This is a genomic window from Butyribacter sp. (assembly GCF_056818865.1).
In genome coordinates this window covers 1-115343 of the sequence record NZ_DBLYGC010000002.1, presented here as the reverse complement: position 1 = coordinate 115343, position 115343 = coordinate 1, and the positions used below count along the sequence as shown (strand labels likewise).

The 115343-nt window shown below is 36.3% G+C and carries 108 protein-coding genes, 1 tRNA gene and 1 riboswitch (1 of these 110 running past the window's edge); of the genes, 26 read left to right on the top strand and 83 right to left on the bottom strand.

Features of this window, described 5'->3' with window-relative positions:
- From ACZLXV_RS01455 to ACZLXV_RS01410, 10 genes are all read right to left on the bottom strand, one after another.
- Positions 1–107, bottom strand: partial view of a 5'-methylthioadenosine/adenosylhomocysteine nucleosidase gene (locus ACZLXV_RS01455; RefSeq protein ID WP_022225691.1) — the start only. The gene continues 580 nt to the left of window position 1, outside the view; only the first 107 of its 687 coding nucleotides appear in the window; it begins with the start codon at positions 105–107; the stop codon falls past the left edge of the window.
- Between the two features lie 97 nt (positions 108–204).
- Positions 205–666 carry an S-ribosylhomocysteine lyase gene (locus ACZLXV_RS01450; protein WP_022225690.1) on the bottom strand — a complete coding sequence of 154 codons (462 nt, stop codon included), beginning with the start codon at positions 664–666 and terminating at the stop codon, positions 205–207.
- A 194-nt stretch (positions 667–860) separates the two neighbouring features.
- Positions 861–1214, bottom strand: coding sequence for a PqqD family protein (locus tag ACZLXV_RS01445; protein ID WP_482382279.1), 354 nt, complete (start codon positions 1212–1214; stop codon positions 861–863).
- Positions 1215–1232: 18 nt separating this feature from the next.
- The gene (locus ACZLXV_RS01440; protein WP_022225688.1) at positions 1233–3137 is read right to left on the bottom strand and encodes an OPT family oligopeptide transporter; all 1905 of its coding nucleotides are present in this window, start codon (positions 3135–3137) and stop codon (positions 1233–1235) included.
- A gap of 187 nt (positions 3138–3324) precedes the next feature.
- Positions 3325–3822, bottom strand: a complete 498-nt coding sequence (locus tag ACZLXV_RS01435; protein ID WP_022225687.1) for a DNA-deoxyinosine glycosylase — start codon at positions 3820–3822, stop codon at positions 3325–3327.
- 54 nt (positions 3823–3876) lie between these two features.
- A complete protein-coding gene (locus ACZLXV_RS01430; RefSeq protein WP_482382278.1) occupies positions 3877–5082 on the bottom strand; it encodes a hypothetical protein in 1206 nt (401 codons plus the stop codon).
- Positions 5083–5087: 5 nt separating this feature from the next.
- Complete coding sequence (locus tag ACZLXV_RS01425; RefSeq protein WP_022225685.1) at positions 5088–5678, bottom strand: RNA polymerase sigma factor; 591 nt, start codon at positions 5676–5678, stop codon at positions 5088–5090.
- A 226-nt stretch (positions 5679–5904) separates the two neighbouring features.
- Positions 5905–6639, bottom strand: a complete 735-nt coding sequence (locus ACZLXV_RS01420) for a peptidylprolyl isomerase (protein ID WP_367336423.1) — start codon at positions 6637–6639, stop codon at positions 5905–5907.
- 133 nt (positions 6640–6772) lie between these two features.
- Positions 6773–8551 (bottom strand): methyl-accepting chemotaxis protein, encoded by a 1779-nt coding sequence (locus ACZLXV_RS01415; RefSeq protein ID WP_482382277.1) that lies wholly within the window; start codon positions 8549–8551, stop codon positions 6773–6775.
- Between the two features lie 259 nt (positions 8552–8810).
- Positions 8811–10370, bottom strand: coding sequence for an alpha-amylase family glycosyl hydrolase (locus ACZLXV_RS01410; RefSeq protein WP_022225682.1), 1560 nt, complete (start codon positions 10368–10370; stop codon positions 8811–8813).
- Positions 10371–10516: 146 nt separating this feature from the next.
- On the opposite strand from ACZLXV_RS01410, the gene ACZLXV_RS01405 reads away from it, so the two are divergent.
- Positions 10517–11359, top strand: coding sequence for an AraC family transcriptional regulator (locus ACZLXV_RS01405; RefSeq protein WP_482382276.1), 843 nt, complete (start codon positions 10517–10519; stop codon positions 11357–11359).
- Positions 11360–11410: 51 nt separating this feature from the next.
- Here ACZLXV_RS01405 and ACZLXV_RS01400 read toward each other — a convergent pair whose 3' ends face one another.
- Positions 11411–13420, bottom strand: a complete 2010-nt coding sequence (locus tag ACZLXV_RS01400; protein ID WP_482382275.1) for an oleate hydratase — start codon at positions 13418–13420, stop codon at positions 11411–11413.
- Between the two features lie 279 nt (positions 13421–13699).
- Between ACZLXV_RS01400 and ACZLXV_RS01395 the strand changes: the two genes are divergently transcribed.
- Positions 13700–16405 carry a fibronectin type III domain-containing protein gene (locus ACZLXV_RS01395; protein WP_482382274.1) on the top strand — a complete coding sequence of 902 codons (2706 nt, stop codon included), beginning with the start codon at positions 13700–13702 and terminating at the stop codon, positions 16403–16405.
- Between the two features lie 108 nt (positions 16406–16513).
- Here the strand turns inward: ACZLXV_RS01395 and ACZLXV_RS01390 are convergent, their stop codons facing one another.
- Together ACZLXV_RS01390 and ACZLXV_RS01385 are read right to left on the bottom strand one after the other, a co-directional pair.
- A complete protein-coding gene (locus ACZLXV_RS01390) occupies positions 16514–17167 on the bottom strand; it encodes a hypothetical protein (protein ID WP_482382273.1) in 654 nt (217 codons plus the stop codon).
- Positions 17168–17544: 377 nt separating this feature from the next.
- Positions 17545–19797, bottom strand: a complete 2253-nt coding sequence (locus ACZLXV_RS01385; RefSeq protein WP_482382272.1) for a glycogen/starch/alpha-glucan phosphorylase — start codon at positions 19795–19797, stop codon at positions 17545–17547.
- Positions 19798–20208: 411 nt separating this feature from the next.
- Here ACZLXV_RS01385 and ACZLXV_RS01380 point away from each other — a divergent pair, with 411 nt between their 5' ends.
- Entirely contained in the window at positions 20209–21081 is an 873-nt protein-coding gene (locus ACZLXV_RS01380; protein WP_482382271.1) for an AraC family transcriptional regulator, read from the top strand.
- Between the two features lie 89 nt (positions 21082–21170).
- Here ACZLXV_RS01380 and ACZLXV_RS01375 read toward each other — a convergent pair whose 3' ends face one another.
- The 13 genes from ACZLXV_RS01375 to ACZLXV_RS01315 form a co-directional block, all read right to left on the bottom strand.
- Positions 21171–22079 carry a retron St85 family RNA-directed DNA polymerase gene (locus ACZLXV_RS01375; RefSeq protein ID WP_482382270.1) on the bottom strand — a complete coding sequence of 303 codons (909 nt, stop codon included), beginning with the start codon at positions 22077–22079 and terminating at the stop codon, positions 21171–21173.
- Positions 22076–23017: a retron St85 family effector protein gene (locus ACZLXV_RS01370; RefSeq protein ID WP_482382269.1), complete on the bottom strand. Its 942-nt coding sequence runs from the start codon at positions 23015–23017 to the stop codon at positions 22076–22078. Before ACZLXV_RS01370 ends, ACZLXV_RS01375 begins: the two co-directional genes overlap by 4 nt.
- 237 nt (positions 23018–23254) lie before the next feature.
- Positions 23255–24139, bottom strand: coding sequence for an Eco47II family restriction endonuclease (locus ACZLXV_RS01365; RefSeq protein ID WP_482382268.1), 885 nt, complete (start codon positions 24137–24139; stop codon positions 23255–23257).
- 2 nt (positions 24140–24141) lie between these two features.
- The gene (locus ACZLXV_RS01360; RefSeq protein WP_482382267.1) at positions 24142–25146 is read right to left on the bottom strand and encodes a DNA cytosine methyltransferase; all 1005 of its coding nucleotides are present in this window, start codon (positions 25144–25146) and stop codon (positions 24142–24144) included.
- Between the two features lie 163 nt (positions 25147–25309).
- On the bottom strand, positions 25310–25495 hold the full coding sequence (locus ACZLXV_RS01355) for a hypothetical protein (RefSeq protein WP_482382266.1): 186 nt from the start codon (positions 25493–25495) through the stop codon (positions 25310–25312).
- Positions 25496–25886: 391 nt separating this feature from the next.
- On the bottom strand, positions 25887–27368 hold the full coding sequence (malQ, locus tag ACZLXV_RS01350) for a 4-alpha-glucanotransferase (RefSeq protein ID WP_482382265.1): 1482 nt from the start codon (positions 27366–27368) through the stop codon (positions 25887–25889).
- A gap of 28 nt (positions 27369–27396) precedes the next feature.
- On the bottom strand, positions 27397–28398 hold the full coding sequence (locus ACZLXV_RS01345; protein WP_022224161.1) for a LacI family DNA-binding transcriptional regulator: 1002 nt from the start codon (positions 28396–28398) through the stop codon (positions 27397–27399).
- Positions 28399–28463: 65 nt separating this feature from the next.
- A complete protein-coding gene (locus ACZLXV_RS01340) occupies positions 28464–29294 on the bottom strand; it encodes a carbohydrate ABC transporter permease (RefSeq protein WP_022224162.1) in 831 nt (276 codons plus the stop codon).
- Positions 29294–30136 (bottom strand): carbohydrate ABC transporter permease, encoded by an 843-nt coding sequence (locus tag ACZLXV_RS01335; protein ID WP_367336500.1) that lies wholly within the window; start codon positions 30134–30136, stop codon positions 29294–29296. The genes ACZLXV_RS01340 and ACZLXV_RS01335 overlap by 1 nt, the downstream gene beginning before the upstream one ends.
- Before the next feature lie 213 nt (positions 30137–30349).
- Positions 30350–31687: an ABC transporter substrate-binding protein gene (locus tag ACZLXV_RS01330; protein WP_482382264.1), complete on the bottom strand. Its 1338-nt coding sequence runs from the start codon at positions 31685–31687 to the stop codon at positions 30350–30352.
- 258 nt (positions 31688–31945) lie between these two features.
- Entirely contained in the window at positions 31946–33016 is a 1071-nt protein-coding gene (locus ACZLXV_RS01325) for a DnaJ C-terminal domain-containing protein (protein WP_482382263.1), read from the bottom strand.
- A gap of 164 nt (positions 33017–33180) precedes the next feature.
- Positions 33181–33630 carry an Hsp20/alpha crystallin family protein gene (locus tag ACZLXV_RS01320; protein WP_482382262.1) on the bottom strand — a complete coding sequence of 150 codons (450 nt, stop codon included), beginning with the start codon at positions 33628–33630 and terminating at the stop codon, positions 33181–33183.
- A 209-nt stretch (positions 33631–33839) separates the two neighbouring features.
- The gene (locus ACZLXV_RS01315) at positions 33840–34751 is read right to left on the bottom strand and encodes a magnesium transporter CorA family protein (RefSeq protein ID WP_482382261.1); all 912 of its coding nucleotides are present in this window, start codon (positions 34749–34751) and stop codon (positions 33840–33842) included.
- A 167-nt stretch (positions 34752–34918) separates the two neighbouring features.
- Here ACZLXV_RS01315 and ACZLXV_RS01310 point away from each other — a divergent pair, with 167 nt between their 5' ends.
- The 12 genes from ACZLXV_RS01310 to ACZLXV_RS01255 all read left to right on the top strand — a co-directional run bounded on the left by ACZLXV_RS01310 (position 34919) and on the right by ACZLXV_RS01255 (position 49059).
- The gene (locus ACZLXV_RS01310; protein ID WP_482382260.1) at positions 34919–35878 is read left to right on the top strand and encodes a TAXI family TRAP transporter solute-binding subunit; all 960 of its coding nucleotides are present in this window, start codon (positions 34919–34921) and stop codon (positions 35876–35878) included.
- Positions 35879–35978: 100 nt separating this feature from the next.
- Positions 35979–37166 carry a sodium/glutamate symporter gene (gene gltS / locus ACZLXV_RS01305; protein ID WP_022224169.1) on the top strand — a complete coding sequence of 396 codons (1188 nt, stop codon included), beginning with the start codon at positions 35979–35981 and terminating at the stop codon, positions 37164–37166.
- A gap of 14 nt (positions 37167–37180) precedes the next feature.
- Positions 37181–37378: a hypothetical protein gene (locus tag ACZLXV_RS01300; RefSeq protein ID WP_482382259.1), complete on the top strand. Its 198-nt coding sequence runs from the start codon at positions 37181–37183 to the stop codon at positions 37376–37378.
- A gap of 31 nt (positions 37379–37409) precedes the next feature.
- Positions 37410–38768, top strand: coding sequence for an MATE family efflux transporter (locus ACZLXV_RS01295; RefSeq protein WP_482382258.1), 1359 nt, complete (start codon positions 37410–37412; stop codon positions 38766–38768).
- Between the two features lie 169 nt (positions 38769–38937).
- Positions 38938–40104, top strand: a complete 1167-nt coding sequence (locus ACZLXV_RS01290) for an ABC transporter substrate-binding protein (RefSeq protein ID WP_482382257.1) — start codon at positions 38938–38940, stop codon at positions 40102–40104.
- Between the two features lie 187 nt (positions 40105–40291).
- Complete coding sequence (locus tag ACZLXV_RS01285) at positions 40292–41176, top strand: branched-chain amino acid ABC transporter permease (RefSeq protein ID WP_022224173.1); 885 nt, start codon at positions 40292–40294, stop codon at positions 41174–41176.
- Positions 41177–41190: 14 nt separating this feature from the next.
- On the top strand, positions 41191–42249 hold the full coding sequence (locus ACZLXV_RS01280; protein WP_482382256.1) for a branched-chain amino acid ABC transporter permease: 1059 nt from the start codon (positions 41191–41193) through the stop codon (positions 42247–42249).
- 1 nt (position 42250) lies between these two features.
- The gene (locus ACZLXV_RS01275; RefSeq protein WP_367336489.1) at positions 42251–43012 is read left to right on the top strand and encodes an ABC transporter ATP-binding protein; all 762 of its coding nucleotides are present in this window, start codon (positions 42251–42253) and stop codon (positions 43010–43012) included.
- A gap of 23 nt (positions 43013–43035) precedes the next feature.
- Positions 43036–43746, top strand: a complete 711-nt coding sequence (locus ACZLXV_RS01270) for an ABC transporter ATP-binding protein (RefSeq protein ID WP_482382255.1) — start codon at positions 43036–43038, stop codon at positions 43744–43746.
- A 130-nt stretch (positions 43747–43876) separates the two neighbouring features.
- Entirely contained in the window at positions 43877–44500 is a 624-nt protein-coding gene (locus ACZLXV_RS01265) for a cytidylate kinase-like family protein (protein ID WP_482382254.1), read from the top strand.
- A gap of 239 nt (positions 44501–44739) precedes the next feature.
- Positions 44740–46746 carry a glycoside hydrolase family 31 protein gene (locus ACZLXV_RS01260; protein ID WP_482382253.1) on the top strand — a complete coding sequence of 669 codons (2007 nt, stop codon included), beginning with the start codon at positions 44740–44742 and terminating at the stop codon, positions 46744–46746.
- 15 nt (positions 46747–46761) lie between these two features.
- The gene (locus ACZLXV_RS01255; RefSeq protein WP_482382252.1) at positions 46762–49059 is read left to right on the top strand and encodes a glycoside hydrolase family 3 C-terminal domain-containing protein; all 2298 of its coding nucleotides are present in this window, start codon (positions 46762–46764) and stop codon (positions 49057–49059) included.
- Between the two features lie 99 nt (positions 49060–49158).
- Here ACZLXV_RS01255 and spoIIID read toward each other — a convergent pair whose 3' ends face one another.
- Positions 49159–49413: a sporulation transcriptional regulator SpoIIID gene (spoIIID, locus tag ACZLXV_RS01250; protein ID WP_482382305.1), complete on the bottom strand. Its 255-nt coding sequence runs from the start codon at positions 49411–49413 to the stop codon at positions 49159–49161.
- A gap of 203 nt (positions 49414–49616) precedes the next feature.
- Between spoIIID and ACZLXV_RS01245 the strand changes: the two genes are divergently transcribed.
- Positions 49617–49958 carry a phenylpyruvate tautomerase MIF-related protein gene (locus tag ACZLXV_RS01245; RefSeq protein ID WP_482382251.1) on the top strand — a complete coding sequence of 114 codons (342 nt, stop codon included), beginning with the start codon at positions 49617–49619 and terminating at the stop codon, positions 49956–49958.
- Positions 49959–50118: 160 nt separating this feature from the next.
- On the opposite strand, the gene ACZLXV_RS01240 is transcribed toward ACZLXV_RS01245, so the two are convergent.
- The gene (locus ACZLXV_RS01240) at positions 50119–50970 is read right to left on the bottom strand and encodes an aldo/keto reductase (protein WP_482382250.1); all 852 of its coding nucleotides are present in this window, start codon (positions 50968–50970) and stop codon (positions 50119–50121) included.
- A 257-nt stretch (positions 50971–51227) separates the two neighbouring features.
- Here ACZLXV_RS01240 and ACZLXV_RS01235 point away from each other — a divergent pair, with 257 nt between their 5' ends.
- Entirely contained in the window at positions 51228–52070 is an 843-nt protein-coding gene (locus ACZLXV_RS01235; RefSeq protein ID WP_022224200.1) for a LysR family transcriptional regulator, read from the top strand.
- Between the two features lie 19 nt (positions 52071–52089).
- Here ACZLXV_RS01235 and ACZLXV_RS01230 read toward each other — a convergent pair whose 3' ends face one another.
- From ACZLXV_RS01230 to ACZLXV_RS01200, 7 genes are all read right to left on the bottom strand, one after another.
- On the bottom strand, positions 52090–52575 hold the full coding sequence (locus ACZLXV_RS01230) for an HD domain-containing protein (protein ID WP_482382249.1): 486 nt from the start codon (positions 52573–52575) through the stop codon (positions 52090–52092).
- Between the two features lie 81 nt (positions 52576–52656).
- Positions 52657–53328: an MBL fold metallo-hydrolase gene (locus ACZLXV_RS01225; protein ID WP_482382248.1), complete on the bottom strand. Its 672-nt coding sequence runs from the start codon at positions 53326–53328 to the stop codon at positions 52657–52659.
- 183 nt (positions 53329–53511) lie between these two features.
- A complete protein-coding gene (locus tag ACZLXV_RS01220; RefSeq protein ID WP_022224203.1) occupies positions 53512–53868 on the bottom strand; it encodes a P-II family nitrogen regulator in 357 nt (118 codons plus the stop codon).
- Between the two features lie 30 nt (positions 53869–53898).
- Entirely contained in the window at positions 53899–55140 is a 1242-nt protein-coding gene (locus ACZLXV_RS01215) for an ammonium transporter (protein WP_022224204.1), read from the bottom strand.
- A gap of 231 nt (positions 55141–55371) precedes the next feature.
- Complete coding sequence (locus ACZLXV_RS01210; protein ID WP_482382247.1) at positions 55372–56325, bottom strand: cysteine-rich small domain-containing protein; 954 nt, start codon at positions 56323–56325, stop codon at positions 55372–55374.
- A gap of 73 nt (positions 56326–56398) precedes the next feature.
- Entirely contained in the window at positions 56399–57766 is a 1368-nt protein-coding gene (locus ACZLXV_RS01205) for an NAD(P)/FAD-dependent oxidoreductase (protein WP_482382246.1), read from the bottom strand.
- A 179-nt stretch (positions 57767–57945) separates the two neighbouring features.
- Positions 57946–60375 carry a glycoside hydrolase family 5 protein gene (locus ACZLXV_RS01200; protein ID WP_482382245.1) on the bottom strand — a complete coding sequence of 810 codons (2430 nt, stop codon included), beginning with the start codon at positions 60373–60375 and terminating at the stop codon, positions 57946–57948.
- Between the two features lie 158 nt (positions 60376–60533).
- Between ACZLXV_RS01200 and ACZLXV_RS01195 the strand changes: the two genes are divergently transcribed.
- Positions 60534–61421, top strand: a complete 888-nt coding sequence (locus ACZLXV_RS01195; protein ID WP_482382244.1) for an AraC family transcriptional regulator — start codon at positions 60534–60536, stop codon at positions 61419–61421.
- 52 nt (positions 61422–61473) lie between these two features.
- Here ACZLXV_RS01195 and ACZLXV_RS01190 read toward each other — a convergent pair whose 3' ends face one another.
- A complete protein-coding gene (locus tag ACZLXV_RS01190) occupies positions 61474–63060 on the bottom strand; it encodes a DUF3794 and LysM peptidoglycan-binding domain-containing protein (RefSeq protein WP_482382243.1) in 1587 nt (528 codons plus the stop codon).
- A gap of 226 nt (positions 63061–63286) precedes the next feature.
- Between ACZLXV_RS01190 and ACZLXV_RS01185 the strand changes: the two genes are divergently transcribed.
- Positions 63287–63745, top strand: coding sequence for a GNAT family N-acetyltransferase (locus ACZLXV_RS01185; protein WP_022224210.1), 459 nt, complete (start codon positions 63287–63289; stop codon positions 63743–63745).
- Between the two features lie 21 nt (positions 63746–63766).
- Here ACZLXV_RS01185 and ACZLXV_RS01180 read toward each other — a convergent pair whose 3' ends face one another.
- The 9 genes from ACZLXV_RS01180 to ACZLXV_RS01140 all read right to left on the bottom strand — a co-directional run bounded on the left by ACZLXV_RS01180 (position 63767) and on the right by ACZLXV_RS01140 (position 71738).
- Positions 63767–63949, bottom strand: coding sequence for a DUF4250 domain-containing protein (locus ACZLXV_RS01180; protein ID WP_022224211.1), 183 nt, complete (start codon positions 63947–63949; stop codon positions 63767–63769).
- Positions 63950–64007: 58 nt separating this feature from the next.
- A complete protein-coding gene (murG, locus tag ACZLXV_RS01175) occupies positions 64008–65072 on the bottom strand; it encodes an undecaprenyldiphospho-muramoylpentapeptide beta-N-acetylglucosaminyltransferase (RefSeq protein WP_022224212.1) in 1065 nt (354 codons plus the stop codon).
- Positions 65073–65362: 290 nt separating this feature from the next.
- The gene (locus ACZLXV_RS01170) at positions 65363–66388 is read right to left on the bottom strand and encodes a branched-chain amino acid aminotransferase (RefSeq protein WP_022224213.1); all 1026 of its coding nucleotides are present in this window, start codon (positions 66386–66388) and stop codon (positions 65363–65365) included.
- 281 nt (positions 66389–66669) lie between these two features.
- On the bottom strand, positions 66670–67098 hold the full coding sequence (gene rpiB / locus ACZLXV_RS01165; RefSeq protein ID WP_022224214.1) for a ribose 5-phosphate isomerase B: 429 nt from the start codon (positions 67096–67098) through the stop codon (positions 66670–66672).
- Between the two features lie 19 nt (positions 67099–67117).
- The gene (locus tag ACZLXV_RS01160) at positions 67118–67609 is read right to left on the bottom strand and encodes an arsenate reductase/protein-tyrosine-phosphatase family protein (RefSeq protein ID WP_482382242.1); all 492 of its coding nucleotides are present in this window, start codon (positions 67607–67609) and stop codon (positions 67118–67120) included.
- A 76-nt stretch (positions 67610–67685) separates the two neighbouring features.
- Positions 67686–68741, bottom strand: coding sequence for an L-threonylcarbamoyladenylate synthase (locus ACZLXV_RS01155; RefSeq protein ID WP_367334635.1), 1056 nt, complete (start codon positions 68739–68741; stop codon positions 67686–67688).
- A 25-nt stretch (positions 68742–68766) separates the two neighbouring features.
- Positions 68767–69453: an N-acetylmuramoyl-L-alanine amidase gene (locus tag ACZLXV_RS01150; RefSeq protein ID WP_022224217.1), complete on the bottom strand. Its 687-nt coding sequence runs from the start codon at positions 69451–69453 to the stop codon at positions 68767–68769.
- Positions 69454–69550: 97 nt separating this feature from the next.
- Positions 69551–71251 carry a glycosyl hydrolase family 18 protein gene (locus ACZLXV_RS01145; RefSeq protein ID WP_482382241.1) on the bottom strand — a complete coding sequence of 567 codons (1701 nt, stop codon included), beginning with the start codon at positions 71249–71251 and terminating at the stop codon, positions 69551–69553.
- 262 nt (positions 71252–71513) lie between these two features.
- The gene (locus ACZLXV_RS01140; protein WP_022224219.1) at positions 71514–71738 is read right to left on the bottom strand and encodes a hypothetical protein; all 225 of its coding nucleotides are present in this window, start codon (positions 71736–71738) and stop codon (positions 71514–71516) included.
- Positions 71739–72449: 711 nt separating this feature from the next.
- Here ACZLXV_RS01140 and ACZLXV_RS01135 point away from each other — a divergent pair.
- The 3 genes from ACZLXV_RS01135 (at position 72450) to ACZLXV_RS01125 (ending at position 73912) form a co-directional block, all read left to right on the top strand.
- A complete protein-coding gene (locus ACZLXV_RS01135; protein ID WP_022224220.1) occupies positions 72450–73259 on the top strand; it encodes an adaptor protein MecA in 810 nt (269 codons plus the stop codon).
- A 142-nt stretch (positions 73260–73401) separates the two neighbouring features.
- Positions 73402–73572: a 4Fe-4S ferredoxin gene (fdxA, locus tag ACZLXV_RS01130; protein WP_022013665.1), complete on the top strand. Its 171-nt coding sequence runs from the start codon at positions 73402–73404 to the stop codon at positions 73570–73572.
- A gap of 133 nt (positions 73573–73705) precedes the next feature.
- On the top strand, positions 73706–73912 hold the full coding sequence (locus tag ACZLXV_RS01125) for a DUF1858 domain-containing protein (protein WP_022224221.1): 207 nt from the start codon (positions 73706–73708) through the stop codon (positions 73910–73912).
- Positions 73913–73986: 74 nt separating this feature from the next.
- Here ACZLXV_RS01125 and ACZLXV_RS01120 read toward each other — a convergent pair whose 3' ends face one another.
- The 6 genes from ACZLXV_RS01120 to ACZLXV_RS01095 are packed head-to-tail and all read right to left on the bottom strand — an operon-like array spanning position 73987 to position 80589.
- On the bottom strand, positions 73987–74952 hold the full coding sequence (locus ACZLXV_RS01120) for a carbohydrate kinase family protein (protein WP_482382240.1): 966 nt from the start codon (positions 74950–74952) through the stop codon (positions 73987–73989).
- 11 nt (positions 74953–74963) lie between these two features.
- Positions 74964–76418 (bottom strand): glycoside hydrolase family 32 protein, encoded by a 1455-nt coding sequence (locus ACZLXV_RS01115; RefSeq protein ID WP_482382239.1) that lies wholly within the window; start codon positions 76416–76418, stop codon positions 74964–74966.
- Between the two features lie 26 nt (positions 76419–76444).
- Positions 76445–77539, bottom strand: a complete 1095-nt coding sequence (locus ACZLXV_RS01110; protein WP_022224224.1) for an ABC transporter ATP-binding protein — start codon at positions 77537–77539, stop codon at positions 76445–76447.
- Between the two features lie 2 nt (positions 77540–77541).
- Entirely contained in the window at positions 77542–78393 is an 852-nt protein-coding gene (locus ACZLXV_RS01105; RefSeq protein ID WP_022224225.1) for a carbohydrate ABC transporter permease, read from the bottom strand.
- Positions 78365–79267, bottom strand: coding sequence for a carbohydrate ABC transporter permease (locus ACZLXV_RS01100; RefSeq protein ID WP_022224226.1), 903 nt, complete (start codon positions 79265–79267; stop codon positions 78365–78367). The genes ACZLXV_RS01105 and ACZLXV_RS01100 overlap by 29 nt, the downstream gene beginning before the upstream one ends.
- Entirely contained in the window at positions 79264–80589 is a 1326-nt protein-coding gene (locus ACZLXV_RS01095; protein ID WP_482382238.1) for an ABC transporter substrate-binding protein, read from the bottom strand. The genes ACZLXV_RS01100 and ACZLXV_RS01095 overlap by 4 nt, the downstream gene beginning before the upstream one ends.
- A gap of 290 nt (positions 80590–80879) precedes the next feature.
- On the opposite strand from ACZLXV_RS01095, the gene ACZLXV_RS01090 reads away from it, so the two are divergent.
- Positions 80880–81911, top strand: a complete 1032-nt coding sequence (locus ACZLXV_RS01090) for a substrate-binding domain-containing protein (protein WP_022224228.1) — start codon at positions 80880–80882, stop codon at positions 81909–81911.
- Positions 81912–81941: 30 nt separating this feature from the next.
- Here the strand turns inward: ACZLXV_RS01090 and ACZLXV_RS01085 are convergent, their stop codons facing one another.
- From ACZLXV_RS01085 to ACZLXV_RS01075, 3 genes are all read right to left on the bottom strand, one after another.
- On the bottom strand, positions 81942–82067 hold the full coding sequence (locus ACZLXV_RS01085; protein WP_482382237.1) for a hypothetical protein: 126 nt from the start codon (positions 82065–82067) through the stop codon (positions 81942–81944).
- 77 nt (positions 82068–82144) lie between these two features.
- A complete protein-coding gene (locus tag ACZLXV_RS01080) occupies positions 82145–83386 on the bottom strand; it encodes a chloride channel protein (RefSeq protein ID WP_482382236.1) in 1242 nt (413 codons plus the stop codon).
- A 197-nt stretch (positions 83387–83583) separates the two neighbouring features.
- Positions 83584–83656, bottom strand: a riboswitch (Fluoride riboswitch).
- A gap of 21 nt (positions 83657–83677) precedes the next feature.
- Positions 83678–84889, bottom strand: coding sequence for an iron-containing alcohol dehydrogenase (locus ACZLXV_RS01075; RefSeq protein ID WP_482382235.1), 1212 nt, complete (start codon positions 84887–84889; stop codon positions 83678–83680).
- 461 nt (positions 84890–85350) lie between these two features.
- Between ACZLXV_RS01075 and truA (ACZLXV_RS01070) the strand changes: the two genes are divergently transcribed.
- Entirely contained in the window at positions 85351–86088 is a 738-nt protein-coding gene (truA, locus tag ACZLXV_RS01070; protein WP_482382234.1) for a tRNA pseudouridine(38-40) synthase TruA, read from the top strand.
- Here truA (ACZLXV_RS01070) and coaBC read toward each other — a convergent pair.
- The 28 genes from coaBC to rsxC all read right to left on the bottom strand — a co-directional run bounded on the left by coaBC (position 86082) and on the right by rsxC (position 113088).
- Positions 86082–87281 (bottom strand): bifunctional phosphopantothenoylcysteine decarboxylase/phosphopantothenate--cysteine ligase CoaBC, encoded by a 1200-nt coding sequence (coaBC, locus tag ACZLXV_RS01065; protein WP_482382233.1) that lies wholly within the window; start codon positions 87279–87281, stop codon positions 86082–86084. The two genes, truA (ACZLXV_RS01070) and coaBC, sit on opposite strands and share 7 nt — an antisense overlap.
- Positions 87282–87308: 27 nt before the next feature.
- Positions 87309–87707 (bottom strand): aspartate 1-decarboxylase, encoded by a 399-nt coding sequence (gene panD / locus ACZLXV_RS01060; RefSeq protein ID WP_482382232.1) that lies wholly within the window; start codon positions 87705–87707, stop codon positions 87309–87311.
- 86 nt (positions 87708–87793) lie between these two features.
- Entirely contained in the window at positions 87794–88636 is an 843-nt protein-coding gene (panC, locus tag ACZLXV_RS01055; protein WP_022223815.1) for a pantoate--beta-alanine ligase, read from the bottom strand.
- 83 nt (positions 88637–88719) lie between these two features.
- The gene (gene panB / locus ACZLXV_RS01050) at positions 88720–89547 is read right to left on the bottom strand and encodes a 3-methyl-2-oxobutanoate hydroxymethyltransferase (protein WP_367336533.1); all 828 of its coding nucleotides are present in this window, start codon (positions 89545–89547) and stop codon (positions 88720–88722) included.
- 135 nt (positions 89548–89682) lie between these two features.
- Positions 89683–90537, bottom strand: a complete 855-nt coding sequence (locus ACZLXV_RS01045; protein ID WP_482382304.1) for a Rossmann-like and DUF2520 domain-containing protein — start codon at positions 90535–90537, stop codon at positions 89683–89685.
- 161 nt (positions 90538–90698) lie between these two features.
- A complete protein-coding gene (locus ACZLXV_RS01040; RefSeq protein WP_022223818.1) occupies positions 90699–90977 on the bottom strand; it encodes a DUF4160 domain-containing protein in 279 nt (92 codons plus the stop codon).
- On the bottom strand, positions 90970–91239 hold the full coding sequence (locus tag ACZLXV_RS01035) for a hypothetical protein (RefSeq protein ID WP_022223819.1): 270 nt from the start codon (positions 91237–91239) through the stop codon (positions 90970–90972). Before ACZLXV_RS01035 ends, ACZLXV_RS01040 begins: the two co-directional genes overlap by 8 nt.
- Before the next feature lie 107 nt (positions 91240–91346).
- Complete coding sequence (gene truA / locus ACZLXV_RS01030) at positions 91347–92159, bottom strand: tRNA pseudouridine(38-40) synthase TruA (RefSeq protein WP_482382231.1); 813 nt, start codon at positions 92157–92159, stop codon at positions 91347–91349.
- 9 nt (positions 92160–92168) lie between these two features.
- The gene (locus ACZLXV_RS01025; protein ID WP_482382230.1) at positions 92169–92477 is read right to left on the bottom strand and encodes a hypothetical protein; all 309 of its coding nucleotides are present in this window, start codon (positions 92475–92477) and stop codon (positions 92169–92171) included.
- Positions 92474–93025, bottom strand: coding sequence for a hypothetical protein (locus ACZLXV_RS01020; protein ID WP_482382229.1), 552 nt, complete (start codon positions 93023–93025; stop codon positions 92474–92476). The genes ACZLXV_RS01025 and ACZLXV_RS01020 overlap by 4 nt, the downstream gene beginning before the upstream one ends.
- Before the next feature lie 26 nt (positions 93026–93051).
- Positions 93052–93618: a hypothetical protein gene (locus ACZLXV_RS01015; RefSeq protein WP_482382228.1), complete on the bottom strand. Its 567-nt coding sequence runs from the start codon at positions 93616–93618 to the stop codon at positions 93052–93054.
- The gene (locus ACZLXV_RS01010; protein ID WP_482382227.1) at positions 93602–94132 is read right to left on the bottom strand and encodes an RNA polymerase sigma factor; all 531 of its coding nucleotides are present in this window, start codon (positions 94130–94132) and stop codon (positions 93602–93604) included. The genes ACZLXV_RS01015 and ACZLXV_RS01010 overlap by 17 nt, the downstream gene beginning before the upstream one ends.
- A 141-nt stretch (positions 94133–94273) precedes the next feature.
- The gene (locus ACZLXV_RS01005; RefSeq protein WP_022223825.1) at positions 94274–94480 is read right to left on the bottom strand and encodes a hypothetical protein; all 207 of its coding nucleotides are present in this window, start codon (positions 94478–94480) and stop codon (positions 94274–94276) included.
- Positions 94481–94517: 37 nt separating this feature from the next.
- A complete protein-coding gene (locus ACZLXV_RS01000) occupies positions 94518–96224 on the bottom strand; it encodes an AAA family ATPase (RefSeq protein ID WP_482382226.1) in 1707 nt (568 codons plus the stop codon).
- A gap of 154 nt (positions 96225–96378) precedes the next feature.
- Positions 96379–97149 (bottom strand): hypothetical protein, encoded by a 771-nt coding sequence (locus tag ACZLXV_RS00995; protein ID WP_482382225.1) that lies wholly within the window; start codon positions 97147–97149, stop codon positions 96379–96381.
- A gap of 183 nt (positions 97150–97332) precedes the next feature.
- Positions 97333–97995: a trimeric intracellular cation channel family protein gene (locus tag ACZLXV_RS00990; protein ID WP_482382224.1), complete on the bottom strand. Its 663-nt coding sequence runs from the start codon at positions 97993–97995 to the stop codon at positions 97333–97335.
- 122 nt (positions 97996–98117) lie between these two features.
- Positions 98118–99467, bottom strand: a complete 1350-nt coding sequence (locus ACZLXV_RS00985; RefSeq protein ID WP_022223829.1) for a glucose-6-phosphate isomerase — start codon at positions 99465–99467, stop codon at positions 98118–98120.
- A gap of 225 nt (positions 99468–99692) precedes the next feature.
- Entirely contained in the window at positions 99693–101033 is a 1341-nt protein-coding gene (dnaB, locus tag ACZLXV_RS00980; protein ID WP_022223830.1) for a replicative DNA helicase, read from the bottom strand.
- Positions 101034–101045: 12 nt separating this feature from the next.
- Positions 101046–101492, bottom strand: coding sequence for a 50S ribosomal protein L9 (gene rplI, locus ACZLXV_RS00975; protein WP_482382223.1), 447 nt, complete (start codon positions 101490–101492; stop codon positions 101046–101048).
- Between the two features lie 2 nt (positions 101493–101494).
- Positions 101495–103543 carry a DHH family phosphoesterase gene (locus ACZLXV_RS00970; protein ID WP_482382222.1) on the bottom strand — a complete coding sequence of 683 codons (2049 nt, stop codon included), beginning with the start codon at positions 103541–103543 and terminating at the stop codon, positions 101495–101497.
- A gap of 139 nt (positions 103544–103682) precedes the next feature.
- Positions 103683–104543, bottom strand: a complete 861-nt coding sequence (locus ACZLXV_RS00965; protein ID WP_367336542.1) for a class I SAM-dependent methyltransferase — start codon at positions 104541–104543, stop codon at positions 103683–103685.
- A gap of 13 nt (positions 104544–104556) precedes the next feature.
- Positions 104557–107736: an ATP-binding protein gene (locus ACZLXV_RS00960; protein WP_482382221.1), complete on the bottom strand. Its 3180-nt coding sequence runs from the start codon at positions 107734–107736 to the stop codon at positions 104557–104559.
- A gap of 189 nt (positions 107737–107925) precedes the next feature.
- Positions 107926–108717 carry an RnfABCDGE type electron transport complex subunit B gene (locus tag ACZLXV_RS00955; RefSeq protein WP_367336544.1) on the bottom strand — a complete coding sequence of 264 codons (792 nt, stop codon included), beginning with the start codon at positions 108715–108717 and terminating at the stop codon, positions 107926–107928.
- Between the two features lie 15 nt (positions 108718–108732).
- Entirely contained in the window at positions 108733–109305 is a 573-nt protein-coding gene (rsxA, locus tag ACZLXV_RS00950) for an electron transport complex subunit RsxA (protein ID WP_022013603.1), read from the bottom strand.
- Positions 109306–109310: 5 nt separating this feature from the next.
- A complete protein-coding gene (gene rsxE / locus ACZLXV_RS00945) occupies positions 109311–110108 on the bottom strand; it encodes an electron transport complex subunit RsxE (RefSeq protein ID WP_482382220.1) in 798 nt (265 codons plus the stop codon).
- Between the two features lie 12 nt (positions 110109–110120).
- Positions 110121–110771, bottom strand: a complete 651-nt coding sequence (locus tag ACZLXV_RS00940) for an RnfABCDGE type electron transport complex subunit G (protein ID WP_482382219.1) — start codon at positions 110769–110771, stop codon at positions 110121–110123.
- Entirely contained in the window at positions 110761–111753 is a 993-nt protein-coding gene (locus ACZLXV_RS00935) for an RnfABCDGE type electron transport complex subunit D (protein WP_022223837.1), read from the bottom strand. The genes ACZLXV_RS00940 and ACZLXV_RS00935 overlap by 11 nt, the downstream gene beginning before the upstream one ends.
- Positions 111754–111765: 12 nt before the next feature.
- Entirely contained in the window at positions 111766–113088 is a 1323-nt protein-coding gene (gene rsxC / locus ACZLXV_RS00930; protein WP_022223838.1) for an electron transport complex subunit RsxC, read from the bottom strand.
- A gap of 360 nt (positions 113089–113448) precedes the next feature.
- Between rsxC and ACZLXV_RS00925 the strand changes: the two genes are divergently transcribed.
- Positions 113449–114006: an RNA polymerase sigma factor gene (locus ACZLXV_RS00925; protein ID WP_482382218.1), complete on the top strand. Its 558-nt coding sequence runs from the start codon at positions 113449–113451 to the stop codon at positions 114004–114006.
- A gap of 262 nt (positions 114007–114268) precedes the next feature.
- Positions 114269–115009 (top strand): hypothetical protein, encoded by a 741-nt coding sequence (locus tag ACZLXV_RS00920; RefSeq protein WP_482382217.1) that lies wholly within the window; start codon positions 114269–114271, stop codon positions 115007–115009.
- 97 nt (positions 115010–115106) lie between these two features.
- On the opposite strand, the gene ACZLXV_RS00915 is transcribed toward ACZLXV_RS00920, so the two are convergent.
- A tRNA-Thr gene (locus tag ACZLXV_RS00915) sits at positions 115107–115179 on the bottom strand.
- Positions 115180–115343 lie beyond the last annotated feature (164 nt).

Here is a 115343-nt window from a genome sequence, read left to right as displayed (position 1 = left end):
CCTTTTACAAATTCAACACCGCTTATCGATTCATATGAAGGATTTTTCAATGTCTTTTTAAGATTATCAATCTCAATCTGCATTGCTCCTATAACACCAATTATCATAATTTTCTCCATTCTACTGTTGTTTCACTATAATATTTTTAACCATTCTACTGTTTTGTCTTTTACCGAATTTTTGAATTTAACACAAAGCTATGACTTACTCTGTCGGATAAGTAAACTCCATATTTGTCTGATTTTCAAGCACCTCAAGATAAGTTCTGCACTCCTCTTTTGCAAGGTCTATATCAAGATTTTCATAATGACCACACTCTATTGCTGATTTTCCGAAAACATCTCCGTCATGTTCTATTGTCTGCTTAAGAATTTTTTTTGTAAGTTCAAAAACTTCCTTTGGCTCCATATCACGGACAAGGAGATAAAATCCTGTCTGGCAGCCCATAGGCCCGAAATAAACAATCTTATCCGATACCTCAGAATTGCGTGCAAATGTAGCAAACATATGCTCAACAGAATGCATAACAGCATTGCTCATATAATCTCCTGCATTTGGTTTTCTTGTACGTAGATCGTATGTCACTACATCTCCGTCCTCTCTTGAAATGTAAAATCCAGGCACTAATACATTATGGTTAATTTCAAAACTTTTTATTCTCTGCATTATAACTTACCTCCGTTTATTATTTTCTATTCAGTTCTTCCGAAAACATTTACCTGCCCTCATACTTATTTGAAAAGAAACATTTTATCATATCCATATTTAATCAGTTACATTCTAACATTGATATTCCGGCGTGTAAAGTATGGGTATAAAAGTAAAAGACACCGCACTGTCTTGTGCGATGTCCTCTGTAATTATTTTAATACCACAAATTTATTCATTTCAAGTGTTGAAAAAAATGTTATAACTCTTTTAATCATATCACTTTCTTCCTCCGGAAACGTTTCATTCATTTTCCCTACTATATCATATATCGTTCTTTCTCCGTCTATGTTTTTCCACACAACCGAACCATATTTATCAAGTTTAATATGACTGACTGCCGGCTTATGAAAGAATTTCTGCGCTATCTTCGCATAAAAACCTTTATGCGGCATATCGACTTCAACGATTCCGTCATCAAGTTCTCTCCACTCATGATTTTCTGCTATATGCGGTATTTTATCCATATAATTTCCTGAAACAACTTTAGCTTTTGGCTTTCGCATTAACTTCCGCCTTTCTTTTTAAGCCTTCTTAATTTTCTTTGTTGCAGCGTATAAGAGTGATGCACAAAGAAGTACAAAGAATACTACGCTTCCGCCCTGTCCAAGATTGATTCCGTAGTTTCCAAGATTAATCTTGTCTGCTACACCTACTACAGTAAGAATTGCAAGTAATATACCTACAAGACCCTCACCAGCAATAAGACCTGATGAATAAAGAATACCTTTGCTGTCATCCTCTTTAATTTCTTCCTCAGTCTTATTCTTACGTTTTGTAACGATAAGCTTGATAAGTCCTCCAACCATAATAGGTGTTGAAAGATAAATCGGAAGATATAAACCGATTGCAAATGGAAGTACCGGAATTCCGATAACTTCTATCATAAGTGCAAGGAATACACCGATAAATACAAGATTCCAAGGAAGATTTCCTTCCATAACTCCCTCAGTAACCATCTTCATAAGTGTTGCCTGTGGAGCAGGAAGTTTGTCTGTACCGAATGTCCATGCAGAATCAAGAAGCATAAGAACTCCTGAAATTGCAAGACCTGCACAGATAGCACCGATAAGTTCGCCTATCTGCTGACGGTAAGGTGTTGCACCTACGATATAACCTGTCTTTAAATCCTGTGAAGTATCTCCTGCCATTGCTGCAATGATACAAATTACCGTACCGATGCAAATAGCCATTGTCATACCCTGGATACCTGTTTTTCCTGTTGCCTTAAGAATGATTGTTGCAATAAGAAGCGTTGCAATAGCCATTCCTGATACAGGGTTGTTTGATGAACCAACAAGACCAACCATGCGTGATGATACTGTTGCAAAGAAGAAACCAAATATAATTATGATAATAGCTGCAACAATGCTGATTGGCACTGATGGAATCGCAACAAGTGCAAGTGCAACCAAAACAACAACTACTATAGCCCATTTGATAGGAAGGTCTTTCTCTGTACGAAGATCTCCGCCTTTATGCCCGATACCGCCAAGTGCCTTCTTAAATGTTCTTATAATAAGAGGAAGTGACTTAATAAGGCTAAGGATACCACCGCAGGCAACCGCACCTGCACCGATATATCTTACATAATTGCTCCAAAGTTCTGCAGGAGCCATATCTGCTATTGCTTTTGTAGCCGGGAATAAAATAGCACTGTCTCCGCCTAATGCACCTATTGTGTGCATAAGAGGCATGATAACGAACCAGCCTACAATCGCACCGCCAAACATGTATGACGCAACTCTTGAACCACAGATATAACCTACACCGATAAGGGCAGGTAAAACATCAAGACCAAATGCTGAACCCTTATAAACTGATATATCCCAGCTTATCTCCGATGGGAATAAAATAAGTCCGTCTGTTACAAACTTGTACAATGCAGAAATTCCAAGACCTGAGAATACAAGTTTTGATTTGCTTCCACCCTCTTCGCCTGCAAGAAGAACCTCAGCACATGCTGTGCCCTCAGGGAATGGAAGATTTCCATGTTCTTCAACAATAAGTGCTGTACGAAGCGGAATCATAAATAATGTTCCTATCACACCACCTGCAACGGCAAGTGCAGCAATTGTGAAAAATGAAGGCATCTGGATAGATGAATCTTCTCTTGCCCACATATAAAGTGCAGGAAGTGTAAAAATGGCACCTGCGGCTAATGATTCACCTGCTGAACCAATAGTCTGAACCATATTATTTTCAAGAATCGAATCTTTCTTTAAAATAAAACGAATGACACCCATTGAAATAACTGCTGCCGGTATAGATGCCGATACCGTCATACCTACTCTAAGTCCGAGGTAAGCATTTGCAGCTCCAAATACTACTGCCAGGATTATACCGAGAATAAGGGCTGTCGGTGTAAACTCAGGCATGACCTTGTCCGTTGGGATAAACGGCTTAAAGTCATTTTTTTCTTTGCTCATAAAAAAGTCTCCTTTTCCTTTTGTATAATAAAATTAAACTGCTTCTGACTGTAAAAATCACACCATTGCAAGGTAAAAACAGTGCAACAAAAAACATTATATATATGACCTCCCAGCATCATATATACAATACAGTCAGATTATAATTATATAATATCATACAGCTATTTACAATAGCATATTTTTGTCAATTTTTTATGATTTTCCAACATTCTAACAGTTTTTCCAAATTGTAAGCTGCATTTGCCGGACTTGTAGACGGAAGTTTAATTATCTCCATGCCAGTCTTTTCATATTGGTACTTCATATACAGTTCATAAGCTTTGCCACCATTTGCATATATTCTGTCAACCGCTGTATTATTTAATATCACAGACAAATCGGCAGTTTTCACATTCTTTATCGAACTGTCACTTGAACCGATAATGTCACATTCAGCGATTACATCCCATACGGCTATATTATTTCTGAGCAGCATATCTTTTTTCTGATTTATGGTCTTTGGCAGGCTTTCCTCATCACACAGCCTTGCAATCAGTTTCCAAAACCTGTTCTGCGGATGACCATAATAAAAATTGTTTTCTCTCGATTTAACAGAAGGAAGCGTACCAAGAATCAATATCTTTGAATTCTTATCAAAAACCGGCTCAAACTCATGTTTTATATGTGTATATTCACTGTTCATATCTGCTTACTCCTCTTATTATGTCAATGCCTAATCTTTTTCTGCAAAACTTTTTCACTGCTGCTTATCATTCTCTTTGATTATTTTTCTAAGTTTTGCGGTATTTTCGTAAGATAATTTTAATGCCGTTCCCGGTTTATACTGTGGCTCAACATAGACCATTGTATCTTTTTCTTCAAAAACTATACCGAACACACAAAACTCACCTGCATTATTCTCAACTGCAAGATAATAACATTTTTGAGGCTCGGCAGCACCAAACCACAACTGACCGGATGTATCTCCCACACTCTCCATTTCAATGCTGCTTTCTTTTGTGAGAAATTCGTAAAGTTCACTCTTTGATTCGTCTGATGTCCATACTGCAATTCTTTTATCAGGATTAGCTTTTGATTTTGCTCTGACTCTTTCAAGCATTATTTCCCGTATGTCATCTGCATTTTTTATGTCCATTATGTTTTCCAAAAATTCACCCGCAGAAATCGATTTCTTTTCATTAACTTTTTTATCTGTTATTATATCATGATCTTTTAAACTTTCAAATCCCACACACTTTCCTATATACATGTCATCCGATTTGTTTTTATATACAATAAACTTTCTACTTTTACGCCCACCTATAAAATATATGTTTCCAGCAGAATACTTACTGTCATCCGGAGCATTTTCTAAAAATGGTGTCAGCTTTTCAGTATCGTCTGCCTTTTTTAGTTCTACTTCTTTATCCGTAAGTTTTTTTACCTCCTCGTCATTTAATAAGTACATGCTGTACAAATAACCGCTTTTATCATAATTCTTTGTATTTACATAAACCGCTGTATTCCGGCTGTTATAATAATCTTTAAGCTGCGTTTTTTCATCAGACAGACTTGTTTCTCCGCCTATTATGGCATTCAGATTATTATTGCTTTGATTTATATCATAACGTGTTTTTGCCTCCTTACACACACTCTCCAATACACTTGTCTGCCCCGCCTGCTTTCTGCTTCTCATATATCTGTATCCGGTAATACATCCAAAAACCAGAACCATACATATAACAGCAATACATATAATATGCGCTTTTGAACGTGGATTTTTTATCGGAAGTTTTTTTATGACTTTATATATCTTATCTTCAAACACCTTGTCATCTCTATATTCAAAACCGAAATCTTCCATTGAACTTTCCAAATCTTTATCACTGTAAATTTTAAATGCCTTTCTTATTAACTCATCGCCGCCGTCGAATTTCTTTTTATTTATTCCATGCACACCCATAGTAATCACTCCTTTCCGTCAAGGCTGTCCAACAGTTTCTTTCGTCCTCTGCTTATCTTTGACCTGACTGTATTATACGGAATTTCAAGCAAATCAGAAATTTCTCTCGGACTCATTTCATTTAAATAAAACAATGACAATACTTCACGATAGCCAAAATCAAGTTTTTCAATCGCCGCTACCACTCTTTTTAATTCCATTGAAACAAGCACCTCATTTTCAATGTCAATGTTTCCCGCCTGCTCTGCTACATCGTCAATATTTAAATTTGACTGCCTGCTTTTTTTATTCTTTCTGTATATGTCAATAGCACAATGGCTTATGACCGTATACACAAAGGATAAGGTTCTCGCTTCATCATAAAGGTCAATGCACTCCGTGTGTCTTGAAATTGCTATAATACAATTTTGTACCGCATCCTCTGCATCTTCTCTTTGGTTTAATATCTGCATTGCTCTGCCGAACATTTTATTTTTGTACAATGAATATATCTTCTCCAGTTTCTCCCTTTGACGTTCCTCCCACTTTTTCGCTTTCATCCCATGTAACATTTTTCCACCCCCTTCTAACCCTGCATTTTTTTCATAACCGTACATTTACAGCCTTATCAAAAATATCCGTTTTTTGTTTCTAATACTTATAACGTCATATATACCCTTTTTGATGCAATTAAATCTTATAAAAATCAACCCCAACTAAAACAAAAAATGCAAATTCCATGTTTTATACTCCTATATAAATATAAGAATACACGAAATTTGCATTTTTGTTTGTGTTGTAAAGTTATTTTTGATTTATAGTAATTTTATCTTACTTCTTCTACTATTTGCAATACTTATCTCTAAGTTCTTTTAATTTATTCTGGTAAATCTCCTGCTGTTTCTTGTTTACAAGATAGCTCTTTACCTGACTTGCTATCTTATCATACTCAGGTACTTCACCCTCATTTTTGTCATCTACCCAGATAAGGTGATATCCAAACTGTGTTTTTACCGGCCCGATTACTTTGTTGAGTTCTCCATCAAACACAGCATTTTCAAATTCCTTAACCATCTGACCTCTGCCAAATGTCCCAAGACTTCCGCCTTTCTGTGCTGATGGGCATGTTGAATACTCTTTTGCTGCATCTTCAAAACTCTTTGCACCTGATTCGATTTCTTCTTTTATCTGATTTGCTTTGTCCTCATTGTCTACAAGTACATGCTTTGCTGTTGCCGATGCTTTTGATGCAAATTCTTTTGAATGTCCTAAAAAGTATTCCTTTGCCTCTGCATCTGATACTGAGACATCCTGTAAAAGTTCTGCCATAGCTATCTGGCTTAAAATATCTCTCTTTGCCATAACCATTGATGTCTTGAACATTTCTGTCTCATCTTTCTTTTCTTCCTCACCATACATTGCAAAAAGACAAATTTCCTCTAATCTTTCTTCGCACTGTTTACGGAACTCAGGCATACTTCTGTACATCTGCTGTTCCTGTGGCATTCCTGAAATAAATGTGTCTATATCGACATCTGTTATTGTGTAATTTCCAATTTTAGTGTTTACTTCTGACATGTTTATCCTCCGATTTTCAGTATTCTGTGTCAAATCATAAACACTATTATGAGGGAATAATCTAAAACTTGCAAGTGTTTTTGTGATTTTCGCCTACCGGATGCTGTATTTTCACAAAAATGACCATGCCATTCTATACTACAAACTTAGAAACTTCATCATTTAATCTGCCTGCTGCCTCTTCTGCTTCCTTTAAATGATTGTTTACAATCGATGATTTATCTGCAACTGAAACTGTTCTGTCTGCAATATTTGTAGTTCCATTTGCGCTCTCATCAGCAGCAACGCTTATACCGTTTATTGACTCTAATATTGAAGATATTGACGCAAGTAATTCTTCTGACGTAGCACTGAAATCTGATATAAGTTCATTTACATTTGATGCATCTTCATTATAATATCCTGCAAGTTCATCAAACTTATGATAACTGTCAGTAACATCCGTTTCAACAAATTCAAGCATATGCTCTGCATCTGTCTTAAGATTCTCAACTGCCTTTTTAACAGCATCAGTCACACCCTGTATATTCTCAACATTTTCTTTTGACTGCTCTGCAAGATTTCTTATTTCATCTGCAACTACCGCAAATCCCTTTCCAGCCTCACCTGCTCTTGCTGCTTCAATAGAAGCATTGAGTGCAAGAAGATTTGTCTGGTCTGTTATACCCATAATAGAATCAGCAAGAACATTTATCTGGTCTACAACCTTTGCGTCTTCCATTGCTTTTTCCAGTTCTGCTTTCATCGCTCTCTTTGTATCTCCTGCTTTTGCCCTTATAGCACTTGCATTATCCTTGCCTTCTCTTGCACGTTTATAAATCTGCTCAACCCTATTGGCTCCATCCTGTGCCCTCAATGCTATATTCTTTGCAGCATCTTCTATCTCATGTGACATTGTATTTATACTCTCTGTAGTAGCAGCAGTTTCTTCCATTGATGCGGCAACTTCTTCCGTAGTCGCAGATACATCTTCTATCTCTCCATTGAGTAAATCCATATTACTGTTAATGTCGGTTACAAGATTTTCTATCTGCCCTGCACCGCTCTTTACACCACTGATAAGCTCCCTAAGATTTGAACGCATATTTTCAAGTATATTTGCAAGAATGCCAAAATCATCCTTTCTCTTTAAATATCTGTCATCAAGCTTACTTGTGAAATCACCATTTTCAAGTATACGCATCTCAGCTCCGACAGCCTCAAGCGGCTTAACAATATTTGTGATTATAAGAATTATTACAGCTATAAGAAAAACTCCGATAGTTATATTTACAGTTGCAAAAATACTTGTCATTTTGTTTGAATATTTTGTAAGTTGACTTTGCTTTGCCGCTACCGTTTTGTCTATATCATCTATATAATTTCCAGTTCCTATAACCCAGTCAAATTCTTTATAATAATATGTATAAGAACGTTTTGGAGAGGCTTTTGTCTCATTCTCTTTAGGAAAATAATAAGTTGTATATGCCTCTGTATTTTTCACTGAATCCTCAATCATCTGTCTGACCATCTTAAAACCTTTTGAATCCTCAGTGTCCATACGATTGGTTCCCTCGGTATCACTTCCAAGAAGCACGACGTTGGTTCCGTCTGACTGGTCAATCCAAAAATATCCACTGTCACCATATCTCATATCACGAATCTGGTCGGCCGCATTCTTCTTTGCTAATTCCTCCGTAAGTATACCACTTTGATACTGGTCATAATAATGTTTTGCCACGGATACTGCTGCTGAAACTTCTGATTTTATATTTTTATCATAAGATTCACGAATACTGCTTTCCATCTCCGCAACTGACTCATTGCTGATGTTCTTCATGCATTTTGCCGAAAAAATCGTTCCAAACAATAACATTATAAGAACTCCTGCCATAATAAATAACATCTTAAATTTTACTTTTATATGTTTCATACCTAACCTCCATTCTTTTCGGACAGTTTTTTACGCACATTCTGTTTGTGCATTTTAATATATTCATTATATTACTTTAAGCTTTTTTATGCAACTTTTATTCACCGAAAACTGTAAAAAAAGGTAACAATTATATAAAAAAAGCGGATTGAAATACATTTCTGCATCAATATCCGCTTTCACTCTAAAAAACTTTATAAAATCACCGTTTTTTATCGTATATGATATTTTATAATTATATGTTCAAAAGATATTTTGATTATACAAGCTTTACAAATACTGCTGTCTGTCCCGAAACTTTAACAACTTTTCCGTCACTCTCTGCGTTTCCACCAAAACGATAGATTTCTTCTCCGAACTTTCCGTCAAAATCAAATGTAACATCTTCTGCTGAAGGATTTATAACTACAAGTATTTTTTCATCCTCACTGCTTCTTACATACGCAAGCGGATAAGTATCTTTCTTTGCAGCTACAAATTCTATTTCACCTTTGCTTAAAAGAGCCGCATGCTCTTTTCTGATTTTTATAAGCTTCTTTATCTCATTGTAGAGTGAATTTTCATCTGCTGCCTGATTTTTAACAGTCGGACGATTTTCATCACTGTCCTGTGCAACATAAAGCATCTCTTTCTTTGCACTGCTGAAGCCTGCATTTACACTGTCATCCCACTGCATAGGTGTTCTTGAACCTGTTCTTTCATATCCTCCCTCTACAGATGTCAATCCCTCAACATATTTCATTCCAATCTCATCACCGTAATATATGAACGGTGCACCCGGCATTGATAAGAGGAATGCAAAAGCTATCTTAAGCTCATCACCCTTAATTTCCTGCGAAAGTCGTCCCATATCGTGATTTCCTGAAGGAATACACATAAGACCTTTCTTTTCTGACTTCTCATAATTATCAAGATATTTTTCTACAAAAGCTGACACATCGCCCTTTCCTCTTGAAGAAAAGAACGGTTCTTCACAACGGAACAAATCATTGTAATGGGATGGACCGAAATGAAGTAAGAAATCCATATGAAAACCACCCTGAAGCGATTTGTCAGGCTCTCCCCACTCTGAAACCATCGCAGCATCCGGAAATTCCCTGTCAAGAAACTCTCTGACATTCTGCCAGAGTTTTATAGTTCCCTTTCCGTCTTCATCATTTTTTACAAGCGAACCTGCCATGTCTACTCTGAAACCGTCTGCACCCATCTGAAGCCAGAAACGCATAACATCTTTCATCGCTTCGAGTGTTGCTTTCGGTCCCTCATCATCCATTGCCTGCTGCCAAGGACGCTCAGGTTTATAATATCCATAATTCAACGCCGGCTGGTGTGAGAAAAAGTTGACTGCACATGAACCGTCTCTATCCGAAATTCCTCTTATGCATCCCATTCCCTCCGGTGATTCCCATATATTGTCTGTCCAGACATATCTGTCCGTAAATTCGTTCTTTTCAGCTTTCATCGACTGCTTAAACCACTCATGCTGTACAGAAGTATGTCCCGGAACAAGGTCAAGAAGAATATGCATATCTCTCTTGTGTGCCTCTCTGAAAAGATTTGCAAGATCCTCATTTGTACCATATCTAGGTGCAACCGTGTAATAATCTTCAACATCATAACCCGCATCACCGAAAGGCGACTTGAAACATGGATTTATCCAGATAGCATTACATCCAAGTTCTTTTATGTAGTCGAGTTTCTCCGTAATACCATTTATGTCACCTATACCATCTGCATTTGTATCATTAAATGACTGCGGATAGATTTCATAAAAAACTGCATTGTCAAGCCACTTTGGTCCTTTTGCCGTATTGTTCATTTTTAATCCTCCTGATATTATTTTTGACTTCCTGTTAAATTAACAATATAATAATATTTGATGTAACGTAAATTCTAGCAAAAAAGTTTTGAAAACTAATACTATACTATTGTACTTTGATAGATTGTATTTAAACGAGGAATAACATGGCTAAAAAAAATATACTCAAAGAAAACAGACATCACAGCAATGCTCTCATACCATTCAGCTATTATAAAAGTTCTATCCCCGAACTCTTTCCGTTTGTCCCCATGCACAGCCATTCTGAGTGGGAACTCAATTTCATTACCGACGGTGAGGGATTTTTTATTACAGATAAACAAAAAATAAAAGCATGTGCAGGAGACATTATTCTGTTTTTCCCACACATGCTGCACGCTATTGAAACCGATGCCAAAATCATTTATGATACAGTAGTTTTTAACACTGATATGCTCGGAAACACAAACGACCGCTGTTTTTCGCAGATACTTTCCCCGATGTGCAGTCTCTCCGCCGAACTTTTACACATTACGGATAAAAATAACTATTATGAAGAGATGCACTGCTGTGCCGCAAATGTTGTAGACTGTGCAATACAAAATTCTCCGCAGTCAGACCTTCTCATGAAAGGTGAACTTTCACGTTTTTTATGGTATGCACTTTTAGGCAATTCAATAAAATTTATTAAACATCAGACCGGCAGCAATGAAATCCGTCAAATTCTCTACTATATAAATGAGCATTACAACGAACCTCTTACAATAGAATTTCTTGCGGCTAAAACACATCTGAGCAAAAGCTGGTTTATGCGTAAATTTCATGACACGGTAGGTGTCGGTGCTATTGAATATATAAATAAACTCCGCATACAAAAAGTATGCGAAATGCTTCTTGACGGCAGTAAAATAGCAGATGCCGCTTTTGAGTGCGGTTTTCAAAATCTTTCAAACTTTAACAGGCTTTTTAAGGCTATGGTCGGCTGTACACCGAGGGAATATACACGTTAAACCTGTCAGCCCGGCATTTTAATTCTGCTTTTTTTATCACTGTCCTTTTTATCAACAGTTCAAAACACCATGTTCCCTCAAAATTTTTTCAATATCTGTTCCTTCAATCTTCTTTAAAATCACATTTTTTACCATATTGACAGGCTTTGGAAGATTCATATCAAGCGGCGATTTTCCATCCATAAGCCTTACCGAACTCTCAATCAAATCTCTTACATCATATGTGCTTCCCCATACTTCCGGTACTGCCCTGTCGACTTTAAATAATCCATAGACAGCCTCCATTGCCGTTCTAACTGAATATTCCGTTGTAAATATAGTATCTCTCGGTGTTTCTGCAAATTGTCCCAGAAAAGCTGCATTGACACTTCCATCAGGAATAACATCCGGTCTGTCACCTTTTCTTCTTGGCATAAAAAACGCCGTTATATAAGGCAGCATGGTCGGTATACAATTCGTATGCTCTTTCGCAAATTCATCAATTTCATTTACCGCAACTCCAATATGATAAAGCCATTCTGCCGCAATCTCCCATCCGCTGCATTCCTTCATCGGCTTCTTTATATAATTACCTGCTGCATCTGTAAACAATCCGTAAATCCATACACATACCTCGTCTTTTTTCTGTTTTTTAAACTGTCCCTGTCTGTTTATAGTCCAGCTAAGCAGCCATGATGAATCCATACAGCTTACAATACCGCCTGTAACAACTTTTCCTGAACGAGGGTCTCTTTTACATATTTTTTCAATATACGAGATAATCTTATCATCGGATGTCGTAAGTGTCGCTGATTCCCACTTTGACTTTTCAATATCAGAACAAAATTTCTCGGGATTTCCAAACGCTCTGTCCTGTTTTGCAATATTTTTCCAGAGACTCCAGCATCCACTCTCCCTAATCTCTGCATTGCCGACAGGTGCATGGTAATGGTCACCGTAAATTGTACTCTCTGTACAGCTTCCGTTTGTAATAAAAACGAAATCATCCTCCATAAGTGCAATTTTCTCTTTTTTTCCTGACACAACACACTCAATAGCCTTTGCTGTCTTTTTATTTCCTTCTATGTCAAATATCACATTTGTAACTTCAGTATTAAATTCAAAAGAAACCCCGGCATTTTCAAGATATTTGAGCATAGGCATGATAAGCGATTCATACTGATTGTATCTTGTAAATTTCAATGCCGAAAAATCAGGAAGTCCCGCTATGTGATGAATAAAACGCTTGAAATAAAGCTTCATTTCCAACGCACTATGCCAGTTCTGGAAAGCAAACATTGTTCTCCAGTAAAGCCAGAAATTAGACTCAAAAACTTCATCATCAAAAAAATCCTCGATTTTTTTATCGTATAACTCTTCATCAGCGGTAAAGAACAATTTCATAATCTCCATACACCCTTTACGGCTAAGACCGAATTTACCACCAAGTTCTGCATCCTTACCTCTGTTTACGGTTGCTCTGCAAATTGAATAATTCGGATCTTCCTTATTAAGATAATAAAACTCGTCCAAAACTGATTCATCCTTCTTTTCTAAAGAAGGTATGCTTCTGAATAAATCCCACAGACACTCAAAATGTTCCTCCATCTCTCGTCCGCCACGCATTATATACCCTCTCGAGGCATCATTTATTCCGTCGCATGCACCCCCGGCAATATCGAGTGCTTCAAGAATATGGATATTTTTTCCGGGCATTTTTGCATCTCTTACAAGAAAGCATGCTGCCGCAAGTGCACCGAGTCCGCTTCCGACAATGTATGCGGATTTTTTCTCAATTCCGTCAGGCTTTTTAGGTTTTGCAAATGCCTCATAATTACCGCTTGCATAATAAATTCCCTTACTGTTTTTTTCATGCTTCCCAAGTTCCGTATTTTTATAATCAGAATGTTGACTGCGGCTTTTTCCATTACATTGACATTTATCCTTTTTTCTCCCTGAATCAGTACATCCCTGTGTTTGATTATCCGAATTATTATCCTTTGCAAACTTTGCCTTATATAAAGCCGCCGCACCTGCTCCAACTGCAATAACCGAAGCTGTTTTTATAATTTTCTTATTCATATTATCAGTCCCCATTTCTACTCTTTTTTGCATAAAGTCGTATTCTCTTTCCATACTTGTCACATCTATACATGAATAAGTATTCCCCCCAAAAAAAATAAAAATTCCTGACAATTTAATTTTAATTTAAGCAAGTATAAAAATGACAAATATAACATCTTTTTGTAATAAAAACACAAATTTTCAAATAGCTTTATCTGCTTATTCTTGTTATAATTAGTGACACTATATTTTATTATGAACTATAAATTATTTACCATTTACAGAAAGGATTTACTAATGAAAAAACGCCTATCACATTTTATTTGCTGCCTTCTCACTTCTTGTATTATGTTATCTGAAACATGTACCCAGGCAGCAACCTATCAGCCAGAAGCACAAAATATATCTGCTCAGGCTGAAACTTCAACTACAGTAAGCACTTTTGACGATTTTTTCAAAGCTTTAGGAAAATATAAACATATTATTGTAGCTAAATCATTCCAAACAGCAGCATCTTCCGACAAAAACGGACAAACTATCCCAATAGACATTCCTGCCAACACTACTATTGAGGGCAAAGACGGCTCTACAGTCGGCATTGTCTGCCGTGGTCCTATTCAGCTAAAAGGAGATAATGTTACTTTCAAAAATTTACAGTTACATTTTGAATCAAGCGATGCAATGGGCAGCGTTTCACAGCGTGAAATTTTTCTTGCCGGTCACAGCCTTACTTTAGATAAAGTAGATACACATTTGGAGGGTGCCGGTGAAACACTTGGCGGATTTGGAAGTTCAGAAAACGAACTTCTCCCGACAGTATACGCCGGAGGATTTTATACAAACACCGATATAGGAACCAATGCATCATTTACCGTAATAAATGCCACAAGCAAAACTATTATTAAAGATATTATTATGGGACATGATGATAATAAAAATAAGTATACTGCATATACAGGCAAAGCCTCACTTATTTTAAATGAATACACTCAGCTTCGCGGAACAATATCAACTGAGGCTTCTTCAAGTGCTTCTATATTACTGACAGGAACTACAAAACAAGACTTTGCAGCATCTTCTATTATCGGTAACGATAATACAACACTCACTATTGACGGCTGTAATACCACAACAAAAATGCCTGTCAACGGAATAGGAAACATACATGTAACAAACAGCGGAACTTTTGCACCTTCCGACACATCAAACTTGAATAATATATCTGTTGATAATGGCGGTTTTCTTGACCTTACAGCTATGCCCGATGCCACTATAAACGGAAATTTCACAGGTGGAAACAGCGCACAGAAAGCAAATATAATTGTCTCCCTCGACGGACATATAAATATAAGCAAAACAGCAAGCGGAGCCTCGCAGCTTTATATTACAAGTTCTTCTCCGTCATGTGCTGATACCCCTTCTGAAAATATTACTTACATAACTGCAAAAGGTGATTATTCAAATGCTGGGTTTAACTTTGCAGATAAATATTTAAACGCCGGATACAGTCTTGTACAAAACAATAATACATGGACATGCAAATACGATGCAGCAGCAGCCAAAGATGACATTGCTTCAATTGATGTGACAGATTATCCGTCTGATATTCTTATAGATAAGCTGCCTACAAATAGCAATGATATAGAAGAAAACTCTCCTTCTATGAATATCACTTGGAAAAAGAGTACAGGAACTCCTTGGGATAAAGATATTGCCGCACAATACGGTTTTTGGGATTATATGGCAGTTATCCGCACTGATTACTGGGATACAGATAACACGGACTTTGATTCGTCTGCCCCATATATAAACCCTTTCTATTTATATTATACCGATGAAAACTCCGAAAAATATTATCTTCTCCGCAAAGATGCTATAAATATTGAAAACGGAAAATATACATTTATTTTCTTTTCAGAATCTATTGACGATAAAGAGCTTAATACCATAAGCGATGTCAAGGCATTAAAAAACATTATCAAAGCAACAATAGAAATTAACATAACAGACGGTACTGCAACCACAGAACCTACTACAGAACCTACTACAGAACCTACTACAGAACCTACTACAGAACCTACTACGGAACCGACTACGGAACCATCCACGGCTCCGACTACGGAACCTACTACTGAGCCGACCGCAGAACCTACTACAGAGCCAACTACGGAGCCTACTACAAAGCCTACTACGGAACCGACCACGGTACCATCCACGGTACCATCCACATCCCCGACTGTACCGGTTCAAACTAATAAACCGTCAGGAGGCTCAGGTTCCGGTTCAAGTTCGAACGGCAGCACACCGACCACTTCAAAACCAACTACGGCACCATATGCAAGCCCTGATGTAAAACCTACATCGTTTCCGACTAATGAACCTACGGCAACAGTAAAGCCTGCAGATACTGCCGTCCCTACTATAGTTCCAATTGCTACAGTACAACCGAATACCCAAAAACCTACTACAGCTCCAACTAAACCTGCTACTACACCGACAACGCAACCAACTGAGCCTACTACTACACCGACAACACTGCCAACAGAACCTACTACAGCTCCAACAAACAAACCTACCGCAACACCGGCTCATAAACATAAAATCATTCAGGTTTTAAAAAAAGATACATACAAAAAGAACGGTAGTATAACTTATATTTGCCAGACCTGCAAAAAGGTTATTAAAAAGACTTCAATACCTGCTTTGAAAAAAACTTCAATAAATAAAATTAACTCAGGTAAAAAAAGTCTTACAATAAACTTTAAAAAGCAATCAAAAAATACAAGCGGCTATCAAATTTCTTATTCTGTCAAAAAAACTTTTGCGGATGACAAAAAGAAAACAGTTGCGAATTTTAATTCCTCATCGGCAACCATTTCAGAATTAAAGTCTAACAAAAAGTATTATATAAGAATACGCACTTACAAAACCGTTAAGGTTAATGGCAAAAATGTTAAAATGTACGGAACATGGTCTAAAACTAAGACAGCCACTACAAAATAAATATTAATATATAAACGCATTAAAATAACCTGTCGATTTCTACTCAAAACGACAGGCTATTTTTTTAATTTCTGCGTCAAGGTAAACACAACGAAAATAATTCATTCCTTATTTTTGTTTATTATGTTTACCAAAATATATATTATAAAAAATTAAACCGGCTAACACAAAAACATCTATTCCATAAAAAATAATTCTCTTATTTCTATTTGCTTTTATCTCCTTTAATGACAATTCTTCACTGTTATTTAATATATCCTGCCCATACTTTGTTGTATATTCCGATTTCTTATAATCATAAGAATTGCACAATAATCCAATCCATTTATATGTAATCTTCTGTCCTCTAAGGTCTGTAAGCGTTATATATTTATCGCTAAACTTGCAATATATTGTATTTACATCTCCTTTATCAGAATATGTCGGAAACGAAAAACTGTTTCCAAAATACACGAGTTTCTTAGTATACATTCCGGCAGGTCTAAAATAATCAACAGGAAGCGTCAAACCACTACATGTCCAATTGTATATCATAACGTCATCACAATATACATTTAAAAACGGCATATGTTCTTTTTTATTTTTATCATAGATATATACTCTTTTTTCATTATTATTATCTATTTTATAAAATTGTCCGTTAGCATCAAGCTGCTTGTAATAACCTATTCTTACTTTATTAGGGAACAAAACCCATGCTGTAATAACTAATGCAACAACTATAAATACCCCTATTAAATTTATTAATGCCCTTTTTTTCATATATCCCTCAACTCCCAATTTCCAGCCTTTTTCTCAAATCCCGTCTATTTTTCGTTCTCAATCTGCTTTATTGTTGACATAATATCAGTTTACCCAGTCAATTTCTATTGTAATTTTTCACAGATATAATTTTTAATTTTGTATATTTTTAACAGACGTCATGCAGTAAACATATTTTGTTATAAAGATAAAATATGCCTGAAACTTCTTTCTAAATCAACTCATTGATTTAAAGAAAATTTCAAGCATATCTTATACCTTTTTACACCTTACGGTGCATCTATTTAATTTTGTTCCCTTTAACTATTTTATTTAATTAACATGTTAAAAATATGATTTTCCATGCCTGATATACACATTTCTGCTCTGTTAATTTTTTACAGTTTCCAAATATCCTCATTATACTGAGCAATAGTTCTGTCTGATGAGAAGAAACCTGCCTGACTTATATTTACGAGCATTTTCTTTGCCCATGCTTCTCTGTCCTTAAAGTCTGCATATGCCTTTTCCTTTGTTTCAACATAACTGTCAAAGTCAAGGAATGTCATAAACCAGTCTTTATTTAAAAGTTCATTTTTAAGGCGGTTAAGCTGTGTCTCGTCTCCAACTTTGAACATCTGCTCTCCTGTAATAAAGTCAACAGTCTCTTTAAGTGCCGCATTCTTCTCATAATAATCTCTTGATACATAATCAGCTTTTGCATAATGTTCTATTACTTCGTCACTTTCTGCTCCGAAAATATATATATTATCATCACCTACAAACTGATGAATTTCTACATTAGCTCCATCTTCCGTACCAAGTGTGATTGCTCCGTTAAGCATAAATTTCATGTTTCCTGTTCCACTTGCTTCTTTTGACGCAAGAGAAATCTGCTCTGAAATATCACATGCCGGAATAAGTCTCTCTGCCATTGTTACATTATAATTTTCTACCATAACAACATTGAGATATTTATTTACTTCAGGGTCATTATTGATAATCTCCTGCAAGCATAAAATAAGATGAATAATATCTTTTGCAATAATATAAGCCGGAGCTGCCTTTGCACCAAATATAACAGTGATAGGAGTCTCTGGGATATTACCTTTCTTAATCTCAAGATATTTATGAATTACAAACAATGCGTTTAACTGCTGGCGTTTGTACTCATGAAGACGCTTAACCTGAATGTCAAATATTGAGTCAGGATTAAGTGTAATATTCTGAGTTCTCTTTATATAATCAACAAAGTCTGCTTTATTGTCCGTTTTAATCTTAAGAAGTGTGTCAAGTGCTCCCCTATCTGAAAGATATTTTTCAAGCTTTTTAAGTTCTTCTGCATCTTTCTTGTAACCATCACCAATCCACTCAGTAATCTGGTCTGTAAGTTCCGGATTGCAATGGAGAAGCCATCTTCTGAATGTAATACCGTTTGTTTTATTATTGAACTTCTCAGGATAAATTTTATAGAAGTTGTTAAGCTCAGATTTCTCAAGAATTTCAGTATGAAGTGCTGCAACACCATTTACACTGAATCCATAATGAATATCTATATGAGCCATATGAACAGTATCATTCTTATCAATAATGACTACACTCTCGTCATCAAAACGGCGGCGTACTTTATCGTCAAGAACTTCAATAATAGGTACAAGCTGCGGTACGACTTCTTTAAGGAATGAAATCGGCCATTTTTCAAGTGCCTCTGCGAGAATTGTATGATTTGTATATGCACATGTTTTTGAAACAATCTCAATTGCCTCATCCATGTCAATTCCTTCTTCTGTCAAAAGACGGATAAGTTCCGGAATTACCATTGTAGGGTGTGTATCATTTATCTGTATTACTGCATAATTGTATAAGTCATGAAGATTACTTCCCTTTTTCTTACACTCATCTATTATAAGTCTTGCACCATTGCTTACCATAAAATACTGCTGATAAATTCTTAATTTTCTTCCATCATCGTCGCTGTCGTCCGGATAAAGGAATAATGTAAGATTTTTTGCAATATCCTTTTTATCAAAATCAATTCCATCTCCTACAATACTATCATCTACTGTATCAAGATCAAATAATTCAAGTTTGTTTGTTCTGTTATCATATCCTGTTACATCTATCTCGTACATTCTTGACTGAACAGTAAAATCTTTAAACTGAACAGGATAACTTACATCTGTTTTTCTAAGGAATGTATTCTCCTCAATCCAAGGATTTGCTGTTTCTTTCTGTCTATTGTTCTCAAATACCTGCTTAAACAATCCAAGATGATAATTAAGACCGATACCGGAACCGTTAAGACCAAGACTTGCAATCGAATCAAGGAAACATGCTGCAAGACGACCAAGACCACCATTTCCAAGTGAAGGCTCTGCCTCAATCTCTTCAATCTCTGCAAGGCTCACACCGTTGTCAGCAAGAACTTTCTTTACATCGGCATAAATCCCAAGATTTATAAGATTGTTTGAAAGAAGTTTGCCTATTAAAAATTCAGCTGAAATGTAATAAACTTTCTTTCCCGTATCTTCCTGTACTTTTTCTTCTGACATTTCTTTTGCAATGTTTAAAAGTGCAACATAAATTTCCTGCTTGTTGCTGTCAGCTATGCTTTTACCAAGTTTTTGTTCTAAAATGTTTTTGACATCCATAACGCTTTCCTTTCTTTATTCTCCATCCATTGTTTATACTGCAACATTTTTTCTCTATCTCTTATCCATATCCTTATTCACAACCTGATGTGAATATTTAGTTTCAATTACCTTTCACAGTTTTATGTGTGGTAACCGTTCTTAACTTTGTGACTATAATATATCATTTTGATGAGCACAGTTCTTGTCTTTTCCTAGCACGATATGATACAATACTATCATTTAAAGATGTGTTTTGAGAACGGACGCGAAACTGTTGTATGCTATGACGATTGTGTGGCAGTTTCGCTGTGTATTGAAAAATCTTGTGATACAAATGTTGCATATATACGATAAGTAATAAGTATTTTTGTTTATATATTTACTCTTATTACTATAATAAAAATATCTTTTGGGGAGGTTTTATAAGAAATGAATCAGATTGAAAAAAATAAATACCACGAAACCAAGTCTCACTCCAGTGAGGAATTTTTATTTAATACCTATCCTTGTTCCATTCCGACAGATTTTCCAAGTGTTCCTCTGCACTGGCATAATGATATGGAACTTATTGTTATTAAACACGGCTCAGCAAAGGTTACTCTTAACCTTACTCCACATCAGCTTTCCGCAGGTGATATTCTGGTGGTTCTCCCTGAAAATCTTCATTCTATTGATTGTGCCATCGGTGACAGATTAGAATATGAAAATATTATTTTTAAAAAGGAACTTCTCAGCTTTGCTACTAATGATATTACTATGTCTAAATATCTTACTCCTTTTTTTAATGGTGATTTTCCCATTGTCACACATGTACATATGGGCTATTCTTTCTATTCCCATTTTGTAAAAATAATAAATACAATGGATGTTCTTTGCGATAAAAAAGAGTTTGGCTACCAGCTTGCCATCAAGTCATGCCTGCTCGAACTGATACATACTATGATAAGGCATCCGCCTAAAACAGAGGAAAATAAAAAATCCGAAAAATCAGTAGATAAAATCAAAGAAATACTTACATATATGGAACAGCATTATACTGAAGAAATTTCAATAGAAAAAATAGCAGAAATCTGCCACTACAGCCCATCACATTTTATGAAGTTTTTTAAAAATCATATGGGAACAAGTTTTATTAAATATCTGAATGATTTCCGCCTGATAAAAGCACGAACCAGAATTCTTACAACAGAAGAAAGCATTCTTGAAATAGCAGGAGACTGCGGTTTTAACAATCTTTCACATTTTAACAGGCAATACAAAAAAAAGTATGGGATAACTCCGTCTATGACGAGAGGGGTATAAATTCTTATTCTTTTGAATTTTCATTTATTAAAAGAAATACCCCTCACTTTCAGCTTGAGCAATTGTTATTTTTCAAAAAATATATAATCCTATCTAAATATCTTCATTTGTTTATCATATTTTTTATATATTTTCTCAATCTGTTTATATTGTTCTATATTTAACTCTTTAATATATGCTAAATATCCCCTAATATATTCTTCGTTTCCTTCATTTTTCACAAGATATTTATATACTATACGCTCAAATTGCTTATATTTTCTATTTCCTATTGTTAGCTTATTTGAATTATTATCTATTACTACACCTGTAATTTGTCTTTTACTCTTTTTATTCATAAAAAATGTTTTTTTATGGTTCATTTCAAAACCATATTTTGTAATATACTTTTCCACAAAATCTACTAAATTTTTATCTATATAATCATATGATGATATAACAATATCATCAGCATATCTTGTATAATAAAATTCCCCAATACTATCTAACTTTTTCTTCAATTCTAAATCAAAATCATACATTACCATATTAGCAATTCTAGGAGATGCAACACTTCCAACAACCAAATATTTTCCTTTGTACAAACAAATATCTAATATAAACTTTATATCTTCATCATCTAAACCTAATTCGTCTATTATTTGCCTATTATTCCTAAAATATCCAAATAGCATTTGTCTTGTTATTGACGGAAAAAAATTCGTTATATCTGTATGTAATATATATTTTGAATTTTTATGAAACAATGCATTTTTTCTAATTGAGTTACCCTTCGAATACGCATAGCTATATTCTGATACAGGAAAATTATTTAATATATTTCTTAACAACCAACGCTGTATAACTTTTAATTCTTTCGATGGCTGCAAAATTTCTCTTTTTCCTCCACCCTTTTTATCAATAAAATATCTCGCATATAAATTGTTTCTTAATGCAATAAACTCTACATATTTCGCATCAATTCCTATACTATTAGCAATTTTCTCATTTAATTTCATAAAATCTCCATTCTTTGTGGCTGATATTTGTCCATTCTATTAATATATTTTATTCTAACATCATTAAATTCTTTTCTAGATATTGTAAACATAATATTATAACATGATATTTTCTTATTAATAATGTAGTATCCCTTATCTTTTTTTACTAAACCAATTCTTTCCATTAATACTAAAACCTTTTTTATACTTCTAATTTTATGCCCCTCTGTATTAAGAATTTCATAATTATCAAAATCTTTTATTTTTTTATACAATTTTTCAATTTCAAAAAATTCTAAAGGCTGAAAAATCTCAATAATATTCGCTAATTCATAAATTAAACTTTTTAAATGTATTTGTTTAGAATCATTATTTATGTGTATTTTCAATGTTTCATTTGCAACTTTATTAATTAAATCATCATAAACAGAACTAAACTTTAACCATTCTAAACCATTATGCAAAATAACACTTTGTTCATCTCTATTTTCTAACATTTTTACAGGACCTTTTGTAATAAATGAATTCTTATATTCTTCTTTATCTTCATTAATAACTATTGTCTTATTACGGCACTGTTCATCCATAACAAAAGCACCTAATTCACAAAATGTCCCTGGGCTCTCCGCTACAATAATAATTTTGTCACTTATTTCAGCTAACATTTTTTCAAAAGAAAAAATATCTTCTGATAAATCTTGTACATATAAATATTCTGATATAACACATAATACTGACTTATATTCTGTTCCATAATCATTTTTTGCCTTAAATTTTTCCAATCTTTTTATTGTATATTTGCGTATAGTATCTTGTCCTTCTTTAATCTCTTTTCCACAAACAAACACAAATCTAGGTGCTGACAATGTAACATTACTAGATATATTATTTTTTCTGAGCTTTTTCTTTAACATTTCTATTAACTCTTTTATTATTTTATCTTCTAATATTTGCATTACTCACTCCACTAAAAAAAGAGATTCTACATTAAGGCGCAAGCGATGTTTATGACATGCAAGGCTGCTGGCAGCATTGCATGCCATAAACATCGCAACGAATGCCAACAATTTTTCTTTCTCTGAACTCAACTCAGAGTAACCAAAGACTTAAAAGTCTTTAGATTAATACTAGAATCTCTTGCTTATATTTTAACACATATTTAAATATTTTAATACAACTTTTTGTTATTAATTTTACTTAGCATATTCATACAGAATCTTAAGCAAATTCTTATTATCCTGTAAATCTACATCTTTTTGAAAATACTGGTTAAAGCCACTATATGTATTAAATCCCAACATATATATAGACATTACTATTGCTAAAGGTTCAGACTCCCCACTTATTTTATATGCAATATTCTTGAGTTCCTCTAAAACTGTATCATTAGGCGTATTAACACTTTTACCGTCATTTACTACATTTTCTATAATTTCGGGTAATACCATACACATTTGATAAAACGCATCTTCCTCTCCTGTAACCAATGCATAAAACTTATCCAAGCTAACCCTTCGTATTCTTTTATGCGAAACTTTATTCTTATCAACCGTTGTTTCCCATTTTATATTTTGCGATTTTTGAGCAATCGCTTCAACCAAAAAACAAGCACAATCATCATCCATCAACAACTGATTCTGCATTTTTATATATGTCTTACCTGCTGAAGCAGAATTCATAGTATTATGTTTATTTTTCATTTCTACATATATATGGTGAACAATATCTCCATCTGGCAATTTTATTCCTTCCTCATTCTCATATATAACATCCCATCCACCTTCCTTTCCATTATCTGGCACACGACAGTTCATAATATATTGAAATATTCTTTGATGAAAATAACCTATATCATTATTATTTGACTTATCTCTTTGTCGAAATATTTCATTACTAACTATCTCTTCCCATGTAGAACGATATACAGTTTTATCAAAAATCAATTTAATAGGGTCAATTATATTTTTGTTAAATCTTTTCACATCAAATGATTCTAATTTTTCACCATATTTTTCAATAGTTGATTTAACATGTTCTGTAAAATCACTTTCAGATATAAATTTCAACTTCCATTCCATAATCATTTTTCCTCCAAAGTCTCTCTGATTTTTTTTGCTACCTCATATGCCAAATTAACAGGTACTGCATTTCCAACCTGTCTATATTGTGACATTACGCTTCCACAGAATATCCAATCATCAGGAAAACTCTGACACCTTGCATTTTCACGCACAGTAAAAGGTCTTGCCTCTAAAGGATGACATCTCTCCGTCTGCTTTTGAGATGGTGATGTCAATACTGTCAATGCCGGTTCTTCCATACTCATTCTCCTCAATATTCCCGTTCTTCCTCCTCCCATATTCCAACAACTCTTCATATAAGTCTTTGCTATCTCTGGGTCAATATCTTTCCAATAACCTCCCGGAGGCACTAGTTCAAATATTCTTCTCTTATTTTCACCATAAGGTACACCTTCACTGTCTGGCACATCATACAATACATCCTTCAAAACCAATTTATAATCATACTTTTCAGGAAAACTATAATGCAGTTTACCAGCTAAATCTTTTCTAGTGCCAATAGTAATCAGTCTCTCCCTCTTTTGAGCCACTCCATAATCCCAAGCGTTTAAAACCTGTTTTTGTATCTTATACCCCATTTTCTCAAAAATACCTAGAATTATCTGATATGTTTTTCCTTTATCATGAGTCAATAATCCCTTGACATTTTCAAATAAAAACATCTTTGGTTGTAACTTTTCAAGAAAAACCGCATAATGATAAAATAATGTTCCTCTTGCGTCTTCCAACCCTAATCGTTTTCCAGCATACGAAAACGATTGACATGGTGCACCACCAGATAATAAATCCAATTCGCCCTTTTTTATATTAAACAATACTTCCAAATCATCCTCAGAAACATTTGCAATATCATCACATATAATGTTCCAATCAGGACGATTTGTCTTTAAAGTCATACATGCATCTTTATCTAGCTCAACTAAGCCAATTGTGTGAAAGCCAGCCTTTTCTACTCCTAATGCTAATCCACCAGCACCTGCAAACAATTCTATTGTTTTTAACATTTTTTACCTCTTCTATATATCATTTATAAATAATTATTTTTTCTGTTTAAATCAACAAATCCGAATAACCGTTCTCATAAAATTATATCAAAACTCAACCTCCTTTTCCATATAATTTTTTAATACATCTTCTGGCTAATTACTAATCAAACTATACATATTTTTAAATATTTCTAAAAAAATCACTACCCTCTTTAAGCGAATATATATTAAAATAATTTCTAAAAAAATCTAAAACAAGCTTCTTATCTTCATCCGAAAGATTAGCAAAATCTTTTTGTATTTCATTTTTCTTTAGAAAAACTTTTTCTATAAAAATATTACACTCTTTTTCATTGTGTCTACTCATATATAAATGCCTCCTTTTTGATTTTCTAATATTACTATACATTATTTTTTTTCAAAAAAAGCGACAATTTAACGACAGAAAAACGACAGTTAATAATAAAAAAAAGATATATTCTACGTTTTCACAGCAAATGGTGTCTAAACACTGTCAACCGTCAGCACTTAGAATATGCATTTTATACCTTTATGTACTACTATAGCTGTTCCTGTTCCCCAAGGCGGACGATGCATAAATCGCCCATTTGTCGTATAATAGCTGCTTCCATGACGTTTGGTCAAATAAATGTGATCTTATTTTTATAAATATATTAAAAAAAGCCGCAGAAAACACGATAAAATCGTGATATTCTGTGGCTATATTTTTTGAATAGTGTTTAAAGCTGGCTTATGCCCTAAATTCTTCCATACAACTTCATTTCAGCATGAAGAACCTCTGCCAATGTGTCATTGTACGCTCCCGGCAGACATCTCCAGCTCCAATTTTTATCACTGAGCGTTGAAGGAGTATTCATTCTTGCAGATTTTCCAAGTCCCAATATATCCTGCATCTGCATGATTGCCGTATCTGCTATACAAGCCCACGCTGTACGCATCATACCCCAGTGATAACCTTCTGCTTCTGAAAGTCTCATATATTTCTTCGCATATTCTGCATCTTCTTTTGATATTGCCTCAAACCATCCAAGAATTGTATCATTATCATGAGTTCCCGCATAAACGACACAATTTTTGTTATAGAGATGCGGAAGATATCCTGATTCTGTATCTCTGCTGTCAAATGCAAACTCGAGAACTTTCATTCCCGGAAAACCTGTATCTTTAAGAAGCTGTCTGACTGAATCCGTCAAAAATCCTAAATCTTCTGCTATAATAGGAAGCTCTCCCAATTTTTCGTTTATTACATTAAACAGATCAATTCCAGGTCCTTCTTTCCACTCTCCATTTCTCGCTGTTTTTTCACCGTACGGTATAGAATAGTACGCATCAAATCCTCTGAAATGGTCAATACGAAGAATATCATATATTTTTGTCTGATATGCTATTCTGTCAACCCACCAGCTGTAGTTCTGCTCTTTCATAAGTTCCCAGTTAAATAATGGATTTCCCCAAAGCTGTCCGTCTGCAGAAAATCCATCAGGTGGACACCCTGCAACACTTATCGGAATAAGATTATTATCAAGCTGGAACTGGTCAGGATGTGCCCAGACATCCGCACTGTCTGATGATACATAAATAGGGATATCTCCTATTATTTTTATTCCATTCTCATTTGCATATGCTTTTATTTTCTTCCACTGACTGAAAAACAAAAATTGAACACATTCCCAGAATTTTATTTCATCTTTTAACTTTTCTCTCTCTACCGAAAGTGCCTTGTTATCTCTTTTTCTAAGAATTTCAGGCCATTCAATCCATGAAACTCCATTCTGTTCATCTTTTATTGCCATAAAAAGCGCATAATCAGAAAGCCACTTTTCATTTTCAGTCCTGAATTCAGAAATTAGTGTCTCATATTTTTCCTCAGCTGCTTTAGTTGCTTTTTTTAATACACTAAATCTCTTTTTATAAAGCAGACCATAATCTGCTTTTTCCTGATTATCTCCCCAATCTATATTTTCATAATCACTTTTTTCAAGCAGACCTGCTTCACACAAATCATCCAAATCTATCATATATGGATTTCCGGCATATGAAGAAAATGATTGATATGGTGAATCTCCATAACTTGTAGGACATATGGGCAATATCTGCCAATATGACTGCCCTGCCTTATGTAAAAAGCGGACAAATTCTCTTGCTGCCTCTCCCATTGTTCCTATACCATATGGTGATGGTAATGAAGTAATAGGCATTAAAATTCCTGCTCTTCTCAAAGTTTTTTCCTCCTTTTACATTTCATAATTAAATTTTTCTAACGCTTTCTCTCTCAAGAAGCTGGAATGGCACTGATACATCTCTTCCCTCTCCCGGATAATGTATCTGCCTAAGCATAAGTTCTACTCCCTCTCTAGCCATTCTATCTGTATCCTGCCTTATAGTTGTAAGTCTTGGAATACAATAATTAGAAAGGCTTATTCCGTCAAATCCAACCACTGAAATATCGTCAGGCACTCTTTTTCCTGCATCACATATTGCACGCATTGCACCGACTGCAATCGTATCACTGAGTGCAATTATAGCCGTGACACCTGATACCTGCTTCAAAAGTTTCTTTGCTGCCTGATACCCGTCTTCCATAGAATAACGACACGGTATATACGCTTTTTTTTCTTCAAAATCAATTCCATTTTCTTTAAAACTTCTAAGACATCCTTCATATCTGCTCGAACTTATCTGAGTTGCGGACAATGTTCCACCTATAACTCCGATTTTTTTATGTCCCTGTTTTATAAGATAACTTCCGACCTGATATGAAGCTTCCTCATCATCCGTATAAAATGATGAAAGATTGCTTATGTTCAAACTGCCCGCACTGTTAGTCAACAATACACAAGGAACTTCTATGCTGTCAAAAGCATCAAAATAATCAAGATTTCCTCCCAAAAATATTATCCCTTTGGGATTTCTGTCCCTGCACAATGAAAGTGCACACTCTACTTCATTTGCATCCTCATCTATATAAGAAACTTCTGCATTTTCACCGTTTCTAGAGAATAACATTTGCATTTTTTCAAGAATATCAGCAAAAAGCATATTCTGATTTCCCTTAACTATAATAGAAAGAGATGATACCGACTGCCTTTTCAAGTGTCTTGCATTTGTATTTGGCTGAAAGTTGCTTTCTTCTATAACTTCCATTATCTTTTTTCTTGCCTTATCACTAACATCGGAATGATTATTCAATACACGGGATACGGTTCCTATACCATATCCCGATAATTTGGCGATATCTTTTATGGTCATACATTTTCCTCGCTTTTCTTCTGTTCCGGAATATCCCCTGCAGAATACTCCGAATAAAATGTATTTTAACCCTTAACCGCACCAGCTGCAACACCCTTAATAATATATTTCTGACAACATAAGTAAAATACTACTACTGGAATAACTGCCATAATAAGACAAGCCATAATAGCTCCCATATCAACTCTTCCGTAGCTGCCCTTCATATACTGGATAATAATCGATATAGTCTTATATTTCTTAATATCAAGTGTAAGATATGGAAGAAGGAAGTCGTTCCAAATCCACATTGCCTCAAGGATTCCTACTGATATAAGCGTTGGTTTCATCATTGGTATTACAACGTTAAAAAATGTTCTTATTGGACTGCAGCCGTCAATCATGGCTGCCTCCTCAACTTCGATTGGAATTGATTTTACAAAGCCGCAGAACATAAATACCGCCAGACCTGCACCAAATCCAAGATATATTATCAAAAGACCCCATGGTGTATTAAGTCCAAGAGAATCTGCTGTTCCTGATAATGTAAACATTACCATCTGGAACGGAATTACCATTGAGAATACGCAAAGAAGATAAATTGCTTTTGTAATCTTTGTCTGTACTCTTGTAATAAACCATGCACACATTGAACAGCATACAAGAATAAGTAATACACCGCCTACCGTAATAAATACGGTCCAGCCTACTGCCTTAATAAATTCATATTTTGTTATAGCCTCTTTAAAGTTTTCCATTCCGACAAATGTCTTTGATGACGGAAATTTAAATGGTTCAAGACTTATATATGTCTTTTTCTTAAAAGAGTTAATCAATACAACAATAATCGGTGATACAAATATTATTGATATAATCGTAAATAATAATGTTGCTAAAATTCCTTTTACCCTTTTCATTACTGCTGCACCTCCTTACTTCTTGTAAGTCTAAGCTGTAACATACTTATAACTATTACTGCAAGGAAGAAAATAACCGCCTTAGCCTGACCTACACCTTCATAACCTACTCTTCCATAGAACGTATCATAAATATTCAATGCAAGCATCTCAGTCTTGTGAAGCGGTTCACCACCTGTAAGTGAAAGGTTCTGGTCAAAGAGCTTGAATGAGTTTGTTATTGTTAAGAATGTACATATTGTTATTGATGGCATCATATTAGGAATAGTAACATGGAAAAGTCTCTTCCATGCATTTGCTCCATCAATCATAGCAGCTTCTTTTAATGAATCAGGTATTGCCTGTAAACCTGCTATGTAAACAATCATCATATAACCTATCTGCTGCCAGCAGATTAAGATTACGAGTCCCCAAAAACCTAATTTTGCATTTAATTTTAATGCCATGTCAAATTTACTGAATATACCATCAAATATAAGCTGCCAGATATATCCAAGAACAATACCACCTATAAGGTTTGGCATAAAGAATATTGTTCTGAAAATATTTGTTCCTTTAATTTTCTGTGTAAGCGCAAGTGCAAGTGCAAATGCCAAAAGATTAACAAGTACCAGCGTCACTACCGCGAATATGGCAGTAAATCCAAATGCATGAGGGAATGTTGAATCCTTAAATGCTTCTACATAGTTGCTAAATCCCACAAAAGATGCATCCTTGATAGTGGTAAATTTACAAAATGATAAATAAATTCCTTCGATAAATGGCACGATAAATCCAATTGTGAATGCCGCCATAGTCGGAAGCAAAAATACCGGCCAGTATTTTTTTATTGCTTTTTCCATAATAATCCTCATTTCTGCACATATCCACTGTGCATAACGCAAAAAACGTAGCTGTTCCCTTTTTCCCTGCCTAATACATTACTGTGTATAAAGTATAAAGCAGCTTTTGTTTAATACAGGGGACACGTTTGACCGTCTCCCCCATATATTAGTCTGTCCACATTAGTAAACAATTTGTAATATAACTAATGCTTAATAGTCTGTAATTTAAAATTATTTCTTAGCTGCTGCGGCCTCTTTTGCCCATCCGTCAACGAATGCTTTCTTTACAAGATCCCAATTTGCATCTGTCTGCTTAGAAGCATATGTTGTAAGAGCTGAACCAAGGTCATTTTTCCACTTCTCAGATGGCATAGTTGTGAAATTCCATGTTACAGGTTTCTTACCCTGATTTACATAGTCATTTGCAATGTTTACAAGAGGATTGTCAGATTCAAGGTTTTTCTTAAACGGAATAACAAATCCCATTCCGTCCTGTCCTGAAGGCATAGCCCCTGCTGCTCCACAAATACATTTAACTGCAGTCTCGTCAGTTACACACCAGTTCATGAAATCAAGTGTTGCCTGAATATCTTCTTTAGATGCTTTCTTGTTTACACACCAGTAATTCTCTGTACCTGTACAAAGTCCCTGATCTTCTTCTCCGTCTACACCGATGTAGATAGGAAGCATTCCAAGATTTTCATCTCCGATGTCTGCTATATCTGAGTAAGCCCATGTACCGTTCTGATAAAATACAGCTTTTTCAGTAACAAATTCTGCAACTGCATCATCACCTGTCTTTGTGCTAAGCTGTTTTGGACTTGTTGTAGAATTGTTTACATATAAATTCCAAATGTTACGATAGTTGTCAAGGTATGTTCCCTTAATTGCATCTGTATTTTCGATGTTATCCTGCTGATATTCATAATAAATAGGAAGGTTTGCAAGATGTGTTTTAAATCTCCAGTCTGAACTTCCATCCATACCTGCTGATGTGAATGCTGAGAATCCAAGGTCTTTGCTTCTCTTTGTGATGTCTTCAGCCACCTTCTTAAGGTCATCAAAATTCTTTATATCATCCTGTGTGTATCCGGCTTTTTTCAAAAGATTCTTGTTGTAAATTATACCGTATGATTCAATAGCATAACCTATACCGGCAACAGAATCACCATCTTTTAATAAGAAATCATCGCTTGTAATCTGCTTTGCAATTTCAGAATCTTTAAGATCATAGCAATAATCTTTCCAAGATGCGAGTCCAACCGGTCCGTTTACCTGAAACAATGTCGGAGCTTCGCTCTTACCCATCTCACTCTTAAGTGTTGTCTCATACTGATTTGCTGCGGCTGTTACTACATTTACCTTAACACCTGTTTTCTCTGTGTAGATATCTGCAAGTTCCTGCCACTGTGCATCAGCTTCAGGTTTGAAGTTCAAATAATAAACTGTTCCTTTAGCTTCTTTCTTACTGCTGCTTTCCTTTTTATCACTTGCGCCACCGCAGCCTGTAAGTGCTGATGCTGTCATAACTGCTGCAAGTCCAAGTGCTATAAGTCCTTTCTTTCTCATAGTTATCCTCCTAAATTAGAATAGTTGTTGTTTCCATTTTGAATACTTTAAATAACTTTAAAATAATATGTATTTTTGTGGAAACGTTTTTGGAAATGTTTCTGGAAATGTTTCCATTTCGTTGTAACTAAAATATATAACATTTAGATAAAAAATGCAATATTTTTTTTAATCTTTTGTGCTTTTTGTCATCTTTGCACAAAAATGCCCCGATAATTCAACTGAATTACCGGGGTGTTTTGTGCATTTTTACTATATTCAGGCTGAGTTTTTACATAAGCTGCGATACTCCATCAGCTTTTCCCTTGCATTTCTGCCTATATGTCTCGGAACTTCAATTCCTATCGTAACATACTGGTCACCGTAAGTCTTTCCGTCCTTTTTAGACACAACACCTTTTCCCTTAAGACGTATTTTTGTACCGGACTGTGTTCCCTCTTTTATCCTGCACTCAACATCTCCATAAAGTGTATGGACACGCACATCTCCTCCGAGAACCGCAGTCGTATATGGTACATTTACCTTTGTATATATATCCTGTCCTTTTCTCTCATAGCCCGGTTTCTCACCTACTTTAACCCTGAGAAATAAATCTCCGGCCTCTGCTTTTCCCATACCCGGATGACCCTTTCCTTTGAGCCTGATACTGTTTCCGTCGTCAATTCCCGCCGGTATATGAACTTTTAATGACTGCTCTTTTCCTGTCCTGCCATTACGCAAAGTAATCACCTTGTCACATCCAAACACAGCCTCATCAAATGTTACTCCTATGTCAGCCTCTGTATCATCGCCTCTCATATCATAACCAAACTCCGGCTCCCGACCTCCTGTGCTGTAAAAATGTGTTCCCGAAAATCCACCATGTTCTCCAAAATGTCCGTCCTCATCAAAGCTGCTGCGACCGCCAGCTCCACCACTTTGCCCAAAACCATCGTGGCCACCAAAACCTCCAAAACTTCCATGACCACTAAAGTGACCGTCATTAAACAGGTCTCCAAATATATCTCCAAAAATATCCGATGCATCTCCAGTGAAATGATACTCTCTGTGTGTTCCATAAGGTCCATCATAGGACTCCCCGTCTCCCGGCGAAAATCCTTCTTCAAATGCGGCATGACCAAACTGATCATAAAGTTTCTTCTTTTCAGAATCACTAAGTACATTATAAGCTTCTGTAATTTCCTTAAACTTTTGCTCAGCTGCTGCGTCACCGGGATTCATGTCGGGATGATACTTCTTTGCCATCTTACGATATGCTTTTTTTATTGTCTTATCATCAGCGTTCCTATCAATTCCAAGCACCTTATAGTAATCCTGCTTCACAGCCATAACAACCTCCCCCTTTCCTGCGCTGTCCTTTACGCTGCATTTTGAAAAAGGAGCGATTTTTCACCGCTCCCTCCATCATCTTTATCTGATATATGATAGTACAAATTAAAATATAATACTAAAAACCGTTTTTGGCAGTTTTAAATGTATTTATCCACTGTCTGTTACAGGATTGAAATATATCTTTCCTCTTCTCTCTGTGGTAATGCTTCTTTCTTAGGCACATTCAATGTAAGAACTCCATTCTCAAATTTTGCTTTTATATCTTCCTGTGTCAGTTCTTTACCTACATAAAAGTTTCTGCTGCATGTAGAATAAAATCTCTCTCTGCATATATATCTGCTTGTATCATCCTTAGATGTTTTATCATCCTTAGATGTTTTATCATCCTTAGACGTTTCTGCCGTAACTGTAAGATATCCGTCTTTTAATTCAGCCTTTATATCCTCTTTCTTAAATCCCGGCAAATCCATGATAACTTCAAAACCATCTTTGTTTTCCTTTATATCTGTTTTCATCAATCCGCTATTATAATAACTCTTTTTATAATTTCTTTCAGGTGCATCAAAAAATCCATCCATTAAATCATTTGCAAAAATACTAGGCATTAACATAATCAATCGCTCCTTCCAAAAATCTATTACTGTCCGCATCTGTGATGCAACAGTAAATAAAATCTTATTTATTTTTTAATATTGTTTGTTTCTCTGTTGCTGATTATGTTATACCACTTCTATTAGCACTCGTCAATAGTGAGTGCTAATAATTTTTGTGAACTTTTTGTGAACTTGTATCAATTAAATTCCATTTTATTTATGACACACTACCAATATTTTTTTCTTTTAAATACAATCAGACTCACAACAACTATCAGCACACTGATTCCTATAACAAACGGATAGGCATATTTCATTTTAAGCTCCGGCATATATGAAAAATTCATTCCATACCACCCTGCTATCAGTGTCAATGGCAGAAAAATTGTTGTTACTATCGTGAGCATCTTCATTACATCATTCTGGTGTATCTCTATCTCAGACTGGTACACATCCTGAACCTGCATCGCATATTCTCTTAGTATCTGTGTTTCCTGTGCAAGTCTTGTCATCTTTTCAGAATACATTTTAAAAAGTTCCACAATATCATCCGAAAAAAATTCCTCTTCATTTCCGGCAAGTTCATCCCCTGTTTCCGCAAGCTGTGTATAATAATGATAAAATCTCGCTATTATCTTTTTTAATCTCAAAAGACCTATATTGAATTTATCAGACTGCTCTTTCATGATATCCTCTTCAATCTCTGTTATCTTGTGCTCTATCTTCTGCAGGAAAAGTAAATCTTCATCTATAAACGAAACAAAAAAATCGTATATAAATCTTTCTATCGAATAATCTTTTGTAACCGCTTTTCCTGATATTCTCACTATATTTTTATCAACGTTATCATCATCGCTTAAAATGATTACCCTGTTTTTCAATATATATATAGCAAAAAGTGTATCTTTTTTTCCATATTCTTTTGATGGCACTTGAAATGTCCCGTACAAAAAATCCTTATGACTTTCCATCTTGCAAAAATGAATTTCATCAGGCGAATGCCAGATTCCGCACTTCCCCCACAAAATTTTTTCGTTATCCCACTCTGACATTTTAAATACACCAATACATTCATCATTTTCCCAAAATGTATCAAGAGCAATTTTAAATATACCGTCCTCTTTTACTATATAATACACTTCTTCCACCTGCATACTTAATACTTTATTCTTGCTTTGCTGCCTTATTTTTGTTTATACCTAATTTGTATTTTATCCAAATTTATTGTAAAATAATCAGTGGTAATTTTTTATTACCACGATAATATATTGTGGTCAAAATCCAATTAAGAAAGGAAACCTTATATATGAAGAAAAGATTATGTCTTCTGCTCTGTTTTTCGCTAATATTTTTATCATCTTGCGGCAGACAATCAAACAATATACGTTTTGGAGCCGCTGACATAGGCGGTATGTACTATGCTTTTGCAAGCAGTTTCTCCGGTGCTATATCAAAAGACACCTCCGATTACAAGTTTGAAGTCAAAAATACAGCCGGTTCTGCGGCTAACCTTAGACTTCTGTCTGACAAATATATAGACCTTGGTATCGCACAGGCAGACCTTATCAAGGATGCTTACGATGGCACAGGTTATTTTAAAGACAATATCTGTAATGGCTATAAAGCTGTTGCTGCACTTTATACTGAAGCATGCCAGATAGTCGTTAAAGCAAACTCAGGTATAAAAAGCATTGATGACCTTCAGGGTCGAAAAGTAAGTATCGGTGCAAAGGAATCCGGTACGGAAATTAACGCAAATCAGATTTTAGAATTCAGCGGTTTAAATTCTAAACTTGTCAATATGGTAAATCTTGATTACACCGATGCGGCAAAACAGCTTGCCGAAGGTAAGATTGATGCATTTTTCTGCACAGCCGGACTTCAGACAACAGTAATATCTGAACTTACTAAAGAATGCAGTATCAGAATTTTAAGTATTGATGATAAATGTATTAAAAAACTGCTTACAGCCTATCCTTGTTACAGTAAGTATGAAATACCTGCAAACACTTATGCAGGCCAGTCGGAAAACGTAACTACAATAGGTGTAAAATCAGTATTGCTTGCATCTGACAGCCTTTCTGAAAACGCTGTCAAGCAATTTACTAAAACCTTTTTTAAACATAATAAAGATTTACAATATGCAACTTCTCTTGAACTTATAACTGATGAAAATACAGCGGTTCAGGGTATTGATATTCCATTCCATTCGGGCGCAGCCGCTTATTATAAGGAAAAAGGAATTACAGCCACAACACAAAAATAATACAAATACATCGTCAGCTATTTATTTATGAGCGAATGTAAATAGCTGTTATGGTTTCATATTGCCACAACAAATCGCTTGGAAATGAGGAATTAACTTTATGAAAATTCAATTAGACATGTACCAAACGCTTGCTGCTGCAGTTTTGGTACTTTTATTAGGAAGTTATCTGAGAAAAAAAATAAATATTCTGGAAAAATTCTGTATTCCAGCGCCTGTTATAGGTGGATTACTCTTTGCTATTTTTACATGTGTATGTTATACTACCGGAATTATTGAATTTTCCTTTGATGATACTCTGCGTGAGGTGTGCATGGTATTTTTCTTTACATCTGTTGGCTTTCAGGCAAACTTAAAGGTTTTAAAAAGCGGCGGAAAATCCTTATTGGTATTCCTCGCACTTGTTATCACACTGATTTTTTCGCAGAACCTGCTTGCCATCGGACTTTCAAAGGTACTTGGCTTAAATCCTCTCATCGGAATGTGTACAGGTTCAATACCTATGGTCGGCGGTCACGGTACTGCCGGTGCATTCGGTCCGGTACTCGAGGATTTTAATATTAAGGGTGCAACAACTATCTGTACTGCCGCTGCCACTTTCGGACTTATAACAGGAAGTCTTGTTGGCGGTCCTATAGGAAAGCGCCTTATCGAGAAAAGAAATCTTATGTGCAATGTTCCGTCTGAGGATGACAGCCTTTTGGTTGAGGACGAGGAAAAACACCAGCGTCATACAAATATGTACGCAACCGCAGTATTCCAGCTTATACTTGCAATAGGACTCGGCACCATCTTTTCGTATTTTCTCACAAAGACAGGACTTACTTTTCCTATCTATATAGGTGCAATGCTCGCCGCTGCACTTATGCGTAATATTACTGAGTATTCAAGCAAGGGAACTATCCATATGGGTGAGATAAACGACCTCGGCGGAATCAGTCTTTCACTCTTTCTCGGAATGGCAATGATTACTTTAAAGCTCTGGGAACTTGCCACTCTCGCCCTGCCGCTTGTTATCCTGCTCGCAGCACAGACGCTTCTCATATGCGTATTCACATACTTTGCCATATTCAATGTTATGGGAAGAGATTATGATGCAGCCGTGCTTTCTGCCGGAACCTGCGGCTTTGGTATGGGGGCTACCCCAAACGCCATGGCAAATATGCAGGCAATCTGCGACCTATATGTTCCATCCGTAAAGGCATACCTTATCATACCGCTTATCGGAAGTTTATTTGCAGATTTTATCAACAGTCTTGTTATTACATTTTTCATTAATATACTTTAAATGGAGGGATTTTTATGTTTCACTGGAAAAAGAAAAATGAGCAAAAACATGTTGAGGAAAAACATGATTACAATTTAACTTTTGAAAATGTAGCAATTCCGGAAGTCCATACACACAAGACCCACGACGAAGCGACCGAAAATGAAAGTGACGACTCTTCCATAAACTATGATAATCTGGCTATACCGGAAGTTCATATACGAAAAAAATAACAAAATAATTTTTACAGAATGGAGACTTCTTATGAGTGAAAACAAAGAATTTTTAGCTACTGAACCTGTCGGAAAACTTTTATTAAAACTGGCAGTTCCATCCGTTATATCACAACTTGTAAACATGCTCTACAACATTGTAGACAGAATCTACATAGGACATATTCCAAAAACCGGCAGTCTTGCTCTCACAGGCCTCGGTGTCTGTATGCCCATCATTATGATAATATCCGCTTTTGCTGCTCTTATCGGCTTTGGCGGTGCTCCGAGAGCTTCAATTTTTATGGGCAAGGGCGAAAATGATACAGCCGAAAAAACTCTTGGAAACTGTTTTACCATGCAGATTATCATTTCAATTATCCTTACCATTGTATTATTATCCGGTAACAGATTTTTCCTCATGGCTTTCGGCGCAAGCAGCAACACAATTGATTATGCTTCAAGCTATATGAATATCTATGCCCTTGGAACAATATTCGTACAGCTCACTCTCGGCATGAACGCTTTCGTAACAGCACAGGGATTTTCAAAAACCGGAATGTTAACCGTAATCATAGGTGCTATATGTAACATCATTCTCGATCCGATTTTTATTTTTGCACTCGGTCTTGGCGTAAAGGGTGCTGCAATTGCCACTGTAATATCACAGGGAATTTCATGTATATGGGTTATCTCATTCTTAACAGGCAGAAAAACATTTTTAAAGATAAAGAAAAAATATATCATTCCTTCTGCCGAAATAATTCTTCCATGTATGGCTCTCGGCGTTTCAACATTTGTCATGCAGGCAAGCGAGAGTGTCATTTCCGTATGTTTTAATTCATCACTTTTAAAATACGGCGGTGATGTCGCCGTTGGTGCCATGACTATACTTACAAGTGTACTGCAGTTTGCAATGCTGCCACTACAGGGTATCGGTCAGGGTGCACAACCGATTACCAGCTACAACTACGGAGCAAAAAATGCTGACCGTGTAAAAAAGACATTTCGTATACTTATTACCGTATCACTCAGCTATTCAATCATATTCTGGGCATTGATACAGCTTTTCCCTGGTGTATTTGCAGGAATTTTCAGTTCAGATAAAGAACTTGTTACATTTACCGCCGGCGCACTCAGAATTTACTGCGGTATGTTATTTATGTTTGGAATACAGATTGCATGCCAGATGACTTTTGTTGCCATAGGCAATGCCGTATGCTCGGTCATTGTTGCTGTCGTGAGAAAGTTCGTTCTTCTTCTCCCGCTTATCTACATAGTGCCGCATTTTGTTTCAAACAAAACAAACGGAGTATATATGGCTGAACCTGTTGCCGACTTCATAGCAGTATCCTTTACGGTAATCATATTTTTAGTTCAGTTTAAAAAAGCACTCAGTAAATTGAAATAAATTTAATAATATACTTGCCTAATTGAGAGAAATTTAACACTATGCAAGTATAGTTGAAAAAATGTCAATTATAACTTTAATTTTCTTCAACTTTTGGTACTTTTTTCTATTGACAAATTGCCCCTTAAAAACTACCATACATTAGTAAAAGAAAAAGGAGGCAATTATTATGAGATTATGGAAAAAGGCAGTCAGCCTTGTACTTGTATCTGCTATGGCATTTTCTATGTGTGCATGTGGCAGCAAGAAGGACGAAGGCAGCAAATCAGCAGACACATTTAAGATTGGTGGCATCGGACCTACAACAGGTGATGCAGCTATCTATGGAAAAGCCGTCCAGAACGGTATCAAGCTTGCAGTAGACGAGGTTAATGCCGCAGGTGGTATTAACGGAAAGAAAATTGAATATAAATTTGAGGACGACCAGAACGATACTGAGAAATCAGTAAATGCCTACAACAGCTTAAAAGACTGGGGTATGCAGATACTTGTAGGAACTGTTACATCAAACCCTTGTACAGCAGTTGTTGAACAGACACATAATGACAACATGTTCCAGCTTACTCCATCAGCTACAGCAGTAGAGTCAATTCAGTATGACAACGCATTCCGTATGTGTTTCTCTGACCCTAACCAGGGTAGTGCTTCTGCTGATTATATCGCAGACCACAAACTTGCTTCAAAAATTGCAGTTATTTATAACAGTTCTGACCCTTACTCTTCAGGTATCTATCAGAAATTTGATGCCGAGGCAAAAGCAAAAGGACTTGATATAGTAGCTGCCGAGGCATTTACTGCTGACAGCAAGACAGACTTCTCAGTACAGATTCAGAAAGCTAAGAGTGCCGGTGCTGAAATGGTATTCCTTCCTATATATTATCAGGAGGCATCTCTTATCCTTGCTCAGGCAAAGAAGGCAAACTTCACACCTAAGTATTTCGGATGTGACGGTATGGACGGAATCCTTGCACTTGACGGATTTGACAAAGAACTTGCTGAGGGACTTATGTTCCTTACACCATTTACACCTGATTCAAAGGATGACAAGACTCAGACTTTCGTAAAAGCATACAAAAAAGCATTTAATGACACACCTATCCAGTTTGCCGCAGATGCCTATGACTGTATCTACACTATAAAAGCTGCTGCTGAGAAAGCAAAGCTTACACCTGATATGAGTATTTCTGATATGTCAGACGCATTAAAGAAATCAATGACTGAAATTGAACTCAGCTGTCTTACTGCTAAGAGCATCAAATGGTCATCAGACGGTGAACCTACAAAAGAGCCTACTGTCGTAGTTGTAGAAAACGGTTCTTACAATATAGCTGAATAAAGTTTATAAACACCAAAATCCGAATTAGACAAAATGTTACTGAATAACGTATTTTGTGGATTTTAAGCTTGTTATATGATATTATAAAGTCTGTATGAGATTTAAATCTCATACAGACTTTAATATTACTGTTCACACTCAAATTTAAACAGTAACACTCTACATTTAAAGAAACAGGAGGTAAACCATGAGCTTTATATCGTATTTATTTAACGGATTAAGTCTCGGAAGTGTTTATGCAATAATTGCCCTCGGTTACACAATGGTATATGGTATTGCAAAAATGCTTAACTTTGCACATGGAGATGTAATCATGATTGGTGCTTATGTTTCTCTTCTTTCCATGACAAATGCAGGCATTCCGGCATTTCCGGCACTTATTATTTCAATTGTTGTCTGTACTGTTTTAGGTATTGTCATTGAGAGAATTGCATACAAACCACTTAGAAATGCATCTTCTTCACTTGCGGTTCTTATTACTGCAATCGGTGTCAGCTACTTACTTCAGAATGTTGCACTTTTACTTTTTGGAGCCAATGCACAGACTTTTCCATCAATCATCAAATGGGAAGGACTTTCATTAGCCGGAGGAAAACTTAACCTTTCCGGTGAAACTATCATTACAATAATAGTTTGTATCATCATTATGATAGCTTTAATGTTCTTTGTACAGAAAACAAAGCCGGGTCAGGCAATGCGTGCTGTATCTGAAGACCGTGGTGCCGCACTTCTTATGGGTATCAATGTAAACGGAACAATTGCTCTCACATTTGCAATCGGCTCAGGACTTGCAGCTATCGCAGGTGTACTTCTCTGCTCTGCTTACCCAAGTCTTACACCTTACACAGGTGCCATGCCCGGTATCAAAGCGTTCGTTGCCGCCGTATTTGGTGGTATCGGTTCAATCCCGGGAGCATTTATAGGCGGTATTCTTTTAGGTATTATTGAAATATTTGGTAAGGCCTATATTTCATCACAGATGGCAGATGCAATTGTTTTTGCTGTACTTATTATCGTCCTTCTTGTTAAACCGACAGGACTTTTAGGCAAAAAAATTCAGGAAAAAGTATAGGAGGCAGGTATATTATGTCAAAGAAATTATCTAAACAAAAATTAAATGATATTATCACTTATGGTATAGTTATAGCTGCTTTTATTATAATGCAGATTCTTATAAATGCCGGAGAGATTTCTTCTCTCTTCCAGGGACTTATGGTTCCTTTGTGTACTTATATCATTCTCGCCATTTCGCTTAATCTTGTCGTAGGTATTCTCGGAGAATTAAGTCTTGGACATGCCGGCTTTATGTGTGTCGGTGCTTTCACAAGTTCCTTCTTCTCAAAAGCTACACAGGATACTATCACAAACGGAACACTTAGATTTTTTATCGCACTTCTAATAGGAATAGCGGTGGCAGCCATATTCGGAATTATAATAGGAATTCCTGTTTTGAGATTAAATGGTGATTATCTTGCAATAGTTACACTTGCATTTGGGGAAATCATCAAGAACCTTGTTAACGTTCTTTTTATAGGAAAAGATTCAAAAGGATTTCATTTTTCAACAAAAGATGCGGTAAGTTTAAATCTCGAACCTGACGGAAAAATTATCGTGAACGGTCCTCAGGGAATTACGGGCACACCTAACGATTCAACATTCTTTATCGGTTTTATACTTATTCTTATAACATTGTTTATAGTATTAAACCTTATACATTCAAGAGACGGTCGTGCTATCATGGCTATCCGTGACAACAGAATTGCCGCTGAATCAATCGGTATAAACATTACAAAATATAAACTTATGACATTCACTATATCTGCTGCAATGGCAGGTGCAGCCGGTGTCCTTTATGCACACAACCTCTCAAATCTCACAGCTAATACAAATAACTTCGGTTACAATATGTCTATAAACATTCTTGTATTTGTTGTTCTTGGAGGTATCGGAAATATCAGAGGTTCTGTCATAGCCGCTGTTGTACTTACACTTCTTCCGGAGCTGCTCCGTGGAATGTCAGATTACCGTATGCTTATCTACGCAATAGTTCTTATTGTCATGATGCTCTTTAACTGGGCACCAAAAGCAATTGAATGGCGTGAAAAACACCTTTCATTTAAGAAAAACAAAAAGGAGGCTGCATAAAATGGAAAATTTATTAGATGTACAAAATCTTGGTATTTCTTTTGGTGGTCTTCGTGCCGTAAACAACTTTAGTATCAACATTAAAAAGGAACAGCTTTACGGACTTATCGGTCCAAACGGTGCCGGAAAAACAACTATTTTCAACCTTTTGACAGGTGTTTATAAACCTGACAGCGGAAAGATTATTCTCGACGGAAATGACCTCACAGGCAAATCCACAATTGAAATAAACAAATCAGGAATTGCAAGAACATTTCAGAATATAAGACTGTTTTCACAGCTCACCGTACTCGACAATGTAAAAACAGGTCTACACAACAATCATCACTATTCAACACTTGACAGCATACTCAGGCTTCCACGTTATCATAAAGTTGAAAAAGAAATGAATGATATTGCTATGGAACTTCTCGAAGTGTTCGGACTAAAAGATGATGCATATGTTGAAGCACAGAATCTCCCTTATGGACAGCAAAGAAAACTTGAGATTGCACGTGCACTTGCAACAAATCCTAAACTCCTTCTTCTCGACGAACCTGCTGCCGGCATGAATCCAAACGAAACAGAAGAATTAATGGATATGATAAAATTTGTAAGAGACCATTTTCATATGACAATTCTTCTCATTGAACATGACATGAAACTTGTAAGCGGAATATGCGAGCAGCTTACCGTACTTAATTTCGGCGAGGTTCTTGCACAGGGCGATACATCAGACGTGTTAAACAACCCACAGGTTATCAAGGCATATTTAGGTGAATAATTATAGAAATGAGGGATAAAATTATGGCGATGCTTGAAGTTAAAGATTTAGAAGTATATTACGGTATGATACAGGCAATCAAAGGTATCTCTTTTGAAGTAAATAAAGGTGAGGTTATCGCACTTATCGGTGCCAATGGTGCCGGCAAAACTACTACTCTTCACACTATCACCGGTCTTCTCTCTCCTAAAAAAGGAAGTGTTATTTTCGAGGGAGAGGACATAACAAAGATACCTGCACATAAAATTGTATCAATGGGAATGGCTCATGTTCCCGAAGGCAGACGTGTTTTTGCGGATTTAAGCGTGTACGAAAACCTTAAATTAGGTGCATACACACGAAAAGATAAAGAGAATTTAAACAAAGATTTAGAAAATATATATAAAAGATTTCCAAGACTTGCCGAGAGAAAAAATCAATCAGCAGGTACATTGAGCGGCGGTGAGCAGCAGATGCTCGCAATGGGACGTGCACTTATGTCAAAACCATCTATTATACTTATGGATGAGCCATCAATGGGACTTTCACCTATCCTTGTCAATGAGATATTTGATATTATCGAATCCATCAGCAAATCGGGCACTACTGTTCTTCTTGTAGAACAGAATGCTAAAAAAGCTCTTTCTATCGCAGATAGAGCATATGTACTTGAAACCGGAAAAATTGTCACAAGTGGAAAAGCAAGTGACCTGCTTGAAGACGATTCGATAAAGAAAGCTTATTTAGGTGAATAAATAGCCAAGCTTTAGCGAGTTTGGCATTAGAAGAATATATAGGAATCTTAATAAAGATGCCATTATACATTCTTCTGTAATCCACTACTCTTTACTTTATATCTTTAATAAAAATAAAGGAGGTATTACTATGGGAAATATGATTATTACTGTTTCACGCCAGTATGGCAGTGGTGGAAAGACTATCGCTGCCATGCTTGCCCAGAAACTTGGTATCAACTGCTACAGTCGTGAAATTCTTAAAATAGCTTCTGAGGACAGCGGAATCAACGAAAGGCTTTTCGGTATGTCAGACGAAAAACTCCGCCATGCCGTATGGCTTAAAACATTAAGCCATACTTATACAGGTGAACTTCTTCCTCCTGAAGATAAGGGCTTTACTTCCGATGACAACCTTTTTAATTATCAGGCCAAAACCATCAAGGAACTTGCCGAAAAGGAATCCTGCATCATTGTAGGAAGATGCGCAAACTACATTCTGAAAGACAACCCTAATGTACTCAGCGTGTTTGTTCATGCCGATGAAAACTTCTGCCTTGCAAGGGCCATGGAACGTAACAGTTTCAGCGAGAAAGAGATGAAAAAATTTATTGAGCGCACTGATAAATACCGTTCTGACTATTACCGCTATCATACCGGACACCACTGGACTGACGCAAGATATTATGACCTTTGTCTTGACAGTTCAAAACTCGGTTTTGAAAATTGTGCCCTCGAAATAGAGGAATATGCAAAAATCCGCTTTGGAAAATAAATACTAAATCAAAATCTTATAACAGACAGCTATAAATTTCATTCATCCCGTTAATGCGGATGTCTAAAATTTATGGCTGTTTTTGTTTTATATAAAGATTGATATATACGCCTATTTGAATTATATTATTAACAACGATATATTTTAAAGATTCTTATTTATAATAAAAAACACATGACGCAAGGGTCAAAATACCTTTTGACCTCAACATCATTACATACATATAAAAGGAGGTATCTATGAATTTTTTTGAATTTACCGACAAAGAATTATTTTTCCGCAATGACGGCGAACTTGTAATTATTGCTGCATGGGGTGACAACAGTCTGCGTGTGCAGTCATCACTCATGGATAAAATCCCGGATGGAAATGCTGCTCTTATCAATCCCAATGTAAACAATCCGTCAGATATTGACATCCGTATAATTGACGAACGTCATGCCGTTATCAAAAACGGACTTATCACAGCAAAATTATATGTTCAGGAATGGGGAAATGCTTTACAGATTTCTTTTTATAACGGGCAGAATAAACTTCTGCTTCGTGAAATCAGCAACGGCGGTGCATTGACAAGAAAAGCACGTTATTTTCACACTCTCAACGGTGGCAGTTATAAATTAAGGGTCAGTTTTGAACCTTCACCCTCTGAAAAAATATACGGAATGGGACAATATCAGCAGGAAATTTTTGACCTTAAAGGCTGCAATCTCGAACTTGCACACCGAAATTCACAGGCAAGTATTCCTTTTTATATTTCAAATCTTGGATATGGTTTTCTCTGGCACAACGCTGCCGTCGGCGAAGTCCATTTCGGAAAAAATACTACTGAATGGATTGCCGAAGATACAGACAAGATGGACTATTGGATAACAGCCGGCAACTCTCCGTCACAAATTGAAGAACAATTTGCCTGCTGTACCGGAAAATCCCCTATGATGCCGGAATATGGTCTTGGATTTTGGCAATGTAAACTCCGCTACTACAATCAGAAACAGGTACTCGACATCGCAAAAGAATACAAAAAAAGAAATATTCCCGTTGATGTTTTAGTTATCGACTATTACCACTGGCCACATTGCGGTGACTGGCGTTTTGATGAAGAATATTTCCCTGAACCTGAAAAAATGATAAAAGAATTGCACGACATGGGCATTGAAACGATGGTTTCCATCTGGCCACAGGTTGAATGGAACAGTGAAAATTTTGAGGAAATGAAGCAACAAGGGCTTCTTGTAAAACAAAACTCAGGTATAGACGTTCAAATGACCTTCCACGGAAACAACGTATTTATGGATGCAACTAACCCTCGTACAAGAAAATATGTCTGGGAAAAATGCAAAAAAAATTATGCTGACATGGGTGTAAAAACATTTTGGCTTGATGAAGCCGAACCTGAATTTACAAATTACAATTATGAGCGTTACCAATATCATGCAGGGCCTGTTTCAAAAGTAGGAAATATATATCCCAGAGAATATTCCAGACTTTTTTATGAAGGCCAGAAAGAAATGGGACAGACTGATATAGTCAATCTCGTCCGCTGTGCATGGGTAGGAAGTCAAAAATACGGTGCCCTTGTGTGGTCAGGTGACATTTGGTCTTCATATGAAGATTTCCGTAAACAGATATGCGCCGGACTTCATATGGGACTTTGCGGCATCCCGTGGTGGACAACAGATATAGGCGGATTTCATGGCGGAAATATTGAAAGTGATGATTTCAAAGAACTTTTACTCCGCTGGTTCCAATTTGGAACTTTCTGTCCTGTTATGAGAATACACGGCTGCCGCCAGCCATACACCAATTTAAAAAATAAAGCCGGTGAAGTTCGTGAAGGAACAGGTGCAGATAATGAAGTATGGAGTTATGGTGAAGATGCAGAAAAAATTATGGTCAAATTCATTCATGTACGCGAACTTATGAAAGACTATATACGTGGTATTATGAAAGAAGCACATGAAAAAGGAACTCCTGTCATGCGTACACTTTTCTACGAATTTCCTGATGATAACTGCTGGGACATTTACGACGAGTATATGTTTGGAAATGAAATTCTTGTTGCTCCTATATGCCATGAGCACGAAACCAGACGAGAAGTTTATCTGCCGAAAGGTCACTCATGGACATCTGCCCACAACGGCGAAGTCTATGAAGGCGGCAAAACCTATAATATCGATGCACCAATCGATACCATTCCGGTATTCCTTAAAGATGGTTCAAATAAATATCTTATTGGAGAAATTTAATGGAGGATATAATATATGAAAAAAATAAATATTGACAATCTGATTTCAGAAATGACACTTGAAGAAAAAGCTTCTCTTTGTTCTGCTGCCGATGCATGGCACACAAAGAAAATCGAAAGGCTTAATCTGCCTTCAGTCATGGTTTCAGACGGACCTCACGGACTTCGCAAGGAGGATGACAGCCCTGCTCATTTTGGACTTCTTGAAAGTATTGAAGCTATATGTTTTCCGACTGCATCAGCTCTCGCATGCTCATTTGACAGAGATTTAATTGAAAATGTAGGAAATGCCCTCGGTAAAGAATGCCAAAGTGAAGATATTTCTGTACTGCTCGGACCCGGTATAAACATGAAACGCTCTCCTCTATGCGGAAGAAATTTTGAATATTTCTCAGAAGACCCCTATCTCGCCGGAGAAATGGGAGCTGCTTTTGTCAACGGTGTACAAAAAAATGACATTGGCACAAGCCTTAAACATTTTGCAGCCAACAATCAGGAATGGCGCAGAATGAGCATAAGTGCTGAAATTGATGAAAGAACTCTCAACGAAACATACCTTACGGCATTTGAAAAAGTTGTAAAACAGGCTAAACCATGGACAATCATGTGCAGCTACAATCAGATAAACGGAGAATATTCCTGTGAAAACAAAGAACTTCTGACTGATACTTTGAGAGACAAATGGGGATATGAGGGACTTGTCATGACTGACTGGGGAGCCATGAATGACAGGGTAAAAGCACTCAAAGCCGGTCTTGACCTTGAAATGCCATCAAGCCACGGTGAAACAGATAAACTTATCGTAAAAGCCGTAAATGACGGTACCCTTGATATTGAAACACTTGATACAGCCGTAAGACGAATACTCACTCTTGTTGACAATTCACTTGATTCAAAAGACAAACATTCAGGCTTTAAATACGATATGGAATGGCATCATGAAATTGCACAGGAGACAGCAGAAAATTGTGCCGTTCTTCTCAAAAATAACGGTGCACTCCCTCTCAGCAAAAACCAGAACATAGCATTTATAGGTGAATTTGCTGACAATCCACGTATTCAGGGCGGCGGTTCAAGTCATATAAACTGCCACAAAATCGATACCGCACTTAATTGTGTAAAAGAACTTGCAGACGTCACATATGCAAAGGGATATAATACAGACAATGAACAGACAGACGAAAACCTCTTAAACGAAGCATTAAATACAGCTAAAAATGCAGATATTGCCGTAATCTTTGCCGGATTGCCGGATGCATTTGAAAATGAAGGTTTTGACAGAACTCATATTGATATGCCAAAATGCCAGAATGAACTCATTGAAGAAATATGCAAAGTTCAAAAAAACGTAGTTGTTGTATTACATAACGGCTCAGCCATCACTATGCCTTGGCTTGGCAAAGTAAACGCCGTTCTTGAAATGTATCTCGCCGGAGAAGCGTCAGGTGCTGCTGCCGTCAACCTTTTATTCGGCATTGCAAATCCATCCGGAAAGCTTGCTGAGTCATTCCCTATGCAGTTAGAGGACACACCTGCCTACTTAAACTTCCCGGGCAACAGGGATAAAGTAAATTACAATGAAGGTGTCTTTATAGGTTACAGATACTACGACAAGAAGAAAATGAATGTTCTGTTCCCATTCGGCTATGGATTGAGTTATACAAAATTCAGATATGACAATATGAAAATAAACGGTAATGATATATCTGAAAGCAATTTTTCATTTAAAGATAATGAAAACGTAAATGTAAGTGTTGATATAACAAACATAGGCGATGTTGACGGCGCAGAAATCGTTCAGCTTTATATCAGAAATCATATTGACGAGGATAACAGACCTGTCAAAGAACTTAAAGATTTTGCCAAAGTTAAACTTGCAGCAGGCGAAACAAAAACCGTAACTTTCACCCTGAACTTTAGAAGCTGGGCATATTATAATGAAACCATACATGATTGGTATGCACCATCAGGCGAATATAAAATACTTATAGGCGCATCATCAAGAGATATTAAAATGCAAAAAGCAGTCTCAATAACATCTACAACTAAAATTCCTTTCGTTGTAAATAAATCAACGACTTGTGAAGATGTTGAACGCTTTGCCAAAAACAAAGCTCCGCTCGATGAAATGCTTATGAAGTGTGTGAAAGCACAGCACAAAGAAGAGTCTCCAAAAACCGAAGAAGAAGAACTTAAAGACCTTAAATGCGGCTTTGGAGGTGTTCCGCTTCATTCTACACTTTCATTTACACCTGATGAATTAAAATACGAAGACATACAGAATGCAATAAATGAAATAAATAAAGGGGAGTAAATATTTTTCGCAACAATCTACCTTATCGTATAAACATTGCCTATCCTATTGGCCAACAGGATAGGCATTTTTATTTTCGCTTGTTTCTTTATCTTTTCCCTAATGCATATGTGCATATTTTTCTTTTGTTGCCATCCCCCCTCTGATATGTCTTTCCGATTTGTTCAAGTCTAAGATTTTTCTTACTTCAATTGCTAATGACGAATCTATATTTTCAAGTCTTTCAGTGAGATCTTTATGAACCGTCGATTTGCTGACACCAAATATTTTGGCAGCCTGCCTTACAGTAGATTTATTTTCTATCATATAATTGGCAAGACTTATTGCTCTCTGACTTAATCTTTCATCTGCTATGTAAGTATTTTTCCTTCTCCTGTTCCTAAATTTTGGCTTTTCCACTTTAAAAGCTCCTCTTATTTTTTTACATCTTATGAGAAAGCTGTTTATTTTATGACAGGCTGTTAAGGAAATTTATTTTGCCTGAAAATTCTTGACTTAAAATCTATTTTTCATTACACTAAAAATAAATATCAACAATTTATGAACGGAGGAGTTATATGCCATTTATTGATTCAAAAGTAACAGTTTCACTTTCAGCTGAAAAAGAGGAAAATATTAAACAGAAACTCGGACAGGCTATCGGAACACTAGGCAAAACAGAAAGCTTTTTAATGGTTGGTTTTGAAGATGATTACAGCCTTTACATGGGCGGAAACAAATTAGAAAAAGGTGCTTTTGTTTCGGTGCGTGTATTCGGTAAAATCAACTCATCACAAAGCAATGAAATGACAGCAAAAATCTGTCAGATATTTGCCGATGAACTTGATATTCCGGGTCAAAATGTATACGTCACATTTCAGGGCATAGCCGACTGGGGCTGGAACGGAAACAATTTCTAATATAATTTTAGTTATTGTTCACACCGACATAATGTTCACATCCGCGTTGTGATTGACAAATAACAGATATGTCATTAAAAACAAATAAGCAGACAATAATATTCATATTTATTGTCTGCTCTTTTATTTTTATCTTCTTTTATTTATATATTGCACTAATCTAATCATGTACTTTTAAGCCATGAAGCATTTTTACAAATTCAGGATTGCTATGGTCTACAATCTCACTGTGTCCAAGGTCAAGTTTTGCAATTTCTTTCATATCTTCATCTGAAATCTCAAAATCCCATACATCCATATTCTGTTCCATGCGTTCTTTGTGAACTGACTTCGGTATTACCACAACACCTCTCTGCACATTCCATCTGAGAGCTACCTGTGCCGGTGTCTTTCCGTACTTCTCACCTATAGCAGCAAGAACCGGATGTGTAAATATTCCATGATTTCCTTCAGCAAACGGTCCCCATGCTTCCGGTACAACTCCGTACTCTTTCATAATGCTGAGTGCATTTTCCTGTTGGAAAAACGGATGTAATTCCACCTGATTTACCATCGGTTTTATGTCTACTGTCTCACAAAAATCTGCCAATATATGAGGATAGAAATTGCAAACTCCGATTGCTTTAAGCTTGCCTTCTTTGTACATTTCCTCCATAGCACGGTAAGCACCATAGTAATCACCCATCGGCTGATGAATAAGATATAAATCTAAATAATCTGTTCCAAGTTTTTTCAAAGATCTCTCCACAGCAGCTTTTGCACCTTCATAACTTGCATCCTGTACCCATAACTTTGTAGCAATAAAAAGTTCTTCTCTAGGCACTCCGCATTTTGCGATTGCTGCTCCAACAGCTTCTTCATTCATATAAGCTGCTGCCGTATCGATAAGACGATATCCGCTTGCAATTGCATCTGTGACAGCTTTTTCGCACACATCAGCTTCAGGAACCTGAAAAACTCCAAATCCGAGAAGCGGCATTTTTAATCCGTTACTTAATGTAGTGTATTCCATAATTTTACTCCTTTCAATTCTCTTATAACGTTGTCTGGTGTAATGTATCATTGATACAGTACACTGGTTATTTTCCATTTTTAATGGAAGATTTAAAGAATTATCTCTTAAATTCATTGTCTAAATTATAGTGTTAAATTCCTCAAATGAACAATATTTAATTTTTATACTGCTATTCATTTAATGAATACTATATATTGATTTATAATATAAATCTGCTAAACTGTTAATTAAGTAAAACAAGGAGGTTTTTAATCATGTTAGAAACATACCAGCTTGAGCAGCTTATAGCTTTTGCAGAATACAAAACTCTGTCCAGGGCAGCCGAAGTCCTTCATATTTCACAGCCTTCTTTAAGCCGTACTATGCAGCAGATTGAAAGTGAATTTCAGGTTTCTCTCTTTGAAAGACAGAAAAATAAAATCACTCTTAATGAAAACGGCAGGCTTGCAGTCTCCTATGCCAGAAAGATAGTGGATGATGTTAATGACATGGTATTCCATGTGCGTTCATTTGACCGCATGAACAATACAATAAGCGTTGGCTCATGTGCTCCCATGCCAAGCCAGCTGCTGACAAAACTGCTCCGCAGCATTTATCCTGACATGACACTTTCCTCCGAAGTAAAAAAGACTGACGTTTTAACAGTCGGTCTTTTTAATGATACATATGATTTTATAATTCTTCCGCAAAAACCTGATAATACAAGCGGACTCTTTATAAAAACTTTTTCAGAAGAACACCTGATGTTTTGTCCTACAGACACACACAAATTTGCACATGAGAGAAGCCTGCATCTTTATGACATAAATGGTGAAAACATGATAGTCATGCCAAATCTCGGTTTTTGGCGTGATATAATCGACGAAAAAATGCCCGATTCAAAATTTTTTGAGCAGACAGACCGCACGGCATTTGAAGAACTTATCCAAGCCTCAATACTGCCTTATTTCACGACTGACATTGCTTTTAATGATTACATACAGCCAAAAAATCGTGTGTATATTCCTCTCATTGACCCTGAGGTAAACGTAACATTTTTCCTCATTGTCAAAGAAAGTAAAAAACAAAAATTTACGCAAGTGTTTAAAAACATTTGATTATATCTGCTGCATCTGCCTATATTCCAAACATTTCAGCACATATTTTCATGCCTGAATCAGTTTTGAATATTTTGTTATACGCATGCTCAACCGCATCTTTTGACAAGCCATCCTCATACATATTTACAAGGAAATCTGCCTCAACAAGGATTTGATAATCTATCCCATTTATGTCATCATATGTATGATGATGGGCTATAAGATACATCACTCTCTCTGCTACATCTTTCATAAATCCAAGCTTTGCAAGCAATTTTTCTGCAAGCGCAGGTCCCTCTTTTTCCTGAAGTTTTCCATTGCAATTCCCATATTTTTCTTCACACAAATGTATTCCTATATCGTGAGTCAATGCCGCAGCTTCAATAATAAACAATGTGTGCTCATCGACATTTTCCATTTCAGCAATAAGCTTCGCATAACTGTGGACTTTGCAAAAATGCTGTATTCTTTTCGCATCTCCGTTGTATAATTTTATCATTTCATAATGTAATTTATTTAACATATAATTCCTTCTTTCTTTATCTGCAGCTATTTTTATATCCGATACTTTATCCATTATATTTACTTTTTAAGTTGTTTTCAATCACACATTACCGGCATCAATCCACGGCTGATTTTTCTCCCGTTTAGAATATATCTCACAAAGCCACGCTATAACAGCCTGTTTTTTCTGCACAAACGGCTCTCTGTGGCTTAAAAGAATGTATGATGCAGGTATTTTATTCAGCAGGTCTATCTGTTGTTTCACCATTCCTGCATTGTAAACTGTTTTGTTACCCTTATGAGCCGGATATAACGCATCACCAAGCAGACAATATGTCTCATCTGCCATAAGTGCCAGCGAACCTTTCGCATGGCTTGACGGCATTGGAAAAATACTCAGATTTGCTTCTGATTTATCTATGCGTATTTCCTCTTCCACAACTTCCCCAATATGTGTATATTTGTATGTATTTTTTCCCTGATACAGCTTAGACCATTTTATGTATTGCAGATTTGCAATATGGTCAGGATGAAAATGGGATAAAACAATTTTAATATCTTTTCCTTTTTCCTGGGAAATTTTTGAAAGCATGTCCGAGACAAAACTATTTTTTCCAACATCATATACCCATAAATAATCTTCGCCCTCTATAACACATACATTCGCTGAAAGCGGTTGCATAGTTGGTGTGATATAACTGATTTTATCTGTGATATTACGCCACATCGGTATATTATTTTTATCTAAATTTAACTGAATTTTATCCTGCATACAAATCTCCGTTTAAATATTTACTATTTTTGCCACACATTTTTAATTTTAACAACGATTTTGCCGGTACACCAGCCTTACTTACTAATCGTATTATAACATTATATGGCAAATATTTTGCAAAGTAAAAGAGTACCTCTTTAAAGAAGTACCCTTTTATAAAATGAATTGTATAAAATAGTATTATTCAGTTGCCTGAATAGCGTCGTAGCCTGTTTCCTTTGTTCTGATTTTCTGAGCTGTTCTTATCTCATAGCTGAAAATCTTTCCGTCACCTGTCTCTCCCGTAAATGCCGCTTCCTGAATGGCATTTATCGTCTTTTCTTCCCATTCTTCTGATGAGACAACAATCTCAAATTTAATCTTAGGCTGCATCTGCATGTCAACCTGCATACCTCTTACAACCTCTTTATATCCTCGCTGGATTCCACATCCCATAACCTGTGAAACAGTCATTCCATTTACACCTATTGAATTTAATGCAGCTTTTACATCCTCAAACTTTTCTTCTCTTATAAAAGCATCTATTTTAATCATCATATATATCATCCTCCTAGACATACACACTCTTTACTGGTCAAGTCCGTTGAAACTTGGATAAGCACTCTCGCCGTGCTGTGAAATATCAAGTCCAAGCTGTTCCTCACGCTTATCAACACGAAGCGGTGTAAATAATCTTACAATTGCTACGCATATTAAAGTTCCCACTACTGCTACAGCCGCTGTTACTAGAATACCAGCTATCTGTGCAACAAACAAGTGATAATCACCAAATATAAGTCCGTCCCATTTTGCTGTGCTGTTTATTGATTTCTGTGTAAATATACCTGTTGCAATTCCTCCCCAGATACCACCGATACCATGACATCCAAAAGCATCAAGCGCATCATCTATTTTAAGCTTTTTCTTTATAAGTGCCACACCAAAATAGCAAATCGGACTTACAAGTGCTCCGATGATAAATGAAGCCCAGATTGGCACAAAACCTGCTCCCGGTGTGATTGCCACAAGCCCTACAACAAGACCTGTACTTGCTCCGACGAGTGTTGTCTTTTTACTGATAACAGTATCAATAAGCATCCATGAAAGAAGTGCTGAAGCTGCTGAAATTGCCGATGTCATAAACGCATGAGCTGCAAGTCCGTCCGCTTTAAGTGAACTTCCCGCATTGAATCCAAACCATCCAAACCAGAGAAGTGATGCTCCAAGCACAACAAACGGAATATTGTGAATACGGTATGTCGTAACCTCATAACCGCGTCGTCTGCCAAGAATAATCGCAAGTACAAGTGCACTCACACCTGAACTGATATGTACCACATCTCCGCCTGCAAAATCGACAGAACCCATTGCTGCGAGAAGTCCTCCTTCACCCCATACCATATGAGCCATCGGATAATAAACTATTACTGACCATATTGCAACAAATATAAATAATGCCTTAAATTTCATTCTTCCAACAAGAGAACCTGTTATAAGTGCAGGTGTTATCATGGCAAACATCATCTGAAATGCACAGAATACAAGATGCGGTATTGTATCCGCATATGGACCCGGTTTCATTCCGACATGATTTAAACCAATCCATCTTAAATCACCTATAATTCCTCCATGATTGCCTCCAAATGCAAGAGAATAACCAAACAATGTCCACATTACAACTGAAAGTCCCATAATTGAAACACACGCCATCATTGTATTACATACATTTTTTCTCCTTACAAGACCTCCGTAAAAAAATGCAAGTCCCGGTGTCATAAAAAACACAAATGCCGTACAAATGAGCATAAACGCTGTATCACCTGAATTCATAAAACTTTACCTCTCTTCCCAAAATATATTTTCTAAAAAGCAAAAAAGATGCCTAGAGCTTTCTCAAGCTTTAGACATCTTCGTCATGCTTTGCAGTATAGCACAAGTCATTTTTGATTGCAACCATTTTTTTACAGATATATCCAAATTTTGTAACAGTTTAGCTTTTCATCTCCTACATTCATAAAGCTGTCAGCCGCTGCTATGCAGCTACTGTTTATTTAAAATTCTTTACACTGTTTTTCCCCGACATACCGCACAGCCGCCCTTATTCCCGATACAAAATGCACAATCCTTAATTCTTTCCACGCACTCCTTTTTTGTCACAATAAAAATTCCTATACAGCTTTTTACCGGATGCATATTTCCGTTTTCATCAGTGGAAACTCCAACCTTTTCACCATCTGTCAGCTTTACAAGCTTTGGAACCGCATCTACATCCATTCCATAAAATCCCGGTCCGAAAGAGTCCGATACATACTTTTTATGTCTTACGCTATGCTTTCTCTCTATATACTTCCTAAGCCAGTCTCTAAGTACATCTGTCGCTGCTATCATTAAACATTCAACATAATATTTTTCAAGAAGAGAACTTTCTTTTAATTTACTCTCATCAATTTCCTTTATTCCAAATGTATAAAGATAAATGCAGTCTATGTCTCCGTCTTTTACATTCATTCTCTCGAGTGCATTACATTTTATTTTTTCTTCTCCAAACACAAATCTCTCCGATGTAACAACACTCTTATCCAATTGCTTCAATAAAACTTCTATTTTTTTTCCAATAAAAAATTTGTCATATGATGCACTTATGATTTCTTTATGCTGTCTCTTCATCTCCGCATCCATTGTGTCAAATCCACAAGACTTCTCAATTTCTGCTTCCATATCCACAATCAGCTCATTTATTTCCACTTCAAGTATCTCATCTTTCTCCATAAGACACTCCAGCACTTTGCCGTAATTGGCTGCCCTGTGCGGAAAAGTACATTCTGAACAATCTTTTATTTTCTCTCCATTAGCTGTCACAAGATAAACAGGATTTCCGGGACACCCTTTTTTAAGATATAAAGGACAATAGCAGAAAAGGCAATTAAAGTCCTCTTCTGCTATTTTATCTGATACCTTGTGACATGGAAAATATTCGCATTTTTTATTTGAAAAAAATGAATAATTTTCTGCCATTTGTATTCCTCACTTCGTGATATTTTTGTAATATGATATTTAGGTCAACAGATATTTTAAACCTTGTATCACATTATTCACCTGCAATAGCTCTTGCAACGTGAACACCGCTTGCTGACGCATGAGACAGTGAATGTGTCACACCGCTGCAGTCACCGATAACATAAAGTCCCTTAAGCGGAGTTTCAAGATTTTCATCAATCTCAACTTCCATATTGTAGAACTTAACTTCAACACCATATAAAAGTGTATCATCGTTTGCTGTTCCCGGCGCAATTTTATCAAGTGCATAAATCATTTCAATTATTCCGTCAAGTATTCTCTTTGGCATTACAAGACTCAAATCACCCGGTGTTGCAGAAAGCGTAGGTGTCACAAAACCTTCTGCTATACGTGTTGCATTGCTTCTTCTGCCTCTTATAAGGTCACCAAATCTCTGAACCAGAACACCTCCACCAAGCATATTTGAAAGTTTTGCTATACTTTCCCCATATCCGTTACTGTCTCTGAACGGCTCTGAAAAATGTTTTGCAACCAAAAGCGCAAAGTTTGTGTTTTCAGTATGTTTGCTTGGGTCTTCATAACTGTGACCATTTACCGTAACTATTCCGTTTGTATTTTCATTTACGACAACTCCATGCGGATTCATACAGAATGTACGAACCAAATCTTCAAATTTTGCCGTTCTGTAAACAATTTTACTCTCATAAAGTTCATCCGTAAGGTGTGAAAATACTTCCGCCGGAAGTTCAACTCTCACGCCGATGTCAACACGATTTGATTTTGTCGGAATATTAAGCTCTGAACAGACTTTTTCCATCCATTTACTTCCGCTTCTTCCGGCTGAAATTATACATTTATCACACTCATAATCACCCTTTGCAGTTTTTATGATATAACCGTCTCCATTCTGCAAAACGCTGTCTACAGGTGTATCAAAATAAAAATCTACCTTATCTTTGAGTTCAGCATAAAGATTTTCAAGAACAACATAGTTCTTATCTGTTCCCAAATGTCTCACTGATGCATCGAGCAGATGAAGTCCGTTCTGCACACATAATTTCTTTATCTCAGTATTTGCAGTAGAGTAAAGTTTTGTTCCCTCTCCGCCATATTTAAGATTCAATTCGTCAACATAATACATAAGGTCAAGTGCTTTATTTTTTCCTATATATTCGTACAGTGTACCGCCAAACTGATTTGTTATATTATATTTTCCATCCGAGAAAGCTCCTGCACCTCCAAAACCGTTCATTATTGAACAGCTTTTACAATTTATACAGCTTTTTATCTTATCTCCATCTATAGGACAAACTCGTTTTTCAAGAGAATGACCGGTTTCAAATACGGCAACATTAACTTCAGGATTTTTCTTTACAAGTTCATATGATGCAAAAATTCCTCCCGGACCGGCACCTACAATTATAATGTCATATTTCATATAACTTCATCCTCCTTTCAGGATAAAAAACTTTAGAATACAAAAATACAGAAGCATAGCTAAATTTACCTGTACAAGTAATTTAACCCGCTTCTGTATTCATTTTACACTAGATGCATATTTTATGCAATCAGATATATTCCGGTACAACGAATAATTATTTTTTTCGTACTAATATCCTATTTTTTTACTTTAACCGTAATCTTGTAAATCTTCTTCTTAGTAGTAACAGTAACAACTGTAGTACCTTTCTTCTTACCCTTGATTACAACATTATTTCCGCTAAGTGATGCTGTAGCGATAGACTTCTTTGCCACCTTAACTGTAGCTTTCTCAGTCTTATTAGAGCGAACTTTAACTTTGACGCTCTTCTTAACCTTAACACTCTTAGTAACCTTCTTAACTGTAGCCTTTGTTGTAGTAGTATTATTATTTGTCTGCTGCCCGCCGTATACAGAACCGTCTGCATTGTATGCGGCATCGCAGATTTCAATTTTAACATAAGAAGCACCGCTATAAGTATTTGTTGTTACCCAGAGCCAAGGCAGAACTGTCAACGCTTCTTTGTCAAGCTGAACATATTTGTCTTTCCATATCTGGTTGCAGTCAGGCATGTAATCTACATCATATTTAACAATACCTTTCATGTCTCCAACTTCATGCTTACCATTTAATACACCTGTATCTGTAGCTTTGTATGCACCGATGTAACCAAGCTGAAGGTCGGCACTGTTACTAATATCATTGTCCATTGGGTAAACTCTTATACAAGGCTCCTTAATCTTAGACCAGTCTGTCGTCACCGAAATATTCCAGCATACCTGATCAATAACTGCTTTCAAATTGTCTTCTTTAGTTGTTTTCTTTATACCGATTTCGATACCGCCATTGGCATTTACAAACTTTGTAACATCATCCGGACGGGTCTGAAGCAAAAGATCAGAAGTTTCTGCATTTGTATGTCTCATGAACTCGCCTTCCCAAGTTGCAACAACCTTCGGACTTTGGTTCTTTGTATACGGAACAGATTTGATTCCTGTATAGAATGGTTTAGGGTTGATGAACTCTTTGTCTGCAACAGGGTCTAATGTGATGCCATAAACTTTCATGAATGACTCTCCAAGGTCTACATAAGACCAATAACCCTTAGAACGGTCATAGTAATGTCCTTCATCCCACCATACAGGGCACATACCTTTTTCCAATGCTAATTTGAAAATAGTGTCTGCATAGTCTGTTACACCATCTTTGTATCCCTTAACACATCCACATTCACCAAGAATAACGCCGTAACCCTGGTCAGAGAACTTAGGAACAAGACGGCTGAGATTGTTATCCATATCTTTTTTATCCTGCTCTGTTCCCCATGTATCCTGATATCCCCAAGAAGTCGTCACTGTAGCTGAGATTCCATACACAGTTGGGTCGTAGTAATGAACAGAAATACTCATTTTTTTCTTTCCTGTCAATTCTTCGGCTGGGTCATTAGGCATATGGAAACGCTCATCCATAACACCATCATTTACATATGTATCTCCCTCATATCCTCCGATTACACATGACTCATTACCTGTACCCGGAATCAGAAGCTGACGATATGCATTGTTTCCGCCTGAAGCACGAACAATATCAACGAATGTCTGATTGATTTCATTGACCATCTGGTAAATCTGATCTCCATCTTTAGGAAGTTTACCTGTCTGGTCATTCTGTGCTTTGCTCGGGTCTCTGAAATCATCATTTAAACGGCCTGATAACTCTTCGTTTGCACCCTCAAAAATTACATGGTCTGAATATTCTTTGAAACGCTCAGAAAGCTGTTTCCAAATATCTGTATACTTTTTATATGCCTGATAACGGATTGGATTCTTCTTCATGTCCGTCTGTGCCAAAGGAGTACCATCCCATTCTTCAGCACCGAACATTCCCCACCATCCACCATCCCAGTGGATGTTAAAGATAATGTACATTCCGTCATTTAATCCATAGTTGATTACTGTCTCAATACGATCCATAAGCTCTGTACTTATGCGGTAATATGTATCCTCCGTAGCAGGTGTAACACCCTCCATAGGTGTGTTGATAGCATCTACAGCCTTGTACATGTTATTTGCACCTGTTACCTTCTCAACAGTTCCATCTTCCTTTGGAATTTCCATAGTAAGGAAATTTGACCAAGCCACTGGAACACGAACTGTATTTACGCCTGTTTTCTTTAATCCGTCAAAAGTTTTCTGTGTAGCAACAGGATTTCCTGCATTTGTCTCACACTCTTCAACAGTTTTACGGTAACCCGATACATTACTTTCCTCCAACTGATTACCTAAGTTCCATCCAAGACCCATACCATCTTTTGTCATGAACTCTTTTGAAGAAATATTTGCACGCATCAGACCGTTATCTTTTGTTGCGATACCGTTTGCTGATAAATGCTCTGTTGTCAAGTTACTGTCTGAAAGCTTTCCATCTGTTACAACATTTGTATTATTTCTCTGCGAGTCATCTGCTGCACTTGCTTTAGATGAATTTACACCGGAAATATTAACACCTGTCACTAACAAAGAGGCCGCTAAAAGTAAGCCTAATAATTTTTTTCCGTATTTTCTCATAAATACTACCCTTCCTTTCTCTGTTTTACTTCTATCATAAAACGAGACATAAAAAATAACTATCACGAAAGTATCAGATTTTTATACTTTTGTATCAGTTTGTAATATGATACAATTAACACTAGATGTTTTGATAAATGAAAGGAGCAGCAAAATTTATGCTCGATATAAATACATTACAAAATGCAGCGGAAATCATTCAATATGATTCCTCTGATATTCCATATACAATTCAGTCACGAAAGCTTTCAAACTTTACTGATATGAGAGCCCTGTGCCATTGGCATGATGACATTGAAATCATATATGTTTTTGACGGTGAAATGATGTACGATATAAATGGAAAAATCCTTCATTTAAAAGCCGGAGACACGGTAATCGTAAATTCTCATCAGATGCATTTTGGATATGCTACTCACAATAAGGAGTGTATCTTTACATGTATGCTCTTTCATCCAAATCTGCTAAAATCAAATATTTTTATGTATGAAAAATATGTAAAACCCATAATCACAACTCCGGTAATAGAATATTGGTATTTTCCGCACGCTGAATTTAATACAGGTTTTCCGGGCACACACCTTACAAATCTGTACAACAAATATCAATCGGGACTTATGAATGATTATGAAGTTATCGGAAACTTTTACATTATTTGGAATGAAATTTATAAAAATACCGACTCAAAACTTTATATTGACCCCGTGTCACAGAATAATGACATTCATATTCAAAAAGAAATGATAACATACATAACGCTTCACTATTATGACAATATTGACCTTGAAGACATAGCTGCCGCCGGCAATATCAGCCGCAGCAAGTGCTGTCAGATATTCAAAAAATACATGCAGCAGTCTCCTGTAGCGTATCTTAATGCTTACCGCATGGAGCTAAGCTGTAATTTGCTAAAAACAACCTCATACAGCATTACTTCAATCGCTACTTCCTGCGGATATAACCACCTGAGTTACTTTTCCAGGATTTTCCTAAAAAAATTTGGGTGTACTCCTATGGAATACAGGAAAAAATTTCAATCCTGCTAAGAGCACACCCATATATTTAATTAAGAAGACAACAACATAAATTTATTATACGCTAAATACCCTCAACCATTTTAAGCAAAAGCAGTTTATCTCCCTTGTGAACCGTATCACCGTTAATTTCATTCAAATCCATTATGCTTTTAACGGTTGTGCGGTATTTTTTTGCTATATCCCAAACAGGTGTATCCGCCGCCGCATAATAACCTACTATTCCCGGAAGCTTATGAAGCTGTTCAAAGTCAAGAGGTGCTGTCACAATATCCGATACAAAACTTTCATCAAAACTTGAAAATGCAATAGCACACAATGTTATATTGACCTTAACTTCAAGTTCCGAACTGTCAATCATAATAACATTTATATTATTTATATCAAACTGTAATTCATAGTAACAATCAGTGCTTAGGTTATCAATTTCTATGGTATGGCTAAATGGCAAAACAGCTCTCTCTATCGATAACGGACTTACATCATTCTCTGTCATATAAAGAATATCAAGCAAAAGCACACCGTCCAAATGTATTCCGCCATCAACAATCTGCTGCTCATCTATTGTTATTTTTCCTGTCGCATTACATATCTGCAATATTTTATCCGGACTTTCAAGTGAAATCTGCTCAGAAAGACGAAGCGAACTCTGATTTTTCATAATAAGTTTATTCAACAGCATTTTTTCCTTTACAGGTTCAAGTTCCATAGCAGTTGAATACGCATCATCGAGTATCTGCGCCTCCCTGTTTTCATAAAACTTCATCTGCAATTTAAGCGTAAGCTCGAAATTTACAATCCTGTTTTCACCATCCTCATCCGGTTTTGAGGATAATTCCCTTGTTCCGACACTAACATCAATATCAGGGATCATATCCTCGTTGCAGTCGTTGCAGTTTATAATCTCATCAAATGAAACTTCAGTCTCAAAATATTCAAGACTTCTCTCCTCATTTTCAGGTGTATAAAGAACAAATACATTCAAATCACCCATAAGTCTTACACCGTCTTCGACAACTTTTGTCTGAATATTTAACGGTCTTATGTTGTAATACAGCACCGATGCAATACTTGGTTTTGCCTTCGGAAGAGTCAATTCCTCAAAAATCCTGTGAATGTCATTTTTTTGAATTACCAGATGTGTATATGTAACCGTTTTCATTTTTGAATATAAACCATCTAAATTCAAATTGTCCGTCTCATCATCAGACGCCATTGAAGAAACCGCTTCATAATAAACACTTTTAGGTTTGCAGCAATGTATTCCTATAATAGCATTTATACTGAGTTTTCTTGAATTTATAAGATTTGCCTGACAATCATCAATTTCAAAATGACAATTTATCTCGTCCCCCTCAGACACATTGTCAAGCCCTACAGACTCATCAAAATTTATACTTCCGGAAAGATTATGTATAGGCACAATATCATCATTGCTTGCATACAAAATAAAATAATCGAGAGTTCCTTTTACATTTACCTTTCCTTCAAGTGCCGAAACAGAATTTGATGATATATTTCCTTCAATCTTGATAATCTTATCTATATCAGGTTTGCTATCAGGAACATTCATATCATTTTCAAGAGTAATCTGAGTGTCACTGTGGCAGACTATTTGATTTGAAGTTATCTGTGCTGTTTTTAAGTCCATAGAAATCTCCTTAATTTTACTCGCTACATGTTATTGTTTTAATAATATTTTATTCACTCATATAAAAAATATTACTAAAAAGCAAATAAATAACTCAAACAGACATTATTGTGGTAAACTATATTTTATATGATGCAGAATATTGTATCAGTATTGGCAAACTGCATTTTATATGATACAGAATACTGTTGCAATCTTAATAAACTGCTCGGAAATGAGGGATACTATGGATAATCAAAAAGAAATAACGTATATAAATAATATAAGTGTCGAAGATTATAATGCACTCAGAAAATCCGTAAACTGGATAAATGTAACTGAAAAGAGAGCTGCTATTGCCCTGAAAAATTCTTTTTATCTCTGTGTAGCTGTCTGTGACGGCAAACCTGTCGGCATGGCAAGGATAGTCAGCGACGGCGGTTATACATATTTCATAACAGATGTTATCGTACATCCGGACTATCAGGGCTGTCACATAGGAACAGAACTCATACGCCGTGAACTCGATTATATACAAAAAGACGTCGTAGCCGGCGAAACTGTAATGGTAAGCCTGATGGCTGCATACCATCGTGAAAGTTTTTACGAAAAATTTGGGTTTCACACAAGACCATTTGGAAATCACGGTCCCGGAATGTCAATGTGGGTTTCCAGAGATGTCACAGGAAATCCTATGACTTTCTGAAAATCCATAAATATGCCATCCCTATACAAACTTATTCATTTCCGCATTGTATCGGTAATCAATCGCTGCAAGTTTGTTCTCAAGTTCATCTTTATCAACATCCAACGTTTTACACAACTCATCAAGATTAGGATAAAAATCCCTGAGTTGTGTATTTATATAACTAAGCAGCATAACCGAATCCTTTGGTAAATTGTTACTCACTTTTTATTTCCTCCCATACATTCAACACTGCCACTCACAATCATATTGTAAGCGGCAGCTACTTAGCCGCACTGTTTATAAGACCGACAATCTTCTCAATTGAATTATTAAGCTGACTCTTATTCATTGCCGCGATATATTTTTCTTTATTATCAAATGCTTCATTTACTGCTTTCAATAATTTTTCGTTAGTTACATCTTCTTCCTGAATAACAATACTATATCCAAGCTTTTCAAATGATGCAGCATTTAATATCTGGTCCCCACGGCTTGCCTGTGCTGAAAGAGGTATAAGTATATTTGGCTTTTTAAGTGCGAGAATTTCACATATGGCGTTTGCTCCGGCACGCGATATCATAATATCCGATGCCGCCATTAAATCCGGAAGTTCGTCACTTATATACTCATACTGCACATATCCCTTAGTACCGTCAAGCTTTTCATCTTTCTTTCCTTTTCCACAAAGATGTATAACCTGAAACTTTTTCAACAGCTCAGGAAGAATTCCTCTCACGGCATTGTTTACTGCAACTGCACCCAGACTTCCTCCAATTATAAGAACAACAGGTTTTGAATCGTCAAATCCGCAAAACTCAAGTCCCTTTTCTTTATTTCCCTTAAAAAGTTCTTCTCTTATAGGTGAACCTGTGAGAACAGCCTTTTCTGCCGGCAGATGTTTGAGTGTCTCAGGAAAGTTTGTACAAACCCTTACCGCACACGGAATGCAAATTTTATTTGCAAGTCCCGGTGTCATATCCGACTCATGTATAATACACGGAATTCTGCGTGACTTGGCAGCCACAACAACAGGAACAGATACAAAACCACCCTTTGAGAATACTACATCAGGTTTAATCTTTTTAAGCAGATGTCTTGCCTGTGCAAGTCCTTTAAGTACCTTAAACGGGTCACTGAGATTTTTAAGGTCTATGTATCTGCGCAGTTTTCCGCTTGATATACCATAATAAGGAATTCCCAATTTTTCAATCAGTTTTTTCTCTATACCGTCATAGGAACCTATATAGTAAATCTCATATCCTGCTTTCTTCAATTCAGGTATGAGTGCAATATTTGGAGTGACATGACCGGCTGTTCCCCCTCCGGTTAAAACAATTTTCTTCATCAGAAAAATTCTCCTTTCAAAATCCATTCTTGAAATAATAACCAAAATTCACAATATAACTTTTTAATTTAATAGCTTTAACACTATTTACTTTAAATACCATTTTATATATTATCATATAAGTCTGAAAAATCGCTGCATCCCTTAAAATAAAGAATTACAGCGATTTTGTCTGCTTTTATAATTATTGTATATGATGTTTGCAGGATTGCAAAAACTGTACAACAATGAAGCAATCTGTGGCATCAGAACGTTTTCTATATGTATAGTATATTTAATATTTATCCGGCTTATCTGATAACTTTAATCCATCCTTCAGGAGCTTCTATTCTACCCATCTGGATACCTGTAAGTGTATCATAAAGTTCCTTTGTCTTTGGTCCCATCTGCTCCATTCCGCTTGGGAAACAAATCTCTTTGCCATGGTCAACAATCTTTCCTACCGGAGAGATAACTGCTGCTGTTCCACAAAGACCGCACTCAGCAAAGTCTTTAACTTCATCAAGATATACTTCTCTTTCTTCAACTTCCATTCCAAGGTAATCTTTTGCAACAACCTCTAATGAACGGCGTGTAATTGATGGAAGAATACTATTTGACTTAGGAGTAACAAACTTACCGTCTTTTGTGATAAAGATAAGGTTTGCTCCACCTGTCTCCTCAATCTTTGTACGAGAAGCAGCATCAAGATAAACATTCTCATCAAAGCCTTTCTGATGTGCATCAACTATAGCATGAAGACTCATAGCATAGTTAAGTCCTGCCTTGATATGACCTGTTCCATGAGGTGCAGCTCTGTCAAAATCACTTACACGGATAGTAATAGGTTTTGCGCCACCTTTAAAGTAAGGTCCTACAGGTGTTGTAAATACTCTGAACTGATATTCATTGGCAGGTTTTACACCAATAATGGCATCACTTCCAAACATATAAGGACGAATATATAATGTTGCACCTGAGCCATATGGTGGTACATAATCAATATTTGCCTCGACTACTTTAGCAATAGCATCTACAAATCTATCTTCAGGAAATACCGGCATCTCAAGTCTGCTTGCTGAATCAGCGAGACGTGAAGCGTTTAAGTCAGGTCTAAAGCAGACAACTCTGCCATCCTCCGTAGTATATGCTTTTAATCCTTCAAATACTGTCTGAGCATACTGGAGAACGCATGCACACTCGCTGATTGTGATCATATCATCCTCTATAAGTGCGCCATCATCCCATGCACCATTTTTGAAGTTTGACACATATCTTTTGTCTGTCTTTACATAACCAAATCCAAGATTATTCCAATCGATGTCCTTTTTTGCCATAACAATACTTCCTTTCATAACCCTTTTAATTTATCGGGTGAATTATTTTCAAAAGATTACATATCAATACAATCAATAAATTCGATACACATACACGATACTATATTACAATCAATAAATTCAGTACACACACACTGTACCATATTAAATACATTGATAAAAATCTTTTATTTTAACATATCTCTAATGATACTCCCATGATTTTATACTGTCAAGATTATAATCTTAACCGCTTAATACGCACCATTAGCAGTCTTTATGTTCTTAAACTTTTTAACACGTTAATCTTCTATCATATTTATTCTTCTGATATGTCTCTCATCATTTGAAAATTCAGTATTTAAGAATGTATCAACTACCTTCAATGCATGTCCCGGTCCTATTACTCTTGCACCCATAGCGAGAATATTTGCATCGTTATGTTCTCTTGTTGCCTGTGCGCTGAAAGTATCGTGGCAAAGTGCAGCTCTTATTCCTTTAACTTTATTGGCGGCTATGGAAATTCCTATTCCTGTTCCACAGATAAGTATTCCTTTCTCACACTCACCACTAACTATTGCATTTGCAACTTTTTTTGCATAAACCGGATAATCACATGATCTCTCATCATAACAGCCATAATCTTTATATTCAATACCATTTTCCTTCAAATGTTCCATAATTTCCTGCTTAAGTGCAAATCCTCCATGGTCACTTCCAATTGCTATCATTTTTTCTTACCTCCACATATCAATTATTTATATTTGTAGCAGACTCTTCATTTTCATGATACTCTGCTTCCATATGCAATATTACTTTTTCAATCTTTTCTGAGACTTCCTCAAAAAATTTATCATACAATGTCTCATCAGGGTCAAACGGGTCTGATATATCTGCATCATCTTCAATGTACTCACCTACCGTGTACACATTGTTTGATACCCCAAGATCTTCAATCACCTTCAGCTTGTCACTAAATGTCATAGTAAGCAAAAGCGTGTCCGCAGTTATTTCCTCACGTTTAAGCTGCTTCGAGTTTTCATGATTACTTATATTCATATCATGACTGCTAAGAAGAACATTTACTTTCGGATTTATCGGCTCGGAAAACAAAACAACCGTCCCTCTGGACATGGAATTTGGAAGCCAGTTTGGAGCTTTCATTCTGTAAATAGCCTCTACAAGCGGACTGCTGAAAGTATTTCCCTTGCTTACAAATATGACTTTGTCATAACTTTTCATATACATCTCCCTCATTTCAGAAACTGTCACACAACAAATAAAATACCCGTTTTTATATTTGGATGTATTTTAATGTCTATACATGAATCAAATGATGACCGGCTGCCTTTATCATTCTGTTCATTATCGCCCCTCCAAGTCTGTCATCACTAAAGCTTTCAGCATATATATACTGTGCACCAATATGATCCATATCTCTCAGTATATCATATAACCCTGCCGCAATGGAACCTTCAGTTTTTCTTGAACCAATACTTTTTACAATACCATACTTATACTCTTCTTTTGTCTCATCGGTCGCAATAATTGCAACTTTGCAGCCCTCATCAATCTTCTGCTTTGCAAGTTCATTTATCTTTGAAGCTACATCTTCTCTGCTTCCCTCAACAATGGTCATATCTCCCTTTGGAGCATAATGACGGTATTTCATTCCCGGTGCTTTCGCAACAATGTTTTTCTTAGGTGTTTCACCTACAATAGCGGGGTCAACTTTTACTTCACCTACAATATCCTCAAGCATGCTTTTTGTAATATAACCTGGTCTTAAAATAACAGGTACTTCCTCACTGACATCAACAATCGTCGATTCAAGTCCAATACCAACACTTCCGCCATCAATTATCATATCTATTTTGCCCGATAAATCTTCAATAACATGCTCTGCTTTTGTCGGGCTTGGCCTGCCGGAAGTATTTGCACTCGGTGCCGCTATATAGACTCCTGACTGGCTTATAAGTTCTCTTGCCACCGGATGGCTTGGCATCCTGACTGCAACTGTGTCAAGTCCTCCCGTTGTTGAATATGGCACTTTATCTGTTTTCTTGAATATGAGAGTCATTGGTCCCGGCCAAAATGCATCCATAAGTTTTACTGCCTTTTGTGGAACTTCCTTTGCTATGTCTTTAAGACTTTCCCTATCTGATATATGAACTATAAGCGGATTGTCTGACGGTCTGCCCTTAGCCGCGTATATTTTGGCAGATGCCTCCTTATGCATGGCGTCTCCGCCAAGTCCATATACTGTTTCTGTCGGAAAAGCTACAAGTCCGTTTTTCTTTAATATCTCACATGCCTCCTCAATCTCGCTGTCCTCAAACATTTCAGAATTTACCTTTATTATTTTTGTATCTATATCTTCACTCATCTGATGAGCCTCCTTATGAAATATATTCGTATATCCCCTTAGCAATTGCCTTAGCCATCTTTTTCTGATATTCGTCATCCGACAAAAGCTTTGCCTCCTGCGAATTTGACAAAAATCCACATTCAACAATTATAGCAGTCGGAATACTTTTCCTTAATACATAATAATCTGAATTGGCTTTTTCTACCCTATGATTTCCATCACCTATACACTCTGCTATTTTCTTCTGCATTATCCCGGCAAATTTCTTTCCATTTTGGGATTCACCATGATAAAACACCTGTGCTCCCCTTGAACTCTCACCCGTAAAACTGTTCTGATGAATACTCACAACAGCCGCTGCATCTGAACCGTTCATAATCTCTATTCTTTTACTAAGATCAGCTATTTTCTTATTTGTATCTCCCTCACTATACAGACCTGTATCTTTTTCTCTTGTCATTATCACTTTATATTTATTATTTTCTAGTTCTTTTTTTAAATATAGTGATATGGCAAGATTTATGTTCTTTTCCAAAGAACCGTCTATACCTACCTTTCCCGGGTCATTTCCACCATGTCCCGGATCAATGACTATAATTTTCTTATTGTCACTCTTAAATACAGGAATTTTTTTTATCATATGTCTGCTGACAATTCCACCTGCTGCCACAACACACACACCTAATAAAACAATACAGCTTTTCTTTAATAAATTCATACATATCTCCAAAAAATATTTATCAGCTATATGTATGCAGTTTATTTTAAATTATGATATGTATTCAAAAGGTATTTTGACCCTTGCATCATATAATCTACTGTACTGTATATTTCTCTATCGTATCCCAGACACTTTTCTTTTCCATTCCGGCTTTCCAAAAAGCTACTCCTGCCATTTTCCCTGACTCTACTTCTTTTAGCTTTAATTCAAGCGACTTGGCATTTTCAAGCCAGATTTTATATAGAGTCCCGTCTTTTGTGTACTCAGCATAGTCAAGTCCTCTTTCTTCATCCCATGTAATATCGGCTTTCGCATCATTGACAAGTTCTTCGGCATATTTCATTGAACAAGCTTCTGATTTAATCTTTGTCTCACCAGACCGGGTTGTTTCCTTCCACATTCTTGAATAAAACGGAAGTCCTATAACAGACTGCTTTGCAGGAACTTCATTCAATATATTAGTGACAGCATTTTTAACATAACTTAATGATGAAACAGGCCCTGCCTCCTCAGACCCTGAGTAATACTCATCATATGCCATAGTAATAACATAATCTGCTACTGCTGCCTGTTCCTCTCTGGCATAGTATGCTGAATAATTTGCCGGCGGATAGTTGTCTATTGAAAGTATAATTCCGTTGTTTCTGCACATAATACCAAGTTCTCTTATAAACTGTATAAAATCAGTGCCATTCTTTGACTTGACATTTTCAAAATCAATATTTATACCGTCAAGACTGTATTTTATAGCCTCCGCAATAAGATTTTTCTCTAATCTCTCCCTGCGGCTTGTTCTTCCCAACACATTTCCGATTTTCATATCAGGTGAAAAGTCATCACAAAGTCCCCATACCTGCAATCCCATGGAATGTGCCTTATCAACATAATCATAACTTGCAAGTGATGATATGCTTCCATTGTTGTCACTTGTCGCAAACCATGTCGGTGCTATGACATTTACATTTTTTGTCCCTGAAATCACATTTAACAATGTTGAATTTGCAGTCTGATTTGTAACCTGATGCCATAAAAGATTAACTTTTCCCTCCAGCAATGTATGCGGATACTCCTCCTCTACAAAATCTGTTTTTGGAACATAATCATATGCCTCTTTCAAATCTGATGCTTTAACATAACCTATAACTCCACTTTCAGATATAACCTTATCAAAACCGCTGTCTTTTGACTCATCTTCAAGAATTCTTAATTTTTCTTCTTTTTTTACGTCAACAAGTATAGGGCTCTTTATACTTGGCTCAAACCTTAACTTTGTTTCTTCTGCGGATTGTATCCACTTTTGTTTCTTTCCATATTCATATTTTAAGACAACTCTGTTTGGATTTTTATATAAGTTATAAGAAAGTGCCGTATAGTCCTTAACAAAATCCAAAGCAATATAAAGTTTATTATTCTTTAGCTTTGCTATAACATAATCTTTAGCGTTTAAACTTTTATTTATAGTGTATTTGTTACTATTGATATGAGTTGTGATAACAGCTGTGGCTGTTGTATAAATCAAAAGATTTTCATTTGAATCCCAATAAAATCTTTTATTTAATGTATTCGATACGAGGTTGTAATCAATATAGACATGACCTTTCTGATACAACGCCTTCTCTTCGTTTATTTTATCCTCAAGTACAACTGTATAACCGTTTCCATTATTTCCATAATATTTTGCCAGACTCATATAATCTTTACATGGCATATTTTTCTTTATAAACCAAAACGCAGTCACTGCAACGACTGCAATAAATGTAATCACAATAGGCAAAAACAGCTTTTTATTTTTCATAAAACGAACCCTTTCTCAATACGCAATATTCTCTTTATCAGTATATCACTTAAACTTTTTACAGTAAAGGCACATATGAAAAATTGAACTAATCAGGAGAGGGGATAGTTACCGCCCATACCACCGGTGTGAGCAGTAACAAGGCATGTGTGTTTCTTCCCTCTCCTGTCACCTTTTTAAGGTTACCATTATTTTTTTAATATCTTAATATTCCGACATTTTTTACCACAAAAACATTGTAATGGATAATCTCCAACAATATTTACAGACGGTCAAACTCGACCTGTACAATCTTACCATTATTGTCACTAACATAGTTTTCCATATAGCAATTGTCTTCTTTGACATGTTCTATTATTTCAGAATCCCCGCCTGAATAAAACTGTCCATCGATTTTAACTTTTACCCCAGCCAAGGTCCATTTATCGACCTCATCTAAAATCCATGATATTGTCTTTTCTCTCGACCCTTCTGAACTATCCCTCAATTTTACCAACCTCCGGTTTCTCCAATAAGATACATGACCGCTACTTGTGTAACTGTTAATTTTATTTTATGTGATACATCATCATTTTCCTATTGAGTAATTTTTAACTTATTTTCAGAGCAACGATTTTTAAAACATCTGGTAAAATTCATATCAACGTCAATACTCCTCTATCCTTGTCTCCTAACCGCCTTAAATTTTTAACATATCATTTTTTCTATAACCTTCTTCCTATAAACTCACCCCCTGAAACTTTAAATCGTCTCTCTGTGCTGACTATTATATGATGGTGACTTTCACAATTTCAACACCTAAATCACCGTATTTTTACCAAAACTGCTGACGTATTTTTTACTATTATGCATAATAAAATTCCCATTTTCATCATTTTTAATCATTTTTTGAAAATATATGCAAATTTTTCAAAAAATAAACAGTATTTATTATGCAGGTATTACAAACCATAATATTAATCTAAAATATGTCTTATCCTTCAAATGACAAAACTCAAAAGCATTCATTTTATATTTGCCAAATCACCTGTACAACGTTCATATCATATAAATATATAAATGGTGATTTTATTTCATATTTATCCGATAATAACAATGTCAGATAAGTCTCAAATCATTGACTAAAATCAAATATTAACCTATAATTTAACTATAAGAAATTATATATTTTATATTTTTTTAGAAAGGGAGTGAGCCTATGCGAATCGAAAAAATAAATGACAACCAAATCCGTTGTACACTCAATAAAAAAGATTTATCCGACAGAGAACTTCGTATCAGCGAACTTGCATACGGAACAGATAAAGCCAAGGCTCTATTTCGTGACATGGTGCAGCAGGCATCATATGAATTCGGTTTTGATGCGGAAAATATCCCACTTATGATAGAAGCTATTCCTATGTATCCGGACACCCTGGTCTTACTTATAACCAAAGTTGAAGATCCGGATGAACTTGATACAAGATTTTCAACATTTTCTGAGGATCCGGACAGTTCTTCATATGAACAGGTCGGAGAATATACATTTGACGATGATGACGAATATGACGACGATGATGATATTTACGAACTCGCCGGCAGCTTAACCTCAGAAGCAGATGACGAGCCGATACCTTTTACTCCTACATCTTCATATGATGAAAACACTGATTTTATTTCGCTCTCTGAAGCTTTGAGCAAAGAACCACGTCCAAAGACAATGTCTAAAAACACGTCATCAAACAATGCTAAAATCTTTTCTTTCGACTCATTAAACAATGTATCGGAATTTGCAGCCAATATATGCCATCTGTATAAAAGTGCAAATACATTGTATAAAAATGACAAAACTGAAAATTATATACTTATAATGCAGCAAGGTGAGCTTTCACCGGAATCTTTCAATAAGATTTGCAACTTAGCAAGTGAGTATGGTACACAGCAGAAAAACACTTCTGCAAGTATATCTTATTATGAAGAACATTTTGAACCTCTCATCAGATATGATGCATTACAAAAACTTGCATAAATTATATGGTATTTTAAGCCTACCTAAAGTTCAGTCAAACTAACCATTTTTCCTTTATTTTCAGTGCTTTCAGGGGTTGCCAAAAAGAATTTTCTGCGTTATAATGAATGCACAAAATCAATAATAAGGGAGGACAATTAAAATGGCATATGTAATTAGTGATGATTGTGTTAGTTGTGGAGCTTGCGCTGGCGGATGTCCAGTAGGCGCTATTTCTGAAGGAGATGCTCATTACCAGATCGATGCAGATACATGTATCGAGTGTGGTGCTTGTGCAGGAACATGCCCTTCAGGTGCTATTTCACAGGAGTAATTTGATTAGGATTTTATTTCCTATTGACGATTTTTTTTACTTTATGTAAAATAAAGCTGCTGGTAAAGGAGTTTTTCTCCTGTACAGTGGCTTTTTCGTTTTTAATTTATTTTTTCAAAGGAGAGCAGATATTATGACAGAAAGAATTTCTAAAGATATGATAATTGCTGACATGCTTAAAATAGATGCGGGCATCGCAGCTATACTTATGGCATCAGGTATGCACTGCATCGGCTGCCCATCAGCTCAGGGAGAATCACTTGAGGAAGCAGCTATGGTTCACGGTCTTAACGCCGACGAACTTGTTGCTAATGTAAATGATTATCTCTCAAAGAAATAATTGCTGATATTTTTTATCATTAAATAAAACAGAAGGTCATACATCGGTATCAAACCAACATATGACCTTCTGTTTTATTTATAATTATTCAAGAACGAAATCACATCATTCCTTTGAGGCATCACCTTTAAAGCTCCTTTTTTTGTCGTAATTATAGACGATGCTGCACTAGCAAATTCAAGCATACTTGAAACATCACTTTTTGTGAGATTATCCAGTCCTTTTTCAAGAACACTATTTAAAATACATGCCATAAATGTATCTCCAGCTCCAGTCGTTTCTACTGTATCCTTTCTTACAAATGCATCTGCAAAAAAGCTTTTTCCCTTATAATATGCAGTGCTTCCATTTTTTCCTTTTGTGGCACAAAACAGTGCCGGTTCATATTTTTCAAAAATCTTGTGAACACCTGCATCAATATCTTTTTCTCCGGTCAAAAACTGTATTTCATCATCTGATATTTTTAAAACATCACATTTACTTATACCATACCACATCTGTTCTTTTGCCTTTTCAAAATCATCCCAAAGAGGTGGGCGAAAATTTGGATCAAATGAAATCACTGCCCCCATACTTTTTGATTTTTCTACCGCATATTTTGTTGTATCTGCGATTTTTTCTTCTGTCATTGAAAGTGTACCAAAATGAAAGATTTTGGTATTTTCCAGTAAACTTTCATTTATTTCATTTTTTCTAAGCATCATATCGGCTCCGGGATTGCGATAAAATGAAAAGTCCCTGTCACCGTCTTCTTTTGTATGTACAAATGCAAGCGTAGTATGAATGTCGTCATCAAAAATCACATTATCTGTATTTATTCCCTGTTCACTAACGACATCTCTAAGCATTCTTCCAAAATTGTCATTGCCAACTTTTCCTATAAAAGCAGTTTTCTTACCAAGTCTCTGTAACATTGACAAAACATTGCATGGAGCTCCTCCCGGATTTGCCTCAAGTATCGTATTTCCTTGTCCACTCATACCATTTTCAGTAAAATCTACAAGCAACTCTCCTAAAGCGACCACATCAAACTTTTGCATTAAAAACCTCCCTATCTGACAAATATGCCATGTTTTTCGATATCTATAACTGTGTCCCCGTCACATTCAAAACTTATCCCATCTGCATCAAGCGGTGTATAATAAGTCATGCTAAGTACCTGTGAACCGTCATTTATAAATATTTCTGCAGAATATTTATCCAAAATAAAACGAAGTTTCAAGCTTTCTTTTGGATATCTTAATCTGACTTTTCTAACCCCTATTGTATCACGATTCATTCCCGAATACAGCCTGTTTATTTCAAGTTCTTTTTTCACGTTATTATAGATAAGCCACGAACGAAATCTTTCATTTTCTGCAAAACATATCTTAAACTCATCAAAATCTCCATCAGCAATTTCAACCGTCATATCAAGCATGCGGCCATTTATTCCCTGAAAGCCTGTTTTTTCATGTACTTTCTGACCTTTATAATAAACATCATCTGTATAATATTCTGCTATCTCCCTTACAGGACTCTGCACGATTCTTCCATCGGCAAAAGTCAACTCTCTTGGAATCGTCATCATACATGACCACTTCTGAGTAACCGGTCTTATATTTGAATCCCATGACTGCATCCACCCTATCATCACCCTTCTTCCATCAGGTGTAAGCGTAGTCTGTGGTGCGTAAAAATCAATTCCGTCATCGAGTGCATAGACTTCATCATAATTGAATTTATGCTGTTTCCGGTCATAATCACCTATAAAATACACTGAATTATTTCCATTATGAAACTCTTCATCTGCACACATGTCCTGTGGAGATGCTATAAGTACGTGTCTTTTGTCCAGCTCAAAGAAATCAGGACACTCCCACATTGTTCCATATTTTCCTGTATTATCTTCTGCCAATACCGAAACATATTTCCAGTCATACATATTTTCCGAATAAAACAATACTACATGTGGTTTTCCGTCAGATGTTTTATTTCCGGCAACAATATAATATCCGTCATCCTCTTTCCATACTTTAGGATCCCTAAAATGCTCACGGCTGAAATTTTCAGGCATCATATCCCCTGTAATCACCGGATTTTTTTCTATTTTTTTGTATGATTTTCCATCACCTAAAGCAATGCACTGATTCTGAAATTCCTGTCTTTCTCCATTTATTTCTTCATGAGATACTCCCGTATATACTAACATATGTCCTTTATCAGTCGCTATTGCCGAACCTGAAAAACATCCGTCAACATCATAATCCATATCGGGTGCCAGTGCGACCGGGCAATATTCCCACTTTATCAGATCACTGCTTACACAATGTCCCCAATGCATAGGTCCCCACTCCTTACCATAGGGATGAAACTGATAAAACAAATGTGCCTTCCCGTTATAATACGAAAAACCATTCGGATCATTTATCCAGCCGATTTGTGGTGCAACATGAAACTCTGGCAATTCTTTACTGCTCAATTTATTTTTTTCTATATATGCATCTGCTTTTTTTAACTTATCCATAAATACCTCATTTCTATTTTAATTATTTAAATGCTTATTGCCTCTTCTGTTGCGATATCAAAGAAATGTATCCTGTGAGGCACGAAAACAAATTCTACCTCTTCACCGACACCTGCAACCTCATATTTTGAAACTCTGGCAACAGAAGATGTACCACCAAATTCAAAATAGAGATTATTTTCATTTCCCATGATCTCCGTATTTTCAATTACCGCTTTCTGTCTATTTTCTTTAAATACATCAATATTCTGAGGATCAAATTTAATGTCTTCTCCTCTTATTCCAAGAATAACTTCTTTACGATTTTTTAATTTATCCGATATCTCTTCATTTACACTAATGCTGTTTCCATCGGCAAATGTAATTTTATTTCCATCGACCTTGACATTATAGAAATTCATCTGAGGTGAACCTATAAATCCGGCTACAAATTTATTTACAGGATGTTCATAAAGATCCATAGGTTTTCCAATCTGCTGTACAACACCGTCTTTCATGATGACTATCCTGTCTGCCATAGTCATTGCTTCAACTTGATCATGTGTTACATAAATCGTCGTACTTCCGAGATTTCTATGAAGCTTGCTTATCTCATTTCTCATGCTGACACGAAGTTTGGCATCAAGATTTGAAAGCGGCTCATCCATAAGAAATACTTTCTGATCCTTTACAATTGCACGACCTAAGGCAACCCTTTGTCTCTGACCTCCCGACAGATTTTTAGGTTTGCGGTAGCGGTACTCTGAAAGCCCCAGAATATCTATTGCCCAGTCTACCTTTTTCTTTATTTCTTTTGCCGGCACTTTCATATTTTTAAGACCATAGCTTATATTTTTTTCTACAGTCATATGAGGATATAGCGCATAATTCTGAAATACCATTGAAATACCTCTGTCTCTTGGCGCAACCTCATTCATCTTCTTTCCGTCAATATAAAGCTCTCCGCTTGTGATTTCTTCAAATCCTGCAATCATACGCAATGTAGTTGATTTTCCACATCCTGATGGTCCTACAAATGCTATAAACTCTTTTTCATCTATTTTAAGATTAAAATCTGTTACTGCTTTTTTATTTGTATTTGCATATTCTTTACAAACATTCTTTAATTCTATAAAACTCATAATCAGCCCTCCTTAGAACCTGTAGACACAACGCCTTCAACAATCTGTTTTGAAAATAATGAATAAATTATAATGACAGGTATTGTTATCATCGTGATAACTGCCAATGTCTGTCCCATCGTCGTATTGTCATTTGATGTTATTGCATTTAATCCGATTTGAGCTGTAAGCAGATCACTTGATGTAAATACAAGTGATGGCCACAGATAATCATTCCATACATTCAAAAATGTAAATACACTGACAGTTGCAACAACACTCTTTGACATCGGTAATACCATAGTGAAAAAATATTTTACCGGACTGCAAAAGTCAAGCTGTGCAGCCTCATAAACATCATCCGGCAGACTTATAAACACCTGTCTGAACAAGAATATGTTAAATGGATTAACTATCATAGGAAGTACATATCCTATCACCGTATTAAGTAATCCAAGCTTTGCTATAAAAAGAAAATGTATGGTAATGATTGTCTCCATAGGAACTATCATTAAAAGCATTATTATAAGAAGCCATCTCTCTTTAAAAGGAAAATTTATCTTTGCAAGAGCATATCCTGCAAGTCCGTTTACAATAATTCCAAGTATTATTAAAACTGCCGCATAAAATAAAGTATTCAACATGTAATGAATAAAACTTGTATTTGTCAGTATCGATATGTAATTATCAAAAAAGTTTCCATTAAGTGCAGGCGGTATAAATGCCGCAATCGAATTCATATCCTTTGTTATCGCTGCATCCGGCTTAAATGAATTTGCGATCATCCAGATAACAGGGAAAAGGAAGAACAATGACATTACTATCATTACCGCCGCAATAATCCAGTTAATTGTTTTTTGTTTTCTTGTCAGCATGTTTTTTCCCCTCCTTATCTTTGGTCAAAATAGTCTGTATGACTGTAAGTATCATGACAAAGAATGCAAATACTATAGCCATCGTGGACGCAAGACCGATTTCCCAGTTTACCGTACCTGTTTCATAAATGTCATATACCATTGTATATGTTGAATGTGACGGTCCGCCTCCTGTCATAACCATCGGCTGGACTAACATTCTAAATGCTCCAATCGTAATTGTTATAAATACAAAAATACAAAGAGGTTTTAATTCAGGTAATGTAATGTCCTTAAATTTCTGCCATCCGCTGGCATGATCCATCTCTGCTGCCTCATAAAGTGCAGGATTTATAGCCTGTAAGCCTCCCAAAAATATTATCATCTGATAACCTACACCCTGCCATGCACTCATAACAGCGATTGACGGAAGTGCCTGTGATGCACTGTTTATAAATGGCTGTGCATTTATTCCAATATGCGCAAGAAGTGAATTTAAGATTCCTTCCGGACTGTATATCTGAACCCATAAAGTAGACACTACGGCAAGTGACATTACTACCGGTATAAAAAATGCCACTTTAAAATATGTCTTGCAATGCGTGACTTTATTTATGAGTAATGCAAGTCCCAATGCACCTAACCCCTGTAATGGTACTATTATCACAACAAACTTAACAGTATTTCCAAAAGCCTGTTTGAAATCATCGTCTTTAAATACCTGAAAATAATTTTCAAGACCTACAAAATGTGTCAACCCAGGATTTAATGCAAAAAAGTCCGTAAAACTGAATACAAGTGTCAGGATCATCGGTATAAACAGAAATACTGTAAGAAGTACCAATGCCGGACCAAAAAATGCCATTCCTAATATTGATTCTGATTTTTTCTTCATTTTTTATATGTATAACGCTTCAGCTTTGCGTTAATCCTTTCTACTGATTTATCCAACTGTGTCTTCGGATCTTCACCTGTCAGGACACAATTCTCAAGTACCTGCTGAAATGATGTACTTACCTGTGGATATGCAGGTGTCTTTGGTCTTGGATGACCATATTCACTCAACTGATAGTATAATTCTTTATAATTTTCATCTTTTTTAAATACATCAATCGACTCGTATGCTTTATATGTTGACGGAAATGATTTTGATTTTTCCCACAATCTTTTTCCACTTTCAACTCCGCTCATCCATTTTACAAGTTCCGTAGCACCCTCGATATTTTTTGTCTTTGACGATGCCGCAAATGCCCATGAACCTGTAGGAGTATATCTTTCACCGTTCCAGTTGTCACCGGTTATATATGGTGCAACACCAAGATTAAGTTCCTTGTAACTTGTATAAACAGTATTTACCTCCCATGCACCATCAAACTTAAATGCTGCTCTTCCGCTTTCAAATAGATGATCGATAGGAACTTTAGACATATAACCGTTTGACAGCAGTTTACAGAAATAGTTGATAGTTGATATATTTTCTTTTGAATTAAAAACTCCGTCTGCTTTTAATCCTGTACTGTCTATCATATTTCCGCCATTTGACCAGAAAAACGGTGCATAATAATATATCGTCGCTTCTCCAACCGGAAATGTCATGTCAAGTGCATAACCTTTTTTCTTGTCTGTAACCTTTTTTACTTTTTCAAGAACATTCAAAAACTCTGAAAATGTCCATGGATGATCCGCATCCGGCACCTCTACGCCAGCTTCTTTCAGAATATCCTTGTTGTAATAAAGTCCGACACTTGACTCCATTGCTCCAAGGGCATACAACTTGTCATTGTATGTACCCTGTTCAATGATAGACTCAAGATACTCTGACTTATCTTTCTCTGAGATTTCTGCCAAAGGCTGTATAATCCCATTTTCGGCATATGCGGCAATATTTGGTCCGTCTACCGTAAGAACATCCGGAAGGTCGCCCGACATAACTGATGCATTTATCTTGTCAGAATATCCTCCGCCACTGTCATTTCTCGGAATAAATTCAATATCAGCAAAATATTTTCCATCATATGCTTTATTAAATGAATTTACTGCCTCCCTGTAACATCTTCCCTCGTCAGTGTCTTCAATGGAATGTACCCATATTGATAAATATTTTTCTCCTTTGTCATATCCGGTAATACTACCGGCTTCAGGTGTACTCTTCTGACATCCGGCTGTGGTTAAAATCATGCAACAGGCTGTCAACAAAGCAAATATGCGTTTTCTCATAATGCCTTCTCCTTTCCAACGCGTTTTACAAAATTTAACTTAATGTTTTTCGTTTGTGTAACCGGTTAAGTAACCGGTTACTTTATGTCACATATATTACTCTTACAAACTTAACTTGTCAAGTAGTTTTCCCTCAAAAAAATAACCGGTTACTTAACCAGTTATTTTTTTGTTGTTTTTTATTTTCATAATTGCTATACTTAACTAATGTGCTTTATTGCATTATCGGTTTCCGTACTTATTTTACAAATACTTAACCATTCATTTTTCAGTAAGAGAGGTTTTTTAATATGGCATCCCAAAATAAAAAAGTTACATTTAATGATATAGCAAAATATACAAACTTTTCAAAAACTACAATTTCAAGATACTTTAACAATCCTAATTCCCTTACGCTAAAAAATCAGGAAATTATTGCAAAAGCACTTGTAGACCTAAATTATCAAGAAAACAAGCTTGCAAAAGTATTGGCAAATGGAAAAAGTGAGTTTGTCGGCATACTTCTTCCTAATCTTTTTTTACATTATTATTCTGAAATGTTGAACCAACTTTTGGCTACATATGAAAAATTTGGATATAAATTTATTGTATTTGCAGGTGCCGGTTCAAATGAGACTGAACACAAATATCTTCAGGAACTTCTTTCATATAAAATTGAAGGACTTATCGTACTAAGCCACAATATCTCTTCAAAAGAGCTTGCATCTTACAATATTCCGGTTGTCGCAATAGAGCGTGAAGACAAATATATCAACAGTATAAATACAGACAATTATATGGGGGCTGTACAGGCAACCAGTCTGCTGGCCAAAAATAACTGTGATATTTTAATACACATAAACTCACATGTACCAGATGAGATACCATCATATAACAGAATAAAAGGTTTTATTGATATTTGTGAAGAACATCATATAAAACATAAACTTTTTCTCGAAGACCTGGGTGATACCTACGATGAGACTAGAGCACATATTAAAAAAATTTTTAATATTATACAAAAATCATATCCAGGTATGCGAAAAGGAATTTTTATGGCAAATGATACCCACGCAAATATTTTAATTAACATTCTCATGTGTGAATATGGGAAATTCACTGATGAATATAAAGTTGTAGGCTTTGATAATTCTCCTATTGCTTCAGAAGCCATCATACCGATAACTACTGTAGGACAGCAGATAGATAAAATTGCCTATGAAGCCATGAATCTGCTTGCCAGTCAGATGAATGAATTAAAGAAAAGAGATCCTCACCCTAAGAAAGATATTATCCATAAAAAAATAACGCCTGTCCTTATCAAACGTGACACATGTACCTAATAAAAAGCCAAATACCACACCGAGAACAAGTCAGCCCCCCATTTCAAATTGGGGGTTATTATTTCGCAGCACCCTTTTCAAAATAGATATTGGCATCTTTAAGTTTTTCGATATCTCTCCATAGGCATCAACTGCGATTTCCTTTATTGTTGCCATTTCTATACCTCCGGTAATCAGCAATAACTGCTTTTTTATCTCATATTAACACTAACGCAATAAATTTTAAGATACTATTATGACAAATGTTTGTGCAAACTTTCCTGTGCTCCATAAATACATCTGTCTCCATTTACGATATATGCTATACTGCACACTATCAAAAAAGCAAGTGTATTTTTTGTGCCAAACACCTCCACTCCTATAAGAAATGGTGCAATCAGTGTATTGGTTGCACTTCCAAAGACAGCCGCATATCCCAGTGCCCCACATAATACGGACGAAATTCCAAATAAATTTCCAAGACAGAAGCCCAGCGATGCCCCGATTGAAAACAGAGGTGTAACTTCACCACCCTGGAATCCAATTGATAATGTAATAACTGTCAAAAGCAGTTTTATAATCCAGTCAAAGATAAAGATTTCTCCTCCTGTAAATGTCTGTGATATAAGGTTTGTTCCAAGTCCACAGTAACGACCATTCCAGAGTACAAAAAGAATTACTGAAAGCGGAATTGATACAAATCCAATTCTTTTATATGGATTTTCAAACTTTTCCGCCATAAATTCTCTTGACTTTTTTAACAATACTGAAAACACACGCCCTGTAAGTCCGAATGCCACACCTAGAATAACCATATAAAACATAGTCTTAGATTCTGACAGGTTAAAGCTCTGCTTAAACGGTACTTCAAATTTTTCAAGTCCAAGTGTATTTGAAACTGTCGAAGCCGTAACTGCCGCTACCAATGACGGCAAAAATGCCTGATATAACATTTTTCCGGTAACGACAACCTCCATCGCAAAAAACACAGCTGCAAACGGTGTCTGGAACAATCCTCCAAAACCCGCTGCCATTCCTGCTATCAGCAAAACTTTTCCGTTATCAGGGAACTTAAATCTGCGTGCAAACCAATGAGACAATGTTGCTCCAATCTGAACTGCAACTCCCTCCCTGCCTGCACTTCCCCCAAAAAGATGCGTAATCCATGTACAAATCATAACCAACGGAACAAGTGCGAGCGGAATATCTTCTCTTTTCCCCTGTGCTGCTTCAAGCACAAGTGTCATTCCCTTTAAACTTGTCTCATTAAAATGATGATACATCCAACAGATAAACAGGCCTGCTATCGGCAGAAACCAAATAAGAATTTGAATATACCTTCCCCGGAAATCAGTAATTGCAATAAGGACACGCCCAAACAAAGCATCTATGCAACCTATGACAGCCCCTAAGAATAACGCCGCAATAACATAAAAAATTGTTTCTTTCATTCCTTTAATTCTCTTTGCCGGCTTTTTTAACAATGAACTTTCCATTTTTTGCTCCCTTATAAATCAATTTTTCTCAGGTAAATAGTTCCATTCCTTCACTGTGAAAACATAAATTCATATTATGATGCAAATGTCAAAATACCTTTTGACTCAAACAGCATATTACAAATATACATAAAAAAGCTGATGTTTTCTACGATTTGAATATAATGTAAAATAAAATATTTTGCAATACATCCGTAATAATCGTAGAAGTCATCAGCTATTATAAGCAATTTAGGTTTTCCTCGGGAGAACTTCATTCCCTCACTCGTTCAATTTACTCTTATCTAAAAATTAGAAGTCAACCTCTGTATCATAATAACAGCACTTAAGAAGTTTCTCCATATCCTCCTGTGACGGCTGACGAGGATTTGAACCTGTACATGCATCAAGGATTGCATTGGCTGCTATATCATGAAGTTTTTCAAGGAATTCATCCTCAGGTACAATTCCTTCTTCTGCCGGAAGTCCGCCTTCTCCATAATTTTTAATGCAATGCGGAATATTAAGGTCATCGTTCATCTGGCGAAGATATTTGATAAGTAAATCTACTTTTTCATCATCACTGCTTCCGCCAAGTCCCATATAATCAGCTATCTCACCATAGCGTTTCTTTGCCGTATCATCCTTGCTGTTGTATTTGATAACTTTTGGAAGATACATGGCATTGGCTGCTCCGTGAATGATATGTCCATTCTTGAAAGCTGCACCTGTCTTATGTGCCATAGAATGTACGATTCCAAGAAGTGCATTTGAAAATGCCATACCTGCAAGACACTGTGCATCATGCATCTGATCCCTGCTCTCCATATCTTCATTGTAAGATTTTACAAGATGTTTCTGAATCATCTTGATAGCCCAAATAGCAAGCGGATCTGTATAATTGCAGTTTGCTGTTGAAACATATGCCTCAATAGCATGTGTCATAGCATCCATACCTGTATGTGCAACAAGCTTTACAGGCATTGTCTCAGCAAGTTCAGGGTCTACAATAGCTACATCTGGAGTAATTTCAAAATCTGCTATAGGATACTTGATACCCTTCTCATAATCAGTAATAATTGAAAATGCTGTAACCTCGGTAGCTGTGCCCGATGTAGAAGAAATAGCACAGAAATGTGCTTTCTGTCTGAGTTTTGGAAGTCCAAACACCTTACACATATCCTCAAATGTCACATCAGGATACTCATATTTAATCCACATAGCCTTTGCGGCATCTATAGGAGATCCTCCACCCATAGCAACAATCCAGTCAGGTTTAAACTTCTGCATAACTTCCGCCCCACGCATAACGGTTTCTACTGACGGATCAGGCTCAATGCCCTCAAAAAGTTCTACCTCCATACCTGCTTCTTTAAGATAACCTATCGCTCTGTCAAGAAATCCGTTTCTTTTCATAGAGCCACCGCCAACGCATACAATAGCTCTCTTTCCGTCAAAGTCCTTCAATGCTTCCAAAGAACCCTTTCCATGATATAAATCTCTTGGTAATGTAAATCTTGCCATTATCTAAAACCCTCCTTACCGACTGCTGAAATCATGTAAAAATAAGCAGTCTAAAAATATTTATCGCTGCCATGCATAATTAACTGTATGCAAGACAATCATTTATTACCCTAATTAATATCTGTTGCAAAAATATAATAAGTTTTATATTTTCAACAACTTCAATTTTGCTAAAGTTTTTCTCCCAACTTCTTTTCTATCTTAACACTGATAAAATTTATCGTCAATGTTTTTTGGTTATTTTATACATTTTTAATCTTTATTACCAAATTTCATTGTTTATTTTTTACAAATAAATGTATTTTTATAGAAATTTCTATCTTATTTCTGATATTATGATGCATAAGGCAAAATGTTCGATAGCTTTTGAAACAAATAAAACAATGAATGCTTCTTTGCGCAAAAATACAAATTATACTTACATACACTTTTAAATCTCTCAACCAAAACACGGAGGAATTATGACAAATTTTAAACTTACAATACAATATGACGGAACACGCTTCAGTGGATGGCAGAAACAGGGCAACACCGACAACACCATTCAGGGAAAAACAGAAAATATCTTAAGTAAAATAACCGGTGAAGAAATAGAAATTCATGGTTCCGGCAGGACTGATGCCGGCGTTCATGCTATCAGGCAGATAGCGAACTTTAAGGCAAATGCCACTTTATCTGAACTTGAGGTCAGAGACTCACTTAACAAATATCTGCCACTCGATATACGCATTTTAGATGCAGAGAAAACAGACAACCGCTTTCATGCAAGACTTAACGCAAAAGGAAAACGTTACAGATATACTATTGACAATGGTGAGGTGGCAAATGTTTTTGAGCGAAAGTATATGACAAGACTTACAGAAAACTATGATATAGAGGCTATGAAAAAAGCTGCCGGGTATCTTATCGGTGAACATGATTTTAAAAGCTTTTGCGATAATAAACGCATGAAGAAATCCACAATAAGAACCATTTCTGATATCTCTATCAACAATTCTGACGGGATAATAACAATTGATTTTTACGGAAACGGTTTCCTTTATCATATGGTACGCATCCTTACAGGAACTTTGCTTATGGTGGGAACTCATGACATTTCATGTGATGATATTCCTGAAATATTAGAAAAAAAGTCCCGTAGTGCTGCCGGCTTTACAGCTCCACCACAGGGACTTTGTCTTGTTGAAGTGTATTATTGATTTATGTATGTCACAATCTCATCAAGTATAGCTGCTGCCACATCTTCTTTGCTCATCTTCGGCAGCTCCCTGATCGCATCTTTCGTGATGAGCGTGACTATATTTGTGTCTGTTCCAAAGCCTGCTCCTGCTACTTTGAGATTGTTGGCTACTATCATATCCACATTTTTCTTTTCAAGTTTCTTCTTGGAATTTTCCAGCATATTCTGTGTTTCCATGGAAAATCCGCAGATAAACTGATTTTCTTTTTTGTTTTCTCCAAGGGTTTTGAGAATGTCTTTTGTCCGCTTAAGTGGTATCGACATTTCACCACCGTCTTTTTTCTTTATCTTTTCATCGGCTGTGTTTTCAGGTGTATAATCGGCTACCGCCGCCGCTTTTATGATTATATCCTGTTCGTCGGCTCTTTTTATGACTTCATCATACATCATAGCGGCACTTTCTATCTGCACAGTTTCTACGAAGCGTGGCGGTAAAAGATTTACAGGTCCACTTACAAGTGTTACTTTCGCTCCTCGTCTTGCGGCTGTTTTTGCCACCGCATAACCCATTTTTCCGGTTGAATGATTTGAGATAAATCTGACAGGATCTATTGCTTCCATTGTAGGTCCCGCCGTTACAAGCACCTTTTTTCCGGCTAAATCTTTCTCAAATAATATTTCCTGAAGAATAAAGTCAAGAAGCGTGTCCTCCGACGGCATTTTTCCCGCACCAACATCCTTGCAGGCAAGAAGCCCCACATCAGGCTCTATGACCTGCATACCAAATCGTTTTAACTTAGCTATGTTATCCTGGACTATCGGATTTTCATACATATTTGTATTCATGGCAGGCGAGATTATCTTTTTGCACTTGCAAGCCATAACAGTTGTTGTCAGCATATCATCCGCTATTCCGTTCGCAAGTTTTCCAATAACATTTGCAGATGCAGGTGCTATAAGAACTACATCCGCTTTTTTCGCAAGTGACACATGTTCAACATTAAACTGAAAATTTCTGTCAAATGTATCTATAAGACATTTGTTTCCGGTAAGTGTTTCAAATGTAATTGGATTTATGAAATTTGTTGCATTCTGAGTCATCAAAACATGTATGTCCGCATGAAGTTTTGACAGCATACTCGCAAGATTTGCAATTTTATATGCCGCTATACTTCCTGTTACCCCCAAAACAACTGTCTTTCCTTTTAACATAACTTTATCTCCGTTTCTAAACTGTCATCATTTAGCCGCTTCCTGTGTAAGTGTTCCGTATTTCTCATAAGAAGATACTTTCACAATTTTATTTTCATCGTCTACAAATACTACCTTCGGCTTATGCTCTTTAACTTCCTCCGGTGACATCTGACAATAGCACATAATAATAACATGGTCGCCTACCTGTACCTGTCTTGCTGCTGCACCATTTAAACATATCATTCCGCTTCCCGGCTCGCCTGCTATTGTATATGTTTCAAATCTGTTTCCATTTTCAACGTCTACTATCTGCACAAGTTCGTATTCATATATTCCTGCTGCCTCCATAAGCTCAGGGTCAACAGTGATACTTCCTACATAATTTAACTCAGCCTGTTTAACTACTGCTCTGTGAATCTTACCTTTAAGCATTGTAACTGTCATATTTTACTCCATTTCCAAACAGACACAACTCACCACTTCACAAGGATGCGTAAAAACAAGATGTGCCTATCATACATAATTATTTTTTACTCAACGATGAAATTGTCAATAAGTCTTGTCTTTCCGATATACACAGCTATAGCTGTAAGAATAGGGCCGTCTATCCTCTCTACAGGCTCAAGTGTATTCCAATCAACAACTTCAACATAATCAATCTTTGCAAGAGGTTCTTTTTCGATTATATCTGTAATTGCTTTCTTTACCTTTGCTGCATCCTTCTCACCTGCATCAACAAGTTTTCTGCCCTCTTTTAACGAATGGCTAAGAACAAGTGCTGCCTTGCGTTCTTCTTCACTAAGATAAGTATTTCTTGAACTCTTTGCAAGACCATCTTCCTCACGGATAATAGGACATCCCACAATCTCAATTCCAAAGCTTAAATCATTTACCATATGTCTGATAACTGCAAGCTGCTGTGCATCTTTCTGACCAAAGTAAGCCCTGTCAGGTGTAACAATATTAAATAACTTTGCAACAACGGTACAAACTCCACGGAAATGAATAGGTCTTGTCTTTCCACAAAGACCACCTGTAAGTGTGTTCATATCAACAAATGAAGAGAAATTATCATCATACATCTCCTCAGGTTCCGGATGGAAAATAAGTGCTGCTCCTGCTTTTTCACAAAGTGCTGCATCTCTATCCATATCTCTCGGATAGCTCTCTAAATCCTCTGTAGGACCAAACTGCATAGGATTTACAAAGACACTTACAACAACCTTATCATTCTGTGCAACAGCTTTGTCTATAAGACTTTTATGTCCCTCATGAAGGTAACCCATAGTCGGCACAAGACCAACTGTAAGACCTTCCTTTCTCCACTCTCTTACCTGTTCTCTGACTCTCTTTATACTACCTGTAATTTCCATGATTTCTTACTCCAATCTATTAAAATAAAATATTTTTTATTATAACTGTGCAATCCTCACAGCCTAAATTTTATCCACAAATTTTAATACAACTTTTCCAAAACATCCTCATCTATTTTAAATGTGTGCTCCTCAGCCGGATATGTTCCTGCCGAAACTTCATTGATATAGTCCTTAAATGCCTGCTTCATTACATCGCCGACATTTGCAAATTTCTTGACAAACTTAGGCACATAATCCGAAAACATTCCGAGCATATCCTGATATACAAGTATCTGTCCGTCACAACCTGCGCCGGCACCAATTCCGATAGTCGGAATATCAAGTTTTTCTGTAACAATCTTTGCAAGTTTTTCAGGAATACATTCTAATACAACCGCAAATGCTCCAGCCTCCTGTACCGCAAGTGCATCTTCAATAAGCTTCTTTGCCGCTGCTTCTGTCTTACCCTGAACTCTGTTACCACCAAATGCATTTACCGACTGTGGTGTAAGTCCTAAATGCGCCATAACAGGTATTCCTGCTTCTGTTATAGCCTTTATCTGTGGGCATACACTTGCTCCACCTTCAAGTTTCACTGCACCTGCACGTCCCTCTTTCATAAGTCTGCCTGCATTTATAAGTGCATCTCTTGTCCCTGTCTGGTATGACATGAACGGCATATCTATAACAACCATAGTATCACTTGTTCCTCTGGCAACGGCTGCCCCATGATGTATCATATCATCAACTGTAACCGAGATAGTATCTTCATACCCCAGAATTGTATTTCCAAGCGAATCTCCTACAAGAATAGCATTTATTCCTGCTTCTTCCATAAGTCTCGCTGTTGAATAATCATAAGCTGTAAGCATCGTAAGCTTCTCACCCTTTTCCTTTGCCATCTGAAATGTTCTTACTGTGTTTTTCATATTATAATTCCTTTCCGAATATCTGCCTTTATTTCAGGTCAGATTTCTTTGTTTGAACTGCATCACTAAAATTGCATATCCAAAAACTGTTATTTTGAAACGTATCGGATTTCAGGCATATTCACATCTTTGTATCTACTTTCTTTTAGAAAAAATATCTTCCAATTCACTATAATCCCTATCGGAATATTTTTGCTTTGAAATACCCACAAGTCTTTTTCCTACACTCTTGTATATATCAATCATATCTTTATCTTCGAGTGCTTCAATATGTTTTTTTATTGTTCCGATATCATTTCTGATAACCGGACCTGTCAATGCATCTTTTGTTCCATTCTGAAGCACAGATTTAACATTTCCTGTTATCAATGGTTCCAAAAGAGATACGGCGTCTTTATCAGTAAAACCACAATTTTTCAAAAGTTCAAGTGCAACATCAAAAATTCCGACAATATAATTGCTCGCAAATGCCGCTGCCGCATGATATTTCACCTTATCTGAAGCTTTCAGTTCAAAAATCTGATGTTTCAATTCAGCTCCAAAAAGCTCCTTTATGACTTTTACCGCCTCTGTACTGCCTTCAATTGTAAGCCTTGCTGTATTTAATTGCTTATATGATGTGAATTTGTCGCTAAACGCGTACATTGGATGAATAGAAATTTTTTCTGCTCCGGTTTTCTCTATCCCGGAAAAAATATCAGATGATAATGAACCGCTAAAATGACATATAATTTTTTTATGTAGATTAAAATCTTTAATCTGTTCCCATACTTTTAAAATGCTATCATCAGGTGTCGCTACGCATACAATGTCACATTCTTTCACCAATTCTTCTGATGAATCATATGCTGTAGAGTTTGTAAAAGTCGCCGCAATGTCCGCGCTTTTTTTCGTCCTACTATAATAACCTTTAATTTTTGCAATGCTGCTGTTTTCACTGAGATATTTTCCCATACTGCAAGCAACAGCTCCTGCTCCTATAAAACCTATGTTTATATTACCACCTCCACATCAGCAGAGGTCACATTATCTCTGATGCAGTTTCCTTTTAATCCGAATACCGCTCACAAACGAGATAATAGCATAATCGTGGATTCATTGCAAGTGCATAGAGTGTTTTGAATTACTACAAATAAAATACTTTAAAAATATCAGCAATAAAATTTAATATCATCAGTCACAAAAGCTTTTTTCCACTTTGCACAGATTAAAAAAAACTGAGCAGATATGAATTCCATTAACTCATTTAACTGTTTATTGGATATTTTACTTCCATTGCTTGCCAAAATACATCCACCAGACCTTGTCAGCCATATTTTTGTTGCATTTGGTGTAGGCTTTCCCTTTGAAACATGAACATGGATTGGTTCTCCATTTTCATTTGACCAGAAATATACCGTATAACCACTTACCGTAAATAATTTAGGCAATATTGATTCCCCCATTCTCAGCATACTTATATAACAAATGTGCATTGCTGTGTAAAATTTCTTCAAAAAAAGCTATTTCTTCATCAGAATATCCCTCTCGTTCTGTCCACTTATAATCAGGCAATTCACACCTAGCCGAATCAAAGCCATCTTCAGTTGGCCGTTCAAAATTTACAATTACTTTTTTCTTTCCGTCTTCTTCAATCACTTGAGAATGTACAATTTCCGTTTCATCTGCCAATGTCATATATGGATACATCATATTACCCCTCCATTTCTGTGCCTTTATTTTGCACACAACTTATTTTTATCGAATATACTCTTATATATTAACCTATTAATATTATTGTATCACAAATGTACAATTTTTTACACATACCTAATCTCCACAAGCTTAAGTCCCCTTGCCGGTGCTGTCGGCCCCGCTTTCGCCCTGTCGGTTGAAGCTATTATTTCTCCAATCTTTTCAGATGGTATATTTCCTTTTCCCACTTCGAGAAGTGTTCCCGCAATTATACGCACCATATTATAAAGGAAACCGTTTCCGTTTACTCTTATTCTTATAAGCCTGTCATTTTCTTTTTGTTTATCAGTCCCGGCAGACAAATCTTCACTGTTTTCACCATCAGGCTTTGCTTTTCCAAGCTCTATGCACTCGACCTCTAAACTGTATATTGTCCTGACTGTTGTTTTCACCTGCGCTCCCGCTGAACAAAATCCGGCAAAGTCATGTTCCCCGATAAATGCTTTGCATGCATCCTGCATTGCTTTCACATCAAGATTTCCATAATCAAAATGTGCCGTATTTCTGTATTCAGGTAACGGAAATTTTCTGTTCAAAATCGTGTATTCATATGTTTTTCTGCATTCCTGATAACGCGGATGAAAGTCTAATGCCACTTCTTCTGAACTTTGTATTATTATATCTTCCGGAAGTCTTTGATTCAGCGCATATGAAAATTTTCCTCCCGGTATCCTGCTCTCTGTATCAAACACGGCAACATTGCCAAGTGCATGCACTCCTGCATCGGTTCTGCTTGCCCCTATAACTTCTATATGTTCCCCGGTGAGCTCTGATATGACTTTATTTAATTCACCCTCAACTGTAACCGCATTCGGCTGTATCTGCCAGCCATGATAATTCGTGCCATCGTATGCCACTGTCAGTTTTATTCGTTTCATTTTTTCCCCTTACCACCATTTATCCCAAATGTTTTTTGGCATATTCGTAAGCACCATGTCAAAGCCAGCCATGCACATTGCAAAAAACACTATCATTATCAAAATAATAATTGCCACAAAATCGTAGGTTCCCGCTTTTTCAGGTACCAGACAATTATAATATAATATTTCCATGCCGAGTGCAACCAAAATCAACGGCCACAGATGAAAAATCAATGTATAGTTTAGTATGCCGCCAAATATACGAATCATAAACAATATTCCAAATAATACAAGTGAAACTCCCAGTGTTATTGTGCCTATTCTGCGCTGTCTCATTTATCCTCTCTCCCCTCAAAGTATTTCTCGTCATCAAAATCAAATGCTTTCTTTTTCCCCATTATCATGCGTATTCCGACTGAGATTATAATAAATGCTACTGCGAACTGTGATACATAATGCAATAAAAATTCATTTATTTCATATGAAATGTATATTCCCATACCTGCAAGTGCCGAAATAATGCTGTTACATAACATATATATACCCAGACATATGAGAACTATTGCTAATACATTTCTGCCCTTTCCTTTTGGAATTTCAGTAAGTCCATCTAAATGAGAACCCCATATATAATTATCTTCAAGTTCCTCAAATTCTTCATCTGGCAATGAATTTTTGTTCATGGCATCAAAAAAAGCATAGAACCAAACAATTATTGCACCGAAACCAAACATTTCAATATACAGCCAATTTGTCAGTATTAAAATTCCAAAAAACATTGTCATAAGGCTTACGCCCTCTTTAAAAAATCCTAAAAACATCTGTCCTGCTCCCGGTATACATGAAAAACAGAATGTTAAAAATTTTCCTTTTTTTCTTTTCATAATAATCCTTATTCCTCCAACCTATTTTATTTTTTTATATTCAAATATTTTTGCAAATTTCTAAAAACCCTGTTTATACTAAAACTTCTACTCCCACTGCTTTCCCTATGCTTTTCCATAAATTTTTTTCGTTCTGTGTCCTGCTTTTTTTTCATTTCCGACTGTTTTTTTTCATACGCCGATTTTTTTGCCGTCAAATCTTTTCTCGCAGTTTCACTTCCAATTTTTTCACCTATATCCTGCTGCACTTCCTCTAAGACTGTTCCCGGCATGCTCTGTGAATCCGAGTTATATGTTAAGTTCGCAGTAACCAATAGTGCAAACGACATACACATTCCAAGTGCAACCCTTGTGCAATATCTGTAATACTCTCTGCGTCTTCGCTGTTTTGTCGGTATTTTCTCTGCTTTTTCCAAGATTTCCACCGAAACACCATGAGGTAACCCTATCATTTCCGTTTGAGGTAATCCTGACGCAAATCTTCCGGCACAATATTCACATTTTGCAATATGCGTAAGCATATCTGTTTCTTCGGGCTGTCTCAGCATATGCGCATAATATTTTTTTATCTGCTCGTCAGTTATATGTGCCATAACGTCCTCCTTTCAATTTTTTTTGAAGCATTTTCTTTGCCCTTGAAATTTGTGTCTGAATTGTTTTCAACTTAATTCCACGTCTCTCGGCAATCTCTCTTGCCGTCTTATCACAACAATAAAATTCATAAGTAACTTCATTATATGGCGGCTTTAAATCTCGGCAGGCATTGATAAGTTCCTGATTTATCTCTTCTTCCAAAAAAGCTTCCTCAACAGATGAAACTGTCCCGACATTACTTTCCAGTATGTCATCTTCAGCCGGCATCTCTTTTCTTCTTTTGGATTTAAGAATATCAAGACATTTATTCGTTGCAATTTTCGTTAAAAAAGCCTTTTCATTCTGACCATCAAATCGGTCAAGCACCCTGTAATATGTAAGAAATGTTTCCTGAGTCATATCCTGAGCATCAAAATAATCTCCCAACATACGATAACATATTGAAAAAATAAGTTTTTCGTATTGCTCCATAGCCTTTTCCAATTGCATCATATGTATGGTATTGTCCGCCAAGCTTCATCACCTCCCATTTTCCCTTTTCATTATACTTAAACGAATGACTTTTACAAAAACCTTCAAAAATAAGTACAAAAAGTTTTATATAACACAAAAAAATACAGACTATGCATGCATAACCTGTATTCTTTACTCTATTTACCTAAAAATATTATCTTTTTGTGCATCACCATCTATTGTTGCCATAAGTAACTCATCGCATCTTGATATTGCTTTTGATATTTCATCCCATTCTCCAACCTTTAAAGCCATCTGAAATACCTTTGCAACTTCATAATTTGGCACATATTCACTCTTTCTGTCTTTTCTAAAGCTGGCATTTCTCGGATTAAAATATATCCCCATTTTTTCACTCCATTTCACAAAATCTAATACTGTTCACTTATACTCCCTCTATCAAAACTTCCTTACCTTTAAATGCAAAACCATAATGTCTTATATTCTCCTTTTTTACACCTCTCCTTACAAGTTCAGCATCATAGTCTTTTTCTTTTATCTGTTGCAATGCAGACTCGGCTGTTTCCTTTAAGCCGGTTTCTTTTCTGGGATTTATAACTTTAAATTCTATAACTATTCCCGGGTATCGTATATCATCTTTATCCACAGGTTCAAGCATTATATCATACCGTCCATAACCACTCTCCCTGTTTGAGTTTATAATATAGTTTTCTGTCTGATCTACCATAAGACCTAATACAAAACCGTGGAAAAAATTTTCCGGTGCTTTTCTTTCTGATGTATGTTTTCCTGAATCAAATGAACTGAATATTTTTAATGCAACGTCATTCATATACTCATTCATCCCCTCTACATCCCCACATATAAGTGCTTTTACAAACTCATTTGTCTCTGTCTTTGCCGTACTGAACCATCTTAGTATCATATTTTCAAACATAATCCGTATTTCCAGATTTGTAAGTGTAAGTCTGTATTTGCGCGCTTTCCTACGACTTCCATCCAACGGGTCTGCTGATACTACTTTAAGATATCCACTTGCAAGCATAAGGCTCCACACTGCGTCCTCCGAATAATCAAGTTCTGAAAATACTATCTGCTCGTCTATAGGTACCTCTATTGTCCCATCTTTAAGAAGTATTTCCATAAACATTTTTATATAAGAACTTCCCTTTTGTATAAGGCTGTTTATAAGCCCGTTGGAACTTGAATCTGCCCAATAGGTCTGTAAGCTCTTAAATTTCAAAAAATTTATTATAGACCACGGATTGTAAATATCTTTTTTATCTCCAAACGAAAAACCATCATACCAAGTCTTAACTTCCTCTTTTTCATTTGAAAGTCCCTGTTCGTCAAGTGCTTTAAACACTTCTTTTTCCGTAAACCCAAATGCTGTCTCGTATTGATTTGATGTAGTGGTGATTACGACCAGGTTATTAAGATCCGAAAAAATACTTTCTTTCGAGACACGAGTTATGCCTGTCATTATCGCCCTTTCAAGGTATGGATTGGTTTTAAATGTAGAATTAAACATACTTCTTGTAACTGCTACAAGTTCTTCCCAATACCCGTTTATATATGACTCCTGCATAGGTGTATCATATTCATCAAGTAAAACTATTACCTTTTTCCCATAATATTTCTGCATAAAACAGCACATCTGGTTTATGGCGGTGCTCAATATGACATCAGACATATCCATATCCACACTTCTAAAAAACTTTTTTTCATTCTCTGTTAATATACCACTATCATACAAATACTCATTTTCATTGTATAACTTTACTATCTGAAAACATATTTGTTCTCTGGCAACTTCAAATTTTTTTGTCTTAATCTCCGCAAAACTTAAAAATATTACAGGATATGTTCCCTGCAATTCACGATATTTTTCATCTTTCCAAATATCAAGTCCTTCAAATAAATCTCCTCTGTCTCTATACTCGTTTGAAAAAAAACACTTTATCATATCCATGTTTAATGTTTTTCCGAAACGACGTGGGCGTGTTATAAGTGTTACTATATCGTAATTATCCCACCACTCTTTTATAAATAAAGTTTTATCTATATAAAAATTATTTTTTTCCCGTATTGATTCAAAACTTTGATTCCCTATACTTATAACTTTTGCCATATACTATCTCCTACTCTTATTGAAATAAATCCCCGTAACTTAATAAGTTACATTTTTTTAAGTCCACATGCAGTTACAATTCCTGTCATATTTGTTCCGACCATGGCACTGTTGTGGAGTATATTTTTTGCATAATATACTGCCGCACCGCCATTTACTTAAATGAATATGAAACTGACTCATTTCCTGCTAAATCTGAAACCACACAGTCTCCTTTAACTGTATATGATTTTACGATTTTACCTTTCTTTGATATTTTCTTGCCATTCACCTCATCTATTCCTGATTTATCCGTAATTTTGCAAATAATCTTTTTTCCTTTCCTCGTAACTTTTATCTTGGGTGCCTTTGTATCTTTCCAAACTTTAAGAATGGATTTATGACCATCTTTATCTGTAATTGATAATATATGTTTACCCTCCGGAATTTTTAATTTAGATGCTGTCTTAAATTCCATATTTAATTCACTCGCTGTCCTTTTACTAAAGTCGTTCCATAACACGATATCATTTGCTGCCGGTTTTCTTATTTTATCTAATTTGTAAGATTTTTTGCCATCAAGCACTATCTTATCTACCGAGTCTGTGTTATCAAGAACCTCGTAACTTATACTCTTGCCAAATTTATTTATATTTCCTATCATTACATATCCTGTAAGTGGTCTTTCCTTATCGGCACCTAAACCATAAACTGAATATGACACCGGATTATATCCTGAAGTTTCTGCATATTTTTCTCTAAATGATAATACTACTCCTGTCTTTTTGAAAAGTGCTGCATCGTTGACAAGATAATCCGTCTTTACTCCTGTTTTATAATATGGTTTCTTTACTTTAGCTGCATAACCTGCTTCCCCAAACAATGTACTTGTCATCAAACCTGCTGCAACTGTCATAGTGATAATTTTTTCAATCTGTTTTCTCATAAGCGTCACCCTCCTTAAAAAATCAAACTTATTTTTGAACCTTTCTTTAAAGAATATCATTCACTTTAAGTCCGGTTAATCTTTATTTGTTATTACTGTTTCACTTATTAAGACAGATATCTTTCTTACTTGTTGCAAAAAATTTAAAGTTGATTTAATTTTTTTATATTTTCCATACGAAAATCACTCTCCATATTTTATCTTAGGCAGATTCCATTCAAAGTGAACCGCAAGTACACGCACCGCCACGACAAGCACTGAACAACCGACTATTGCCGTATTTCTTCCTATATAATTATAAATAACTATATATGCCCCCGCTCCTGCTGCCGATGCAACTGCATATATGTGTTTTTTAAATATATACGGTATCATCCCACTCATTATATCACGCAGAACTCCGCCACCTACTCCCGTTATAACTCCGACAAATATAAGCAGAAATGTATTTGTATTGTAATCACTGACTGTCTTTTTTGCCACATCTATTCCTATGACCGTAAAAGCGCCAAGTCCGACCGCATCTGTAAGCATAAGAATATACTCATATAGTGCCACAAATCTTTCACTCGGATTTTTTGCATGCTCAGATGCATTCATTATCATAAATATAAATACAAGACATGAAACTATTGCCGCTATGCTTACATCCCTGGGATTTTTAAATGCCGCCGGCGGTGTATTGCCAAGTAACACATCCCTCGTTATGCCGCCTCCAACCGCTGTCACAATTCCAAGCACACATACTCCAAGCAAATCCATCCTCTTTTTTATCGCAGTCATCGCTCCCGATATTGCAAAAGCCACAACTCCTATTATATCTAAAATATCTATCAAATCATTCATGTTCTTTATCTCAACTTTCCGTTTAGACCAAAACAGGATATAATTCCTGCTTCAAGGCATTTTTATCTCAAAACAAAAATCATATCCTGTATGTATTATGATGGTGGCTTTCGCGCATTCGATTAAAGTCTCTTCATGAGTTCTTCTCTCTGAGCCTCAAATCCAGGTTTTCCAAGTAATGCAAACATGTTTTTCTTGTAGCTCTCAACACCCGGCTGATTGAATGGGTTTACTCCTAAGATATATCCGCTTACACCACAAGCAAACTCATAGAAATAGAAGAGCTGTCCAAGATAAAACTCGTTCTGCTCAGGTACCTTTACTACAAGGTTTGGTACATTTCCGTCTGTATGTGCAAGCTGTGTTCCCTTCATGGCACTCTTGTTGATAAAGTCTAATGTCTTACCTGCAAGATAGTTAAGTCCGTCAAGGTCAACTGCTTCTTCCTGAATTGTAATATCATATGAAGGTTTCTCAAGTTCCATGATAGTCTCAAACATGATACGGCTTCCGTCCTGAATGAACTGTCCCATTGAATGAAGGTCAGTTGTAAGGTCAACTGATGCCGGGAAAATACCTTTCTGGTCTTTTCCTTCACTCTCTCCGAAGAGCTGTTTCCACCACTCTGCTACATAATGGAATGCAGGTTCATAGTTTCCAAGAATTTCAACGCTCTTTCCTTTGCGGAGAAGAATATTTCTGATTGCTGCATATTTTAATGATTCATTCTCGTCAAAATCTTTATTCAGGCATACTTCTCTCATAGAAGCTGCACCTTCCATAAGTTTTGCAATATCTGCACCACTTACTGCAATTGGAAGAAGTCCTACTGCTGTGAGAACTGAGAAACGTCCTCCTACATCGTCAGGTACAACAAATGTCTCATAACCTTCTTCTGTTGCAAGGTTCTTGAGTGCTCCCTTTGCCTTGTCTGTTGTTGCATAAATTCTCTTTGCAGCTTCCTCTTTACCATACTTCTTTTCAAGCATCTCTTTGAAAATTCTAAAAGCTACGGCAGGCTCTGTTGTTGTTCCTGATTTACTGATTATATTTACAGAGAAATCTCTGTCCCCGATTACTTCTATAAGCTGTGAAAGATATGTTCCGCTAAGGCTGTTTCCACAATAATAAATCTCAGGTGTCTTACGGATTTCTTTAGATACACTGTTGTAGAAACCATGTCTTAAAAACTCAATTGCTGCTCTTGCCCCAAGATATGAACCACCGATACCAATTACAAGAAGCACCTCAGAATCAGATTTAATCTTTTCTGCTGCTTTCTGAATACGTGCAAACTCCTCCTTATCATAGTCAACCGGAAGGTCTATCCATCCAAGGAAGTCATTTCCTGCACCTGATTTGCTTACAAGTACATCTTTTGCATCATTTGCAATCTTTGCCATAGACTTGATTTCGTCCTCTGACACAATACCATTTGTTAATGAGTAATCAAATTTTACCTGTGTTCCCATTATCGTAATCCTCCATTTCTGTGTTAAAACACCTTTGATTTGTGTTATTGCGGTAATCTATTGCATTATAGCTTAAAAGCAATAACATCTAAATTTAAGATATCTCATTTATTATAAGCGTGGCAAAACTAAAATTCCCACCCTTATATAATATAAATTATCCCCTATCATTTCAAGTTTAATTTTTTGATTTATTTATAAGAAATTTCTGAAATTTTAATATAATTACCTCTGGTACTCCAAATTTCCAAACTTCGTATATTGCGACAGCCACGCAAGTTCAACCGGACCGGTCGGACCGCTTCGCTGTTTTGCCACTATGACTTCCGCCACACCTTTTTTCTCCGAATCCGGATTATAATATTCATCTCTGTATATAAACATTACAATATCCGCATCCTGCTCTATCGCTCCCGATTCACGAAGGTCTGAAAGCATCGGTCTTTTATCAGGTCTTGACTCAACGGCACGGGAAAGCTGTGACAAAGCTATTACTGGAACGTCAAGTTCTCTTGCCATTACCTTAAGCGAACGCGATATATCAGATATTTCCTGCTGTCTGCTGTCACTTTTTCTTTTGCCCGCACCCGTCATAAGCTGAAGATAATCTATTATAACAAGGTCAAGTCCCTGTTCTATTTTTAATTTACGGCATTTCGAGCGGAGTTCCGATGCCGTAATTCCTGATGTATCATCGATTACAAGATTTGAATTTCCTATTTTTCGTACACTTCCTACAAGTTTGTCCCAGTCATCATCTTCCAAATCACCGGTTCGTATCTTTTGCGAATCTACCATTGAATTCATGGCAAGCATACGTTTTACAAGCTGTTCTTTACTCATCTCGAGACTGAACAAAGCTATTGTACTGTTGCTGTGAAGTGCCACATACTCGGCAATATTCAGCACAAATGCTGTTTTACCCATTGCCGGTCTCGCCGCTATAAGTATAAGGTCGGATTTTTGCAATCCTGCCGTTTTAGCATCTAAATCTCTAAAGCCTGTTTCAAGACCCGTGATGTTTCCTTTTTGTTTAGCCGCCTTTTCTATACTGTCAAGAGTTCTGAGCACAACGTCTCTGATTGGCTCAAACTCACTTCCTCCACGCTGCTGTATTACATCAAACACGCTTTTTTCGGTGTCCTCGAGAATATCCTCTAACGGCTGGCTGTCCATGTAACACTCTCTTGTAACCTGTTCTGTTACCTTGATAAGTCTTCTTAAAACAGCCTTTTCATGTACAATCTCCGCATAAAATTTTACATTTGCCGATGTGGGAACACTTGCTAAAAGTTCTCCTAAATATTCCACACTGTAAAGTTCAGGTGTGACTTCCTTCTCACGAAGCTTATTCTGGATAGTGACCAAATCGGCTCCTATCCCGTCTCTGTACATTTCAACAAGAGCATCAAAGATAATTCCATATTGCTGTTGATAAAATTCTCCTGCTGTAAGTATCTCGGAACATACCATTATAGCATCCGAATCTAACATCATCGCTCCTATAACAGCTTTCTCCGCTTCCACATTGTTAGGCGGAAGTCTCTTTATCACTTCTTCTTCCAATTTTTTTACCTCTTAAGCCTCTTTTACGACAACTCTAAGTTCAGCTGTCACTTCCTTGTGAAGCTTTATCTTGACATTGAAAATTCCCGGACTTTTGATAGGTACATCAAGTTCCATTTTCTTTTTGTCAAGTTCATAACCAAGCTGGCTTTTTGCTGCTGCCGCAATCTCTTTTGTTGAGACAGAGCCGAAACTTCTTCCGCCTGAACCTGTTTTTATTGAAACTGTAACCTGTTTTTCCTCGAGTTCCTTTGCAAACTCTTTTGCAGCCTCAAGTTTTTCCTTTGCAAGCTTCTCTTCATTTTTCTTCTGAAGTTTAAGCTCATTTAAATTGTTTGATGTTGCCTCAACACCAAGTTTCTTTTTTAATATAAAATTTCTGGCATATCCGTCGTTTACCTTTACAATCTCTCCTTTTTTTCCAAGAGATTTTACATCTTCTAATAATATTACCTGCATATCTATATTTCTCCTTCCTCTATCATCCTGTCTATTTCTTCTCTAATCATATCTTTTACAGCTTCCACTTCAACATTCTCAAGCTGTGCCCCCGCCATATTTATATGACCGCCGCCGCCAAACTGCTCCATCATAATCTGGACATTGACTTCGTCAATTGAACGTGCACTTATATACACTTTCCCTCTATATTTTGTAAGTACAAATGAAGCTTTAACTCCATTTATGTCGAGAAGTGAATTTGCAATTTTGGATGCAAATACAGTCGGTGATTCTATTCCCTCACTCTTGCTTTCTGCTATTGCAAATGCATCCTTGTAAAGCTCCGTATCCTGTATAGCCGCCGCTCTTATCTTATATTCGTCAATGTCCTCCCTGAAAGCCTTTCTTATGCGAACCGCATCAGCTCCGTTTCTTCTCAGATAAGCCATTGCCTCGAAAGTCCTGACACCCGTTTTATTTGAAAAATAATTTGTATCAATCATAATGCCGGCATACATTGCCTCGGCTTCTGCTGATTTAAGCTTAAGACCATTGCCGATATACTGTGAAATCTCAGCAACCATTTCACTCGCAGACGATGCATATGGCTCAATGTAAAACAATACCGCCTTATCAATCGCATCTCCCGCCTGTCTGTGATGGTCTATCACTACAACAGACTGAGCCTGCTCAATAAGTTCCGGGCATTCTGTATAACTTGCTCTATTTACATCTACAATTACAAGTACCGTATTTTCATCTACAAGTTCTTTTGCCTCGTCACCTGTAACAATCATGTCACCCTCGTATTCTTTTGTATAAAATCTGTCTCTTATAGGTTTAACTGACTGATTTACCTCATTTAATACGACATTCGCTTTTCTGTTAAGCGTCTTTGCAATGCGGTATATACCTATTGAAGCACCGAAAGAATCGACATCACCTATAGAATGTCCCATTACGACAACTCTTTCCTTGCCCTCTATAAGTTCTTTTAAAGCATGTGCTTTTACTCTCGCTTTTACCCTTGTATTTCTTTCTATCTGAACACTTTTTCCACCGTAGAATTTTTCCTGGTCAACAGATTTGACTACAGCCTGGTCGCCACCTCTTCCGAGTGCAAGATCTATGGCAGCACGCGCAAGGTCATATCTCTCAACAAATGTATCTCTGCCCACACCAATACCAATACTTATGGTTGCACTTGATTCATTTCCGAGATTTATATCCCTTATTTCTTCTAAAATTGCAAAACGATTTGAACATATCTCCGCAAGATAACTCTGTTTAAATAAAAACAAAAATTTATCCTTCTCCAGTTTTTTAGAGATTGCATCTATCCCCTGCATGTATTTATTGATTTTTCTGTCTATCAGAGCCATAATCAGCGACTGCCTAATTTCATCGATGCTGTCGATAAGCTCATCATAATTGTCAATATATAAAAGACCCACAACAAGATTTTCCGCTTCTCTCTTCTGCTCAAGTTCCATCATGTCAGTCTCATCATACAGGAATACAGAAATGAGCCTGCTGTTATCCATAAGCTGATTTATGTCAGTTTTTACCATCTCATCATCCGGTGAGTCTGATACAATAAGTTTCATAACAGCACGATAATATTTATCTTCTGTTTTTACATGTATCACCTTAATCTCATCAGAGTCCGGCAGACTGTCTATTGTAATTTCCTCAAATATGTTTGAAATGTTTCTTCTTGCCGCTTTTTTGTTGACTATGACTGATACAAATTCATCATTGCCCCACAGCATATGACCATCATCGCTCAGAATTGCAAACGGAACAGTCAATGTTTTCATCATCCGCATTTGCATTTCACCATAGTTTGTAGCAAATTCTATAAGATCTTTCTTGAGCTTTCTTCTACCGGAAAAATTTATAAGAAAAGCTATCAACAAATAAATAACAGTGTAAAACACACCCATTATACCGGCTTTAACTGACACTGAAAAAAGCTGAACTGTCATTAAAATAAATAACAATCCAAAAAACAGAGGCCATCTCAAATAGGTCTTAAGATTTCCTCTAAGCCTTATTCTATGTTTCATTCTATACATTATTCTCCATTCCTGCACAACATACTGTGCCTGCATGTTTTTTGCACATTACAAAGTTTCGCCAGAAACTTTTAATATGAACACTTTAGTGTTCATTATATCATCAACAGATATTTAGCGTCAAACTTTACTATTTTTCCCATCTGCCTGAAGCACCACACGGAAGTACCAACCCATTTGATGATACAGGAAGTCCGATTTCCTGTGCTTCAACTTTTCCACCTGCTTTTTTCACAAGTTCTGTATTCAACATGTATGAAAGAACCGCCGGCTGAAGACCTGTCGTATATGAATTTATAAGGAAGAAAAGCGGGTCATCCGATAATATCTGAGTACATAATTGTATAAATGGATGTATTTTTTCTTCTATCTTCCATATCTCACCTTTAGGTCCTCTTCCATATGAAGGCGGATCCATAATAATTCCATCATACTTATTTCCACGTCTTATTTCTCTCTCAACAAATTTAACGCAATCATCAACAAGCCATCTTATAGGTGCTTCTGAAAGTCCTGATGCTGCCGCATTTTCTTTTGCCCAGGTAACCATTCCCTTTGATGCATCCACATGTGTAACACTGGCTCCTGCCGCTGCTGCCGCAAGTGTCGCACCACCCGTATATGCAAACAGATTTAATACTTTTACAGGTCTTTTGGCATTTCTTATCTTTTCTCCAAACCAGTCCCAATTCACCGCCTGCTCCGGAAACAATCCCGTATGCTTGAACTTGAAAGGCTGCAGGTTAAACACTAATTTGCCGTATTTAATCTGCCATGTATTTGGAAGATTAAAAAATTCCCATTCACCTCCGCCTTTGTTGCTTCTGTGATAATGACCGTTCATCTTCTTCCAGCCTTTTGCCTTTTTAGGCGTATCCCATATAACCTGCGGGTCAGGTCTGACAAGGATATAGTCTCCCCATCTCTCCAGCTTTTCACCGTCTGACGTATCTATTACCTCATAATCTTTCCAATTGTCTGCAATCCACATTTATCTTCCTCCATTATAAAAATTTTGATATTTCTTTTAACATCTCATCTACCTTGATTGGTTTTGAAATATGAGCATTCATTCCTGATTTTAAAGACTCCTCAACGTCTTCTGCAAAGGCATTCGCACTCATTGCAACTATAGGTATCGTCTTTGAATCTTCCCTGTCGCCGCTTCTCAATCTCATTGCCGCCTCATGCCCGTTCATAACCGGCATATTTATGTCAAGAATAATGAAATTATATGTTCCCGGCTCACTGTTTTCAAACTCTTCAACAGCCTGTAAGCCATTTTCCCGTACAGTTACCTTTGCACCATACATTTCAAGCACTGTCTTTGCAATCTCCGCATTAAGCTCATTATCCTCTGCCATAAGAATCCTTTTACCGTCAAGCTTAGAAACTTCAGGTTCATCATCATCTTTCAATGCTGTGTACCTATCACTTTCCTCCTTGCTCGGATAAGAAAGCTTTATTTCAAAACAGAACTCTGAACCTTTTCCAAGCTCACTCTGAACTTCAAGTTTTCCTCCCATAAGATGAACAAAATTGTTGCTTATGGCAAGTCCCAGTCCGGTTCCTCCATACTTTGAAGAAGAATTCTGCCCTGCCTGTTCAAACGCTATAAATATCTTTTTCTGATCCTCTCTACTGATTCCAATACCATTATCTTTGATACTGAACTTAATCCTTGCTGCCTTTTTGTCCGAATATACCTCCTGTATTCTGACTGTAATTTTTCCATTTTCATGTGTAAATTTCAGTGCATTTCCCGCTATATTTATAAGTATCTGACTTAATCTGAGTTCATCCCCCACAACAATAGGCCTTACATAATCCCTTTTAAGCTCAAATGTAATATTTTTTTCATCAGTCTGCGGTCTCATAAGCATTTCAACCTTATCTGCTATCTTATCAAGACTCATTGTTCTGCTGACCAATGTCATTCGACCACTCTCAATTTTTGAAAGGTCGAGTATATCATTTATAAGTGTAAGCAGATGCTGTGATGAACTCTCAATCTTATCAAGACATTCCTCAACCTTATTCATATCTGACATATTTGCCTTAGCTATGTCTGTCATTCCGATAATAGCATTCATCGGAGTTCTTATTTCATGAGACATATTTGAAAGAAAAGCTGTTTTCGCTTTATTGGCAATATCAGAATGAAGCTTTAACACATACCCGCCAAGAATATTTGAATATTTCAACAGATATTTCTTTTCATTTCTCTTAAACGCCCCTTCTTCTCTTTCAAAAACAACCCCGCCCCTTATCCTTCCCTCGGATACAATGATACATATAATGGCATTATTCAACATATTTTTGTATGTATTTAAGCCACGTATCTCGCAATACTTCTTTATTTCATCATCTGAAAAATCAAAAATCACCCGTCTGCTTTTCTTTATTTCATTAAGTATCTTTATATCTAAATGATTATTTGCGGCAAACTCTTTATCAACATATTTTTTATCGGACGACCACTGATAAGACAGATGTGCATTGTTTCTGTCATCCTCAAATTCATACACACTCACCCTGTTTAAATGATAAAACAGCCCTGCTCTTGCGAGTGCTATCTGAAGCGAACTTCTAAGGTCTTTTGACTCGACAAACAGCTTTTCTATATCTTTTACAAGTCTCTCATCCTGTTTAAACTCGCTCTCATCTGAAACTTTCTCCGCATCAAAACTCTCATCTTCCAAATATTTATCTGCGACTTCATGTTCTTTGTCTTTCTCCTGCACCTTTTCATTGTTTTCTAAATCGTCTGCTCTCTGTGCTTTTGCATATTTTAATGCAACTTCAAAAAGTTTCTCAAACCATGCCTTGCCTGTATGATAACCAAAATAATATTTTATTCTGTTAATCTCTTTTTCACCTACATAAATGTTTGACAAAACACGGCTTATCTCTCTGCGAAGTTTTCTGACATTTATCAAATCACAGTTAGGTATAAAAAACATAAACGCTGCTCCCGGCAGCTTTGCCACATAAACTTTCTTCTCACTTCCAAATTTTCTAAGTTCACCGGCAATCATTACTATAAGATTATCAGCATAAATATCCCCATAACATTCAACTATGTCATTCATGTTTTTTATGTTGATTATCATAACTTCATGTATTCTGTCAGGCTCCTGTTCTTCAAGCTCTATTGCAATCTGTCTCACTCTCTCAAACGAATATAAACCTGTTAATGCATCCCTCTGTCTTGCAATTCTTTCTCTTTCTTCCCTCTCTTTCTCGCTTGTAATGTCGCACAATCGTCCTACTACAAGTTCCAGCTTGCCATAATCATCATATACGGCATTTCCTTCATAACGAAACCACTTCTCAACTTTTTTATCATTCTCTTCAAACTTAGCTCTAAATATATCTGACTGCTCCTTCTTCGTTCCAAAAACCATATCAAATATTTTCTTTCTTGTTTCATCATCAAACCAGACGCAATCTGATATAAAATCCATCGCATTTTTTATGACAACATCTTTTCTATCTCCTGTCATAGATGCATTAGCATAATACTCATCATTAAGCATATCATACTCAAATATAATATCATTTGAGTTTTTCATTGCTATATTCATATGCGTATCTTTTCTTATAAGTTCATCTATTAACTCTCTCTGTTTTATAATATATGTTCTAAATCTCCTAGCCATATATCTTAAAACAGGGAATATAATAAGAAATTCTAAAGTAATTCCCGTCACAAGCGGAAAATATACCTGTACAAAAGTTTCTCCTGTATATACATACTTCAACATTTCAATCGACCTGAAAATATATGCTATCAAAAAACATATATACGTCAGAATCATCACCTTGGTAGTAAGATATTCATCAAAATAAAGACAGCTCACTATAACCGCAAACAGCATCGTAGCATAAATACCTATACGATACTGTGTTGAAAATACAGACACACAAAGAATACTGCATGTCAGATTATAGTATTTTATAAAATTTTGTGACTTTGATAATCTAATAACTATGCTTGGAGATATTCCACAAAATGTTCCCACTGCAAAAGCTACAATACACATTCTTCTGCTTATCTCAAACATCCCCAGATAATTAAGAACCAGCATGAACCAGATAATTATTGCCGCTCCAAACATCCATTTACAGACCTGTTTATTTACTTCTTTTTCATTCTCTATAAAAAACGGTGTATTATTCATAATTCTCCTCAATCCAATTACAAATATAATCCTCTTTCCTCTTTAAATTTTATTGCACCTAATTCACATGATATTATAACATTTTCGTTTACAAAAAAAAAGATATAGACAACTCAATGCCTATATCTTTTTAATTTAAACAGTACGCTTTGCCGTAACCGGCAAATTTTTATGCTTTGAACTAAAATTCTAATGTGCAAGTATAACTTTCTTAGGACATTTAGCAGCACATGCTCCACATCCCTTACACTTGCTCTGGTCAATATGTGCAATATTATTCTCTACATGAATTGCATCAAATTTACATGTCTTTTCACAAAGACCGCATCCGATACATCCTGTATCACATACTGACATAACCTTTGGTCCCTTATCTTTATTTGAACAAGCAACTGACCATTTTGCATCATATGGTATAAGCTCGATAAGTCCGTTTGGACACTCCTCTGCACACTTACCACATGCAACACATTTTTCTTTATCTACTATCGCAACACCATGTTCTACATGAATTGCATCAAATTTACATGCTGCAACACATGAGCCAAAGCCCATACATCCAAATGAACATGCCTTATCACCACGTCCCGGAATTGCTGCTGCTCTCTTACAATCTGAAATTCCGTAATAGTTTGCCTTGATTCCCGCCTTGTCACATGTTCCTGAACATTTGACATATGCTACCATCTTGACACTTTCTCCTGCTGCAACTCCCATAACATTTCCTATCTTTTCAGCAACTGCTGCTCCACCTACAGGACATGCATTTACAGGAGCTTCTCCTGCTGCAATTGCCTTTGCCAAAGCATCACATCCGGCATATCCGCAGCCACCGCAGTTATTTCCCGGAAGAAACTCTCTGACTTCGATTTCTTTTTCATCAACAGGAACTGCGAATGCCTTTGCCGCAAATCCCAAAAGGAGTCCTATAAGAAGACCTATCAAACCAACAACTACCGCTGCCATTATTACGCCTGTCATTTATACTCCCCCTTTCTAAACAAGACCTGCAAAGCCGCAGAATGCAATTGCCATTAAGCTGGCTGTTACAAGTACAATTGGTGTTCCCTTAAAAGAATGTGGAATATCGTTAAATTCGATTCTCTCACGGATACTAGCCAATATAACAATAGATACGAGGAAACCAAGTGCTGTAAATAAGCCTGTAACAACACTTTCTATAAAGTTGCAGCCGTTTGTGATGTTGTTGAGTGCAACACCTAAAACCGCACAGTTTGTTGTGATAAGAGGAAGGTATACACCAAGTGCCTCATAGAGAGGTGGCATAAACTTTTTTAATACCATTTCAACAAACTGAACAAGAGCCGCAATTATAAGGATAAATGCGATAGTTTCCAGATACGCAAGTCCCAAAGGAACAAGAATAAAATAATATATCGGATAAGTAATGGCAGATGCTATCGTGATAACGAATGTAACTGCCGCACCCATACCTGCTGCCGTTTCAACTTTCTTTGATACACCGAGGAAAGGACAGATACCGAGGAACTGACTAAGTACAACATTACTTACCAACATTGATGAAATCATAATTACAAATAAATTCACTTAAATCAATCCTCCTTTTTCTGAGCTTCGGCTGCTTTTGCTGCCGCCTCTTTTGCTTTTGCTGCTGCTTCCTTTGCTGCCTGAGCTTTTGCTGCCTTTGCTGCAACTCTCTCAGCCTCAACAAGACCTTTATTTGCTGCACAGCTTGAACCTATACAGCTTGCGCAGTTACCGCCACAGGCGATATTTGTATCATTTGTCTCAACATTTGTAGCAGAAGGCATTTTGAGTTTGTTCTGCAATGCCGTAAGGAATGAGAGAACAAGGAATGCTCCCGGTGCAAGTACGAAGAATGTAATATGATAATCCTCAGGAATAAACTGATGATTAAATATAGCACCACTTCCCAAAATTTCACGGCAGATACCGATACATGTAAGACCAAATGTGAAACCAAGTCCCATACCAAGTCCATCAAATATTGATGGAAGTACAGGATTTTTAGAAGCATAAGCCTCTGCTCTACCAAGAATGATACAGTTTACAACGATAAGCGGAATATAAACACCTAATGCTTTGTTGAGTGACTGCATATATCCCTGTAATAAAAGCTGTATTATCGTTACGAATGAAGCAACGATTACGATGAATGCCGGAATACGAACCTTATCCGGAATAACTTTTCTAAGTAATGATATAAATGCATTGGAAAGTATAAGAACTGCCGTTGTCGTAAGTCCCATGCCAAGTCCGTTTATGGCTGAAGATGTAACGGCAAGAGTAGGACACATACCAAGCATCATTACAAAAGTCGGATTTTCGGTAATAATACCGTTTTTTAATCTCTCTGTACAAGAACTCATGTCTTTACCCCCTTACTTTCCGGTCTGAGCTGCGACAAATTTCAGAGCTACATTGACAGCTCTTGTCACGGCTTTACTTGTAATGGTAGCACCTGAAATAGCATTAACTGTGCCGTTGTCTGCACTTCCGCTGCCATCCTTTACAACTGATAATGTTTTGTCTGATTTCATTCCTACATACTGGCTGTTCCAAGTCTCTTTTGTTGAATTCTGACCAAGACCAGGTGTCTCGTTGCTCGCATCAAGAATCTGAATGCCAACAACCTCGCCCTCATTTGTGATACCAAGTGCAATAGTTACTGCTCCGCCGTAGCCTTTTCCACTTACTTTAAGAACATAACCTGTCTGTGAACCGTCTTTAGAAGCAGTTCTTGCCTCGATAATTTCTTCGCTTGTATATGAGAATGTATCATCATCAATCTTACCTGCTGCAACATCCTTTTGGAATGATTCAACAGCTTTTGTAAGGGTGTCATCTGCTTTAAACTCTGCATCCTTATAAACAGCAGCATACGCTTCATTTGTAGCTTTCTCGTCTGCGGCTGCTATAGGTCCTTTTGTAATTGTATAAACTCCACCGAGCATAACACCTGCTATAATTGTTATAACAAAAAGCATAATCGCATCATGCATAAGTGTTGATTTGTTTTCATTATTTGCCATCTTTAATTCCCTCCTTTCCAAATGGAACAGGAATAGTCACCTTTTCAATCAATGGAACTAACAGGTTACAGATAATGATGGCGTAAGAAACACCTTCTGCAGATGCACCGAAAATACGGAATATTCCTGTAAGAATACCAAGAAGTACACCAAATATAATCTGTCCCTTCGGTGTGATAGGACTTGTAACATAATCTGTTGCCATGAAGAATGCACCGAGCATAAGACCACCACCGCAGATTTCAGCTGCAAGATATGTGAGATCAAAACCACGTCCGCCAAATATAAGTGCAAATATTGCAAATGTTCCAATATAGCATACAGGAATCTTCCATGTGATAACTTTCTTTATAAGAAGATATGCTGCACCAAGAAGAAGTGCAAGTGCTGAAGTCTCACCTATAGTTCCTCCGATAGTACCGATAAACATCTTAAGAACACTTGTGGCAACCTGTGTCTTGCCGTCACCGGATGCAAGAAGATCTGCTACTGCTGTAGCTTTGTCACCGTTTTTGATGATTGCAAGTGGTGTAGCTCCTGTAACACCGTCATATGTAAATGAAGTCATCTTTCCGGCAAATGAAATCATGAGGAAGCATCTTGCTCCGAGTGCCGGGTTCATAAAGTTCTGACCAAGTCCTCCGAAAAGCTGTTTTACTATAATAATCGCAAACACACTTCCGAGTATAGCCATCCATACAGGGAATGTAGATGACAGGTTGAGTGCCAAAAGCAATCCTGTAAGTGCTGCACTTCCGTCACTTACCGTAACCGGAAGTTTCATAGCCTTCTGCCAGATGTACTCAGTAAGTACAGCCGCAGCAACGCAGGCTACAATAAGTATCGCTGCCTTATATCCGAAATTATATATACCAACGATGGTAGCGGGCATAAGTGCGAGAAAAACATCCCACATGATACTTTTCGTAGAAGATTTGTCACGAACATGTGGTGATGATGAAATATTTAATAAATTACTCACCTTTTATCCCTCCTATTTCTTTCTTCTCTGAGCTGCCACATACTGACGAGCCTGCTTAAATGTCTGTGTAAGAGGACGTTTTGCCGGACATACATAAGTACAGCTTCCGCACTCGTAACACTCCATACCGTTAAGTTTTACAAATGTATCATAATCATTATGCATAGCTGCCTGTGCCATCTTCTGAGGTACAAGGTTGCCAGGACAGGCCTGAACACAGCGGCCGCATCTGATACATGGTGACGGCTCATTCTCAGCAACTTCGTCCTTTGTCAGTGCCAAAATAGAAGAAGATGTCTTTGTGACAGGAACATTGAGATCAAACATGGCAAATCCCATCATAGGACCACCTGAAATAATCTTTGCAGGATCCTGCTTAAATCCTTCACCTTCTGCTACAAGGTCTGCATGGTTGCAGCCTATACGCACATTAACATTGACAGGAGTATTGAACGCATCGCCGGTAAGTGTCATAACTCTGGTAATAAGAGGTGTCTGCTTACAGACAGCTCTGTAAATAGCTATAACCGTAGATATATTGTCAACTATGCATCCTGCATCAGCCGGAAGCTTTGCAGAATAAATCTTTCTCCCTGTAATGGCAGAAATAAGAGTACGCTCACCACCCTGCGGATACTTTGTCTTTAAAGGCATAACCTCTATACGGCTTTCTCCCTGGGCTGCCTGCTTCATCTTTTCAATGGCATCAGGCTTGTTGTCCTCGATTCCGATAACTCCCTTTGCCTTGTCAAAAAGTTTAAGTATGACTTTAAGTCCTCCGATAATCTCTTCCGGACATTCAAGCATCTGTCTGTAATCAGATGTAAGATACGGCTCACACTCAGCACCATTTACAAGAATATAATCAATCTTGTCAGGCTCCTTTGGTGTAAGTTTTACATTTGTTGGAAAACCTGCACCACCCATACCTACAATACCAGCTTCTTTTACAATGTTTCGAATCTCGTCATTTGACAGTTTGGTGTAATCCCTATCCTCACCAAGTCCTTCAATTCCTGTGTATTCTCCATCATTTTCAACAATCACGCAGGTTGCCTTAGCTCCGTTCAAAAGCATTCTAGGCTCAACTGCCTTTACAGTTCCAGAAACTGAGCTGCAGATATTTGCTGAAATAAATCCGCTAGCTTCACCAATTTTTTGTCCAACAAGTACTTTATCACCTTTTTGTACAACAGGTGTTGCCGGTGCACCGATATGCTGTGACATAGGAAAAACCATATCACCTTTAGGCATAACAGTCTTTATAGGCAGGTCTTTGGACAATTCCTTTCCCTCGTAAGGATGAACACCCCCACGAAATGTTGCTTCACTCATTCTGGTTCCCCTTTCTTTATAATTTTTTATATTTTTTGCCCCATATCACCAAATAATATATGTATGAAACATATGCATATTCAATGATTTTCATATGTACATTCACCCTATTGTTCCTTATGACAAAAAATATAATATCCCGACTTTTATTGTACCATTTTACCGAGAATTGTCAATCTGAATGGTGAAAAACTAAGCATAATCGCCAAAAACCATTTTAGCAACTGTCAAAAATATATCAATAGACACAGGCAGACCATCAACTTTCCATAAAAGTAATTATTACAAATGTAACCAACACCATCTAAAATACGATATGATTAGTGAACGGCTAAATACAGTAGGAAAGAAGGTGAAAATTTGGAAGACGAAAAAATCGTTCAGTTGTATTTTAATCGTGATGAGAATGCAATTAAATATACAGCAGATAAGTATAGCTCAAAACTCTGTAATATTTCTTATAAAATAGTCAGAGATACATGTACGGTGCAGGAGTGTGAAAATGATACATATATGGAAACTTGGAAACGAATACCACCGAGCAATCCAAAGGATTATTTTTTTGCTTTTCTTGCCCGGATTATTCGTACTATCTCCATTGACAGATACAGGAAAGAAACCAGCCTTAAAAGAAATTGCAATATTGTTGAACTGTCTAAAGAGCTTGATAACTGTATTCCTGCAATTGATAGTGTTGAAAGTGAAATTGAAGCAAAACTGCTAGGTGAAATGGTTAGTCGTTTTTTATATACATTATCAGATGAAAAACAGATAATGTTTGTGCGTAGATACTTTTATATGGAGAGTATAGCTGAAATTGCAAAACATTTGTCAATTACCGAAAGCAAAGTGAAAACTTCACTGTTCCGAGTACGCGGCAAGCTTAAAATCTATCTTGACAAGGAGGAATTTCTATGAATATGGACAAATTATATTGTATTGGTTATATTGATGACGAACTCATTGAAAAAGCTGATAAGTATATTTCAAAAAAAAGAAGTGTACTTTTAAAAAATGGACTGCTCTGACAGCAAGTTTTATAACAATATTTCTTATCTTTGCAGCTCTTATTTCATTTAAGAACAAAAATACCATAACAGCATATGCATATGTAACAAATGAAAAAATCACTTCAACCGCAGCAGTAATAAAAACCGGAACCATTAGTGACAGTGGTGAAATGAAAGGCCATCAGCTTATTTTTTATATTTTAGGAGAAAATATAGAAAAAATCAGATTTTCCTGCAAAAATCAGCAGCTTGATTTCAAAGACTGGAAAGAAAAAAGAAACGAATATGCAAATGCACAGAATTTTGAAATTTCGTATGGTAATAATAAAAAAGAATACAAATACCTTACAATTTCATGGATACCAAATAAAACTATTAGTGAATTAAGTGATAATGAAAATGCAAAAATCAAAAATCTTGCAAAAGAATTGAAAGAAGATATAATTGTCATGGAGGTTACTTTTAAAAATGGAAATACAGCAACAAAAGCTATATCAATTTCACTATCTGATAATGGAAAATTTTTAGCTTCATTTAGTGATTACAAAATCAAAAAAACAGATAAATTTGTCAGGCGTTCAAATGATAAACCCCTCAATAGTACTTATATTGATAAAAATGAAAATACAAACAAAATATCTTCAATAAAAAATGAAAAGAAATCAGTATATAAATTATCAAAAAAACAAATTAAAAAAGCTGAAATTGCCGCAATCAGATACTATTCAAAAACCATCTTTACAGTAAATTACATTAAATTTGATAAAAAAGGCAGTGCAAAACTGCATGGTAAAAAATATAAATTTATCGTAAATGTGAGCAAAGAAGGTATTGTACAGAACCCGGACAGAATGATAATTTTGAAAAAAAATCGCAAAGGCATATGGAAAGTTACAAATGAAGGTTATTAGCGAAAAGTCAAGATGAACTCCCCTGATAGTGTAAAAACAGGCATAAGTAACATTGCGTATATGATGTTCTGCTTATGCCTGTTTTTATTATTTACTAAGCTGCTAACGGGATTTGAACCCGTGGCCTCCGCCTTACCAAGGCGACGCTCTACCTCCTGAGCCATAGCAGCAATCATAGCAAATATTATATATTACTTTGTGCTGTATTTCAAGTATTTTTTAGATTTTATATTTATACCAAAAATGAAATTTTAAATTCCACTGCCATATAGGGCGGTGGAATTCAGTCCTGCACAGTAGATATTTACTCTTTCATACATCAGTGTTATTGTAA

Excerpts from the sequence above, each read along its gene's own strand:
- ACZLXV_RS01450 (WP_022225690.1), bottom strand. The coding sequence starts at position 666 with ATGCAGAGAATAAAAAGTTTTGAAATTAACCATAATGTATTAGTGCCT.
- ACZLXV_RS01445 (WP_482382279.1), bottom strand. The coding sequence starts at position 1,214 with ATGCGAAAGCCAAAAGCTAAAGTTGTTTCAGGAAATTATATGGATAAA.
- ACZLXV_RS01440 (WP_022225688.1), bottom strand. The coding sequence starts at position 3,137 with ATGAGCAAAGAAAAAAATGACTTTAAGCCGTTTATCCCAACGGACAAG.
- ACZLXV_RS01435 (WP_022225687.1), bottom strand. The coding sequence starts at position 3,822 with ATGAACAGTGAATATACACATATAAAACATGAGTTTGAGCCGGTTTTT.
- ACZLXV_RS01430 (WP_482382278.1), bottom strand. The coding sequence starts at position 5,082 with ATGGGTGTGCATGGAATAAATAAAAAGAAATTCGACGGCGGCGATGAG.
- ACZLXV_RS01425 (WP_022225685.1), bottom strand. The coding sequence starts at position 5,678 with ATGTACGGTTATGAAAAAAATGCAGGGTTAGAAGGGGGTGGAAAAATG.
- ACZLXV_RS01420 (WP_367336423.1), bottom strand. The coding sequence starts at position 6,639 with ATGTCAGAAGTAAACACTAAAATTGGAAATTACACAATAACAGATGTC.
- ACZLXV_RS01415 (WP_482382277.1), bottom strand. The coding sequence starts at position 8,551 with ATGAAACATATAAAAGTAAAATTTAAGATGTTATTTATTATGGCAGGA.
- ACZLXV_RS01410 (WP_022225682.1), bottom strand. The coding sequence starts at position 10,370 with ATGAACAATACGGCAAAAGGACCAAAGTGGCTTGACAATGCAGTTTTT.
- ACZLXV_RS01405 (WP_482382276.1), top strand. The coding sequence starts at position 10,517 with ATGGCTAAAAAAAATATACTCAAAGAAAACAGACATCACAGCAATGCT.
- ACZLXV_RS01400 (WP_482382275.1), bottom strand. The coding sequence starts at position 13,420 with ATGAATAAGAAAATTATAAAAACAGCTTCGGTTATTGCAGTTGGAGCA.
- ACZLXV_RS01395 (WP_482382274.1), top strand. The coding sequence starts at position 13,700 with ATGAAAAAACGCCTATCACATTTTATTTGCTGCCTTCTCACTTCTTGT.
- ACZLXV_RS01390 (WP_482382273.1), bottom strand. The coding sequence starts at position 17,167 with ATGAAAAAAAGGGCATTAATAAATTTAATAGGGGTATTTATAGTTGTT.
- ACZLXV_RS01385 (WP_482382272.1), bottom strand. The coding sequence starts at position 19,797 with ATGGATGTCAAAAACATTTTAGAACAAAAACTTGGTAAAAGCATAGCT.
- ACZLXV_RS01380 (WP_482382271.1), top strand. The coding sequence starts at position 20,209 with ATGAATCAGATTGAAAAAAATAAATACCACGAAACCAAGTCTCACTCC.
- ACZLXV_RS01375 (WP_482382270.1), bottom strand. The coding sequence starts at position 22,079 with ATGAAATTAAATGAGAAAATTGCTAATAGTATAGGAATTGATGCGAAA.
- ACZLXV_RS01370 (WP_482382269.1), bottom strand. The coding sequence starts at position 23,017 with ATGCAAATATTAGAAGATAAAATAATAAAAGAGTTAATAGAAATGTTA.
- ACZLXV_RS01365 (WP_482382268.1), bottom strand. The coding sequence starts at position 24,139 with ATGGAATGGAAGTTGAAATTTATATCTGAAAGTGATTTTACAGAACAT.
- ACZLXV_RS01360 (WP_482382267.1), bottom strand. The coding sequence starts at position 25,146 with ATGTTAAAAACAATAGAATTGTTTGCAGGTGCTGGTGGATTAGCATTA.
- ACZLXV_RS01355 (WP_482382266.1), bottom strand. The coding sequence starts at position 25,495 with ATGAGTAGACACAATGAAAAAGAGTGTAATATTTTTATAGAAAAAGTT.
- ACZLXV_RS01345 (WP_022224161.1), bottom strand. The coding sequence starts at position 28,398 with ATGACCATAAAAGATATCGCCAAATTATCGGGATATGGTATAGGAACC.
- ACZLXV_RS01340 (WP_022224162.1), bottom strand. The coding sequence starts at position 29,294 with ATGAAAAGGGTAAAAGGAATTTTAGCAACATTATTATTTACGATTATA.
- ACZLXV_RS01335 (WP_367336500.1), bottom strand. The coding sequence starts at position 30,136 with ATGGAAAAAGCAATAAAAAAATACTGGCCGGTATTTTTGCTTCCGACT.
- ACZLXV_RS01330 (WP_482382264.1), bottom strand. The coding sequence starts at position 31,687 with ATGAGAAAGAAAGGACTTATAGCACTTGGACTTGCAGCAGTTATGACA.
- ACZLXV_RS01325 (WP_482382263.1), bottom strand. The coding sequence starts at position 33,016 with ATGGCTGTGAAGCAGGATTACTATAAGGTGCTTGGAATTGATAGGAAC.
- ACZLXV_RS01320 (WP_482382262.1), bottom strand. The coding sequence starts at position 33,630 with ATGTTAATGCCTAGTATTTTTGCAAATGATTTAATGGATGGATTTTTT.
- ACZLXV_RS01310 (WP_482382260.1), top strand. The coding sequence starts at position 34,919 with ATGAAGAAAAGATTATGTCTTCTGCTCTGTTTTTCGCTAATATTTTTA.
- gltS (WP_022224169.1), top strand. The coding sequence starts at position 35,979 with ATGAAAATTCAATTAGACATGTACCAAACGCTTGCTGCTGCAGTTTTG.
- ACZLXV_RS01300 (WP_482382259.1), top strand. The coding sequence starts at position 37,181 with ATGTTTCACTGGAAAAAGAAAAATGAGCAAAAACATGTTGAGGAAAAA.
- ACZLXV_RS01295 (WP_482382258.1), top strand. The coding sequence starts at position 37,410 with ATGAGTGAAAACAAAGAATTTTTAGCTACTGAACCTGTCGGAAAACTT.
- ACZLXV_RS01290 (WP_482382257.1), top strand. The coding sequence starts at position 38,938 with ATGAGATTATGGAAAAAGGCAGTCAGCCTTGTACTTGTATCTGCTATG.
- ACZLXV_RS01285 (WP_022224173.1), top strand. The coding sequence starts at position 40,292 with ATGAGCTTTATATCGTATTTATTTAACGGATTAAGTCTCGGAAGTGTT.
- ACZLXV_RS01280 (WP_482382256.1), top strand. The coding sequence starts at position 41,191 with ATGTCAAAGAAATTATCTAAACAAAAATTAAATGATATTATCACTTAT.
- ACZLXV_RS01275 (WP_367336489.1), top strand. The coding sequence starts at position 42,251 with ATGGAAAATTTATTAGATGTACAAAATCTTGGTATTTCTTTTGGTGGT.
- ACZLXV_RS01270 (WP_482382255.1), top strand. The coding sequence starts at position 43,036 with ATGGCGATGCTTGAAGTTAAAGATTTAGAAGTATATTACGGTATGATA.
- ACZLXV_RS01265 (WP_482382254.1), top strand. The coding sequence starts at position 43,877 with ATGGGAAATATGATTATTACTGTTTCACGCCAGTATGGCAGTGGTGGA.
- ACZLXV_RS01260 (WP_482382253.1), top strand. The coding sequence starts at position 44,740 with ATGAATTTTTTTGAATTTACCGACAAAGAATTATTTTTCCGCAATGAC.
- ACZLXV_RS01255 (WP_482382252.1), top strand. The coding sequence starts at position 46,762 with ATGAAAAAAATAAATATTGACAATCTGATTTCAGAAATGACACTTGAA.
- ACZLXV_RS01245 (WP_482382251.1), top strand. The coding sequence starts at position 49,617 with ATGCCATTTATTGATTCAAAAGTAACAGTTTCACTTTCAGCTGAAAAA.
- ACZLXV_RS01240 (WP_482382250.1), bottom strand. The coding sequence starts at position 50,970 with ATGGAATACACTACATTAAGTAACGGATTAAAAATGCCGCTTCTCGGA.
- ACZLXV_RS01235 (WP_022224200.1), top strand. The coding sequence starts at position 51,228 with ATGTTAGAAACATACCAGCTTGAGCAGCTTATAGCTTTTGCAGAATAC.
- ACZLXV_RS01230 (WP_482382249.1), bottom strand. The coding sequence starts at position 52,575 with ATGTTAAATAAATTACATTATGAAATGATAAAATTATACAACGGAGAT.
- ACZLXV_RS01225 (WP_482382248.1), bottom strand. The coding sequence starts at position 53,328 with ATGCAGGATAAAATTCAGTTAAATTTAGATAAAAATAATATACCGATG.
- ACZLXV_RS01220 (WP_022224203.1), bottom strand. The coding sequence starts at position 53,868 with ATGATGATTAAAATAGATGCTTTTATAAGAGAAGAAAAGTTTGAGGAT.
- ACZLXV_RS01215 (WP_022224204.1), bottom strand. The coding sequence starts at position 55,140 with ATGAATTCAGGTGATACAGCGTTTATGCTCATTTGTACGGCATTTGTG.
- ACZLXV_RS01210 (WP_482382247.1), bottom strand. The coding sequence starts at position 56,325 with ATGGCAGAAAATTATTCATTTTTTTCAAATAAAAAATGCGAATATTTT.
- ACZLXV_RS01205 (WP_482382246.1), bottom strand. The coding sequence starts at position 57,766 with ATGAAATATGACATTATAATTGTAGGTGCCGGTCCGGGAGGAATTTTT.
- ACZLXV_RS01200 (WP_482382245.1), bottom strand. The coding sequence starts at position 60,375 with ATGAGAAAATACGGAAAAAAATTATTAGGCTTACTTTTAGCGGCCTCT.
- ACZLXV_RS01195 (WP_482382244.1), top strand. The coding sequence starts at position 60,534 with ATGCTCGATATAAATACATTACAAAATGCAGCGGAAATCATTCAATAT.
- ACZLXV_RS01190 (WP_482382243.1), bottom strand. The coding sequence starts at position 63,060 with ATGGACTTAAAAACAGCACAGATAACTTCAAATCAAATAGTCTGCCAC.
- ACZLXV_RS01185 (WP_022224210.1), top strand. The coding sequence starts at position 63,287 with ATGGATAATCAAAAAGAAATAACGTATATAAATAATATAAGTGTCGAA.
- murG (WP_022224212.1), bottom strand. The coding sequence starts at position 65,072 with ATGAAGAAAATTGTTTTAACCGGAGGGGGAACAGCCGGTCATGTCACT.
- ACZLXV_RS01170 (WP_022224213.1), bottom strand. The coding sequence starts at position 66,388 with ATGGCAAAAAAGGACATCGATTGGAATAATCTTGGATTTGGTTATGTA.
- rpiB (WP_022224214.1), bottom strand. The coding sequence starts at position 67,098 with ATGATAGCAATTGGAAGTGACCATGGAGGATTTGCACTTAAGCAGGAA.
- ACZLXV_RS01160 (WP_482382242.1), bottom strand. The coding sequence starts at position 67,609 with ATGAAAAGTTATGACAAAGTCATATTTGTAAGCAAGGGAAATACTTTC.
- ACZLXV_RS01150 (WP_022224217.1), bottom strand. The coding sequence starts at position 69,453 with ATGAATTTATTAAAGAAAAGCTGTATTGTTTTATTAGGTGTGTGTGTT.
- ACZLXV_RS01145 (WP_482382241.1), bottom strand. The coding sequence starts at position 71,251 with ATGAAAAATAAAAAGCTGTTTTTGCCTATTGTGATTACATTTATTGCA.
- ACZLXV_RS01135 (WP_022224220.1), top strand. The coding sequence starts at position 72,450 with ATGCGAATCGAAAAAATAAATGACAACCAAATCCGTTGTACACTCAAT.
- fdxA (WP_022013665.1), top strand. The coding sequence starts at position 73,402 with ATGGCATATGTAATTAGTGATGATTGTGTTAGTTGTGGAGCTTGCGCT.
- ACZLXV_RS01125 (WP_022224221.1), top strand. The coding sequence starts at position 73,706 with ATGACAGAAAGAATTTCTAAAGATATGATAATTGCTGACATGCTTAAA.
- ACZLXV_RS01120 (WP_482382240.1), bottom strand. The coding sequence starts at position 74,952 with ATGCAAAAGTTTGATGTGGTCGCTTTAGGAGAGTTGCTTGTAGATTTT.
- ACZLXV_RS01115 (WP_482382239.1), bottom strand. The coding sequence starts at position 76,418 with ATGGATAAGTTAAAAAAAGCAGATGCATATATAGAAAAAAATAAATTG.
- ACZLXV_RS01110 (WP_022224224.1), bottom strand. The coding sequence starts at position 77,539 with ATGAGTTTTATAGAATTAAAGAATGTTTGTAAAGAATATGCAAATACA.
- ACZLXV_RS01105 (WP_022224225.1), bottom strand. The coding sequence starts at position 78,393 with ATGCTGACAAGAAAACAAAAAACAATTAACTGGATTATTGCGGCGGTA.
- ACZLXV_RS01100 (WP_022224226.1), bottom strand. The coding sequence starts at position 79,267 with ATGAAGAAAAAATCAGAATCAATATTAGGAATGGCATTTTTTGGTCCG.
- ACZLXV_RS01095 (WP_482382238.1), bottom strand. The coding sequence starts at position 80,589 with ATGAGAAAACGCATATTTGCTTTGTTGACAGCCTGTTGCATGATTTTA.
- ACZLXV_RS01090 (WP_022224228.1), top strand. The coding sequence starts at position 80,880 with ATGGCATCCCAAAATAAAAAAGTTACATTTAATGATATAGCAAAATAT.
- ACZLXV_RS01085 (WP_482382237.1), bottom strand. The coding sequence starts at position 82,067 with ATGGCAACAATAAAGGAAATCGCAGTTGATGCCTATGGAGAGATATCG.
- ACZLXV_RS01080 (WP_482382236.1), bottom strand. The coding sequence starts at position 83,386 with ATGGAAAGTTCATTGTTAAAAAAGCCGGCAAAGAGAATTAAAGGAATG.
- ACZLXV_RS01075 (WP_482382235.1), bottom strand. The coding sequence starts at position 84,889 with ATGGCAAGATTTACATTACCAAGAGATTTATATCATGGAAAGGGTTCT.
- truA (WP_482382234.1), top strand. The coding sequence starts at position 85,351 with ATGACAAATTTTAAACTTACAATACAATATGACGGAACACGCTTCAGT.
- coaBC (WP_482382233.1), bottom strand. The coding sequence starts at position 87,281 with ATGTTAAAAGGAAAGACAGTTGTTTTGGGGGTAACAGGAAGTATAGCG.
- panD (WP_482382232.1), bottom strand. The coding sequence starts at position 87,707 with ATGACAGTTACAATGCTTAAAGGTAAGATTCACAGAGCAGTAGTTAAA.
- panC (WP_022223815.1), bottom strand. The coding sequence starts at position 88,636 with ATGGAAATTACAGGTAGTATAAAGAGAGTCAGAGAACAGGTAAGAGAG.
- panB (WP_367336533.1), bottom strand. The coding sequence starts at position 89,547 with ATGAAAAACACAGTAAGAACATTTCAGATGGCAAAGGAAAAGGGTGAG.
- ACZLXV_RS01035 (WP_022223819.1), bottom strand. The coding sequence starts at position 91,239 with ATGATGTATCCATATATGACATTGGCAGATGAAACGGAAATTGTACAT.
- truA (WP_482382231.1), bottom strand. The coding sequence starts at position 92,159 with ATGAAACGAATAAAACTGACAGTGGCATACGATGGCACGAATTATCAT.
- ACZLXV_RS01025 (WP_482382230.1), bottom strand. The coding sequence starts at position 92,477 with ATGAGACAGCGCAGAATAGGCACAATAACACTGGGAGTTTCACTTGTA.
- ACZLXV_RS01020 (WP_482382229.1), bottom strand. The coding sequence starts at position 93,025 with ATGAAAAGAAAAAAAGGAAAATTTTTAACATTCTGTTTTTCATGTATA.
- ACZLXV_RS01015 (WP_482382228.1), bottom strand. The coding sequence starts at position 93,618 with ATGGCACATATAACTGACGAGCAGATAAAAAAATATTATGCGCATATG.
- ACZLXV_RS01005 (WP_022223825.1), bottom strand. The coding sequence starts at position 94,480 with ATGGGGATATATTTTAATCCGAGAAATGCCAGCTTTAGAAAAGACAGA.
- ACZLXV_RS01000 (WP_482382226.1), bottom strand. The coding sequence starts at position 96,224 with ATGGCAAAAGTTATAAGTATAGGGAATCAAAGTTTTGAATCAATACGG.
- ACZLXV_RS00995 (WP_482382225.1), bottom strand. The coding sequence starts at position 97,149 with ATGAGAAAACAGATTGAAAAAATTATCACTATGACAGTTGCAGCAGGT.
- ACZLXV_RS00990 (WP_482382224.1), bottom strand. The coding sequence starts at position 97,995 with ATGAATGATTTGATAGATATTTTAGATATAATAGGAGTTGTGGCTTTT.
- ACZLXV_RS00985 (WP_022223829.1), bottom strand. The coding sequence starts at position 99,467 with ATGGGAACACAGGTAAAATTTGATTACTCATTAACAAATGGTATTGTG.
- rplI (WP_482382223.1), bottom strand. The coding sequence starts at position 101,492 with ATGCAGGTAATATTATTAGAAGATGTAAAATCTCTTGGAAAAAAAGGA.
- ACZLXV_RS00970 (WP_482382222.1), bottom strand. The coding sequence starts at position 103,543 with ATGAAACATAGAATAAGGCTTAGAGGAAATCTTAAGACCTATTTGAGA.
- ACZLXV_RS00965 (WP_367336542.1), bottom strand. The coding sequence starts at position 104,543 with ATGTGGATTGCAGACAATTGGAAAGATTATGAGGTAATAGATACGTCA.
- ACZLXV_RS00960 (WP_482382221.1), bottom strand. The coding sequence starts at position 107,736 with ATGAATAATACACCGTTTTTTATAGAGAATGAAAAAGAAGTAAATAAA.
- ACZLXV_RS00955 (WP_367336544.1), bottom strand. The coding sequence starts at position 108,717 with ATGACAGGCGTAATAATGGCAGCGGTAGTTGTTGGTTTGATAGGTCTT.
- rsxE (WP_482382220.1), bottom strand. The coding sequence starts at position 110,108 with ATGAGTTCTTGTACAGAGAGATTAAAAAACGGTATTATTACCGAAAAT.
- ACZLXV_RS00940 (WP_482382219.1), bottom strand. The coding sequence starts at position 110,771 with ATGGCAAATAATGAAAACAAATCAACACTTATGCATGATGCGATTATG.
- rsxC (WP_022223838.1), bottom strand. The coding sequence starts at position 113,088 with ATGAGTGAAGCAACATTTCGTGGGGGTGTTCATCCTTACGAGGGAAAG.
- ACZLXV_RS00920 (WP_482382217.1), top strand. The coding sequence starts at position 114,269 with ATGAAAGGCCATCAGCTTATTTTTTATATTTTAGGAGAAAATATAGAA.